Annotated in this window: 77 protein-coding genes and 1 pseudogene (1 of these 78 only partly in view); 37 read left to right on the forward strand and 41 right to left on the reverse strand. The window is 39.8% G+C overall.

Annotated elements, in window-relative coordinates; all coding sequences use genetic code 11:
• The 8 genes from ppk1 to rpsA form a co-directional block, all read right to left on the reverse strand.
• Window positions 1-1,823, reverse strand: partial view of a polyphosphate kinase 1 gene (gene ppk1 / locus AACM45_RS17915; RefSeq protein WP_339144340.1) — the 5' portion only. It extends 259 nt beyond the left edge of the window; 1,823 of the gene's 2,082 nt are visible here — the first part of the coding sequence; it begins with the start codon at window positions 1,821-1,823; its stop codon lies off the left edge, out of view.
• Window positions 1,824-1,826: 3 nt separating this feature from the next.
• Window positions 1,827-2,312 carry a SixA phosphatase family protein gene (locus tag AACM45_RS17920; RefSeq protein ID WP_339144341.1) on the reverse strand — a complete coding sequence of 162 codons (486 nt, stop codon included), beginning with the start codon at window positions 2,310-2,312 and terminating at the stop codon, window positions 1,827-1,829.
• Window positions 2,313-2,365: 53 nt separating this feature from the next.
• The gene (gene pdxH / locus AACM45_RS17925) at window positions 2,366-3,013 is read right to left on the reverse strand and encodes a pyridoxamine 5'-phosphate oxidase (protein ID WP_339144343.1); all 648 of its coding nucleotides are present in this window, start codon (window positions 3,011-3,013) and stop codon (window positions 2,366-2,368) included.
• 60 nt (window positions 3,014-3,073) lie between these two features.
• The gene (locus AACM45_RS17930) at window positions 3,074-3,979 is read right to left on the reverse strand and encodes a ribonuclease Z (RefSeq protein ID WP_339144344.1); all 906 of its coding nucleotides are present in this window, start codon (window positions 3,977-3,979) and stop codon (window positions 3,074-3,076) included.
• Window positions 3,976-4,308 carry a ribonuclease Z gene (locus AACM45_RS17935; RefSeq protein WP_339144345.1) on the reverse strand — a complete coding sequence of 111 codons (333 nt, stop codon included), beginning with the start codon at window positions 4,306-4,308 and terminating at the stop codon, window positions 3,976-3,978. Before AACM45_RS17935 ends, AACM45_RS17930 begins: the two co-directional genes overlap by 4 nt.
• Window positions 4,309-4,313: 5 nt before the next feature.
• Window positions 4,314-5,240, reverse strand: a complete 927-nt coding sequence (locus tag AACM45_RS17940; protein ID WP_339144346.1) for an aspartate carbamoyltransferase catalytic subunit — start codon at window positions 5,238-5,240, stop codon at window positions 4,314-4,316.
• Window positions 5,241-5,243: 3 nt separating this feature from the next.
• Window positions 5,244-5,783, reverse strand: coding sequence for a bifunctional pyr operon transcriptional regulator/uracil phosphoribosyltransferase PyrR (gene pyrR, locus AACM45_RS17945; RefSeq protein ID WP_339144347.1), 540 nt, complete (start codon window positions 5,781-5,783; stop codon window positions 5,244-5,246).
• 119 nt (window positions 5,784-5,902) lie between these two features.
• Entirely contained in the window at window positions 5,903-7,765 is a 1,863-nt protein-coding gene (gene rpsA / locus AACM45_RS17950; RefSeq protein ID WP_339144349.1) for a 30S ribosomal protein S1, read from the reverse strand.
• A 262-nt stretch (window positions 7,766-8,027) separates the two neighbouring features.
• On the opposite strand from rpsA, the gene AACM45_RS17955 reads away from it, so the two are divergent.
• Window positions 8,028-8,408, forward strand: a complete 381-nt coding sequence (locus AACM45_RS17955; protein WP_339144351.1) for a LysM peptidoglycan-binding domain-containing protein — start codon at window positions 8,028-8,030, stop codon at window positions 8,406-8,408.
• 117 nt (window positions 8,409-8,525) lie between these two features.
• Here the strand turns inward: AACM45_RS17955 and cmk are convergent, their stop codons facing one another.
• Both cmk and lon read right to left on the reverse strand, forming a co-directional pair.
• Window positions 8,526-9,215, reverse strand: a complete 690-nt coding sequence (cmk, locus tag AACM45_RS17960; protein ID WP_339144353.1) for a (d)CMP kinase — start codon at window positions 9,213-9,215, stop codon at window positions 8,526-8,528.
• A 34-nt stretch (window positions 9,216-9,249) separates the two neighbouring features.
• Window positions 9,250-11,700, reverse strand: coding sequence for an endopeptidase La (lon, locus tag AACM45_RS17965; RefSeq protein WP_339144355.1), 2,451 nt, complete (start codon window positions 11,698-11,700; stop codon window positions 9,250-9,252).
• A gap of 220 nt (window positions 11,701-11,920) precedes the next feature.
• Here lon and AACM45_RS17970 point away from each other — a divergent pair, with 220 nt between their 5' ends.
• The 4 genes from AACM45_RS17970 to AACM45_RS17985 are packed head-to-tail and all read left to right on the forward strand — an operon-like array spanning window position 11,921 to window position 14,905.
• A complete protein-coding gene (locus AACM45_RS17970; protein ID WP_339144356.1) occupies window positions 11,921-12,478 on the forward strand; it encodes an RNA polymerase sigma factor in 558 nt (185 codons plus the stop codon).
• A gap of 2 nt (window positions 12,479-12,480) precedes the next feature.
• Window positions 12,481-13,041 (forward strand): hypothetical protein, encoded by a 561-nt coding sequence (locus tag AACM45_RS17975; protein WP_339144357.1) that lies wholly within the window; start codon window positions 12,481-12,483, stop codon window positions 13,039-13,041.
• Window positions 13,022-14,122 carry a hypothetical protein gene (locus AACM45_RS17980; RefSeq protein WP_339144448.1) on the forward strand — a complete coding sequence of 367 codons (1,101 nt, stop codon included), beginning with the start codon at window positions 13,022-13,024 and terminating at the stop codon, window positions 14,120-14,122. The genes AACM45_RS17975 and AACM45_RS17980 overlap by 20 nt, the downstream gene beginning before the upstream one ends.
• Before the next feature lie 60 nt (window positions 14,123-14,182).
• A complete protein-coding gene (locus AACM45_RS17985) occupies window positions 14,183-14,905 on the forward strand; it encodes a head GIN domain-containing protein (protein WP_339144358.1) in 723 nt (240 codons plus the stop codon).
• Window positions 14,906-14,964: 59 nt separating this feature from the next.
• On the opposite strand, the gene AACM45_RS17990 is transcribed toward AACM45_RS17985, so the two are convergent.
• From AACM45_RS17990 to glgB, 4 genes and pseudogenes are all read right to left on the reverse strand, one after another.
• Window positions 14,965-16,293: an MFS transporter gene (locus AACM45_RS17990; protein ID WP_339144359.1), complete on the reverse strand. Its 1,329-nt coding sequence runs from the start codon at window positions 16,291-16,293 to the stop codon at window positions 14,965-14,967.
• A 68-nt stretch (window positions 16,294-16,361) separates the two neighbouring features.
• Window positions 16,362-17,171 (reverse strand): annotated as a pseudogene (locus AACM45_RS17995) (M48 family metallopeptidase).
• A 37-nt stretch (window positions 17,172-17,208) separates the two neighbouring features.
• Window positions 17,209-19,608 carry a glycoside hydrolase family 31 protein gene (locus tag AACM45_RS18000; RefSeq protein ID WP_339144360.1) on the reverse strand — a complete coding sequence of 800 codons (2,400 nt, stop codon included), beginning with the start codon at window positions 19,606-19,608 and terminating at the stop codon, window positions 17,209-17,211.
• A gap of 97 nt (window positions 19,609-19,705) precedes the next feature.
• Window positions 19,706-21,601 (reverse strand): 1,4-alpha-glucan branching protein GlgB, encoded by a 1,896-nt coding sequence (gene glgB / locus AACM45_RS18005; RefSeq protein WP_339144362.1) that lies wholly within the window; start codon window positions 21,599-21,601, stop codon window positions 19,706-19,708.
• 167 nt (window positions 21,602-21,768) lie between these two features.
• Here glgB and AACM45_RS18010 point away from each other — a divergent pair, with 167 nt between their 5' ends.
• From AACM45_RS18010 to AACM45_RS18025, 4 genes are all read left to right on the forward strand, one after another.
• Entirely contained in the window at window positions 21,769-22,338 is a 570-nt protein-coding gene (locus tag AACM45_RS18010) for a collagen-like protein (RefSeq protein ID WP_339144363.1), read from the forward strand.
• A gap of 109 nt (window positions 22,339-22,447) precedes the next feature.
• The gene (gene msrB / locus AACM45_RS18015; protein ID WP_339144450.1) at window positions 22,448-22,948 is read left to right on the forward strand and encodes a peptide-methionine (R)-S-oxide reductase MsrB; all 501 of its coding nucleotides are present in this window, start codon (window positions 22,448-22,450) and stop codon (window positions 22,946-22,948) included.
• 373 nt (window positions 22,949-23,321) lie between these two features.
• On the forward strand, window positions 23,322-24,713 hold the full coding sequence (gene lpdA, locus AACM45_RS18020; protein WP_339144364.1) for a dihydrolipoyl dehydrogenase: 1,392 nt from the start codon (window positions 23,322-23,324) through the stop codon (window positions 24,711-24,713).
• A gap of 11 nt (window positions 24,714-24,724) precedes the next feature.
• Window positions 24,725-25,006, forward strand: coding sequence for a DUF3817 domain-containing protein (locus tag AACM45_RS18025; RefSeq protein ID WP_339144365.1), 282 nt, complete (start codon window positions 24,725-24,727; stop codon window positions 25,004-25,006).
• Window positions 25,007-25,135: 129 nt separating this feature from the next.
• Here the strand turns inward: AACM45_RS18025 and AACM45_RS18030 are convergent, their stop codons facing one another.
• The 4 genes from AACM45_RS18030 to AACM45_RS18045 form a co-directional block, all read right to left on the reverse strand.
• Entirely contained in the window at window positions 25,136-26,311 is a 1,176-nt protein-coding gene (locus AACM45_RS18030; RefSeq protein WP_339144366.1) for a PQQ-dependent sugar dehydrogenase, read from the reverse strand.
• Window positions 26,312-26,387: 76 nt separating this feature from the next.
• Window positions 26,388-26,804: a type II 3-dehydroquinate dehydratase gene (aroQ, locus tag AACM45_RS18035; protein WP_339144368.1), complete on the reverse strand. Its 417-nt coding sequence runs from the start codon at window positions 26,802-26,804 to the stop codon at window positions 26,388-26,390.
• An 80-nt stretch (window positions 26,805-26,884) separates the two neighbouring features.
• Window positions 26,885-27,388: a porin family protein gene (locus tag AACM45_RS18040; protein WP_339144370.1), complete on the reverse strand. Its 504-nt coding sequence runs from the start codon at window positions 27,386-27,388 to the stop codon at window positions 26,885-26,887.
• 64 nt (window positions 27,389-27,452) lie between these two features.
• Window positions 27,453-27,965 (reverse strand): hypothetical protein, encoded by a 513-nt coding sequence (locus AACM45_RS18045; RefSeq protein ID WP_339144371.1) that lies wholly within the window; start codon window positions 27,963-27,965, stop codon window positions 27,453-27,455.
• A gap of 143 nt (window positions 27,966-28,108) precedes the next feature.
• On the opposite strand from AACM45_RS18045, the gene xerD reads away from it, so the two are divergent.
• Together xerD and AACM45_RS18055 are read left to right on the forward strand one after the other, a co-directional pair.
• Window positions 28,109-29,008 (forward strand): site-specific tyrosine recombinase XerD, encoded by a 900-nt coding sequence (gene xerD / locus AACM45_RS18050; RefSeq protein WP_339144451.1) that lies wholly within the window; start codon window positions 28,109-28,111, stop codon window positions 29,006-29,008.
• A gap of 100 nt (window positions 29,009-29,108) precedes the next feature.
• Window positions 29,109-30,800 carry a glycoside hydrolase family 13 protein gene (locus AACM45_RS18055; RefSeq protein ID WP_339144372.1) on the forward strand — a complete coding sequence of 564 codons (1,692 nt, stop codon included), beginning with the start codon at window positions 29,109-29,111 and terminating at the stop codon, window positions 30,798-30,800.
• Between the two features lie 47 nt (window positions 30,801-30,847).
• On the opposite strand, the gene AACM45_RS18060 is transcribed toward AACM45_RS18055, so the two are convergent.
• Window positions 30,848-32,122 carry an NAD(P)/FAD-dependent oxidoreductase gene (locus tag AACM45_RS18060; protein WP_339144373.1) on the reverse strand — a complete coding sequence of 425 codons (1,275 nt, stop codon included), beginning with the start codon at window positions 32,120-32,122 and terminating at the stop codon, window positions 30,848-30,850.
• Window positions 32,123-32,223: 101 nt separating this feature from the next.
• Between AACM45_RS18060 and AACM45_RS18065 the strand changes: the two genes are divergently transcribed.
• From AACM45_RS18065 to AACM45_RS18075, 3 genes are all read left to right on the forward strand, one after another.
• On the forward strand, window positions 32,224-33,651 hold the full coding sequence (locus AACM45_RS18065; protein WP_339144374.1) for an amidohydrolase: 1,428 nt from the start codon (window positions 32,224-32,226) through the stop codon (window positions 33,649-33,651).
• Between the two features lie 85 nt (window positions 33,652-33,736).
• Window positions 33,737-34,231, forward strand: coding sequence for an RNA polymerase sigma factor (locus tag AACM45_RS18070; protein ID WP_339144376.1), 495 nt, complete (start codon window positions 33,737-33,739; stop codon window positions 34,229-34,231).
• Between the two features lie 9 nt (window positions 34,232-34,240).
• Window positions 34,241-34,879 (forward strand): hypothetical protein, encoded by a 639-nt coding sequence (locus tag AACM45_RS18075; RefSeq protein ID WP_445227735.1) that lies wholly within the window; start codon window positions 34,241-34,243, stop codon window positions 34,877-34,879.
• Here AACM45_RS18075 and AACM45_RS18080 read toward each other — a convergent pair.
• Complete coding sequence (locus tag AACM45_RS18080; protein WP_339144379.1) at window positions 34,876-35,691, reverse strand: lysophospholipid acyltransferase family protein; 816 nt, start codon at window positions 35,689-35,691, stop codon at window positions 34,876-34,878. The genes AACM45_RS18075 and AACM45_RS18080 overlap by 4 nt on opposite strands.
• A 35-nt stretch (window positions 35,692-35,726) precedes the next feature.
• Entirely contained in the window at window positions 35,727-36,368 is a 642-nt protein-coding gene (locus AACM45_RS18085; protein ID WP_339144380.1) for an NUDIX hydrolase, read from the reverse strand.
• Here AACM45_RS18085 and AACM45_RS18090 point away from each other — a divergent pair.
• Window positions 36,367-37,098: a peptidylprolyl isomerase gene (locus tag AACM45_RS18090; RefSeq protein ID WP_339144381.1), complete on the forward strand. Its 732-nt coding sequence runs from the start codon at window positions 36,367-36,369 to the stop codon at window positions 37,096-37,098. The two genes, AACM45_RS18085 and AACM45_RS18090, sit on opposite strands and share 2 nt — an antisense overlap.
• Before the next feature lie 222 nt (window positions 37,099-37,320).
• Here AACM45_RS18090 and AACM45_RS18095 read toward each other — a convergent pair whose 3' ends face one another.
• Both AACM45_RS18095 and AACM45_RS18100 read right to left on the reverse strand, forming a co-directional pair.
• Window positions 37,321-37,929, reverse strand: coding sequence for a trimeric intracellular cation channel family protein (locus AACM45_RS18095; protein ID WP_339144382.1), 609 nt, complete (start codon window positions 37,927-37,929; stop codon window positions 37,321-37,323).
• Window positions 37,930-37,938: 9 nt separating this feature from the next.
• Entirely contained in the window at window positions 37,939-38,655 is a 717-nt protein-coding gene (locus AACM45_RS18100; protein ID WP_339144384.1) for an RDD family protein, read from the reverse strand.
• A 35-nt stretch (window positions 38,656-38,690) separates the two neighbouring features.
• On the opposite strand from AACM45_RS18100, the gene AACM45_RS18105 reads away from it, so the two are divergent.
• Genes AACM45_RS18105 through AACM45_RS18130 form a run of 6 tightly spaced genes read left to right on the forward strand, consistent with a single transcriptional unit; the run spans window position 38,691 to window position 44,784 of the window.
• A complete protein-coding gene (locus tag AACM45_RS18105) occupies window positions 38,691-39,668 on the forward strand; it encodes a stage II sporulation protein M (protein ID WP_339144386.1) in 978 nt (325 codons plus the stop codon).
• Window positions 39,646-40,527: a hypothetical protein gene (locus AACM45_RS18110; protein WP_339144388.1), complete on the forward strand. Its 882-nt coding sequence runs from the start codon at window positions 39,646-39,648 to the stop codon at window positions 40,525-40,527. Before AACM45_RS18105 ends, AACM45_RS18110 begins: the two co-directional genes overlap by 23 nt.
• A gap of 7 nt (window positions 40,528-40,534) precedes the next feature.
• A complete protein-coding gene (locus AACM45_RS18115; protein WP_339144389.1) occupies window positions 40,535-41,272 on the forward strand; it encodes a DUF4129 domain-containing protein in 738 nt (245 codons plus the stop codon).
• Window positions 41,265-42,479 (forward strand): DUF4350 domain-containing protein, encoded by a 1,215-nt coding sequence (locus tag AACM45_RS18120; protein WP_339144390.1) that lies wholly within the window; start codon window positions 41,265-41,267, stop codon window positions 42,477-42,479. Before AACM45_RS18115 ends, AACM45_RS18120 begins: the two co-directional genes overlap by 8 nt.
• On the forward strand, window positions 42,469-43,452 hold the full coding sequence (locus tag AACM45_RS18125) for an AAA family ATPase (RefSeq protein ID WP_339144391.1): 984 nt from the start codon (window positions 42,469-42,471) through the stop codon (window positions 43,450-43,452). Before AACM45_RS18120 ends, AACM45_RS18125 begins: the two co-directional genes overlap by 11 nt.
• Window positions 43,453-44,784 carry a DUF58 domain-containing protein gene (locus AACM45_RS18130; protein ID WP_339144393.1) on the forward strand — a complete coding sequence of 444 codons (1,332 nt, stop codon included), beginning with the start codon at window positions 43,453-43,455 and terminating at the stop codon, window positions 44,782-44,784. It begins immediately after the preceding gene.
• On the opposite strand, the gene AACM45_RS18135 is transcribed toward AACM45_RS18130, so the two are convergent.
• Window positions 44,781-45,260 (reverse strand): hypothetical protein, encoded by a 480-nt coding sequence (locus AACM45_RS18135; protein WP_339144394.1) that lies wholly within the window; start codon window positions 45,258-45,260, stop codon window positions 44,781-44,783. The two genes, AACM45_RS18130 and AACM45_RS18135, sit on opposite strands and share 4 nt — an antisense overlap.
• Before the next feature lie 495 nt (window positions 45,261-45,755).
• On the opposite strand from AACM45_RS18135, the gene AACM45_RS18140 reads away from it, so the two are divergent.
• The 5 genes from AACM45_RS18140 to AACM45_RS18160 all read left to right on the forward strand — a co-directional run bounded on the left by AACM45_RS18140 (window position 45,756) and on the right by AACM45_RS18160 (window position 52,751).
• On the forward strand, window positions 45,756-47,051 hold the full coding sequence (locus AACM45_RS18140) for a S41 family peptidase (RefSeq protein WP_339144395.1): 1,296 nt from the start codon (window positions 45,756-45,758) through the stop codon (window positions 47,049-47,051).
• A 728-nt stretch (window positions 47,052-47,779) separates the two neighbouring features.
• Entirely contained in the window at window positions 47,780-49,027 is a 1,248-nt protein-coding gene (locus AACM45_RS18145) for a serine hydrolase domain-containing protein (protein ID WP_339144397.1), read from the forward strand.
• A gap of 14 nt (window positions 49,028-49,041) precedes the next feature.
• Entirely contained in the window at window positions 49,042-49,965 is a 924-nt protein-coding gene (locus AACM45_RS18150) for a helix-turn-helix transcriptional regulator (RefSeq protein WP_339144398.1), read from the forward strand.
• Between the two features lie 81 nt (window positions 49,966-50,046).
• The gene (locus AACM45_RS18155) at window positions 50,047-51,504 is read left to right on the forward strand and encodes a S41 family peptidase (protein ID WP_339144400.1); all 1,458 of its coding nucleotides are present in this window, start codon (window positions 50,047-50,049) and stop codon (window positions 51,502-51,504) included.
• 140 nt (window positions 51,505-51,644) lie between these two features.
• Window positions 51,645-52,751, forward strand: a complete 1,107-nt coding sequence (locus AACM45_RS18160; RefSeq protein ID WP_339144401.1) for a serine hydrolase domain-containing protein — start codon at window positions 51,645-51,647, stop codon at window positions 52,749-52,751.
• Between the two features lie 147 nt (window positions 52,752-52,898).
• Here AACM45_RS18160 and AACM45_RS18165 read toward each other — a convergent pair whose 3' ends face one another.
• Together AACM45_RS18165 and mnmA are read right to left on the reverse strand one after the other, a co-directional pair.
• Entirely contained in the window at window positions 52,899-53,831 is a 933-nt protein-coding gene (locus tag AACM45_RS18165) for an NAD(P)H-dependent flavin oxidoreductase (RefSeq protein ID WP_339144402.1), read from the reverse strand.
• A 4-nt stretch (window positions 53,832-53,835) separates the two neighbouring features.
• A complete protein-coding gene (gene mnmA, locus AACM45_RS18170) occupies window positions 53,836-55,029 on the reverse strand; it encodes a tRNA 2-thiouridine(34) synthase MnmA (protein ID WP_339144403.1) in 1,194 nt (397 codons plus the stop codon).
• A gap of 403 nt (window positions 55,030-55,432) precedes the next feature.
• Here mnmA and AACM45_RS18175 point away from each other — a divergent pair, with 403 nt between their 5' ends.
• Window positions 55,433-56,842 (forward strand): fasciclin domain-containing protein, encoded by a 1,410-nt coding sequence (locus AACM45_RS18175; protein WP_339144404.1) that lies wholly within the window; start codon window positions 55,433-55,435, stop codon window positions 56,840-56,842.
• 293 nt (window positions 56,843-57,135) lie between these two features.
• Here the strand turns inward: AACM45_RS18175 and AACM45_RS18180 are convergent, their stop codons facing one another.
• The 4 genes from AACM45_RS18180 to AACM45_RS18195 all read right to left on the reverse strand — a co-directional run bounded on the left by AACM45_RS18180 (window position 57,136) and on the right by AACM45_RS18195 (window position 61,621).
• Window positions 57,136-57,696 carry a DUF6515 family protein gene (locus tag AACM45_RS18180; protein WP_339144405.1) on the reverse strand — a complete coding sequence of 187 codons (561 nt, stop codon included), beginning with the start codon at window positions 57,694-57,696 and terminating at the stop codon, window positions 57,136-57,138.
• 66 nt (window positions 57,697-57,762) lie between these two features.
• Window positions 57,763-59,628, reverse strand: coding sequence for a membrane protein insertase YidC (yidC, locus tag AACM45_RS18185; RefSeq protein WP_339144406.1), 1,866 nt, complete (start codon window positions 59,626-59,628; stop codon window positions 57,763-57,765).
• Between the two features lie 63 nt (window positions 59,629-59,691).
• Window positions 59,692-61,329 carry a CTP synthase gene (locus AACM45_RS18190; RefSeq protein ID WP_339144407.1) on the reverse strand — a complete coding sequence of 546 codons (1,638 nt, stop codon included), beginning with the start codon at window positions 61,327-61,329 and terminating at the stop codon, window positions 59,692-59,694.
• Window positions 61,330-61,387: 58 nt separating this feature from the next.
• Window positions 61,388-61,621, reverse strand: a complete 234-nt coding sequence (locus AACM45_RS18195; RefSeq protein ID WP_339144408.1) for a DUF3820 family protein — start codon at window positions 61,619-61,621, stop codon at window positions 61,388-61,390.
• 103 nt (window positions 61,622-61,724) lie between these two features.
• Here AACM45_RS18195 and AACM45_RS18200 point away from each other — a divergent pair, with 103 nt between their 5' ends.
• Complete coding sequence (locus AACM45_RS18200) at window positions 61,725-62,588, forward strand: hydroxypyruvate isomerase family protein (RefSeq protein WP_339144409.1); 864 nt, start codon at window positions 61,725-61,727, stop codon at window positions 62,586-62,588.
• A gap of 20 nt (window positions 62,589-62,608) precedes the next feature.
• Here the strand turns inward: AACM45_RS18200 and AACM45_RS18205 are convergent, their stop codons facing one another.
• Genes AACM45_RS18205 through guaA form a run of 4 tightly spaced genes read right to left on the reverse strand, consistent with a single transcriptional unit; the run spans window position 62,609 to window position 67,213 of the window.
• Window positions 62,609-63,097 carry a DUF922 domain-containing protein gene (locus AACM45_RS18205; protein ID WP_339144410.1) on the reverse strand — a complete coding sequence of 163 codons (489 nt, stop codon included), beginning with the start codon at window positions 63,095-63,097 and terminating at the stop codon, window positions 62,609-62,611.
• A gap of 35 nt (window positions 63,098-63,132) precedes the next feature.
• Window positions 63,133-63,540, reverse strand: coding sequence for an OsmC family protein (locus AACM45_RS18210; RefSeq protein WP_339144412.1), 408 nt, complete (start codon window positions 63,538-63,540; stop codon window positions 63,133-63,135).
• Window positions 63,537-65,681, reverse strand: coding sequence for a PBP1 and LysM peptidoglycan-binding domain-containing protein (locus AACM45_RS18215; RefSeq protein ID WP_339144413.1), 2,145 nt, complete (start codon window positions 65,679-65,681; stop codon window positions 63,537-63,539). The genes AACM45_RS18210 and AACM45_RS18215 overlap by 4 nt, the downstream gene beginning before the upstream one ends.
• Window positions 65,681-67,213 carry a glutamine-hydrolyzing GMP synthase gene (gene guaA / locus AACM45_RS18220; RefSeq protein WP_339144414.1) on the reverse strand — a complete coding sequence of 511 codons (1,533 nt, stop codon included), beginning with the start codon at window positions 67,211-67,213 and terminating at the stop codon, window positions 65,681-65,683. Before guaA ends, AACM45_RS18215 begins: the two co-directional genes overlap by 1 nt.
• A 185-nt stretch (window positions 67,214-67,398) precedes the next feature.
• On the opposite strand from guaA, the gene pgmB reads away from it, so the two are divergent.
• Both pgmB and AACM45_RS18230 read left to right on the forward strand, forming a co-directional pair.
• The gene (gene pgmB / locus AACM45_RS18225; RefSeq protein ID WP_339144415.1) at window positions 67,399-68,058 is read left to right on the forward strand and encodes a beta-phosphoglucomutase; all 660 of its coding nucleotides are present in this window, start codon (window positions 67,399-67,401) and stop codon (window positions 68,056-68,058) included.
• Window positions 68,059-68,251: 193 nt separating this feature from the next.
• Window positions 68,252-68,797 (forward strand): pyridoxamine 5'-phosphate oxidase family protein, encoded by a 546-nt coding sequence (locus AACM45_RS18230; protein WP_339144416.1) that lies wholly within the window; start codon window positions 68,252-68,254, stop codon window positions 68,795-68,797.
• Here AACM45_RS18230 and bshC read toward each other — a convergent pair.
• A complete protein-coding gene (bshC, locus tag AACM45_RS18235) occupies window positions 68,786-70,387 on the reverse strand; it encodes a bacillithiol biosynthesis cysteine-adding enzyme BshC (RefSeq protein WP_339144417.1) in 1,602 nt (533 codons plus the stop codon). The genes AACM45_RS18230 and bshC overlap by 12 nt on opposite strands.
• Before the next feature lie 124 nt (window positions 70,388-70,511).
• Here bshC and AACM45_RS18240 point away from each other — a divergent pair, with 124 nt between their 5' ends.
• From AACM45_RS18240 to AACM45_RS18250, 3 genes are all read left to right on the forward strand, one after another.
• Complete coding sequence (locus AACM45_RS18240; protein WP_339144419.1) at window positions 70,512-72,965, forward strand: M14 family zinc carboxypeptidase; 2,454 nt, start codon at window positions 70,512-70,514, stop codon at window positions 72,963-72,965.
• A gap of 16 nt (window positions 72,966-72,981) precedes the next feature.
• Complete coding sequence (gene gloA2 / locus AACM45_RS18245; protein WP_339144420.1) at window positions 72,982-73,365, forward strand: SMU1112c/YaeR family gloxylase I-like metalloprotein; 384 nt, start codon at window positions 72,982-72,984, stop codon at window positions 73,363-73,365.
• 253 nt (window positions 73,366-73,618) lie between these two features.
• On the forward strand, window positions 73,619-74,902 hold the full coding sequence (locus AACM45_RS18250; RefSeq protein ID WP_339144422.1) for a carboxypeptidase-like regulatory domain-containing protein: 1,284 nt from the start codon (window positions 73,619-73,621) through the stop codon (window positions 74,900-74,902).
• A gap of 125 nt (window positions 74,903-75,027) precedes the next feature.
• On the opposite strand, the gene rocD is transcribed toward AACM45_RS18250, so the two are convergent.
• The 3 genes from rocD to AACM45_RS18265 all read right to left on the reverse strand — a co-directional run bounded on the left by rocD (window position 75,028) and on the right by AACM45_RS18265 (window position 77,400).
• Complete coding sequence (gene rocD / locus AACM45_RS18255) at window positions 75,028-76,305, reverse strand: ornithine--oxo-acid transaminase (RefSeq protein ID WP_339144424.1); 1,278 nt, start codon at window positions 76,303-76,305, stop codon at window positions 75,028-75,030.
• Window positions 76,306-76,475: 170 nt separating this feature from the next.
• Complete coding sequence (locus AACM45_RS18260) at window positions 76,476-76,853, reverse strand: DUF6768 family protein (RefSeq protein WP_339144426.1); 378 nt, start codon at window positions 76,851-76,853, stop codon at window positions 76,476-76,478.
• 4 nt (window positions 76,854-76,857) lie between these two features.
• Complete coding sequence (locus AACM45_RS18265) at window positions 76,858-77,400, reverse strand: RNA polymerase sigma factor (protein WP_339144428.1); 543 nt, start codon at window positions 77,398-77,400, stop codon at window positions 76,858-76,860.
• Between the two features lie 104 nt (window positions 77,401-77,504).
• Between AACM45_RS18265 and rlmD the strand changes: the two genes are divergently transcribed.
• The 3 genes from rlmD to AACM45_RS18280 are packed head-to-tail and all read left to right on the forward strand — an operon-like array spanning window position 77,505 to window position 80,182.
• Entirely contained in the window at window positions 77,505-78,923 is a 1,419-nt protein-coding gene (gene rlmD / locus AACM45_RS18270; RefSeq protein WP_339144430.1) for a 23S rRNA (uracil(1939)-C(5))-methyltransferase RlmD, read from the forward strand.
• Window positions 78,924-78,927: 4 nt separating this feature from the next.
• Window positions 78,928-79,434: a DUF6452 family protein gene (locus AACM45_RS18275; protein ID WP_339144432.1), complete on the forward strand. Its 507-nt coding sequence runs from the start codon at window positions 78,928-78,930 to the stop codon at window positions 79,432-79,434.
• Window positions 79,415-80,182 (forward strand): DUF6048 family protein, encoded by a 768-nt coding sequence (locus AACM45_RS18280; protein ID WP_339144433.1) that lies wholly within the window; start codon window positions 79,415-79,417, stop codon window positions 80,180-80,182. The genes AACM45_RS18275 and AACM45_RS18280 overlap by 20 nt, the downstream gene beginning before the upstream one ends.
• Window positions 80,183-80,211: 29 nt before the next feature.
• On the opposite strand, the gene AACM45_RS18285 is transcribed toward AACM45_RS18280, so the two are convergent.
• Window positions 80,212-81,366 carry a THUMP domain-containing class I SAM-dependent RNA methyltransferase gene (locus AACM45_RS18285; protein ID WP_339144435.1) on the reverse strand — a complete coding sequence of 385 codons (1,155 nt, stop codon included), beginning with the start codon at window positions 81,364-81,366 and terminating at the stop codon, window positions 80,212-80,214.
• 74 nt (window positions 81,367-81,440) lie between these two features.
• Between AACM45_RS18285 and AACM45_RS18290 the strand changes: the two genes are divergently transcribed.
• Window positions 81,441-82,112 (forward strand): ZIP family metal transporter, encoded by a 672-nt coding sequence (locus AACM45_RS18290; RefSeq protein ID WP_339144437.1) that lies wholly within the window; start codon window positions 81,441-81,443, stop codon window positions 82,110-82,112.
• Between the two features lie 16 nt (window positions 82,113-82,128).
• Here the strand turns inward: AACM45_RS18290 and trhA are convergent, their stop codons facing one another.
• Both trhA and AACM45_RS18300 read right to left on the reverse strand, forming a co-directional pair.
• A complete protein-coding gene (trhA, locus tag AACM45_RS18295) occupies window positions 82,129-82,758 on the reverse strand; it encodes a PAQR family membrane homeostasis protein TrhA (protein WP_339144439.1) in 630 nt (209 codons plus the stop codon).
• A gap of 6 nt (window positions 82,759-82,764) precedes the next feature.
• Window positions 82,765-84,102, reverse strand: coding sequence for an amidohydrolase family protein (locus AACM45_RS18300; RefSeq protein ID WP_339144441.1), 1,338 nt, complete (start codon window positions 84,100-84,102; stop codon window positions 82,765-82,767).
• Window positions 84,103-84,142 lie beyond the last annotated feature (40 nt).

Below are 84,142 nucleotides of genomic sequence, written 5' to 3' on the forward strand. Positions count from 1 at the left end.
TTATTGCCAAAAATAAACACCCTCGGGTGCTCTAAAAATTTATCCACCACACTGATGGCCTCAATATTCTCACTCATTCCCGCAACACCAGGTATCAAACAATTCACCCCTCGTATGATCAATTGTATCTTCACTCCTGCCCTACTCGCCTCATATAATTTGTCAACCATTTTATAAGAGGTAAAACTGTTCATCTTTATCTTGATGAATGCATCCTTTCCTGCCCGTGCATTTTCGATTTCGCCATCTATCAACCTACTGAAAACACTTTTGGTATAATGTGGGGATACGATCAAGTGTTTGTACTTGTTAATCTTATAGGGCACCTCAAAGAAATCAAAGACCCGATTCACTTCTTTTAAAATCGCATCATGACTTGTAAACAACGTAAAATCAGTATATATCTTCGCAGTAGACTCATTGAAGTTACCCGTACTGATAAAGCCATACCTTTTGATACCGTTCTCTTCTTCACGTTCTACAAAACACACTTTGGTATGTACTTTGAGCCCTGGTATACCAAAAATCAATTTAATACCCTCTTCTTGAAATTGGTTGGCATATTGAATATTTGCCTGCTCGTCAAATCGTGCCTGAAGTTCTATTTGTACGGTGACCTCTTTTCCGTTTTTTGCAGCATTTATAAGGGCTGCAGCCACTTGAGAGTTGTTGGCCAAACGGTAAACCGTCAATTTAATACGACGCACCTGTGGATCCAAGGCGGCCTCTTTTAAAAAATTGATGACATACGAATAATCTTGATAGGGGGTATAGATCATATAATCGCGCAAGGCGATTTGTTCGAGGATACTGCCTTCGAGGTGAAAACCTTTAACCGGCAAGGCGTCAATCTTCTTGTACAGCAAGTCTGTTCTTCCCAAACTTGGAAAACCCATATAGTCACGCCTGTTATGGTATTTACCACCGGGAATAACACTATCGGTTTCCTCGATATTCATTTTTTCCTTAAGAAATCGTAGCGTGTCCATTTTGATTTTCTTGTCATAGACAAAACGGACCGGATCGCTGATCTTTCTGTGCTCGACACTTGAGGATATCTTTTCGATGAAACTCTTACTGAGATCATTATCCATATCAAGTTCGGCATCCCTAGTGATCTTGATCATATGCGCAGCTATCTCTTCGTATTCGAACATGGTGAAAATCTTACCCATGCAAAAGCGGATGACATCATCGACCATCATGATGTAATTTTTGCCATTCTCTTCAGGAAGCACCACGAAACGCTTTAATGTTTTAGGAATCTCGATCAAAGCATATTGAACGCCTGCCCTTATGCTTTCTAACTTTGAATCCCCTTTCAGTACTATCCGCACCGCCAAATAGGCCGCCGTATCCTTTAAATTTGGAAATTCAGCTAGGTTATTCAGAATAATGGTAATCAATTCAGGATTCACCTCCTTCAGGAAGTAATTTCGAATAAACACCGCTTGGGATTCACTGACCTCGGTCTCATCTATCAAAAATATCTGCTCGGTTGCCAGTTCCCGTTCGATTTGCTGTAGAATTTTTCCGCTTTTGGATTGTAACCGGATAACGTTTGTAGTGATTTCCTCCAAAAGGTCCTTGGCCACCTCACCACCTAAAACGCTTTTCCCCGATTTACCGGCTTCAACGATTCGTTTGACCGTGGCGTAGCGCACTTTAAAGAACTCATCTAAATTATTACTGAAAATACCCAAGAAACGAAGGCGTTCAATCAAAGGCACATCTTTATCGGCGCTTTCTTGCAAAACCCTTTCGTTAAAATGCAACCAACTTATTTCTCTGTTTATGTACTCATTTTTAGGTTTAACAGTCATTTGTCATCTTAGGTTTTTGGGAAAAATTGTTTCAATTGTAGTTCCATTTTTCAACTCACTCCACTGATTTACATCAAATTGAATTTCAGTCAACCCTGAGGTAGGCACATTGTCAATATAGGTATCTCCGAGCTCATTTACAAGAGAAGTAAATGCGTAATTGTGCCCAAATACCATTACGCTATCACAAGCTTCGGGCAGCCCCTTTAAAAAATTCAAAACCGACTCACCAGAAAAGTCATAGAGCCTATCTGAAATTGCAAATTTTTTAAAACCGACACTAAGGTTTCTTACAAAAATTACCGCGGTATGAAGGGCCCTTATGGCGTGACTGGAATAAATAAAATCCAATTTCTTATCCCTTTTCTTGAATTCTTGGGCGACCAAATGAGCGTCATTGATACCTCGTTCCTTTAATGGCCTGTCTTTATCATCTGCATTGTACGACCATGATGATTTACCATGCCTAACAAATACTACTGTTTTCATATGGTTCGGTTTTTGGTATTATTATTTGAAATCCCTTTATCATATATTCAAAACTAGGGTTGCAAGCGTTCGATTTTCCAATGGTGATCATCTTGAAGGGTATATCGAATTCTATCATGTAATCGGTTTGGGCGACCTTGCCAAAACTCTATGGAAACTGGCCTTACCAAATACCCTCCCCAGTTCTCAGGTCTTTCCACTTCTTTATTTTCATATTCTTTTTCCAACTTTTGTAACCGCTCTTCCAAAACCTTACGCGATGCAACTACCCTACTTTGTTCAGAGGCAATGGCGCCCAACTGACTACCGACCGGACGGGACTCAAAATAACCATCAGAGAGATTTTCCGCTATTTTCCCTGCATTACCTTTTATGATGACTTGTCTTTCAAGGTTAGGCCAAAAAAAAGATAAACATATCGATGGGTTTTCCGCTATTGCCCTTCCTTTTTCACTATCATAATTGGTGTAAAAAATAAAGCCTTCAAAAGTGTATTTTTTCATAAGTACTACCCTACTCTTCGGAAAGCCATCCAGCCCTATGGTCGAAACGGTCATCGCGTTGGGTTCGTCTACCCCATCCGAGGCCTCAATCTCATCAAACCACCGTTGAAACTGCTCTAGGGGGTTTTCAAGTATGGCATCTTCTATTAAAGCACTCTTTTCGTAAGATTTTCTGTAATTGCTAAGGTCTTTTTGCATAGTTCTTCAAAGTTCTGCAAAAGATGGGAGAAGTTAAAATATCAACAGGTTTTGTTCTAACTAAGCTAAAAATGATTTTCCGTCTTCGGCAAGTTCAACATTTTCAAAAACCGTCTTTGCCTCTTCCCTAAAAAGCTCCAATGATTTATACCTTGTAGAATAATGCCCCAAGATCAGTTTGCCCACATTGGCCTTTTTTGCAATTGTTGCAGCTTCTTTGGCCGTGGCATGTTTTGTTTTTGCGCAAAGATGTTTTTCTGTTTCCAAAAAAGTGGACTCATGGTATAACAAATCCGTTCCAGCTATTATGGAAACAATTTCCTCTTTGTATGCAGTATCACTGCAAAAGGCATAACTTTTTGGTTTTGCTGGGTCAAAGGTTATCTTCTCATTAGGGATGACAGTTCCATTTTCAAGGGTAACGGCTTGGCCTTTCTTGATATTGTTATACTGATTTTTATCGATTTGTAATTTTGAAACAGCCTCAATATTCAAAGTCCGCTCTGATGACTTTTCTTGAAACAAAAAACCGTTTGTATAAACCCTATGATGTAGCGGAATTGTTTTTACCGACACCTTATCGTCCTCAAAAATCGTTTGGCTTGTGGTGCTGGTCAACTCATGAAAAATAAGGGGATAATTTGTCCAAGAATCCCCAAGTTTTAAAAGTAGGGTAATTGCTTCCTTGATTCCTTTTGGCCCGTAAATGTGTAACTCTTGTTCCCTACCCAATAACCTAAAGGTCGAAACCAATCCAGGTAACCCAAAAAAATGATCACCATGCAGATGTGAGATGAAAATATGCTTGATTCTTGAAAACTTGATTTTCATTTTGCGGAGCTGCAACTGCGTACCTTCACCACAATCTATCGAAAACAAGTGGTTTTTTATTTCTAAGACTTGTGCAGTAGGGTTATTTAGGTTTCTCGGAGTGGCTGAATAACACCCTAATATAGTTAACTTCATAAATCAAGGTCGCGTTCTATCTCTTCCATTTCTATAACATCCATAGCTTCTTGAATAGTGGGCACGACACATATTTCTTCAGGAACTTCATCATAGGACACCTTCTCCGTAACCAAAACAAAGGATTTTTTTAAACTGCGATGGGTGTTCGATAGTTCTAAAAATTCGAGGATATCACCAGCACTTAAATGTTCAAAGCTAAATAAGTTGACAATGATATGATCATGTTTAAGATCGTGGTATCCTTTTTTTAAATTTTTCAAAAAAGTTTCTAAAGAGGTGTTTTCTTGAAAAACCGTTGTTGTCGTTCCTTGTTTATCAAAAATCATGGTCGTTATTTAATTTTAGAGGCCAAAAGATAGATTACGGCCATACGGATTGCAACCCCGTTTTCAACTTGGTTTAAAATAACCGATTGATCTGAATCCGCCACATCACTCGTAATTTCCACTCCCCTATTTATTGGTCCGGGATGCATGATGACAATCTTCTTTTCAAGACTGTCCAATAATTTTTTATCCACTCCATATTGTTGGGTATATTCCCTTGTCGTCGGAAAATAGCTAATGTCCATTCGTTCATTTTGAACACGTAACATATTGGCAACATCACACCATTCAAGGGCATCTTTAAGATTCGTTTCCACACCAACACCTAATGATGCTATATGTTTCGGAATCAAGGTCTTTGGTCCGCACACCTTTACATTTGCACCTTGTAACTTCAGGGCAAAAATATTTGACAATGCCACTCTTGAATGTAAAATATCGCCAACGATCACCACATTCTTTCCAGCAACCTCCCCTAATTCCTCTTTAATGGAATACGAGTCTAAAAGTGCTTGGGTCGGGTGTTCATGAGCCCCATCACCTGCATTTACAATAGCAGCGTTGACATGCTTTGAAAGAAATATACCGGCACCAGGATTAGGATGGCGCATCACTACCATATCAACTTTCATGGATAGGATATTGTTGACGGTATCTATTAAAGTCTCCCCTTTTTTGACTGAGGATTGGGCCGCTGAGAAATTTATCACATCAGCCGATAATCTTTTCTCTGCAAGTTCAAAGGAAAGCTTCGTTCTTGTACTGTTTTCAAAAAAAATATTGGCTATGGTGATATCCCTGAGCGTAGGCACTTTTTTAATGGAACGATTAATGACCTCTTTAAAATGATCGGCCGTTTCAAAAATGAGTTGTATATCCTTTTGGTTCAGATACTTTATTCCCAATAAATGGTTAACACTCAATTCACCCATAATCTATCTACTTACTAAATAAACCGCATCTTCCCCGTCATTTTCCTTCCACATTACTTTTACCTTTTCTTCATTGATTGCATCTACTTGGCGCCCCCTATAATTCGGCTGTATGGGCAAATGCCTACTAAACCTTCTATCTATTAAGGTGAGTAGTTCGATTTCTTTCGGCCTGCCAAAAGATTGGACTGCGGTCAGTGCTGCCCGAATACTTCGACCGGTGTATAGCACATCGTCTACGAAAACAACTTTTTTATTTTCCACCAAAAAGTCAATTTTTGTCTGATTTGCGGCAAGAATCTTATCACCACGCCTAAAATCGTCACGATAGAAAGTGATATCAAGGGAACCCAATTTTATGTTATGTACCTTATAATCTTGCTGTAGAAGTTTTGCCAAGCGGTTTGCTAAATAAATGCCCCGAGGTTGAATACCGATTAAAACGGTATTTGAAAAATCAAGATGGTTTTCTAGAAGCTGGCAAGCTAAACGATGAAGAATGATATGAATTTCTGTGTCAGAAAGGAGTCGTTTTTGGCTCATAGGCTATACAACCAATGCATTTGAATTACAAAAGTAAGCAATTCTAAAGGTAAGTCAATATAAAAGAAAAGCCCTTGATGAATATTCATCAAGGGCTTTTCAAGATTGGGGGCCAACGCTTATTTCTTTTTGGCGTCAGCTTCCATTTTCTCTTTCAGCGCCTGTAACTGTGAATTGGCATCACCTAGGGTAGGTGCAGCTTCATCGGCAGCAGCTGCCATTTTCTTTTTGGCCGCTTTTACATTTCGCTCTTCTTGTTCCCTAAACAGGGCAGTATGACTGGCAACCACTCGTTTGAAGTCTTTATTGAACTCGATAATCTTGAATTCAACCTCTTCACCCTTAGTGATTTTTTTACCGTCTTCTTTCTCCATATGTCGAGAAGGGATAAAACCGGTAATATCGTCATTGAAAACAACTGTTGCACCTTTATCAACAATATCACTTACAGCTGCTTTGTGCACAGTTCCTTCGGCGAATTCAGTTTCATACTTGTCCCAAGGATTTTCTGTAGTCTGTTTGTGGCCCAAACTTAGTTTTCTGCCTTCAACATCCAATTCAAGAACCTCAACCTCTAAAGTATCCCCTACGTTTACGAACTCGGAAGGATGCTTGATTTTCTTGGTCCATGACAGATCGGAAATATAGATCAATCCATCGATACCCTCTTCCATTTCAACAAAGACACCGAAATTGGTAAAGTTCCTCACAATACCTTTATGCCTTGAGCCAACGGGGTATTTTGAAGTAATGTCCGTCCATGGATCTGGAGTCAGTTGTTTGATCCCTAAAGACATTTTTCTATCTTCCCTATCAAGGGTAAGTACTACTGCCTCGACCTCATCACCTACTTTTACGAAATCTTGGGCAGATCGTAAGTGCGTAGACCATGACATTTCTGATACGTGAATCAATCCCTCAACACCTTCAGCAACTTCAATAAACGCGCCATAGTCTGCAATAACGACCACTTTACCTTTTACCTTGTCACCTATTTTCATTTCATCACCTAAGGCATCCCATGGATGTTTCTCCAATTGCTTAAGACCTAGTTGTATTCTTGATTTGTTATCATCAAAATCAAGGATTACCACATTTAGTTTTTGATCCAGTTCAACAACCTCGTTTGGATGGTTGATCCTGCTCCAAGAAAGATCCGTGATATGTACAAGTCCGTCGACACCGCCAAGGTCAATAAAGACACCATATGATGTGATGTTTTTGACGACACCTTCCAATACCTGACCTTTTTCAAGCTGACCGATAATCTCTTTTTTCTGCTCTTCAATATCAGCCTCGATAAGTGCTTTATGCGATACTACGACATTTTTGAACTCATGGTTGATTTTCACCACCTTGAATTCCATTGTTTTACCAACGTACTGATCGTAGTCACGAATTGGTTTCACATCAATTTGAGAACCGGGCAAGAATGCTTCGATACCAAAAACATCGACAATCATACCACCTTTGGTTCTACACTTTACAAAACCGGTAACGATCTCTTCTTTATCGTGGGCAGCATTAACGCGATCCCAAGCCATAATAGTTCTGGCCTTTCTATGCGATAAAACCAATTGACCCGTTTTATCTTCCCTGATATCGATAAGTACCTCTACTTTATCCCCAACCTTCAAATCAGGATTGTATCGGAACTCGTTTAATGAGATAACCCCTTCAGATTTTGCATTGATATCAATAATGGCCTCGCGGTCGGTCATGTGCACGACCTTACCCTCAACCACTTCGGCATCTGCGGTATCGACAAAGTTCTCCTCAACTAAAGATTCAAACTCTTTCAACTTTGTATCATCAACACGCTCAATTCCCTCTTCATACTTGTCCCAATCAAAGGTTTCAAGAAATTCTTGTGGGTCTTGCTTTGGTGTTTCCTGTTTTTTTGTCTCTACTACCTCTTGAAGTGTTTCGGTAGCTGCTTGCGAAGCTTCAGTGGCTTCTACTGTTTTTTGCTCTTCAGCCATTTGCTGATTACTATTTGTATTCTACAGATTTACAAGGGTTAAACGATTACTGTAGAAGTCGTTATTCTTTTTTCGATCCCTTTTTTCCCTTGTGTTTCGTTAAAAAGGAGTGCAAAAATACAATTAATTCCCAGTTATACAAAGTACTACCCATATTCATAAAAAAAGCGCCAACAAATAACCCGAATTTCATTAAAAATGTGACTTTTATGGTTATCTTGGTTCTTACAAGTAAGATAAGCATTAAAATAATTAAGACATTATGAGTGTTAAAGCAAAATATCAAGGTGTTCTCGATTTAGGTCAACAACTCGGAATCAAAAATGGGGACGTTTCAGAAGAAGGTGGCGTATTAAAGATAAAAGGTGAGGCAAACACACCTTACGAAAAGGATTTATTGTGGGATAAAATCAAACAATTAGGTGGCGAAAATGCTTCTGATGTAAAAGCGAATATCACGGTTAGTGATGACTCTGTTTATCATAGGCATACGGTTGCCAGCGGAGAATCTTTAAGCAAAATCGCGAAACATTACTATGGCGATGCCATGAAATATAATAAGATTTTTGATGCCAATACCAACATCTTAAAGAATCCTGACGTGATTCACCCCGATCAGGTTTTGGTCATTCCAAACATCTAGGCCTACTACCTAGATTTTAAAGACAAGAAAATCCCGTTGTTATCGCAACGGGATTTTTTTATTTTTCCAATCTTAAGGTTCAAGACCTTTATGGCCTGTCGGATTTGTCTTTGGAATTCATTGATTGATTACCCGTAAGGTGAAGTTGTATATGCGTTCAAACTGCTCTTCAAGGCCCATATCACTATTGTCAAAAACGATGGCATCGTCTGCTTTTCGAAGCGGGGATACCTTTCTATTGGAATCGATGGCATCACGCTCTTCGACATTTTTAAGTACTTCCCCATAGGTTACCTTATCCCCTCTATCCAAGAGCTCTTTATAGCGTCGCTGCGCCCTTGCCGCGGCAGAGGCGGTCATGAATATCTTAAGCTCCGCATCAGGAAAAACAACGGTACCGATATCGCGACCATCCATTACAATACCCTTTTCCTTGCCCATTTGTTGTTGCATAGCAACCAACTTGTCACGTACGGCTTTTATAGTAGCTATTTTGCTTACCTGACGAGAGACTTCCAAGGTCCTGATTTTACGTTCCACATTTTCACCATTCAATGTAATATCCGATTGGCCTGCTTCACCACTCAAAACAAACTTCAATTGAATTTTTGGCAATGACTTTACTACTGCCAATTCATCGAATCGTTCATCTGAAACGAAACCATGGTTCATGGCATAAAAAGTGACCGCTCGATACATGGCGCCCGTGTCTACATAAATGTAGCCCAATGCTTTTGCCAATTGTTTGGCGATAGTGCTTTTTCCGGTTGAGGAAAAACCATCAACTGCAACGGTAATTTTTCGCATGTCTAAAAATACCTAGAAATTATGTTCTTAAATACTATAACTTTTTTGCGTTCTTTACTTTTTGATTCGTCACGGCAATGGCAATGACCTCGCTCATATCAGAGACATAATGAAAGGTCAATCCTTTAAGATAATCCGCTTTTATTTCTTGAATGTCTTTTCGGTTATCTTCACAAAGAATGATTTCTTTGATCCGTGCCCTTTTTGCTGCAAGTATTTTTTCTTTGATACCCCCGACCGGAAGCACTTTACCCCTTAGTGTAATCTCTCCGGTCATTGCAACACTTTTCTTTACTTTACGTTGCGTGAATAAAGAGACTAATGATGTCAACATCGTGATACCCGCACTTGGGCCGTCTTTAGGTGTTGCCCCTTCAGGTACGTGTATATGCACGTTATAATTGCCAAATACTTCGGGGGTTATCCCAAACACTTCAGCATTTGACTTTATATATTCCATGGCAATCGTGGCAGACTCTTTCATTACTTTACCCAAATTACCCGTAATGTTCAAAGTGCCCTTACCTTTTGAGAGTATGGATTCTATAAATAGGATGTCACCACCTACACTTGTCCACGCCAAGCCGGTGACTACCCCGGCGACATCGTTATTCTCATATTTATCACGTTCTAACCGTGCGGGACCAAGAATTTTCTCAATATCTTCATTAGTTACCTTAACATTGTATTCGTCTTCAATAGCAATGTTCTTAGCCGCATAGCGAACCATTTTTGCAATTTGCTTTTCTAAAGATCTTACCCCGGATTCCCTGGTGTATCCCTCAACGATCTTTTCCATTTGGGGTTTCCCGATTTTTAGATCTTTCGCCCCCAGACCATGTTCTTTCAATTGTTTTGGCAGTAGATGCCTTTTGGCAATTTCCACTTTTTCCTCTATCGTATACCCAGTAACGTTTATAATTTCCATACGATCCCGTAAAGCAGGTTGAATGGTACCTAAATTGTTTGCGGTAGCTATGAACATGACCTTTGAGAGGTCGTAGCCCATTTCTAAAAAGTTGTCATAAAACTCCCCGTTTTGTTCTGGATCCAAAACTTCAAGCATTGCTGACGATGGATCGCCTTGATGACTTGAAGAAAGTTTGTCAATCTCATCTAAAATAAAAACAGGATTTGAAGTGCCCGCTTTTTTCACACTTTGAATGATCCTGCCAGGCATGGCACCTATATAGGTCTTTCGATGTCCCCTAATTTCAGCTTCGTCACGTAGACCGCCCAATGACATACGCACGTATTCCCTACCCAATGCCTCGGCAACCGATTTGCCCAACGATGTTTTACCGACACCAGGAGGTCCATACAGGCAAAGAATGGGTGATTTCATGTCATTTCTAAGTTTCAAAACAGCCAGATATTCGATAATCCTTCGCTTTACATCCTCTAGTCCATAGTGGTCCCTATCCAATACTTTCTCCGCTCTTTTTAAATCGAACTTATCCTTTGAAAATTCGTTCCAAGGCAACTCTAAAAACAAATCAAGATAATTTCTTTGAATGGAATACTCTGCCACCTGCGGATTCATACGCCGCATTTTGGCCAATTCCCTCTCAAAATGCGCTGCCACTTTTTTACCCCATTTCTTTTTCTTGGCTTTTTCAGACATTTCATCAACTTCCTCTTCATAAGACAAGCCCCCCAATTCTTCTTGAATGGTCTTCATTTGTTGATGCAAAAAGTATTCCCGTTGTTGCTGGTCCATATCTGAACGGACCTTGGATTGAATGTCTTTTTTCAACTCTAACTTTTGAAGTTCGAGGTTCATATACTTCAATGTCGCCAAAGCACGCTCCTGTAAATCAGAAATCTCGAGCAAATGCTGCTTTTCGACCATACCCAAGTTCAGGTTTGAAGAAACGAAGTTGATCAAAAACGAATTGCTTTGAATATTCTTGATAGCAAAGGTCGCCTCACTAGGAATGTTCGGATTGTCTTTGATAATCTTGTAAGCCAGTTCCTTAATGGAATCGATTATGGCCAAGAATTCTTTATCGTCCTTATCAGGTCTTGTTTCTTGGGCCTCGCCAATAGTCGCGGTCATATAAGGATTTTCAGTAAGCACTTCGGCTATTTCAAACCTTTTCTTACCCTGTATGATTACCGTTGTATTACCATCGGGCATTTGAAGCACCCTGAGAATACGGGCCACGGTACCCAGAGTATTAATATCCTTTACCTCAGGGTTTTCGGTTTCCTCATCTTTTTGTGACACCACCCCTATGGTCTTATTACCCCCGTTGGCATCTTTGATAAGGTTTATGGACTTATCGCGTCCGGCGGTTATCGGAATAACCACTCCGGGGAATAAAACGGTATTTCGAAGGGGCAAAATAGGAAGTGTCTCTGGAAGATGTTCCTTATTCATTTCCTCCTCATCCTCAGGTGTCAATAATGGGATCAATTCTGCTTCCTCATCGATTCCCTGCAAAGACATATTGTCAAAATTTGTGAATTTTACTTCTCCCATAATCTTTATATCGGTCATTCTGTCATCAAAAGACAGTATTCTTGAATTGTTGTTCTATAACTATTTTCTTTAACTCCTTGTTTGTTAGAGCCCTTGAAAAGAAAATTGGCACATTTTCATACAAGCTATGCAATACGCATGCCATGGTTTGACCAAAAAAATATCAAAAACTGTAACAAATTGTAAATTGGTTCATCTATACTACAAATCAATCAACTTTTTGAGCCAACAAATTGAACATATTGATACCTTGATACAGTGGTGTCTTGAAGGAAAGCAAAGCGCACAGTTAGCGATTTACAATAAGTACTATAAGGCAATGTACAACACGGCGCTACGAATTGTAAAACATACTGCCGAAGCCGAGGACATTATGCAAGAATCGTTCTTGAACGCGTTTACGAAACTGCATACTTTCAAAGGCGAGGTAACCTTCGGGGCATGGTTGAAAAGAATTGTAATCAACAACAGTATCTATAACTACAGAAAACAGCAAAAAAGCAGTACTGTGGATTTAGATGAAGTAATGTACAAGGTCGAAGATAATGATGGGGTTGTACCGGACCAAAATGGATGTTTAGAACTGAAGGCTCAAAAAGTGATGGATACCATGAAAAGTTTGAAAGACAATTACAGAGTTTCTTTGACCTTACATTTAATCGAAGGATATGATTATGAGGAAATAAGTGCCATAATGAATATTAGTTATGCCAATTGTAGAACAACGATTTCAAGGGCTAAAGAAAGTTTAAGAAAAAAGTTGACCGTAAATGCTTAATTATGAAAGAGGATGATATAAAACTACTTTTTGAACGCTTACATGATGATTTTGATTGTGAAAATCCGAAAGAGGGGCATCAAGAAAGGTTTTTAGCGAAACTGAACCGATCAAACGGTGTTGTGAGCTTACAAAAAAAGAAACGAAACTGGTGGAAACCCTTGGCGATTGCGGCATCTATAGCTATTGTGTGTGCCTTATCGTTACAAGTGTTCACCAATAAGCAAAGTATTAAAGAACAAGTAGTTGAGATTTCGCCAGAGGTATCACAGACTGAATTCTATTTTGCGGGTCTTATCGAAGAACAAGTACAACAACTTCGTGATGAAAAATCCCCAGAAACCGAACAACTTGTTGATGACACCCTTTTTCAGCTCGAAAGACTGGAAATCGATTACAAGAACCTTGAGCAAGAACTTGTAAATGGCGGTGATAGTAAGCTATTGCTGAATGCAATGATCAATAATTTTCAAACTAGAATTGATTTATTAAAAGAAGTACTGACCACAATTGAATCTATAAAAAACTTAAAATATCAAAATGATGCGAACTTTACTATTTAAATTTATAGGTATAACCCTATTATTCATTTCGTTCGGTGCCACAGCTGCTGTCGAGGGTGGTGGAATGAAGGGTAAGTATACCAAAGAAAAGACCATAAAAAAAGAATTTAATGTGAACGCCGATGCACTGTTAAAAGTCAAAAACAGTTATGGCAACCTAAACATTACCTCATGGAACGAAAACAGGGTCGTTATCGAGGTCACTATCAAAACCAATGGTAATAACGAAGAAAAAGTACAGGACAGGTTGAACGAAATCGATGTTGACTTTGAAAATAGCAACAGCATGGTCGCTGCAATGACCCGATTCGGTGAAAGAAATAGAAATTGGGGTTGGAAATGGGGCAAGCGCAACAATGTCAGTGTCAAAGTGAACTATACCATTAAATTACCGGTAAAGAACAGTGTAAACCTCAGTAATGATTACGGTAATATCTATTTAGACCGGGTAGATGGTCATGCCAAAATAAACTGTGACTATGGAAAAATGGAAATAGGCGAGTTACGCGGTAGAAACAATGACCTGCGATTTGACTATACCTCACGTTCAACGTTTGAATTTATAAACAGTGCGGAGATTACCGCCGACTACTCTGGTTTTACCATTGAAAAAGCCGGGGATCTAAAAATAAATGCCGACTATACCAATGCGGTAATCAAAGAAATGGGTAGCCTTTCCTATACCTCTGATTATGGTTCCATGGAAGTTGGCAGTGTACAGAACATTTCAGGTAATGGAGACTACTTTGGCTTAAAATTAGGAAGGGTATACGGTAATTTAAGCGTAACCGCGGATTATGGTTCAGTTAAAGTCGAGAAGATGACCGCCGAAGCCGGTAATATGGAAATAAAGTCTGATTATACCGGTATCAAAATTGGATATGATCCCGATTACCACTTCAACTTTGAAATTTCAGCGGAATATGCGGGAGTAAGTGGCAAAGGTGATTTTACCATCAATATCAGCAAAGAAAAATCAAGTGACAAGTATTACAAAGGGTATTATGGCAGTGAGAACTCTGAAAATATGGTGAATATTACCAGTGATTATGGCGGAATAACATTTTACAAAAACGAATAATAAGTAGCAATCAAATTAATAATAGGTATCCCGGTCAGGCTGGGTATTAAAAACACGATCATGAAAAAAATAATAACACTGAGTTTAGCCTTTTGCACAGTCATAGCAAGTGCGCAATGGGGAAAGAGAATAAAAGGAAACGGTAAAACGGTAACTATCGAGCGTTCTGTTGGAGACTATGACGCCGTAGCAGTTGCCGGTTGGTTTGACGTTCATCTGGTAGATGGAAATGAAGGTGAACTGACCTTGAAAGGTGAAGAAAACCTTTTGGAATACATCAAGACCGAGGTAAATGATGGTAAATTGGTCATTAAGGTAAAAAAAGGCGTCAACCTTAAACCCTCGAATTGGAATTCGGGAATTTATGTTACCGTACCTGTCGAGACCGTTGATATGGTCTCCCTTTCAGGGTCTGGGGACATTGTAGGCAAGACAACCTTAAAATCAGACCGGTTCAAAACCTCATTATCGGGTTCGGGTGATGTGACCTTAGCTATTGAGGCTGGTACTATAGATGCATCCATGTCTGGATCAGGGGATATCAACTTATCAGGTTCTGCACGTGATTTTGATGTTTCAATTTCTGGTTCTGGTGATATCAAGGCCTATGACCTAAAAGCAGAGAACGTGACAGCCCAAGTCTCTGGTTCTGCCGATATAAAGGTGACCGCGACAGAAATGATAAAAGCAAGGGTGTCGGGTTCAGGTGATATCAGCTACAAGGGAAATCCGAAAAAAATCGATACCAAAACCTCGGGTTCAGGTGATATTACAGGCTACTAAATATTAAAACAACCAATCAAAAACGGCCCATCAATAGATAAACATGAAAAAACCCTGACCTATGGTCGGGGTTTTTTATTCACCCTGGTCAATAGAAATGCACCGACCAAAAAGAAGAGTCCCAAAAAAATCGTGCTATTTCGCATGCTCCCCGTAAGTTGTGCAATGATACCGTACATTAGGGTCCCGATAATAATACCGATTTTTTCAGCGACGTCGTAGAAGCTAAAAAAGGATGTCGTATCCGTAGTGTCAGGAAGAAACTTCGAATAGGTTGAGCGGGATAAGGCCTGAATACCACCCATAACTATTCCAACCAATCCGGCAGCTATATAAAAATCAGTTGGCGTCTGTAAAAAATAGGCATAGACACAAAGCAATATCCAAAACACGTTCACCACGATCAAGGTTTTGATATTACCAAATACCTTAGAGGCGCGTGCCGTGACGGTGGCGCCGAGAATGGCAACGACTTGAATGACCAAAATACTTACGATCAAACCCGTTGTACGTTGATTGTCAGTACCCCAGTTTATTTCTTCCTCACCAAAATAAGTAGCTATCAACATGATGGTCTGTACCGCCATGCTGTATACGAAAAACGCCCCTAAATAGCGTTTTAGCCGTATTTGACCACCAAGTTGTGCCCAAACACTTTTCAATTCTTTAAACCCATTTAAAATGATGTTTTTACGTTCCCCATCGCGCTTATATCCTTTTGGCAAATGGGCAAAGGTGTATTGACTAAAAAGGACCCACCAGATTCCCACGGTCACAAAAGAATACTTCATAGCCTTTATTTCAGCGACCTCTCCTCCTTCATTGGTAATACCAAAAACATCTGGTTTCATGACCATGGCAAGATTAAAAAGCAGTAAGATCACGCTGCCGATATATCCAAGGGAAAAGCCTTTGGCACTAACACCGTCTTGTTGTTCAGGATATGCGATATCAGGCAGGTACGAGTTGTTTATGGCGAAGCTTACCCAAAACCCTACCAATCCGAAGAAATAGCAAATGAGGCCAAAATAAATATGCTCCAATGAGAACCAATATAGCCCGATACAGGACGCCGCCCCCAAATAGCAGAAAAATTTTAAAAATATCTTTTTATTCCCTAAATAGTCGGCAATACCGGATACTAAAGGGGTAACGATAGCGATAAATACGAAAGCTGCCGAGGTCACATAGCTTATCAAGGGCGCCCGTGCTATTTCCCCACCAAAAACGGTGACTTTTTCTATTTCTGCAACACGGAACAAGGCCCCATAGAATATGGGAAACACCGCTGAGGAAATCACTAGGCTATACACCGAATTCGCCCAGTCATAAAATGCCCAGGCATTCAGTAATTTCTTCTCCCCCTTAAGGGCCAATATTTTTGTCATGTCTTAAAAATAAAAAAAGCTGCCCATAGGCGGGCAGCTTCATCAAATCTTTTAAAATAACGGTCACACTATTTAAATGACGTTACCCCGAATTTAGCTGCTTCTTGCTTCGCCGCTGGTGCCCAAGCGGTCAAATTGTTGATCCTTGTGTCGTTTGAAGGGTGTGTGCTCAAAAATTCAGGTGGTGCTTGACCGCCGCTATTGGCCTTCATTCTTTGCCAAAGTCGGGCTGCCTCATCTGGGTTGTATCCCGCTATGGCCATTATCTGTATCCCTATTCTATCTGCCTCGGTCTCATGGCTCCTGCTAAAAGGTAACATCACCCCTAAACTTGACCCCACGCCATAAGCTTGATTGAACATGTTTCTGGTACTCTCATCCTTTATGGCGACATTACCTGCCACAGCACCCAACTGTTGCAAGGTACCGGCGCTCATCCGTTGTGCCCCATGATCCGCCAGGGCATGTGCCACCTCGTGGCCCATGACCACGGCAACCCCCGTCTCGTCTTGACAAATTGGTAGAATTCCGGTATAGAAAACAATTTTTCCACCAGGCATACACCATGCATTCACCGTTTTGTCATTGACCAAATTGTACTCCCATTGATAATCCTTAAGGTAGCCTGGATATCCGTTCGCATTCAACCAGGTTTCGGCGGCTTTGGCTATTCTTTGCCCTACTGTAGTAATCATTTGGGCCTCTTTGGTACCCGTCACGACCTTGTTTTCGGTCAAAAATTAATCATATTGCGCAAAGGCCGTAGGAAAGAGCTGCTGATTACCATAAAAATTCAACATTTTCTTACCTGTAAAAGGATTTGTTTTGCAAGCCGTAACCGCTAAAAATACGGTTACTGTCAATAGTATTTTTTTCATTATGTATCGTGTTTATAGATTAAAGTACGAAAAAAAACTACGCTCCAAAAATATGTAGCTCTGTAAAATCCTTACTTACCTCAATACAATTGTTACCATTGAACTTGACGGTTTTCAAATCGACGATCTCGTTATCGACCTCAATGCTCTTTATTTTAAAAGGCAATCCATGAAACTGTAGTTTAAAGGTATTGTATGACGTGATAAAGCTGCCGTCTTTAAATTGTTGCATGATCAATTCGTTCTCTTTACCCCTCAATCTAAATTTTCGAAGGCTATAACGACCTTTTTTATAGTCATACCCCTCTTGTTGGTCTTCGTACACCACTGACGTTTCAACGCCTTTCTTATAATACGCATCTATTTTAAGTTCCGTAATATCTTTTTCACCAACATATTGTTGGATCGGGTATTTGGGAATCATAGCACCCTCTTTAATGAACAAGGGTATTTTATCAATCGCTGCTGAAACCCATTTCTCAACCCCGCCTTCAATAACCTCTTCGGTCCAGTAATTATACCATTTTCCCTTGGGTACGTACATGCGACGCCCTTGTGCATTAGGCTCTTGAACCGGACAAACCAATATTTGCTCGCCAAACAAGAACTCATCCGTCCTAAAATGGGTCTGGGTATCCCCTTGATCGTAATAGACCAATGACTGCAACATTGGTATACCTTCTTTTACATATCTGTAAAACATCGTATATAGATACGGTAACAATTGATAGCGCAATTCGATATACTTTCTGACAATATCAGTTATCTCATCGCCAAATGACCAAGGTTCTTGATCCCCGTGATCTCCGCTGGAATGTACCCTGCAAAAGGGATGGAAAATTCCCATTTGAATCCACCTTGCAAATAATTCCCCATTGGGTTGCTCGGCAAAACCGCCTATATCAGATCCAACGAAGGAGTAACCGCTCATACACATTCTTTGCATTTGCACATTGGCAATCCAAAGATGTTCCCAAGTAGCGACATTATCACCCGTCCAAGTCGAAGCATAGCGCTGTGTGCCTGAGTAGGCCGCCCTGGTCAATACAAATGGACGTTTGGGAAAAGTGTATTTTTTTATTCCATCATAGGTTGCCCTGACCATTTGCATGCCATACACATTATGTGCTTTTCTATGACTACAGGGATGCCCGTCGTAATCATGACGCACATCTAGATTAGCCGTTTTTGTTGGCACTTCCATTACGGCAGGCTCGTTCATATCATTCCAGACGCCATGGACCCCCATTTCGGCTATCATCTCTTTGTAAAGACCTGCCCACCACTCACGGACTTCAGGATTGGTAAAATCAGGGAATTTACATTCTCCGGGCCATACTTTCCCCTTAAAATGTGGTCCATCGGCCCTACGGCAAAAATATCCTTTCTCCATGGCTTCTTGATAGACCCAATAATCACGGTCTATTTTGATACCTGGATCGATCATGGTCACAGTTTTGAAACCGTCTTCATATAAATCATCGACCATTTTTTTAGGGTTGGGAAAACGGCGGTTGTTCCAAGTAAAGCACCTAAAACCCTCCATATAATCAATATCCAGATAAATGGCGTCGCAAGGTATCTTCAATTCCCTAAAAGTTGCCGCAATCTTCTTTACTTTTTTTTCAGGATAATAACTCCATTTCGACTGGTGAAAACCCAGAGCCCATAGCGGTGGTAATTCAGGCACACCGGTCAAATCGGTATACGCTTCAACTACCTGTGATATTTTGGGGCCATAGAAAAAGTAATAATTCATTTCACCCCCATCGGCCCAAAAGCTGGTTACGTTTCTCCGCTCATGAGCAAAATCAAAATAGGTGCTGAATGAATTATCGAAGAAAATACCATAGGCAGCATCGTTATGCAGGCCAACATAGAAAGGAATCGATTTATATAAAGGCTCTTGGTCTTTTCCATAGGCATACGAATCGGTTACCCAGTTGTTTACCCTTTTTCCTTTCAGGTTGGTATGGGATGCTTTATCCCCCATGCCATAATAACTTTCACCCGATTGGGTGACCTTGGTCATTTTTACGATGTTACCGCCATAGTCATAGTTCTCCTCCCAATGAAAGCCGACCTCATCTTCATTGATAACCAAATCGTCTAAATCAACGATTTGGATTTTCATATTGCCCTTGCTGATATAGATTTTGATCTTAGAGGTCTGAATCACATAATCAGACGTTTCCTCGATTACCTCCAACTCATTATAACCTGTGTTGACATCATCACTTATCGCATATGAAAAATCAGGCTCAAAAGAGTGCTCCGTGGCATACCTGAATCGAATGGCGCTATCCCTTAATACGGTAATTTCTAGAATTACACCATTATCCGTGGTAAAATAAAGCTTATCGTTATCTTTTTTATATTCAATAATACGGTTGGGATATAGATTACCCCTCTTCTCAATATCAGTATTCGTAATCATGATAGATGATTTTCAGACCAACAAAAAAAGCACATTAGTCTGAGATTAAAAAAAGTTCTTGAGACTAACTACAAACTATAACGTTGTAGTATCATTCTCATTTATAAATAAGTACACTTAACGGTGGGATTGTGAGTTCAACGGAATGTTCCCTTCCATTCCATGTTTTGTTAGAAGGCTTCACCGTTTTTTTACCAAGGCCACTACCTCCATATTTGCTGTCGTCACTGTTGAACAATAATTTCAATTGCTTGTTTTTCGGTACACCAACCCTATATTTTTCACGAGGTACCGGGGTAAAATTGCCTACAATAATGACATCATCTTTGGTATGGTGCCCTTTTCTGATATAGGAGAGTACCGAATTTTCATGGTCATTGTAATCTATCCACTCAAATCCCTCAGCACTAAACTGTTTTTCATGTAAGGCAAGTTGTTCTTTGTATATCTTGTTTAAATCTTGAATCACCTTTTGTATACCAGAATGAAAATCGTATTCCGTTAAATGCCAATCAAGGCTCTGTTGAAAATTCCACTCCCCTGTTTGGCCGAACTCGCCCCCCATAAAAATTAGATTTGCACCAGGGTGGGTGAACATATAGCCGAAAAGAAGCCTCAAATTTGCGAATCGTTGCCATTCATCACCAGGCATGCGGTAAACCAGCGATTGTTTGCCATAAACCACTTCATCATGTGAAAATGGGAGCATGAAATTTTCAGTAAACGCATAAGTCATACTGAAGGTCAAGTCGTTCTGATGGTGTTTTCTATAGACGGGTTCCTTTTTAAAATATTCTAAAGTATCATGCATCCATCCCATCATCCATTTCATTCCGAAACCTAATCCGCCATAGTGTACAGGTTTGGAAACCCCTGAAAATGCAGTAGATTCCTCAGCTATGGTTTGAACGCCCTTAAAACTGGCATAAACCTCTTGGTTCATTTCACGAATAAAGGACATCGCCTCTAAGTTCTCATTATTGCCATACATATTGGGTTCCCATTCACCATCTTCCCGCGAATAATCCAAATAGAGCATTGAAGCAACGGCGTCTACACGAAGGCCATCAACATGGTACTGGTCTAACCAAAATACCGCATTGCTAATCAAAAAGGCGCGAACTTCATTTCTGCCGTAATTGAATATCAAACTTTTCCAATCAGGATGGTACCCCTTCCTCCTATCAGGGTGTTCGTATAAGTGGGATCCGTCAAAAAAGCCAAGACCATGGGCATCTTCAGGAAAATGGGAAGGAACCCAATCCAATATCACGCCAATACCCGCCTTATGCATTTCATCGACCAACAACTTAAAACCCTCTGGCTCACCGAAACGCGATGTCGGGGCAAAATACCCCGTCAACTGATAGCCCCATGAAGGATCGAATGGATACTCCATAACCGGCATGAACTCTACGTGGGTAAAGCCCATTTCCTTAACATATGCAACCAGCTCTTTAGAAAAATCCTTATAAGACAAAAAATCATTTCCATTTTTCCGTTTCCATGATCCCAAATGTACTTCATAGACCGAATATGGTTTATCAAGTCCGTTGTGGACTTCCCTGGTCTCCATCCAATCTGCATCGTTCCAACGATATGCTGAATCCCATACGATTGAAGCCGTTTTTGGGGGATGTTCACAATAGCGCGCAAAGGGATCTACCTTTTCGGTCACCATACCGTTATTATGTGATTCGATACTGTATTTGTATACCTCGCCTTTTCCTACCCCAGCAATGAAACCCTCCCAAATTCCACTTGAGTCCCATCGCACATTGAGCTGATGGTCACCCTTTCTCCATCCATTGAAATTACCGATGACCGAAACCGATTTGGCCGATGGTGCCCAAACTGCAAAATACGTTCCTTTAGTATCGGAAACCTCGGTGAGGTGCGAACCTAATTTATCATATAATCTAAAGTGCTTGCCAGATTTAAAAAGGTTGATATCAAATTCGGTAAACAAACTATGCGGAATTACTGGAGACATACGTATTATTTGATAAGTGTTGCAATATTAATCATCTTTCCCCAAGATACTAAAAATGTTTCCGTCTCTTTTGAATAAATTTGATGAAATCAAAAATGGAACGCTTTTTGATTTTAACAACATGAAACGAAAAAAAAGATCATCAACTGAAATTAAAATCTAGAATTATGAATAAGGTTAAGTTATTGTTTGGAATACTTTTTATTGCATTCGCAGTGTCTTGCGAAGGACCTGAAGGACCTCCGGGCCCCCCAGGATTTGATGGTTTGGATGGACTTGACGGACTCGATGGGGTAAATATCTTGGGTAACGTAGTAGAAATCGAAGGTACCTTCAATGCCGCCAACGATTTTTCGATTTTCTTTGAATTTCCACAAGACATCGAAGTTTTTGAATCAGACCTTGTTCTGGTGTATTTGCTGTTTGAACAACTTGATGACCCTGATGGTGGTGACCCAATTGATGTATGGCGCCTATTACCACAGACAAGAATACTGGATCAAGGACTCTTACAGTATAATTATGACCATACCTTTTTTGATGTGAACATCTTTTTAGAGTCTGATTTTGACCTTAGTAGCTTACCCCCAGGTGACACTGACAATCAAGTCTTTAGAATTGCCGTGGTGCCCGCCGAATTCGGGTTGGACAATAGCATTGACACGTCAGATTTCAATGCGGTTATTGATGCCCTGAAATTTGACCCTAGCGGGATTGAAAAAATCAATTTGGACTAAGTTCATTTATAAACTTCAAAACCCCATTTTTTGAAATGGGGTTTTGCTTCTAAATACCACCATGAAAGTTTTATGGATTTTAATCGTCTTATTTAAAAAAAAGAAAATGATGGGAAAGAAAATTGCACTGATCGCCGTATTATTCGCTTCATGCATTGGTACGTCACAAACGGAAAAGGAAGAACTTGCGGAAAACAAAAAAGCGGAAACAACATATCCTGTTGAAAAAACGGATGCGGAATGGAGAGCTGAGTTAACGGATATGGAATATTACGTTTTACGTAAGGCCGCAACCGAAAATTCATTTAGCAGTGACCTTTTGAACAACAAAGAAAAGGGTACATATACCTGCGCGGGCTGTGGTGCGGCATTATTTAGAAGCGAACATAAGTTCAAAAGCGGCACGGGATGGCCTTCGTTTGACCGGGAAATCGAAGGTATGGTTGCCTATGATGTCGATTACAAGATAGGCTATGCAAGAACAGAGGAGCATTGTGCCTCATGTGGCGGACATTTAGGCCACGTTTTTAATGACGGCCCTAGCGATACTACCGGAAAAAGGCATTGTATCAACGGAATCGCCTTGGATTTTGTTCCTGATGAAAAATAGTGGGTATTAAGTAAATCGCAACACTACTTGGTTAACGGTCATTACCCAAGTAATTTTTAAATGGGTGCCATTGCTTTGATGTAATGGTGCCCGTTTTTTTAATTATGGCTTTTTATAAAGACCTTTATGGTTCTTTAAACACTGTTGAAGGTTTAGTAACGTGCTAAGGTCAAATCGCTTTTTAAGTTAGGCGATACCAACTACCTCAGGTCAAGTCTGCGAACCCTAAAAAGGGAAAATCAAATTCAATTTCAACATGGGTATCGAGGCTTATAAATTTCCATTATCGCGTTAATCTTAAGACCAAGCATTGAAAACTTGGCCTTGTTCACTATCTTTGCACCTCCATTTTAACAACTAAAATAGTAAGTGAATGAGCAATTTTGATGTAATCGTTTTAGGAAGCGGACCAGGTGGATATGTTACGGCCATTAGGGCCTCTCAACTAGGTATGAAAACGGCAATCGTTGAAAAGGAAAACCTTGGTGGCGTTTGTTTGAATTGGGGCTGCATACCTACAAAGGCATTATTAAAATCCGCTCAGGTATTCGAATACTTAAAACATGCAGAAGACTATGGTCTAAGTGCCAAAAAAGTGGAACATGACTTCGATGCCGTTGTTAAAAGAAGTAGGGGTGTCGCCGATGGCATGAGCAAAGGAGTCCAATTTTTGATGAAAAAAAATAAAATTGAGGTTTTGAACGGTTTTGGCAGACTGATGCCCGGTAAGAAAGTAATCGTTAAGGGGGAACATGGAGAACCGGCCGAATATACCGCCAATCATATCATTATCGCCACTGGGGCACGCAGTCGTGAATTGCCTAGCCTACCCCAAGATGGTAAAAAGGTAATCGGTTACCGTGAGGCCATGACCCTTGAAAAACAGCCTAAAAAAATGATTGTGGTCGGTAGTGGCGCCATCGGTATCGAATTCGCTTACTTCTATAACAGCATGGGAACCGAAGTTACCGTTGTCGAGTATTTACCGAATATCGTACCTGTTGAAGATGAAGATATCTCAAAACAACTGGAACGCTCCTTTAAAAAGTCTGGTGTCAAAATAAAGACCTCTGCTGAGGTTATCAAAGTGGATACCTCAGGTGATGGCGTTAAAGCAACCGTGAAAACCGCAAAAGGTGAGGAAGTTTTGGAAGCGGATATCGTACTTTCCGCAGTCGGCATCAAAACCAATATAGAAAATATAGGTCTAGAAGAAGTTGGTATCGCTACCGATCGTGATAAAATCTTGGTCAACGATTACTACCAAACCAACATTCCCGGTTATTATGCCATTGGTGATATAACCCCTGGTCAGGCCCTGGCCCATGTAGCTTCGGCAGAGGGTATTCTCTGTGTGGAAAAAATTGCCGGAATGCATGTAGAACCTTTGGATTATGGAAACATTCCCGGTTGTACCTATTGCACTCCTGAAGTTGCCTCTGTCGGCCTCACCGAAAAACAGGCCAAAGAAAAAGGGTATGATATCAAAGTGGGCAAATTTCCCTTTTCTGCAAGTGGAAAGGCAAAAGCCTCTGGAGCTTCCGATGGTTTCGTAAAGGTCATCTTTGATGCCAAGTACGGCGAATGGTTGGGTTGCCATATGATAGGTGCCGGTGTCACCGATATGATCGCGGAAGCGGTCGTGGCCAGAAAATTGGAAACCACAGGCCATGAAGTCTTAAAAGCGGTTCATCCACATCCCACAATGAGTGAGGCCGTTATGGAAGCCGTGGCCGCGGCCTATGACGAGGTCATCCACTTATAAAAAAAGACATTTTGTTAAAACTCTTCAGAACAACGGCAATCTTAGAGGGCATTTCCTATTTGTTGTTATTTGGCCTTACCATGCCCTTAAAATATTGGGGCGAAATATTGGAACCCAATAAAATCGTAGGGTATGCCCATGGCGTGCTTTTTATTGCCTATGTGGTGTTGGCCTTACTTTTTTGGTGGCAAAAAAAGTGGGGCATTAAAAGGCTTTTTATTTTAATGATTGCATCCTTATTGCCCTTCGCCACATTTTATGTCGATAAAAAATACCTGCAAAATGTTAATTGACTTGAGTGCGACATAAGAAACCCGTCATTTCATTTATTCGGTTTCCCACAATCTACGTACTTATATCAGGTAAAGTCTGTCTTTTTTACATTTGTTCCCTTTTGAATCGACGGTTACATCGTACTCGCATCAATTCGTGGTTTCAACGAACTTGTAAATAACGCCATCAAAAGCACAAACATAGAGTTCATTACTAGCATCGACCCCAAAAGAGGCGATACTTAACCTAGATTCCAAAATCAATTCGTTGGTGCTTCCATCTGGCGCTAAGGCCCATATTCTTCCACTTACGAAATCACCATAAATATAGCGGCCGGTTATGAGGCTCAATGCATCACCGCGATACACAAAACCGCCTGTTATAGATCGATCTCCATTGCTATGTCCATATTCGTAGATTGGGCCCATCAATCCTTTGCGATCACACTCCCCTGAGAAACAAGAAGTACCCTCGAATAGCTTCCAGCCGTAATTGCCCCCAGATTCAACAATATCAATTTCTTCCAAAGTACCCTGACCAACATCGCCGGTCCATAAAGCTCCGGTCTGAGAGTCAAAGCTCATGCGCCAAGGATTTCGAAAGCCATAGGCATAGATCTCATCAAGTACCGTACTTTCACTTAAAAAAGGATTACTTGAAGGAATCGCGTAATTTAATCCATTACTAGTGTTGTCAACATCAATTCGAAGTATATTCCCTAGCAGGTTGGTCGTATTTTGAGCGTTGTTTTGTGGGTCTCCCGCCCCGCCCCCATCACCTACGGCAATGTAGAGGTAACCATCGGGGCCAAATGCGATCTGCCCACCATTATGGTTGGTCTGCGGCTGCGGAATTTCCAATAAGACTACTTCACTGGTTGAATCAGCACTATTTGTATCAGCTAAAGTCGAAAATCTTGAGATGACCGCAAGTTCTTCCGAAGGTGTATAAAACACATAAAAGTAGCCGTTGTTTTCGTAATTGGGATGAAATGCCAGACCCAACAACCCCTGTTCACTTACAGTGGATATCGTGGAAAGATTCAAAAACTCATTGGACGTGGATGTCTCTTCATTATTTTCAAAAACGATTATACGCCCCCTTTTTTCCACCACAAACAAACGATTGGTTCCATCTTTGGGGGATTGTAAATCTAAGGGTTGGCTAAAAGAAAGGTTTGGAAAGGCGTTCACCAATGAAATCGAAACGGCGGTTTCATCCATTTCTTCCCCATTTTCATCTTGAGGATCAAATTCGTTGTCCTCTTCATTACACGATAAAACACATAACAATAGAAATACTGAAACCAGTTTGACGATTTTCATAGTAGCGGGGGTTTCTTTTAAGTACGCAAAAATTACACCAAATGGATTTTTGAAGTACATGTTCTGGACAAAGAAATCAAGCAATCAAACTTTGAATGGCAAGGTCGTAACTCTGTAAGCCGAAACCAACAATAACCCCTTTAGCGCCGGCAGAAATATACGAATGATGCCGATAATCCTCCCTTTTAAAGGTATTCGAAATATGCACCTCAACTACCGGGGCCTCAATAGCCTTGACTGCATCACCTATGCCGACCGAAGTATGCGTATAAGCCGCTGCGTTTAAGATAATGCCATCGTAAGAGAAACCGACTTCATGAAGTTTATCAATGATACCACCTTCTATATTCGATTGAAAATATTCGAGTTGGGTGGTTTTGAACTTGAATTGTAACGTAGCGAAATAGTCTTCAAAGCTTTGGTTACCATAGACTTCTGGTTCGCGTCTTCCTAAAAGATTCAGGTTGGGACCGTTAATAATAATCAACTTCATAAAGTAAATGTAAGCAAAATTTAAAGTCATAAAAAAAGCGGAAACCGTGGTTTCCGCTTTTTATTGAGTCGTATTACCCACTAGTTGAAACGGTAGCCTGCTCCTATAGTCAAGGTATTAAAGCTAACAGCATCCCCAAAATCACCTCCACGACTAACTTCAAAACCGTATCTGCCTTCGACAAACCAGTTGGCATCAATTTGATAACCGGCACCAAATGCCAAATCAAGACCGAAGGCACCATCATCAGTATCTTCCAAAAGGTAATTGACTTGTGGTCCAGCTTGAACATTAAAATTAGTGGCCACTTCATATTTCACCATTACTGGAATGTACAATGAGTTTAAATCATCTACAAAGCTTAATAAAAGTGACGGTTCAATATCCCACTGGTCATCAATTTCAAAATTGTAGCCCCCACCAATGTAAAAACCAAGCTCACTGTCAGAATCACTGCCAAATTCGCCGAGATCGAGATCAACCGAAACGTTGTTCAAACCAGCTTTAATCGCGAAGCCCTCTTGTGCATAAGTAGAAATAGTCACGCACAGTACAAATGCAAATACAATACTAATTTTTTTCATATTCTTGTTTTTAGTTGTGTTACAAATATACAAAGGAGGCTATTCATTACCTTAAAAAAATGGTTTAGAATAAAAATAATAATCCGAATAATAGTGACGAATAATTGATATCGTCTGATACGTTAAAATAGGAAATATTCAATTCGGTGACCCCATTCACATCGACACCAAGAACCGGTCTGTAATACAATCCTCCCCCATTTCCACTATTGATACCAATGGCATAGCCTACATCGCCGCCAAGCTTAAATCCCTTACTCGGATATATGCGAATCGATCCGGCCATTGGCACGAATTGGATGTCGTCAACCTCAACATTCAATGTGATATCAGGTACGGTAACGGTTTGATCTTCACCAAAAGCATTTGAAAAACCTGTCGCAAAGCCTAAATCAATTTCTCTTGAAATGCCCCAGTGGTGCACTATATCAACACCAATGGAAAAACTGGAAAAATCTGCAAAATCACCGACAACGATACCTGCATTAAGACCTGCTCGAAAATTACTTCTATCCACTTGACCGTATGTTGAAATTGATATGAACAATACTAAAATCGCAGTCAAAACTGTTTTCATGTCAAAAATTGTTTGGTTGTTAGGGATATGAAATTACCATATGCACAATGCTTCCCTAATTAAAAGTTGTGATTTCAATCAATTATGTTGCCAACAAGGTTTAAAGCACTTTAAATCGCCTCGGCTTGACTTATATTTACAGTATGGAATGGAGCCTGGCCTTAAGGGATTATGAGCATTACTTAAAAATTGAACGTGGCTTGTCTGAGAATTCCATCAAAAGTTATGCACTTGATCTTAAAAAGTTACAAGAATTCGTAGAAACGTTGCAAACCATAGAAAAACCCGAGACTATTTCGAAAGAGGTATTACAGCAGTTTGTCTATGAGCTTCCAAAGACGGTAAACGCAAAATCCCAGGCTAGAATACTTTCAGGCCTTAAGGGCTTTTTCAATTATTTGGTTTTTGAAGATTATAGAACCGATAATCCTATGGACTTAATTGAATCACCGAAAATTGGCCGTAAGCTACCCGATACACTTTCAACTGCTGAAATCGATAAACTCATCGCTGCCATCGATCTTTCAAAACCGGAAGGAGAACGCAATAGGGCTATTTTAGAAATCCTTTACGGCTGTGGCCTGCGTGTATCTGAACTTATCAATCTGAAGCTATCGGACCTTTATTTTGATGAAGACTTTATCAAAGTAACCGGTAAGGGCAGTAAACAACGGTTTGTGCCTATCAGCCCTATCACTAAAAAATACATCGATCTTTATCGAAATGAAGTTAGAATCCATTTAGACATAAAAGAGGGGCATGAAGATTTCGTATTCTTGAACAGAAGGGGAAAGCAGTTGACCAGGGCGATGATTTTCACCATTATCAAAAGGTTATGTGTAATTACGGGGTTACGGAAAAACATAAGCCCGCATACCTTTCGTCATTCTTTTGCCACCCATCTGCTTGAAAATGGTGCTGATTTAAGGGCCATTCAACAGATGTTAGGTCATGAAAGTATCACAACCACCGAAGTTTATGTACATGTGAACAGAACACATTTAGCACAGGTGTTAACTAAGTTCCATCCTAGAAACCCATAATCGAATTCCTTTTATAATCATTTTTTAAACGAAGACTTTCTTTTTTATGCTGAACCGAAAAAACCAAAAAAAGATATCTTTAGCACTTCAATTTTAAAGCATGGCGCAACTTAAAAGACGGTGGTGGAAAGAAGGTGTGGTCTATCAAATATATCCGCGTAGTTTTCAAGATACCAGTGGTAATGGAATTGGCGATCTAAAGGGCATTACAAAACGGTTGGACTACATCAAAAGTCTTGGTGTGAACATTATTTGGCTATGCCCCGTTTATGAATCACCGAATGACGATAATGGCTATGATATCGCTGATTACCGCAAGATCATGGCTGAATTTGGCACCATGCAAGATTTTGATGACCTATTGGCTGAAATGAAGTTGAGGGGTCTAAAACTGGTCATGGATCTGGTTGCCAACCATACCAGTGATGAACATTTTTGGTTTCAAGAATCACGAAAATCACGAGACAACGAATACCGTGATTATTACCATTGGTGGCCAGCAGAAAAAGGGACCCCTCCAAAACGATGGAGTTATTTCGATATTGACGCAAACGCTTGGAAATATGATGAAAAAACCGATTCTCATTACCTACATTACTTTTCTGTAAAACAACCCGATTTGAAATGGGAAAATCCGGCTGTTAGAAAAGAGGTTTATGATATGCTAAGATTCTGGTTTGACAAGGGTGTGGACGGGTTTCGAATGGATGTAATACCTTTTATCTCAAAAGATACCACCTATCCGGAATTACCTAAGGAATTTGGAGGTGATTTTATACCTTTTTATTCCAACGGGCCAAGATTACATGAGTTTTTGAACGAAATGAACAACGAAGTGCTATCAAAATATGATATCATGACCGTTGGTGAAGCACTTGGTGTTACGATTGACCAAGCCTTGAATTTTGTGGATGAAGATCGTAAAGAGCTGAACATGTTCTTTCATTTTGACCTGATGTCTTTAGACAGGGATGGTAATGAAGCTTTTTGGATGCAAAGTGACCAGTGGAAATTGACGGAGTTTAAAGAAATACACTCTAAATGGGACGCTGTTTTTTCTGAAAAAGGATGGGGAACAATGTACTTAAATAACCATGATTTTCCACGTGCGGTCAGTCGTTGGGGCAATGACTCAAAAGAACATTGGCGAAATTCAGCGACCATGCTGCAGACTTTTCTGTTGACCATGCGTGGTACCCCATTCTTTTATTTTGGGGAGGAAATCGGAATGACCAACGCAAATTTTGAGCGTTTGGATGATTATAAGGATATCAATACTTTAAACCGATACAAACTGCTACAGCAGCAAAATATCGATTTAGAGGATTTTATTGAGAACGAAAAGAAGGCCTCAAGGGACAACGCCAGAACCCCAATGCAATGGAGTTTGGATACCCACGCGGGTTTTACAAACAACACTCCGTGGATTAAGGTAAATCCAAATTACAAAACAGGAATCAACGTTGAAGAACAAGAAAAGCAATCAGATTCCGTGCTGAATTATTTTAGGAAAATGGTAAAGATCAGAAAATCACATCTTGGGTTGATTTATGGTGGCTATCAATTGGTCTTGCCTGAAAATGAACAGGTATATGCCTACACCCGCAGCCTTGACACAGAACGATACCTTATATTGCTCAGCTTTTCTGAAGAAAGCACGCAAGTAGCGATAGATGATATCGAATTTTCAAAGGCGGACTTGTTAATCTCTAATGACGAGTGCCAAACGGAAAAAACAAATCACCAATTTACCCTCAAGCCCTACCAAGCTGTGGTCTACCAATTGCATTAATGCCCCGCCATTTGAAGTCACCGAAAATAGCTTGACCTGAATGGGGCCTATTGCTTTTTATAAGGCCTGATGATCAAACGTGCCTCACGATCGAATCTGATGTAATTATACACCCAGTTGATAAAAACCACGACACGATTTCGAAAGCCTATCAAAAAATACAGGTGTACGAACATCCAAACGAACCATGCGAAAACGCCCTGAAACTTAAATTTCGGTAAGTCGGCAACGGCTTTATTCCTTCCTATGGTTGCCATACTACCTTTATCAAAATAACGGAATGGGCGAAAAGACTTACCTTCAGATAGACGTATCAAGTTCTTACCTAAATTTTCCCCTTGTTGCATGGCCGGTTGGGCCATCATAGGATGCCCATTTGGGTAGTCCTCAGACTCCATTTGGGCAACATCACCCAAGGCAAAAATATGTTCAAAACCGGCAACCTGATGATATTCGTTGACCTTTAATCGATTGCCCCTACTCAATAATTCTTTGGCATCCAATCCTTTGATACTCACTGCCTGTACCCCTGCGGCCCAAATCAGCGTTTCGGTCTCAAATTTAGTATCGGTATTGGTGGTAGCGAGCTTACCGTCATACTCATTAACCCTAATATTCTTCCAAACATTTACGCCAAGACTTTCAAGAAACTGCTCTGCCTTTTTAGAGGCGATCTCACTCATCGCAGGCAGTATTCTGTCACTACCCTGAACAAGGTTGATCTGAACCCTGCGTGTATCCAAATCAGGGTAATCCTTTGGTAAGATTCCCTTCTTGATTTCAGCTAGCGCACCAGCCAACTCTACCCCGGTCGGCCCTCCCCCGACAATGACGAAATTCATTAGGGCTTCCCGTTCGTGAAGGTCATCGGTCAATAAGGCTTGTTCAAAATTTTCTAAGATCAAGCTTCTTAAATTCAATGACTGCGGAATCGACTTCATTGCCATACTGTTGGCCATAAGGGATTCATTTCCGAAAAAATTGGTCTTTGAACCAGTGGCAACCACCAGATAGTCGAACTTCAGAATACCGATATCGGTTTTGATACAGCTGTTTTCCGTATCGATCTGCAATACCTCAGCAAGCCTAAAATAGGTATTTGGGTAGTTATGGATAACCTTTCGAATGGGATAGGCAATGGAGTCAGGTTCCAACCCACCGGTAGAGACCTGGTAAAGCAAGGGTTGAAAAGTATGGTAATTGTGTTTATCCAACAAAACTACTTGAAACTCTTTCTTTCGTAATTTTCTGGCTAAAGAAATTCCCCCGAAACCACCACCGATGATAATAATTCTAGGGAAACTTGACTGTGGAATATTCATACTTCGGTATTAATTACAAAGTTAACAATAGCATTTTTACCAAGTGAAGTTCTCGATAGGCTTTTTAGTATATTTATGTCGTTCAATAACAATGAAACATAATGAAAAAAAGACTCTTTTTTTTAACGGTCACTATTTTTGGCCCCATTTTACTTACTGCCCAAGTAAGTAAAGAAACCATTTTGCGGAAATTGGATGGTACAAGCGAAAAATATGGTGAAATCGCCATGGAAATTTGGAACCTGGCAGAAATGGGCTACCAAGAAGAAAAGAGTTCCGCACTTTTGCAAAAAACATTAGCCGATGAAGGTTTTACCGTCAAAAGCGGGGTTGCGGGCATTCCAACCGCATTTGTGGCAGAGTATGGTTCAGGGCTCCCTATAATTGCCGTTTTAGGCGAGTTTGATGCCTTACCGGGATTGTCGCAACAAGCGACCCCTGAGAAAAAATCTGCTGGTGGGGTCGCTGGTCATGCCTGTGGCCATCATTTGTTCGGTACGGCCTCATCAGCGGCCGCAATAGCGGTAAAAGACTGGATGAAAGCCAATAAAAGAACAGGCACTATCCGATTCTACGGATGTCCGGCCGAAGAAGGTGGTGGGGCGAAGGTTTTTATGGCTCGGGAAGGCCTCTTTAAAGATGTTGATGTTGCCCTGCATTGGCATCCAAGCTCACAAAATGCGGCTAGCGCAGCGGCAGCCTTGGCCAACATTTCCGCTAAATTTCGATTTTATGGGGTTTCGGCCCATGCCGCCGGTGCCCCCCACATGGGAAGATCCTCTTTAGACGGTGTCGAAGCCATGAATATGATGGTCAATATGATGCGCGAGCATATACCGCAAGAAGCTAGAATCCATTACGTCATCACTGACGGTGGCAAGGCCCCAAATGTAGTTCCTGACTATGCCGAAGTCTACTACTATGCCCGACATAACCGTAGGGATGTGTTAAGGGGTATTTTTGACAGGATCGTAAAGGCGGGTGAAGGTGCGGCTTTAGGTACCGGCACCAAAATGGAATATGAACTGGTGAATGGTGTTCACGAATTATTACCAAACCTGACACTGCAAAAACTAGTGCACAAAAACCTCTCGGCAATTGGGGGAATCCAATACACGGAAGAGGAAAAAACCTTTGGGACCAAAATTGCCCAGAGCTTGGGCCAAGAGCAATTGAACGAAAAAGTGGCCATGGAGGTTCAACCTTATCGCGAAACTGCTAGGGCCTACGGTTCTACCGATGTTGGTGATGTCAGTTTCGTAGTTCCAACCGTGGGTTTCGGTACGGCAACTTGGGTACCAGGCACCCCAGCACACAGCTGGCAAGCAGTAGCAGCCGGTGGTACTACCATTGGCAAAAAGGGTATGATGGTGGCCGCCAAAACGCTAACGGCTACCGCTATTGATCTGTTCAATGATCAATCCCTCATTAAAGAGGCCAAGGTCGAATTCACGGAAAGAAGGGGTACGGACTTTGTTTATGAACCTTTGATTGGCGACAGACCGCCTGCTTTGGACTATCGCAAGTAATACAACTTAAATTGGGATATTTACCCAATATTGTAACAAAGAACACGAATCTGCTACCAATAGTAAATCACTCTCCAACCAATTAGTGAACAAAGAACTTGAACATAAGTTTGTTACCGAACTTGAGAACAACCAAAATATTGTTCACAAGGTCTGTAGCCTGTACACCAATGATAGGGACTCGCATAATGACCTCTTTCAAGAAATTACCATTCAACTATGGAAGGCATACCCGAAATTTAGGGGCGATGCCAAGTTCAGCACATGGATGTACAGGGTTGCCCTAAATACGGCCATCACCCTTTATCGAAAATCAAAAAAGAGGGTAAAGACCCAAGATTACGAATCCGTAATTTTTAAGATAAAGGCCGACGAATATGATGACACCCAAGAACGACAACTGAAGTTGATGTACAATGCGGTAAAACAGCTGGGCGATATTGACAAGGCATTGGTGTTCTTGTACCTTGAAGATAAAGACTATAGTGAAATTGCCGAAACTTTGGGTATTTCAGAAGTAAATGCCAGGGTTAAAATGAACAGGATAAAAAACAAACTAAGAACCATCTTAAATCCGTAAAAAGTTATGATGGATGAATTAGAATTATTGAAAAAAGACTGGCAAAAGCAGGAACAGCAGCTTCCGAAGCTTTCATATGACCAGATATACAAAATGATATGGAAAAAATCATCTTCCATTGTAAAATGGATTTTTTATATCAGCATCATGGAATTCGCCTTTTGGATCGTACTCGCTTTTCTACCTATTAAAAGTGAGGTAAGAAATGGGGATGGCGCTAAGCTTATACTTTTTACCGAATGGGCCATACAAATCATATCATTGCTGGTTATCCTCTTCTTTATTTACAAGTTTTATCAGAATTATAAAAAAATCTCGGTAACGGATTCATCACGTGATTTGATGAAAAAAATCATAAAGACCAGAAAGACCGTGATGCAATACGTATGGTTCAATGTAGGATTGTTCGCCACATCCATAATCGTACTTCTTGTTGAAATACTCATATATGATCCGCCCGTCGAGCTTACTGAAAAGGTTTCTTCAGCAAGTTCGGGAATTCTCGCATGGTTACTCATCGGCGTGTTTTTTGCGGTAGCAATTGCCTTTTTTGGGGTATTGTTCTGGCTATTCTATAGGGTATTGTATGGCATTCTACTTAAAAGATTGAACCAAAATTATCGCGAACTGAAAAAGTTGGAGGTCTAACTTTTTTCCTTATGGCTATACCTTCTTTTCTGATGGTCAGCTTCATATGCTGCCAGTTCAGATTCAGGAATGACATGTAGAAAAGAAGGATGTTGCTCAATGGCATACTCCAATTTTTCGATGACCTGTTCAATGGATTCATTGTCATAATCAATTTGCAAAGGCTCCTTGATTTGCATTGATTGTAGAATTCCCTTCTTTTTGATGTACAGTCCCTTCTTATCAAAAGATCTTCTAAAACCATCGATAACCACAGGAACCACGATGGGTTTGTAACGTTTGATAATATGTGCGGTTCCCTTACGGATTGGTTTCCAAGGCTTCGTAGTCCCTTGGGGGAACGTGATGACCCATCCATCATCTAAAGCTATACCTATATTCGAGATATCACTGAATTTCACTTGCCTGTTCACATCTTGGCCATCGGCACGCCATGTACGTTCTATGCTTATGGAACCCGCATAGGCCAAGACTTTTGTCAATAAGCTTTTGCCCATGGTTTCTTTGGCGGCCACATAGTAGAAATTCAATTTAGGATTCCACAGATAACCGATATTCTTGATATTGTCGTCACGCCCTTTTAAACTCGCATTGAAAACATGGAACATCGCTACAACATCGGCAAAATAGGTTTGGTGGTTGCTTACGAACAAAACGTTCCGATCTGGTAGATTCCTGATAATTTCAGAACCCTCTATCTGTAGTTTGTTGAATTGTTTATAGCGCTGGTGCGTAATAAGACCCAAAATACGGATAAGCCACTTTTTTAAGAACAAAATGTGTCCGAAAGGATTCTCTTTAAAAATACCCATATTCAACTATTGCTTGGCTAATTTACGAAATAGCACTAAAGCACTCTACGCAAAAGCATTTTGATTTCGTTTAACATCATGGCAGTAGCCCCCCAAACCGTATAACCATTTAATTTAAAGGCTGGTACAAGAATATCGGTGGCGTAAGAAGTAGTCATTCGTTGTTCGATTTCATTCGTTTTATCTAGAAAATCGACCAACGGCACCTCAACCAATGCTTCCACTTCTTCTTCTTGGATCTTAAAAGGTTTCGGTTTTTTATATAGACCCACGAAAGGTTTTACCAAAAAATTACTCGGTGGAATATACACCTCCGTCAATTCTTTAATGACCTCTACTTCTTCTTGGGATACGCCTACCTCTTCATAAGTCTCACGTTTGGCGGTAAACAATAGATCGCTATCCGATTCCTCAACCTTACCCCCCGGAAAACCAATTTGATTCGAATGTACCCCCTGATAGGTTTTTCTGAGAATTAATAAAAGCTTGGTCAGCTGATTTGCATCTGGGTAGAATAATGCCATCACAGCAGCCTTTTTAGGATTTTGACCTAATGTATTCTTAGACTCACGCCACTTTTTTCGAACAGCGGGTTCCATTTTATAGTGCGATTCGTTACCGGGCAAGGGCAGATTTTTTATTTTTATGACCTGTTCGCAAAAATCTTCAAAATTCATGCTTAGAGCTACGATTTCATTAATGACAAGTATAACACTATTTTTTTTGATCTCATGTGGGGATAAGGCGGATAAGGCGAACAAAGACGTTAATTCAACCAAAGGCGCGCCCCCATCGACCGAACAAGGGGTTCAAGTAAAAGAAATTGATTCTTTGCCCGTAACTAAAGAAGAGGAAGAATTTGTCCTGACCGAAGAAAACGCTATTGATTTTTTCTTTGAATATGCGAAAACCCTGAAAGAGGATAAAGTAAAATTGACCACAACCATGGGAAGCTTTACCATACAGCTCTATGATAACGTACCATATCACAAGGCGAACTTTATTTATTTGGCAAAAAAAGGCTACTTCGAAAATACCATGTTCCATCGTGTGGTCAAAGATTTTATCATTCAAGGCGGCAATTCAGACAACAGGGAAACCGGCAAAAAGAGAGGCCAAATAGGAAGGTATCTGTTACCGCCCGACACCCGAAAAGGACATAAACACCATAGGGGAACCATTTCAATGCCCAGTAGTGAAAGGGACAATCCACATAAATTGGCTTCCCCGTACGAATTCTTTATAGTGGTCACCAAACCCGGATCATATCATTTAGATGGCAACTATACCCCTTTTGGTCGTGTAATAGAAGGTATGGATATTGTTGATAAAATCAATCAGGTTGAAGTGGATGAAGGGGATTGGCCTATGCAAAATGTATATGTCTTAAAGGCGGAAGTATTGTAGTTAGTGGTTAGTGGTTAGTGGTTAGTGGTTAGTGGTTAGTGGTTAGTGGTTAGTGGTTAGTGGTTAGTGGTTAGTGGTTAGTGGTTAGTGGTTAGTGAAAGAACTTCTTTTAACCCTAAAACCCAATTATCTAGGCGTATTCTTATTGGTTTCCTTCTTTATCGCAGTAACAATTTACGGCAATCCTATGGAAGACTGGATATTGAAAATACCGACCACCGGTTACTGGCTGCCGTAAATATTGGGCAACCGAATTTTGAATTTGACCGCAAGCAATCGTAAACCGATGACCACTAAAATAGCGCCCGAATACGCGTAACTTTCGGCTATGGGGAGCCTTGTCAGCAAAAAATAGCTTACACCGCCTAGAATACAGGCCGTTGCATAAATTTCTTTTCTGAATATTACAGGTATCTCATTACAGAGTATATCACGTATTACACCCCCGAAACTCGCGGTAATCGTTCCTAAGGCGATACACATTATGGGTAATAGGCCAGCTTCAACTCCTTTTTCAACACCAATAAGGGTGTACAGACCGATACCAATGGTATCGAATAGAAATAATGATTTTCGCAAGTACTTTAGCTGATTGACGAACACGATGGCCACGACAACGGTAATAACAATGGTAATGACATAAGTGGCATCACGCATCCAGACCACAGGGGTATTTCCTATGAGCAAATCACGTAAGGTACCGCCACCAATTGCGGTTACGAAAGCAATAATCAGCACACCGAAAAGGTCGAGTTTCTTTTCCATGGCGACCAATACCCCCGAAATGGCAAAGGCTATCGTTCCTAAAATATCAATGGTCAGGTAGAACATGAGATCGGTCTAAAGTCGTTGGGTATAGTAGTTATAATCCTTAATAACGAGGTCAACAAACTCTATCGGGCTTAAATGCGTTGTGATATCAGTGACTTCCTTAATTTTTTTGTCGAGGGAAAGAATAACGTTATGATGCCCATTACGCCTAGCGGAATCATATAATTCTTTAATAGTCTGTATCTCCCTATCATCAAATACCGTAACCTGTGAAAATGTCGGTTTATAATCCTCAGGTATATCACGCAATAAAGTATCACGGATCGAAATTCGCTGTTTCTCACTTATTACCGTGGTCCCTGCCGCGATATCGCCGATGCGCTGCCCATTGCCCCGAATCAATATCGTCAATACTGCGGCACCGCCTGATGTAAGTGTCACATCAATGATACGTAGCATCCAACGAACGAAATAGTTGCCAAAATTTGGTTTTGAACCGTCCAATTTCACCACTCGTAATTTCATCAGACCTTTGCCAATCGTTTTTCCATCGGTAAACGTCTCAAATAATAAGTAGTATAAAAAAGCGGGCAATGTAGCCACAAGATAAAGTGCCCACATATCGCCAAACTCAATGTCAAGGGATATCAAAAGCAATACTACCAAAATAGTATAGGCTATAATCACGAAGCCGTCAATAAGATAGGCCAGCATGCGCTCGCCAAGGTTGGCGGTATTCTGCGTAATACTTATATTTTGGGCCGTTTCTATTTGAAATTGATTCATATTTTAGTTTCTTTACAAGTAAACCCGCAAATTTAATGCGAGAGGCTGCTTTTGTAAAACAAAATAAGGACAAATGGGTTACTTTCGAAAACGCCCTTAAGGGAAAAGGATTATCAGACCCCGATGCACTCTCAGACCTTTACATCGAAATCACAGATCACCTCAGCTACGCCAAGACCTTCTATCGAGGGAGCAACACCGAATTTTATCTAAACGCCTTAGCATCTCAAGCACATCAAAAAATCTATAAAACAAAACGGGAATCCAAGAACCGTATTGTGACTTTTTGGAAAACGGAATTTCCTACGATGTTCTATCAACATCGGCGAGAACTGCTCATAGCATTTTTGGCCTTTGTCTTCTTCTCGGTGGTCGGCGCTTTTTCAGCTGCGAATGAAGGGGATTTTGTGCGATCCATTTTAGGGGATGCCTATGTTAACATGACCTTGGAAAATATCAAAAACAATGACCCCATGGCCGTTTACAAACAACAAGGGAAATTCAATATGTTCTTGGGCATTACGATAAATAATATCAAAGTAGCGGTATTTGCTTTTGCTTTTGGCGTATTCTTAGGCATTGGCACGCTATACATCATGTTACGTAACGGGATCATGCTTGGAAGTTTTCAATACTTTTTTTACGATAAGGGCTTGCTATGGGAATCGGTTCGAACGATTTGGATACATGGTACCATTGAAATAGCGGTAATCATCATAGCCGGTTGTGCCGGACTCGTCTTGGCCAATGGAATTCTCTTTCCAGGAACGTATACCCGATTGGAATCGTTTAAAAGAGGGGTCAAAAATGGGCTCAAAATTATGGTGAGTACGGTACCTTTTTTCATTGTAGCCGGTTTTCTAGAAGGTTTTGTGACCAGACATACCGAAATGCCCGACTGGCTTGCTATTTTAATTATCCTCGGCTCACTCAGCTTGATTATTTACTACTACATAATTTATCCATACCAACTACATAAAAGACTTAAGAATGGGAGCGTCACAATACATTGAATTCAAAAAACAGCGCGAACTTGGTGATATTCTTACGGATACCTTTGGTTTCATACGAAACGAGTTCAAGCCTTTTTTTAGCGCGCTCTTAAAAATCGTCGGTCCCTACTTACTGGTGATGCTGGTTTCGCTGGGCTTTTATTTTTATGCTTTTGGTGACATTTTGAATTTTGCCACAATAACCGCCGAAAGCCAAGTTTTCTCACCCCTTATAATGATTTTTGCGCTATTCTCCTTTGTGATAAGTTCTGTTTTGGTCTATGCCGTTTCTTACGGTAGTGTATTGAGTTACATTCAGTCGTACGTCGAAAATAAAGGTGAAACCGACTTTAATGCCATTAAAAAACAGGTTTACGCTAAATTTTGGCCAATCGTTGGTTTAGGGTTTCTTGTATTTTTGTCGGTATTTGTCGGTCTACTCTTTTGTTTTATACCTGGCATTTACCTTGCGGTACCCTTGTCCATTTCATTTTCCATGTTGATTTTTCAAAATAAAAATGCTTCCGATGCCTATTCAGAGAGTTTCAGCTTAGTAAAAGACAACTGGTGGATTACCTTTGCGACCTTATTCGTAGTTTATATTATAATCTATGTGGCCTCATTGGCATTCAGTCTGCCCGCGGTGATTTATACTTGGGCAAAAATGGGCATATTCTCTGGCGAAATGGATGCCACGAGCATGAATGCCTTCGCCGACCCCATCTATTTGGCATTGAATATACTCAGTCAAATGATTCAATTTTTAATGAATATCATTTTGCTTGTTGCAACGGCATTGATTTATTTTAATTTGAACGAAAAGAAAAATTTCACCGGTACTTACGAACGTATCGGAAACATAGGTAAATCTTCAGACTAGTCGGTTCATGTTGAAAAACAGCCTCGTTTTATGCTTTCTTCTGTTTTGTAGTACGATCGTGGCGCAAAAGGACTCCATTGGTATCAACTATGATGATTCTGAATTACGACCAATAACCATTTCTGAAGCGGATTTAAAAGAGTATGCCGATAACGAAAAATTCAATTATGAAATCAAAGAGAAGGAGCATACTTGGTGGGACGCCTTGAAAAACTGGTTTTACAATGTATTCCGGCGTTTTTTTGAGTGGTTGTTCGGGGTAGGAAATGCACCGGCCTATCTTGCCGTTTTCTTACGCATGATACCATACTTACTTTTGGCATTGTTATTATACTTGATCATTCGATTCTTTATCAATGCCAATACAAGGGCCTTGATCCAAGCCAATAAGAACAACAACTTGGTGCGCTTATCTGAAGATGAACGTATTATCCAATCAGAGGATATTGAACAATTAATAAAAGATGCCGTAGCTACGAAAAACTTTCGTTTGGCCATTCGCTATTATTATCTTTTTATTTTAAAACTGATGAGCGACAAGCAATTGATAAATTGGCAATTGCAAAAAACAAACGATGATTACCTTGGCGAACTTAAAAGTACTGCCCTCAAAGCTTCATTTGCAAAAGCCACCTTGCTCTATGATTATATTTGGTATGGCGGGTTTGAAATTAAAGAAGATGATTACGGAAAAGCCTCGAAGCTGTTTTTAAACCTTCAAAAAAATGTGATTGACAATGGTTAAAAAGGGTAGCGTCTATATCGTTATTGCCATATTGACCGTTGGCCTTATTTTGGTGTTGCAATACAACAAACCAAAAAAGGTAAATTGGTTCCCTTCTTATGTGGCGCAACATAAAATTCCCAACGGTACCTTCGTTGTAAATGAGCTAGTGCAAAAAACTTTTGAAGACCGTTTACAACAGGTATATAAACCTCCTTTCGAATTTCTGCAACAAAATGAAAGTGCCTCAGGAACGTATTTGATTGTAAATGATAGGGTAGACTTTGGGGAAACCGAATTGGAAGTACTGCTGGATTGGACTTCAAAGGGAAATACACTATTCGTGGCTTCAAGTGGATTTGAAACTAAATTATTGGACACCTTGAACTTAAATCAAACCAGTTTGTACTCTAGTGCGGAAGTGACCCCTACGTTTTACCATCAATTGGTAAATACTCAAATCAAAAGGCCGCCAACACCTTTTACAAAAGAATACTACAGTCTCATTTTTAGCACAATTGACACCTTGAATACCGTTGTTCTAGGCGAAGTCCATACGACTGCCGATAATCCCGATGAAATTGAAAGAAAAGTAAATGTAATCAAACATCCTTTTGGTAAGGGCTCCATTATCCTCTCTACATTTCCGCAGGCTTTTACCAATTATTTCATCCTGAAGGATGAAAATCGGGAATACACCGCTGGACTTCTCTCATACTTGAATGCCGAAGGCGCATTATATATGGACAACCACCATAAATCAGGAAAGTCTTTTTATACCTCGCCCATGTATATTTTTCTAAACACCAAAGAGTTCAAATGGGCATACTATATGGTTCTTATCGGTAGTTTGATCTATGTCATTTTTGAGGGAAAAAGGAAACAACGCCCAATAGCGGTAATCAAACCCTTAAAGAACCAGACTTTGGCATTTACAAAGACGATTGCCGATATGTATTATGAAACTGGACAACGGGAAGAAATTGCAAAACACCAAATTGCCAATTTTCTAGATTACATTAGAAACAGGTTTTATCTCAATACAGAATCTTTGGATGACCAATTCCACAAAAATCTAGCGGCCAGAAGCAATCATACTATTGACGATATCAGGGCTTTGTTTCAATTGATCACCCAAGTTCAAAATCAGTCAAAACTGTCAGATGACCAATTAGGGTCGCTAAACAAAAAAATAGAAAACTTTAAAATAAAAGTAAATGGAAAATAACGATTTAAACTTTGACAATAGAATTCCCCTTGAAGAGTTAAAGACAGCTGTTATCGCGATTCGAGAAGAATTGTCAAAGGTTATCGTAGGGCAACAAAACTTCATTGAGTTACTGATCGTCGCCCTATTTGTTGATGGGCATGTACTAATTGAAGGTGTACCTGGTATTGCCAAGACCATAACTGCCAAGCTTTTCTCAAAAACCTTGAAAACCGGTTTCAGCCGTATTCAGTTTACACCCGATCTTATGCCAAGTGATATTTTGGGCACTTCCATTTTCAACGTAAAAGAGTCGGAATTCGAGTTTAAGAAAGGGCCTATCTTTTCAAATGTCATTTTGATTGACGAGATCAATCGCGCACCCGCAAAAACCCAAGCGGCATTATTTGAGACTATGGAAGAGCGTCAAGCCACGGTTGATGGAAAAACCTATAAGATGACTGCCCCTTTCATGGTATTGGCAACCCAGAACCCAATTGAGCAAGAAGGCACCTATGCTTTGCCCGAGGCGCAATTAGACCGATTTTTATTTAAGGTCAAAGTAGATTACCCTTCGGTAGATGAAGAAGTGAAGATCATTCAAACCCATCATGACAGAAAATCAAGAAATCCCGAAGACAGTATTCAACCTGTATTACTTCCAAAAAAATTGGTAGAGTACAAGAATATCATCCATGAGGTAGTCATAGAAGAAAAAATCTTTAAATACATTGCTGAAATTATCGCAAAAACAAGAAACCACCCCCATCTTTATCTGGGTGCCTCACCAAGGGCGTCAATTGCAACAATGCAGTGTTCAAAGGCTTTTGCTGCTATGAAGGGGCGTGATTTTGTAACCCCAGAAGACGTAAAAAAGGCCTTGGTACCTATCTTAAACCACAGGGTCATTCTAACCCCAGAACGTGAAATGGAAGGAATAACAACAGAAAGTGTCATCCAGATGATTACTGAATCAGTGGAAATTCCGAGGTAAATGCTACGGTTCTTCAAATCATTCTATATACATCAGACTTTTTTTTGGTACATCGCCATACTCGTCGCGAGTTTTATACTATCGTATTGGGTAACATGGTTATACCCCATTTCATGGCTGTTGTTTTATGTTTTGATAACACTCTTTTTACTTGATTCTTATCTATTGTATGTAACCTATGCTATCAAAGCCGAACGCGAATTACCCCAAAAACTCTCTAACGGTGATTACAATGATCTACAAGTAAAGATTACGTCAACGTATGGTTTCAATACAGGGATTACCGTAATTGATGAGCTTCCCCAACAATTTCAGAAACGTGATTTTTCATTAACCTCAAAACTCTCAAAAAATGAAACATGGCGGCATAGTTATACACTTAGGCCTACCGATCGTGGTGAATATGTTTTTGGTAACTTGAACGTATATGCCGCTACCCCGTTGCAATTGGTAAAACGACGTTATACTTTTCAAAAAGATCAAATGGTACCGGTATATCCGTCGATTATTCAAATGCAGCAATATGATTTTTTGGCCATTAGCAATAAATTGACCCAAATCGGTTTAAAAAAGATACGACGAATAGGCCATACCCAAGAGTTCGAACAAATCAAGGAATATATAGAGGGAGATGACATCAGGACCCTAAATTGGAAAGCCACCGCCAAAAAAAATCAGTTGATGGTCAACCAATATCAAGATGAAAAATCACAACCAATTTATTCCATTATCGACACGGGGCGGGTTATGAAAATGCCTTTTAACGGGCTCAAACTTCTTGATTATGCGATAAATTCCACCTTAGCCTTTTCCAATGTTGCCTTAAAACGAAATGATAAGACAGGGTTGGTGTCATTCTCAAAAAAAATAGGGACCTTTTTACCAGCGGCACAAAAAATAACGCATCTGAATGGCATTCTTGAAAGTTTGTATAATATCGATACTGCTTTCACGGATTCTGATTTTGGACTACTCTATGCCCATCTCAAACGAAAAGTAAACCAGCGAAGTCTGCTGTTGCTATATACCAATTTTGAACATATGTCGGCACTGAAACGTCAATTGCCCTACTTAACGGCCATGGCGAAAAAGCACGTTTTAGTAGTCATCTTCTTTGAGAACACCGAATTGGAAAAATTGATTCATACCAATGCAGAAGATTTAAAGGCCATTTACCACAAAACCATCGCCGAGAAGTTTTCGATGGAAAAAAGGTTAATGCAAAAAGCCTTAAGGCAGTACGGTATTCAAACAATTTTGACCAAACCCGAGGCCCTGACCATAAATACCATCAATAAGTACTTGGAAATAAAAGCTCGAGGACTCCTTTAATCAGCTTGAATTTCAAAAAAACCTTCAGGAAGCCCAAGTATCTTTAAAGTAGGTATTTGGCCTGACTTTTTGAAATGGTCTTCATCCAAAACCGACCATGAAGTCGTTTCCTTTTTAAAAGTCGTACCACGTGCTAAATTGCGAGGGCCCTTCTTTTTATGATCGGTAAAAATATCGATGGTGAAGCCAACGGTGGCACCCCCTAAGATAGTTGCTAGCAGGTCGGCATTATCCCAACCATTTTCACGTTGACTGGCATCAACAGCTTCTTTTCCAAGTCCGATCAGCGTACTTCCGCCAATGGCCCCGGCAAAGGTCCACCAACGATTCCCATTTGATATTTGTTTTGCAATTCCGGCACCGGCTAACCCATAAAGGTTTCCACCAACATAATGCAGTACTTTATCATTCTCTATTTGTCCTTGAATAGTATGCACTAAAAACAGAAATAAAAAAACAAGAATCGTATTCTTCATGATGGCCGTAAAGGTAAAAAAAGCAGTAGAAGTCAAAAGCATTCAAGCCAAAAAAGATAATTGTCATATAATACGGACTTTGGCAAAGAAAAACCATAGCTTATCTTATTTAGGTCCATATGTTCCAGTATTCGATATACGAATAATAGTGCATAGCCATCGCCGTAAAGGGGCCTGGCCTATGATAGTGTACTTTTTGTAGCGTTGTTACCCATATCGATGCTGTATTAAGAAATGGAAATGTTCTTTGTCCGGTATCCTCAAAAAGCCGTGTTGTATTAGCTCCATTAGTTGACTGCCCATAGTCCGACTATTTTGTTATATTTCAAGAAGATTAGGAATTTAACGACCTAAATCGAAAAAGATAGCCTTGGCATAAAGCCTAATGTTCCAATCAATCGAAAAAGAAAATTGAAGTTAATTGCGACAATCCTATTCCTACTAATTTTATTCTTCCATGGCTACGCACAGGAAAGCCATATCCCAAAAATTGGGATGGAGCAGGATATTGACGATGTAATTCGGATTATTGAGGATATACATCCATACCCCTATCGGTTTAAAAGTAAAGACGAGATTCGCTCTTATTCAAATCGTCTCAAAGAAAATTTAAAAGATAGTTTATCAATCAGTGGGTTTTGGAGGATTATAGATGAATTGGTGGTATGCTATAATGATGCCCACACGAGTACTTTCCCCTACCCCCTATTCCATAAATTCCATAGAAATGGAGGCTTATTCTTCCCTTTTCATGTAGCAATCAAGAATAACGAATTGTTTATAACCAAGACCCTTGAGGGCCAAAGTGAACTTGTGGGGAAAAAGATAATGGGCATCAACGGCATAAAGGATTCCACTTTGATCCAAGACATGCTTAAGCATTCAAAAAAAGAACTTCCAAATCTGAAAAAACATGATATTTCCAGCAATTTTCCATTTTATCTATGGAAAACCTTCGGTTGGAAAGGTCCTTTTAATGTGGAATTAAAGGACACTATCTTGCAAAATGACGGTGCAAACTACGAAGTGGTATTTAAAGATTGGTTATCAGAAGATGAAGATTGGTTTCAATATGACCAATTGCATAGTGATATCGCCTACATCAAAATAAGCAATTTCAATGCGAACAGAAAAAATGCGAAAAGACGTTATAAGGAAACCTTCAAGGCCATTAACGAAAAGCATACGGACCATCTAATCCTTGACTTTCGAAATCACGATGGCGGACAAGATCTATTAGGGGAGGATTTGGCAAGATATCTTTATAACAAACCTTTCAAAAGATTAAAAAAAACACTTTGGAAAGTAACCCCAGAGTATCAAAAAGCGTTCGAGAAAAAATATATTCCGAAAGCTCTACGTTGGATAAAACCCTTGTATCTATTGAATCCGTATTCAAAAGTATTACTTAAAAAGAAGAAAAATAAAGGCCTTTATGAGCTCGATTATAAGACTACCAAACCCCATCGCAAGGCAAAACGCTTTAAGGGCAATGTATACCTATTGATAAATAATAACACTTTTTCTGCAGGCTCCGTTTTTGCGGGCATGTTTCAAGATTATGGTATGGGTGAGGTCATCGGGCAAGAAACAGGCAATTTATCTTCCTTTTCTGCCTATGCCTTGGTTACTCATCAATTGCCCAATTCAAAAATCAAATTTCGAATTTCTTCGGCATATAGTGTTAGAACCAATGGGGACGAATCTAAAACCCCGGTAGAACCTGATATTAGGATAGCCACTGAATTGGATGGGCTTGACTACTTGCTGAAGAAGATTCGGGAAAACTGATTTTAGAAATTTACAATGTATCCATTCAAAATAGCATGTTGTATTGATTTTCCGTAAACTGTGCGCCCATATATTTGTTGGCACTTGCACAACCCAGGACTTTTCTAGCAGTTATGTTGAGGCACCTTTTGCATAGACTTTCTGTATATCACGACAAACTTGTTCTTAACCAATCGAACCGGAACTAGTTCTTTTAAGTTTAATTGGATATCCCCTTCTTTGGCCTTGACCATTTCATCTTTCAACAAAGGTCTTGAGAAGAAGCACAAAAATAGATTGGCATTATTGCGAGTACAATGTTAAAATTTTGGGCTATACCATAAATAAGACAGTAGCTCTTGGCAAACCCCTCATTTAAGGAACCCCGCCCAATATAAATTGATTTGTTCTGCTCGCACATATCATGTTCTAATAAAAGGATTTATTTTTTAAACGAGACAACAGTTTCAATATCAGACATAAAACAAAAAATATCTTTACACATTTTGCTTCTGTTTATCAAAATACCAAGACAAGTTTCAAAGACTACCGTATTGTTTATTCACTATGCAACAAATACTTCAACCATGCAAAGGATAGTCATTGTTCAAATTCTTGTTTCAGCATTTTTTATCATAATGGGTAAAGTTGAATTCCTAACCATTCCTGAAGGGAATTTTACTATATTTCCAAAAACACTGTTTGAACGTTTTCAAATTACTTAACCAATTTTAGCCCTTGGCCCTTCCATGAAAAATCTTTTACTAGTTCTTTTGTTCTCTACGATACTACTGGGTTGCAATCAAAAAAAAGAAACGATAAAAAATCTAGAAAAAGATCCTGTCATGCTAAAAGACACTTTGACCCAAAAATTACAATCTGCTTTTGATAAAGGCGCCATTGTAGGGTTCAGTGTAGCCGTGGTCGATGATTCAGAATTAATTTACAATAGGGGTTTTGGATATATCGATATTGAACAAAAAAAGCGATATACCCCAAATACTACCCAAAATATTGCTTCCATTTCAAAAACCTTAATTGGTATCGCTTTAATGAAAGCCCAAGAATTGGGAAAGCTCACTATTGATGACCCCATTAACGATTACCTACCTTTTGAAATTCATAATCCCAATCATCCCAAAAAACCAATACTGATAAAGCATCTCGCTTATCACACCTCATCAATTCGTGATCTAGATGAGATTTATTCAAAATCTTATGTTTTGGAAAAATCAGAACATGATGATAACGAGGGGGTATATGATTGGTTCAGCAAACCAGAGGCCAAAATTTCATTAATCGATTTTATAAAAAATAGCTTGACCGAAAGTGGGAAATGGTACAAAAAAGAAATTTTCTCAACGGCAGAACCAGGTAAAGCACGAGAATATTCCAATATCGCCTCTGCCCTTTGTGCACTGGTCATCGAGTTTGCCACGGAGCAAAGCTACCAATCCTTTACTAAAGAATATATCTTGAACCCCCTGAAGATGACTTCTTCGGGCTGGTCTTCAGAAGATATTGATTCTACAAACCGTTCTAGATTATTTGCCCATAAAGAATTGATGATCGCCAAGTACGATTTGATAACCTATGCAGACGGCGGATTTATTACGTCATGTAATGATCTAAGCCTGTTTTTGAGCGAATTGATAAAAGGTTACAAGGGGACCGATACGCTTTTAAATCAAGATGGGTATAAAAAATTATTTGAAAAACATAAATTTTCAAATATCGAAACTGAAGAAGGGTTCGGAATTTTTATGGAATACACAAATGAATTCATTAAAATCAAAGATGAGGTCATTGGACATAATGGTTCAGATCCCGGAGTAGTAACCGCTATGTACTTCAATCCCAAAACTGAAACCGGTAAAATTGTATTGGTCAATACCGATTCAGATTTTGATGATAACTTTTGGCCAGAGGTCCAATCAATTTGGAATTCGTTAATTGCCTTTGAAACGGAGTTGAACAGCTATAAAGCTAATCAGTAACTTTACATTTAAAAATGATTGATTCATTGTTTCAAAAAAATGTCAAGCGCTTCGATAAAAAGGTCAAGAGGTCATTTTTTCCTGAAAGCTTCTTAAACGAAATCTATTATTCCACGGTAGCCTATGAATCAAATGAATACATTTCATACACCTCTAATTTTTCAATCAAATATGTTCTTGATGGAAAGGAACTCTATTTTCTGGATGGGAAAAGATATGCGCCCAGGGCCGGACAATATTTAATCATCAACGATGGACGGGAGATAGAAACAAAACCCATAAAGGGATCAGAGGGCATTTCCATTTTTTTGGAGAAAAAATTGATTACCGAGGTCTATCAAACACTTAACTCGGGAGCCGAAGAATTGTTAGATAAAGGCTTGGTCGTGAATTCAATGGCTTGCCCTGAATTTTTTGAAAATAATTTTTATCATCGTGATACTTTGGGCCTATTACTTCAAAAGTTGTCAGGCACGATCAAAACGAGTGTTCAAGAAGCACAACCCCTGCGGAAGGAAGTCTATTACCTGATTGCTGAAAAATTAATCCAATCGCAGAAAAATATTGACACCGATATCAATCAAATCATGCGTGTTAAAAGAAGTACGCGAGAAGAATTATATAAAAAAGTACTATTGGCAAAAGAATACATTCACAGTAACCTACGCTCTGATTTCAACCTAGACCTGCTTTCAGACAATGTTGGACTTTCAAAGTATCATCTTATTCGCATTTTTAAGTCCACTTTTTTTCAATCTCCTTACCAATACTATCTTATTTGTAAAGTAAACTTGGTAAAACACTACATTGAAAAAGGACAACACTCTTTAGTGGAAATTGCCGATTTATGTGGTTTCAACGATGTTTTTGTACTCAGCAAAACGTTTAAAAAAATAGAGGGAATCACACCGTCGACATTTAGACATCATACCAAATAGGCAATTATTGACAAAATAAAGCAGGATGGAAGTAATTTCTTTGTCACGAGAAGTGCTAAAGAATTTATGACATCACCTGACATGAAAAAAATAATACTGATTTTTGGCTATTTTGCCCTCACAACGCCTTTATACACTGTTGCGCAAGACGCAAAAGTAGATGTATTCCAAAAAAAATACGCCCCAGATAGTCTAAACATACAGGTAAAAGAACTTATGGAAGGGATAGGTTCGGGGCACCCGGGTATGTATCGCTATACGGATAAACGAGAATTTGATTTTTTGATTGATTCAACATTTACAACGGTTACAGACTCCATTAGCCCCTTAACATATTACCGGTTATTAAAGCCCCTATTCGCTAAAATTGGCTGCTTACATACATCCATCGAGTTATCTGAAGCGAATCAGAACACCCTAAATGATTCTTTGAAACTAATTCCTATTGAAGTCTTTATAGATGATGAAAAACGGGCTTTTGTAACAAAGAATTACGCCAAAAATGAAACAATTCCGTTAAAGAGTGAAATTCTTGCCATTAATGGCCAATCCATCGCTGCGATTCTTGAAACGCTTTACAATGCCATACCCTCTGATGGATACAATCAAACCTTAAAGACCTTATTGCTGAATTATCGATTTGCACTTTGGTATCGAAGTATGATAAGCACTACAAACCGGTTTGAAATAGAAGCCCGCACTAAAGGATTAAGAAAGGTATATAATTTAACGGGCGTGTCGAACGATGTATTTCCTACGTTCGAAACACTCGAGAGGGAAAACGAAAATCAACTTAACCTAAAGATTACTAATGATATAGGATTGCTCACAGTACGCTCTTTTGCAAAATCGACCATAAAGAAGAACGATCAAAATTTTGACAAGTTTATTAAAAACACCTTTAAACAACTCAATCAGAAACAAATAGAACATGTGATCATCGACTTAAGAAACAACACCGGTGGAACAGATGGGAATGCAGTAAAACTTGCTTCCTATTTTTTTGAACAGCCCTTTCGGTATTGGGCAAAAATTGAGACAACTGAAGACATCGCAGCGCAAGTCAAAGGTTTTTCACGTTTATTCTATAAAAAGCCCGTCTTAAAAGATTCTTCGTATCATTGGAGGGGAAGTCGTTGGTGGCTTACAAAAGAATTTAACTATTATAGAATTCAAAAACCTGCCAAGCACAATTACAAAGGGAATGTTTATCTGATTACCAATGGGTTTTGTATGTCTTCATGTGCCGACGTTGTGGCAATATTGTCTTATAACAAAAAAGCTGAAGTAATCGGTACGGAAACAGGAGGCGGTTATCAAGGCAATACGAGTGGCCTAATGCCAACATCAACCATAAACGACGATATGCAAATTACCATACCCCTAAACAAGTACACCAATGCCGTGGATCCAAACACCAATTTTGGCAGGGGTACCATACCAGATGTTCGTATTAGGCCAACATTGGACGATTGGATGAACAAAAAGGATGTTGAGCTAGAATATATCATGAAGCTGATTAAAGACGCGAAAAGGTAAAAAAGAAAGGTGCAGCATGTATCCCCTATAAAAATCAATACATTGGAGAAAATCAAATAATTGTTACAACCTTATTAAAAGTAAGTAACATTTATGGGGCTTAATCGTCTACAATTAAACCCACCTTAAAAAGAATATGAATGAACTTAAAGGTATGCCTAGTCTTTGCACTTATTCTATTTTCTTCGTGTCAACAGGATAAAGAAACGATCAGAACGATTAAAAACACAGTATTAAACGCTGATCAAATTGACGGATTCATTCGCTCAGCGCTAGATTCTTCCAATATCATAGGTGTTTCTATATCAATTATAAATGATCACAGTATTGTCTACAGCGGGCATTTCGGAAAGAAAAATGCAAACGATACCCAAAAAGTTGACAATGAAACGGTTTATGAGGTAGCGTCATTATCAAAGCCCGTTTTTTCATTTTTTGTGCTTCATCAGGTACAAAAAGGTATTTTAGATTTAGATCGCCCCCTCTACACCTATCTACCAAACCCCGATATAAGTTACGACGATAGATACAAAAAAATCACCGCTAGGATGGTGCTTTGCCATTCAACAGGATTTCCGAATTGGCGCCCTAAGGCAAATGATAGTCTCCAATTAAAATTCGAACCAGGAAGTGAATATGGATATTCGGGCGAAGGCTATGAGTATCTAAAGAATGTACTTTTGCACCTACTTGAAACTGATGATAAAGGATTGGACCGTATTTTTCAAAAAGAAGTAGCTGAACCATTAGGACTAACCAATTTCAGCTTTACATGGTCAAAAAGATATGAACATAAAAAGGCTTATGGACATATAGATGGTAAACCGACCAATAATACATATCAAAACGCATTTCCCTTTTTCGTTGAACAAGGTCCGAACCTTTTTGCCTCTTCCTACTCTTTGTATTCAACCTCTGATGCCTATGCACGTTTCTTAATAGCATTAAATCAAAGGGAGATTTTAGATGGAAAGACTTTTGACGAATTGTTAAGACCACAAATTGAAATGCCGCTATTTCCTGATACCAATACGCACAGAAGTTTACTTTCTTTTACAAAGCAAACACCGGACGGGTTGAGGTTTTTCCATACTGGGGACAATAGTGATTTTCAGGCTTGGACACACTTTTACCCAGAAAAAGGATTTGGAATGGTGATTTTGACAAATGGGGATACGTTGTTTTCTTCTGGTTTTGCTGAAAACCTGCTTATCTTCCTTCAAGAATCGGTAGGAAAAAAGAAATAGTCATTTTCAATGAACTATAAAAATCGTTTTATTTGGTAGTGCCCCAAAAACATTTTAGACATAAAGTTTAGATTTTTTGATGATGTTAAAATCAGCGTAGATTGTGACTAAAAACATAAGGGTTGAGCCATATATCTAAAAAGGCACTTAAACTGTTTCCTTCGCTTTTTCAAAATCAGCGATAAGTTCCTTTACAATGGTTCCTGCCGGTTTAATCTTATGGATTAATGCGGAAACCTGGCCAATTTCAAGTTCACCCTCATCAAGATCACCTTCGAACATTCCTTTTTTGGCCCTTGCGCGGCCCAAGACTTCTTTTAACTGTGCTACAGAGGCACCTTCGGCATAGGCTTGTTGTACCTCATGGTAAAACTTGTTCTTAAGCAATCGTACCGGCGCCAATTCCTTTAAAGTGAGCTGGGTATCACCTTCTTTGGCATTGACGACCTCATTTTTGAACGCAGGGTGTGATGAGGCTTCTTCACTCGCCACAAACCTACTACCAATCTGAACACCATCTGCCCCTAACACCATCGCGGCCAACATTTGGTGCCCAGTGGCAATGCCACCAGCAGCGATTAAAGGAATGCTCACTTTTTCTTTTACTGCCGGAATCAAAACCAAAGTGGTGGTCTCGTCACGGCCATTATGGCCACCAGCTTCAAAACCTTCGGCAACAATGGCATCGACACCGGCCTCTTGTGCTTTCAACGCGAACTTCACACTACTGACCACATGAACCACTATAATTCCTTTTTCTTTTAAATGGGAAGTCCAGGTTTTTGGGTTACCAGCGGAGGTAAAAACGATTTTAACCCCCTCATCTATGATAATCCCCATTAATTTTTCAATATCAGGATAGAGCATCGGAACATTGACTCCAAAGGGTTTGTCAGTAGCTTGTTTACATTTTTGAATATGTTCGCGTAAGACCTTGGGGTACATACTTCCAGCCCCAAGTAACCCTAAACCCCCGGCATTTGAAACGGCAGACGCCAATCGCCAGCCACTTGCCCATATCATTCCTGCTTGGACAATGGGATAGCGTATTCCGAAAAGGGTGGTGATTCTATTTTGCATTTCGCTAAGATATGACTCCCGAACCAATCAATTCCTCACCAATATACCATGCAGCAAACTGACCTTCCGTGATTGCGGATTGTTTTTCTGCAAAATCAACATACAGTCCACCTTCTATTCTATACAAGACGGCTTTTTGCAAGGGTTGTCGATATCGTATCCTTGCTTGCACTTCCATAGTGCCGTCCACCTCCAATTCCAAATCCCTTCGTACCCAATGTAAGTCATTATCCGCTATGAACAAGGTACGTCGTAACAGACCTGGATGTGATTTGCCCTGACCCGTGTAAATAATATTTTCATCGACATCGGTACTTATCACAAACAAAGGTTCTGGGGTTCCCCCAACGTCCAAACCCTTTCGCTGACCCGTTGTAAAGTAGTGGGCACCCTGATGTTTACCTACGACCCTTCCATCTGAAAGCGCATAGGAGTATTTGGTAGCATGATGTTCAAGCTCATGTAATTTGTCGTTAAATAGGGGCACGCCAGTATCATATTGGGGTGCATCAGCCGGAATTTCAACTATTGCACCTAATCTAGGTTTCAACTTTTGCTGTAAAAAATCGGGTAATCGAACCTTGCCTATAAAACATAGCCCTTGGGAGTCTTTTTTATCGGCAGTGACCAAATCGTTCTCGGCGGCTATTTTTCGAACTTCAGATTTTAGCAATCCGCCAATAGGAAAAAGAGTCTTCCCCAATTGTTCTTGTGACAATTGGCACAAAAAATAAGACTGGTCTTTGGTACCATCCACCCCGGCCAATAACTGGTACGTTTCAGTACCATCATCGTTTTTCAATACCCCTTTTCTACAATAATGGCCCGTAGCAACATAATCGGCACCCAAATCCAATGCTATTTTTAAAAAAACATCAAACTTGATTTCCCGATTACAGAGCACATCAGGATTTGGCGTACGCCCACGCTCGTATTCGTTGAACATATAATCAACGATTCGTTCCTTGTATTCCGTACTTAAATCCACCGTTTGAAAGGGAATACCCAATTTCTCGGCCACTATTAGCGCGTCATTACTATCTTCCAACCAAGGGCACTCGTCAGAAATGGTTACAGAGTCATCATGCCAATTTTTCATAAAAAGGCCTATCACGTCATATCCCTGCTCTTTCAGCAAATATGCGGTAACACTGGAGTCTACTCCCCCAGAAAGCCCAACTACTACTTTCTTTCCCATGATTCTATAAAATATACCGCAAAAATACAAAAAGCGTTGTGTAGCATACATCGAAGATTACTTAACAAAATACTAATTAAGACACTTTATCAAAATGTTTACCGACCATGGTGGAATAAACCCAACAGCGGGTATTTGCACTGAAAACCAATATCATATGGCCGTTTGTTCATACTAAAAGTGGTTGCTATTTTGTTTTTCTTTTGACATGAAATGTTAAACATTTATTAAATAGTGTTTAACAAAAGCAACCTATTATTAAACAAGATATCTTTCTATTGTATTTTTTATAAAACTGTATATCAATCATTTACATTGAAACTTAAGTTAAGTAATTGAATACCAGTATTTAAAAAGTTCAAACAATTCAACTTTTTGTTAAACAATTAATTAAATCATTATTATGAAAATCGTATCGAATTTTTTAAAATTTAGTACCCTATTTGCCGTGTTCTTGTTCATCTCATGTTCTGATGACGATGACAATGGCCCAACGAATCCCCCTGAAGAGGAGACTACCACCATTATTGACTTGGCTGCCAGTGCCAATTTGAACGTTTTGGCACAGGCCTTGACAGCAGCAAACCTAGTGGAAACCCTAGAGGGCGATGGACCTTTTACCGTGTTTGCCCCGACCGACGAGGCCTTTGCCGCTTTTTTAGCAGCAAATAACTTCAGTTCTTTAGATGATATTCCCAACGATGTACTAACCCAGGTATTATTGAACCATGTCGTAAGTGGTACAAATTTATCCACTAACTTGACTACGGGCTATATCTCAAGCCTATCCACTGCCGGTGCAGATGGCAGAAACCTAAGTTTGTATGTCGATACTGCCTCTGGCGTTGAAATCAATGGTGTTGCCACGGTTACCAGTGCCGATAATGAAGCCGACAATGGTGTCGTACATATCGTAGATGGCGTTATTGGCCTACCTACCATCGTAGACCATGCTGTGGCCAATGGCGCGTTGTCAAGCCTGGTGGGTGCATTGACTGCAGACGGTAATACCACGTTTACAACCCTACTATCGGATACCACTACGGATTTCACCGTATTTGCACCTATAAATGACGCGTTTGCAGCCTTTACAAACCCGAATGGTAGCGATATCAATTCCGTATTGGCCTATCACGTAATTCCTGGTACCGCAGCGTTCTCAGATGAATTAATGAACATGTACGTTTCAACAGCGGCAACGAATGCCGACGGAGATAGTCTAAGTCAATATATCAGCGTCGATAGTGGTGTTAGCATCAATGCAAGTAGTAATGTGGCCGTAGCAGACGTAGTTGCGGTAAATGGTGTGGTCCATGCTGTGGATGCTGTAATTGATTTACCAACTGTGGTCACTTTTGCTGTTGCAGACCCCACATTTGCCCCATTGGTGACCGCCTTGACGGATGGTACGCCTGATACTGATTTTGTATCAATATTAAGTGGTGAAGGGCCATTCACGGTTTTTGCCCCTACTGCTGATGCCTTTCAAGCCTTATTGGATACGAATATGGAATGGAATGAGGTAACCGACATTGATGCCGGATTATTGACCAGTGTGCTTCAGCATCATGTTCTTGGAGGCGCCAATGCCAATCAGAACATACGTTCTACTGATTTAACCGATGGTATCATGCCTGAAACTTTAGAAGGTGATACTATTACCATCAACTTACCGGGTACAGGTGACAATATTGCCGATGTCACCGATGGTGCAGGTAATACGGGTATCGGAATCATTGTTGTCGATGTGCAAGCCGACAATGGCGTCATTCACGTATTGAACCAAGTCATGCTTCCAGATACGATGAACTAGGTTTTAACAACCCCGGTTGACATGAAAAAGTGCCGTTGGTCGATCCTTCGGCACTTTATTTTTATAGCGCCAAATGTAGTTCATCGATGACACATCAAAAGACGTTCTATTTCCATACAAAAAAGGGTACTTGACAACTATTAATTTTTTTGGAGGGAAATAGGTCGCATCTTTGGAGTCCCGAATCTTTCCAAACTATACCTATAATGGTTGAAGCTTCCCCCGCAAGGGGGAAGTTTTATTTTAAGGGTCATCGAAAAGGAATCCTTGAAGAAACGAAACAGAAAAAGGGTTCAGTCTTCTACTTCTAAGACATCGATAATCTCATATCCATCTTCCACAACCTTATAAACCGCTTTGTTCAGTTCGTAAGCCGTTAAGCCGTCAAAATCAAGTTCAGTGGCATCTTCGGGCAGTTCTTCAACAATAGCACCAATAGGGGGTTCGATGATTTCATAATCCTCTTCATTCGATTTCTGGTAGAAGATTCCATCCGCATAATTATAGCGATTGCCATTTACGGTCAGGGCTATTGCTGTGGCAGGTAGTGCCCGCAGGCGAAAACCCCTTGGCGGAAATGTACGGACATAAACCCCTTGCCTTCTTATAAAGTACATTCCACGTACTGGGTAGTACGATACATTCCTAAAAACCAACGGTCTTGTATTCGCCGGTAAACGACGTAGAGTTCGGCGAAAGACCCTTCGGTTCTGTCTGCGTACTTTTCTTTTTATTTTTCTTTTTTGACGAATAGTATTCGTGACAGGGCGCCGCACCACTTGGGCTTCTATGTATTCAGCAGACAATAAAAATGAAAATGAGAACAATGCTACTAACAACCTAAAGCTTTTCATACGTATCGTATTTATATGATTACAGTGGTAAGACGTTTTTAGATCAAAAAGGTTTAATATAGTTTTCTAACGTCTTCCGGCCTTTTTCTGTTCCTCAGCCTGTTCCATCATCTCACGCATCTTTTTTTGGAACTTATTTTCTTTTTTGGGCTTCTTCTTGTTTTCTTGAATCTGGGCATGGATCTTATCCTCATCCAAAATATAATTCTTAATGGCCAACATAATAAAGATGGTAATCAAGTTCGATACAAAATAATAGAGACTCAAACCACTGGCGTAATTATTAAAGAACACCAACATGAATATTGGGGATAGGTACATGATGAATTTCATATTGGGCATGCCCGGTTGTTGTTGCATTTGCATGCTCTGGCCCGTAGTCATCATCATATAAAAGAAGATGGCTATGGATGCCAATATCGGAAACAAACTCACGTGGTCACCATAAAATGGAATATTGAAAGGAAGGTTGAAAATGGTATCATATGAACTCAGATCTTCAGCCCATAAAAACGGTTTTTGCCTTAAAGCGAATGATGTTGGAAAAAACATGAACAATGAGTAAAAAATAGGAAGCTGTAATAGGGCGGGAATACAACCACTCATAGGGCTCACCCCTGCCTTATTGTACAATTTCATTGTTTCTTGTTGCTTTTTCATCGCATTGTCCTTGTACTTTTCGTTCAGCTCTGTAAGCTCTGGCTTTAAGACCTTCATCTTCGCCTGGGATAAATATGACTTATAAGTAACTGGCGATAAGGCCAAACGCACAATGATGGTCATGATAATAATGGCAATTCCATAGGGTAGAAAAGAACTTAAAAAGGTATAGAATGGTGTAAATACAAATCTATTGATCCAACCGAAAATTCCCCATCCAAAAGGAATGGATTCAACCAGGCCCAATTCTTTATAATTATCCAAAACCGCCACATCGGTCGGGCCGTAATACCAGTGCATATTCTGTGATAGTTCACCGCCTTGCAATTCCAGTTTCGTCTGGGTGGTATAGGCCTTCGTAAACTTTTGTTGTTTATCTTCTTCTTCCACTAAGTTTTCAGAAGAGATATCCACGCTTTTAAAATGCTCTTTGGTTGCCAATATAGAACTGAAAAAATGTTGCCGGTATGATAACCATTTTACGTCAACCTCCGTCTCTTCGTCTAAATCGCTACTTTCAGAAAGCTTGCTTATCTTATCGCCATCATGATTATAGGTCAGTCTGGTATACCTGTTCTCGTACTGAACACTTTTGTTGTGTCGAATACCCTTTAAGTCCCATTCTAGGGTTACGGGTTTTGATGAATTAAAGACTCCATTCAATCCCTGCGAACGAATAGTGAAGTCCACCAGGTAATCATTGGGTTTCATTTCATAGCGATACTCTAAAAATTGGTTCGCAGAAATCTTGGCTTTCATCGACAAAACCTGATTGTCACCACTTTTGGTGAGCGAAGGCTCAAAATAGAGGTCTTTGGTACTTAGAACCCTATTGTCATTGGTTGTAAACGACAACTCAAAATTGGCATTACCATCTTTCACCAAATAGACCGGAATGGAATCGTAGGTGACGAAATCCTTCATTTTCGCAGTTAAAATCTGAGCTCCCTTATTGGCCACTTCTAGATAGAGTAGTTCGTTCTCTAAAATCGATGTGCCATCTTGTGTTCTTGTGAACCCAAATGCACCGATACTGCTTTTATATTTGGCTAGGGTGGTTGAATCTTGAAGGTCTAATTTTGGTGCTTCTGTAACTTCGTTTTCAATTGGTTGTTCAGCTGCCTGCACCTCAGCTTCGAGCTGTTCTTGTTGTGCCTTCTGGGCCTCAAGCTCTTCTGGCGACGGTTGTCTGAGGTACATCCAACCTAATAAAATACCAAAAATCAATACAAAGCCTATGATGGAGTTAATATCCAGTTTCTTTTCTTCCATGAAAGTTATTTAGCGTTCACTATCCGCGTAACCAGCTCGCAAATATATATCCAATTGTGCGGTTTATGCCAAACTGGCATTAGTTTGTTCTTGTTTTTGTCGTACGGCGGCCTTAATAAAACCCACAAATAAAGGATGCGGATTGGCAACGGTACTTTTGTATTCTGGATGATACTGTACGCCAATAAACCAAGGGTGGGTCGGTAATTCCACAATCTCTACCAAACTGGTCTCGCTATTCAAACCCGTGGCAACAAGACCAGCGGCTTCCAAATCTTCTTTGTAATCATTATTGAATTCAAAGCGGTGACGGTGACGTTCTGATATATGTGAACTTTCATTATACACCTTCCGTGCCAAGCTATCGGTCACCAAATCACAATCCCAAGCCCCTAGGCGCATCGTTCCACCCTTATTGGTGATCGACTTTTGTGCTTCCATAAGACTTATGACGGGTTCTGGTGTTTGTTCGTCCATCTCAGTCGAATTGGCATCGGCAAGCCCCAGAACATTTCGGGCATATTCAATTACGGCCATTTGCATGCCCAAACAAATACCCAAAAACGGGATGTCGCTCTCACGTGCGAATTTAACCGCTAAAATTTTACCTTCTATGCCGCGTTCCCCAAACCCAGGTGCGACCAAAACACCGTTCAGCCCTGACATTTTATCACTAATGTTTTTGTCGGAAAGATGCTCAGAATGTATGGAACGTACATTCACGCGAACTTCATTAGCCGCACCTGCATGTATGAACGATTCTAAAATCGATTTATAAGAATCCTGTAATTCCACATACTTACCTACCAGACCGATGGTAACTTCGTTTTTTGGGTTCTTATGTTTTTTTAAGAACTGTTTCCAATTCCCCAAATCGGGTTCCATCGTATCGGGTAACTCCAATTTTTCTAAAGCCACCCTATCCAAACCTTCTTCTTGCATCAACATCGGCACGTCATAAATGGTGGAGGCATCAATAGACTGAATTACCGCTTCTTGCCTTACATTACAGAATAAAGCCAATTTTCGTTTGATATCATCAGAAATCTGGTGTTCGGTACGACATACCAAAATATCGGCCTTGATACCGCTTTCCATCAAGGTCTTGACGGAATGCTGGGTAGGTTTGGTCTTGAGTTCCCCAGCAGCAGCCAAAAATGGCACCAAAGTGAGGTGGATAACGATTCCGTTACCTTCACCAAGTTCCCAAAGTAATTGGCGAACGGCCTCTATATAAGGTAAAGATTCGATATCACCTACCGTACCGCCAATCTCGGTAATAACGATATCATATTCACCGCTATTACCCAACAATTGGATGCGTTCTTTTATTTCATTGGTAATATGGGGTACCACTTGAACCGTCTTACCCAAAAATTCACCCCTGCGTTCTTTTTCAATTACACTCTGGTATATCCTTCCCGTAGTGACATTATTCGCTTGTGAGGTATTTGCATTTAGAAAACGTTCGTAATGGCCAAGATCCAGATCGGTCTCGGCACCATCATCGGTAACGTAACACTCCCCGTGTTCATACGGATTTAAAGTACCTGGGTCAACGTTAATATAAGGGTCTAATTTCTGTATGGTGGTCTTATAACCCCTAGCCTGTAATAACTTGGCCAAAGAAGCGGCAATGATACCCTTGCCCAATGAAGATGTTACGCCCCCCGTAACGAAAATGTACTTGGTTTTCGACATGATTGAATCTGATGTTACGGGGCGTAAAGTTACAAATTATCGTCAGAAATCAGGATGGTTATTTAGGAAATTGTTGCCTTAATCGGCGCATCATAGGCTCTAATCCATTTGATTTTATATCTAAGGTGGTTTCTAAATACTCCCCTAGCTTTCCCTTCGGAAAACCTTTTTGCCTGAACCATACCAAATACGCGATGGGCAGATCAATCAAATGACGGTCTTTGTATTTTCCGAAAGGCATTTTATAATGAACTAATTCAAGAAGTTTTTGTTTGTCAGGACCAATTTCCATTAGATACGATAGAATCCGTTTGGGTTAATGAAGAAAGTGTCATATTACCCATCATGGCAATACTCATTCTAAAGTACTATCTTTCTATGGAAAATATCCCGATATGAAAAGAAGAAATTTCATGGCTTCCTCTACAGCTGCCGTTGCCGGCATGGCTATAAGCAGCCTAAACGGACAATCCGTTCCAAAAAACCAAGACTTCAAACTAAAACACAATATCAACCACAGTGTTTGTAGATGGTGTTTTCAAGACTATGAGCTTGAAGACTTTTTAAAAATCTTGGTAGATCTTAACGTTAAGGCCATTGATCTGACCGGACCTGAAGAATGGCCCTTGCTTAAAAAATACAATATCGAATGTTCGATGTGCTGGGGAGCTGAAATAAGCCTAATGGAGGGTTGGAACAATCCGAAACATCACGAGCAATTGATTAAGAATTATACGGAAATGATTCCCAAAGTAGCAGATGCCGGATATCGCAATTTGATTTGTTTTAGCGGAAACCGGAATGGGATGAACGATTATGTAGGACTGCAAAATTGTGTGGAAGGTTTGTCAAAAATAATGCCTATGGCCGAAAAACTAGGCGTTACCCTACAAATGGAACTTTTCAACCAAGTAAACCATCCTGACTATATGTGTGACAATACCCTTTGGGGGGTAGAGCTTTGCAGACGAATAGGCAGTGACAACTTTAAACTGTTGTTCGACATTTATCATATGCAGATCCAAGAGGGGGACATCATAAGAAGCATTCAAAATTACCATCCGTATTTTGGCCATTATCATACGGCCGGGGTGCCAGGTCGCCATGAAATCGATGAAACCCAAGAAATGTATTATCCAGCGGTTATGAACGCCATTTTGAAAACAGGATATACCGGTTACGTTGCCCAAGAATTCATTCCAACTTGGGATGATAAGATCGCAGCGTTAAAAGACGGTTTGGTGCGGTGTGATGTTTAAGGTTATGAACTGATCCAAAACTAATCCTCCAAACGGGATAGTGCTTCCGCAATTCTGGAATTCCATTCCAGCTGGGCCTTGGTATTTCTAGAAAAATTGGTTTCCCAATCGTACTGATCTTGAAAATCGGAAAGTTCTTTCAAGGTTTCTTTATAGATTTTTCGAATCTCACTTTTCACGTTTTCCGTAAAAGCGGTACGTTCCAATTTTAAACGCATTTTACGGGCAAAAAGCTCTGAAATATCAAAGTGTAATTGTTCGTGACTTAATATCAAATCATCACAGACTTCTGGTTTGTACCATGATTCATCAGGATAGAAAAAAGCATCTACGGTAAAATCAAGATCAACTTCATGATGCAAAAGATTGGCGGAATATTTGTAACTGATCCCACTTGCCGTAGTTGCGGCAGGCACAGCATCGGGAGGTACCCGACCCTTAAAATCATTCCAGGTCAACCTTCGCTCCCAGCTCCATGCCAACGTTTCTTCAAGTTTTTGTGAAACCATGGAAAACCCCGTTAGCAGCAGGCAAATAGTAAGACTTACTTTACGGACCAATTGAAGGTAATTACTTTTTCGATATCTGGGTGTAAACTGTAATGCACGGGGCATGTATTCGCAGTGCGTTCTAAAATCGTTCTGTGTTTTTGCGAAACAACCGCGGGTAATTCTAGATGTACTTCTATTTTAGAAATCCTGCGAGGGTCTGATGCCATATGTTTGGTGACCTCAGCGATAGCACCTACAAGATCGATATCAAGGTCGGCAGCTTTTATACCCATCACGGTCATCATGCAACTAGCCAAACCCGTGGCAACGGTATCTGTTGGTGAGAAGGCTTGCCCTAATCCGTGATTATCGGTAGGTGCATCGGTAATCATTTCGTTACCTGAACGTATATGGGTGCACGTGGTTCTTAATTCGCCGTTATAGGTGACTCTTGATGTCATTTACTATCAATTTGTTTTATTCGTAATTCATCGTATTGCATCAAGTAAGATGCTTGGTTAAAAAAACCAGAGGTCCAATCATTGAGATAGTTAAACCGATTGCCATTATATTCTGTACTTCCTATGATTTTAGAAGTTTCATACAAGTTTTTCTTATGGGCAAGTTTAAGAAGCAAGTCAAATGTGATATCGAACCCACGCACGGCAAAGCGATCAGGGGCATGCCCAAACTTTTTTCGATAGGCCTTCGTAAATGAATTTGCACCTACTTCTTTATAGGATGACGGAAACATAAACTTCAAATTCGATAAATGGGGTCTTGAAACCGCATCAGCTTCAAAGGCATTGTTATAATTCGTCGTGAACATTTTGACCTTTACATCGTCACCCCCTTCAGCTGAACCCATAGAGGCATTTAGTATTGAACTGATACTCGCGACCAAATTAGGTTTGTCGGTCTCTACAAATACCCAATTCTCTTGACGCTCAGAGAGCATGGCTTGAAAATCTACCAAATGCAAAGATCCATCTTCGCTCATTTTTGCCACACGTGCCATTGGAAAAGCACGTAGTATGGAATCTTTCGCAGCCTGGTGGGCATCATCTGCAATGATGATCAAATTCTCATTAACCCTGATTTTTTCAATATGGGATAAGATTTTATTTCGCAATAGGGCATCATTGGGTATGGAGAAAAACACATTGTTCAAACTCAACTCGCTTTGGGCGGCGTAGGGGGCTATAACGGGTACATCGAAATTAGCAGCTTGAACGGCAACTTCCCCCAATAAATTAGGATTTACCGGCCCAACTATGGCATCTATACCCATCAAGGGATTTTGGGCCAACACCGTTTTCAAAGCCTCTAAATTCAATTGGGTATCGAAGACTTTAACATCGACCGAGACCCCAAGTTTTTTAATAGAATCAAAGGCTACCAATGCGCCAGTATACAATCCCATGGCGTATTTGATATCATTGCGCGTACTTACTTGTCCCTCGGTTTTTTCTTTATCCCTAAAGTTGATGCGATCTAATCTAAAAGGCAACAAGAACATCACACTTGGCCTGTTTTCAATATTGATACTATCAATCAAGTTGATTTTATCTAGCACCAAGGCATTTTTGACATCAAGCTGTGACTCTTTCTGTTTCGGTAGTTTCAAGACCATGCCCGCTTTCAAACCATTTTCAAGCTCAGGATTCAAAGCAAATAAAGAATCCCTAGAAATCTTTAAATTCTGGGTCAATCTAAATATGTTCTGTTTGGGCCTTACCTGATAAAAAATATAATTCTCGGTATTGACCAACTCACTTTTTGGTTTTTGTTTTGGCAAGCGAAGTACCATTCCTTCTTTTAGGCCACCTGTTTCATTGATCTCAGGATTTAACTTGATAATGGAGTCAACGGCTATACCATAGTTTTGGCTTATTCGAAAAAGACCTATTGCCTTTGGTACCGTATACGATTCAAACAAGACCACTTCCTGTTTTTCAAGGCTATCCCCTTTCGGTCGCGGCAGCCTCAATTCTTGACCAATAGCGAGGTAATTCGTGCTTTTTGGCAATTCAGGGTTCAAAAGCAAAAGACTATCAATAGTAATACCATATTTATTGGCAATGCTCCATCGTGTCTCTTTTGGTAATACGGTATACGTTTCGTATTCAATATCTTTTTCGTCTTCTTCTGTGATTTCGGGGTATTTGGGAATTTGTAATACCATTCCCTTTTTCAGGGGTTCGGCGTACAATTCTTTGTTATAGCGTTTTAGCTGTTCTTCGGTAATCGCATACTTCTGGGTTAGACTGAATAGGGTTTCACGCTTTTTTACCCGATGTCTTTTAAAACCCGTTGGTTCTATTTGTGTTTCTTGAATTTCCGGTTCAATAGCCTTTTTGTCAACAACGACACCGGCCAACGGAATCACCAAAATGGTATTCGGCCTTATCTCCTCAGAGTTCTTTATCTCGGTGTTTTGTTGAAGTATCGCATAGGGGGTGACCCGATATTGCTTGGCAATACTGTAAATGGTCTCCCCTTCTTTAACTTGGTGCGTTGTGAATTTTTGTTGCCCAAAAGCCAAGGTCGAGGCCAATAGCATCGCAACAAAACAAATACCTTTTAAAAATTGACGTTTCATTATTCCCATTCTATAGTGGCCGGTGGTTTTGAGCTAATATCATAAACTACCCTATTGACACCTTTTACTTTATTGATAATATCGTTAGACACCTTTTGCAAAAACCCGTAAGGCAAATTCACCCAATCGGCGGTCATACCATCGGTACTTTCAACGGCTCTCAATGCCACGCATTTTTCGTAAGTTCTTTCATCACCCATTACCCCTACACTATTTACGGGTAAAAGCATGGCCCCAGCCTGCCAAACAGAGTCGTAAAGTCCATTTTTTTTCAATCCATCGATAAAAATAGCATCTACCTCTTGTAATATAGACACCTTTTCTGGTGTAATGTCACCTAAAATACGGATTCCCAATCCAGGACCAGGAAAAGGGTGCCGACCTAGAATGGAAGCATCCATACCCATATTGTTGCCCACACGTCGAACCTCGTCTTTAAATAACAGATGAAGTGGTTCCACAATTTTCAACTTCATATAATCGGGCAACCCACCGACATTATGATGGCTTTTTATCACGGCAGAGGGTCCACCACTTGCAGAGACGGACTCAATCCGATCGGGGTAAATCGTTCCTTGGGCCAACCAAGTCGCATTTTCAACTTGTTGTGATTCATCATCAAAAACCTCTATAAAGACCCTTCCGATTATTTTTCTTTTGGTTTCAGGGTCTGATTCCCCCTTGAGTGCTTTCAAGAAACGTGCCGAAGCATCAACCCCCTTGACGTTCAAGCCCATGCCCTTATACTGTTCTAGAACATCATGAAATTCATTCTTGCGCAATAGTCCATTATTAACGAAAATACAATGTAATTGTTTTCCAACTGCTTTATGAAGTAACATCGCGGCAACGCTCGAATCAACCCCGCCCGAAAGACCAAGAATGACCTTTTCACTACCGATCGTTTCCTTTAGTTCGGCAACGGTTGTTTCAACAAATGCATCTGGGGTCCAATCTTGTTTCAGGCCCGCTATGTCGACCAGAAAGTTCTCCAAAAGCTGTTTGCCATCTTTTGAATGGTATACTTCTGGGTGAAATTGAATTCCGTAGGTCTCTTCCCCTTCGATTCTAAAAGCAGCATTTTCAACATCATGCGTACTGGCAAGTAAAACCCCATTTTCAGGCAATTGCTTTATGGTGTCACTATGGCTCATCCATACTTGACTGCCCAAATGGACATTCTTTAAAAATGCCTCTCCATCTTTAACCTCGGAAAGATTGGCCCGACCATATTCACGGGTTGCCGAGGGCGCTACGTTTCCACCATTGAAATGCGCCAAATACTGCGCACCATAGCAGATGGCAAGCAATGGTTTTTTCCCTTTTATATCCTTTAGATCAGGGTGTGGGGCATCGCCTGCCCGCACCGAGAAAGGCGAACCTGAAAGTATGACCGCCTGAAACGGTGAAAGGTCTTCAGGCAGCTTGTTGTATGGTTTGATTTCAGAATAGATATTCAGTTCCCGAACGCGTCGCGCTATCAATTGGGTATATTGGGAACCAAAATCAAGAATGAGAACTTGGTTTTGCATGGGCAAAAATAGCAATTTGAACGAGTTGAAAAAGGATGTTTTTCGTTTAAATTTATGCCAAACATCGAAAAGTTTTGACTTTTAGGTTTTTAGCGGGCAATTAAAATCACAAACTGAATGTGGGATAAATTGCACAAAAAACAACCGAAATCATACCTTTGTGCAAAAACCGCTAAACTTTAACCATGATTAAAGGATTTATTTTCGATTTGGACGGTGTCATCACCGATACTGCTGAACTTCATTATTTAGCTTGGAAAAAACTGGCAGAAGAAATGAACTGGCAGTTTGACAGGGCCGTTAACGAACGACTGCGTGGAGTTTCTCGAATGGACTCCCTCAATATCATTAAAGACCATAATAATGCAACAGTGGCGGAAGACCGATTATTGGAGCTGGCCACTATGAAAAATGATATTTATGTTGCAAGTCTCGATACCTTGACACCCGATGATTATTTACCTGGGGCAAAAGAGTTACTGACCCACCTAAGGCAAGAAGGCTTTAGGGTAGCCTTGGGCAGCGCAAGTAAGAATGCCGCAAAGGTTTTAGAACAGCTTGAGGCCATTGGTTATTTTGATATTATCGGTGACGGCAATAGTGTTTCGAAAAGTAAACCCGAACCGGATATCTTTTTGTACGGTGCGGAAAAATTAGAACTCAAGGCAGAGGAATGTATCGTTTATGAAGATGCGGAAGCGGGCATTGATGCCGCAAAGGCCGGAGGATTTTATGCAGTAGGTATTGGCCCTGATGATAGGGTCGGCCATGCAGATGTTCGCTTTGATTCAATGGCAGAGGCCACGCTGTTTGCGGTTAAATCGCATTTTAAAGAGTTGTTTTAAACATACCTTAAATACAAAAGCCCCGGGAACCACTCCGGGGCTTTTAAAATAAAATCAAAACCAACCTAAACACATGAATTTATCAATTCATAGTTAAAAGGTAAAATACCTTTTCATAACAATTTGTATAGTTAACAACCATCTTTTAAAAAACCCTACCTTTTTTTTCAATTATTTTTGAAAAAAATGACAAATGGAGAAATTGATATTTGAACAGCTTAAAAATGAGTTGGTCAATGGGGCCGTTAAAAAAGGGCATCCATTCCGATATTTTTCTTTGGCAACCGTTTCCCCAAATAACGAACCACGATTGCGTACGGTCGTTTTGCGGAAAGTAACAACAGACCTAGAACTGTTTTTTTATACGGATCGGCGTTCAAACAAAGTTGACCAATTGGCTACCAATACTAATATTGCCGCACTTTTTTACCATCCAAAAAAACTATTGCAATTACAGATTACCGGAAAAACGACATTCATCAATGATGGACAGACCTTAAAATCCATTTGGAACGGCATCCCTTTAAATTCAAGAAAAGACTATACTACAGCCGACGCCCCTGGCAGTCTACTGAACAATCCAGACCAGGTCGATTACCTGACGGATGGGAATCACTTTTGTGTCGTAAAGATAATTCCGAGTTCGATTGAATATCTTAGATTGAAAAGACCACATCATATCCGTATGGATTTCACTAGGAAAAATCAAGAATGGTCGGGGCAATTTCTAGTGCCTTAAAATCAAAAAACCATTTGCCAAAGGGTCTAGGATTTCCATTAGTTGTGGAATCAGATCTTTTCCATATTGCAGATATAACTCTGAAAAATTGAGTTGCCGCTCTTGTAAGGATTGGTTCGGAAAAAGTACATTTTGAAGTTCGGTCAACCTGATCACATGGTCTTTGAGTTTTCTTTTTTGGGCCTTTAGAAGTCGCTTTTCCAGCTTGTCCAATCCTTTTTTCTGTTTGACCTCTTGTGCTTTTACAGCCCCTAAAAAGGACTTATCGGTCTCTTCCGCAATTTGGTAAAGCTCTTGAAACTGCTTCTCTAAGTGCCTTTTTTGGGAAGAAAAGTCGATTTCTATATTAGAGATTTTTCGAATCTTTTTATTGACCAGACTTGTTTGGGTCAGAAACAAGTCAGAACTATCCAAATCTAAGCGTTCCATCTTTTCGTATTGTTTCTCTCTAATAACCAAGGCCGAGTTACGCAACAAGAGCATAGGGAAAGTAACGCCTAAGTTATCGAAATAAGCCTTTAACTCTAACCAATAAGCCAATTCGCCACCCCCGCCAATATAGCATAAGTTGGGTAAAATCACTTCTTGATACAAGGGTCTAGCTATGACGTTAGGGGAAAATCGTTCGGGAAAAGTTTCCAATTCATTCTCAAGCCCGCTTTTTGAAAATTTCAAATCGGTAGTATTGATGTAATAACTGCCCGATTTTTCAATGATACGCTCACGCAGATCATCCTTTAGATAGAAATAATTGATTTCACGGGGATTTACCTGAATCTTGTAGGTTTGTGATACAGAAGAGAGTGCCGAGATGGATTTCGTAACTTGTTCATGGGGTATATTGTCAAAAATATCCTTTTTGGCAAAGGGAACCAGTAATCGTTTTAATTGGGAATCATCGCCATCTACGATGACCAGACCGAAATCGCCGAATAATTCGTTCGCGAGATATCGGGTGGCATCAGTAAGGTTGGTATGTTCTAGATACGATTTTTCAAAGAGGCTTTTGAGTTCACTGGCATTGGTTGTTACCCCAAATTGTTGTGAGATAACCTCAAAGACTTTGTCAAGCCCATCCGTACGCAATCTCCCAACGGCACCATTGGCATTTATATTCCACTTGATTTTCTTTCCACGATAGTTGAAATAGTTGATTTCATCAAAGTCATGATCTTCAGTAGCCATCCAATAAACGGGAACAAAATTGTAATTGGGGTGTTCTTGTCTTAACTTTTTGGTAAGGTTGATCGTAGAGATGATCTTATACAAAAAGTAAAGTGGTCCCGTGAACAAATTCAACTGATGCCCGGTAGTAATCGTAAATGTCGTATTCGAACTTAAGCTTTCGATATTTTTTCGGGTTGGCTCGCTGCAATTAAAACCGACATATTGCCTTTCGATAGCGCTGGTCAGGACATTTCTATGGGCGGAATCATAATTTGCCTGTTTTTCAGCTATTTGGGCATCAAAATTTTGAAGAATTGGTAAACGATTGAAAAATGGTTCTAGATGCTGATCTTCATTCAGATAATCACAAATTAATTTGGAGAAGTATCCGGTTTCTTGAAATGGTATACAGTTTACTTTCATTAACACTAAAATATGGCTTTAAAGATAAGCTACTTCAAAATTTCAATCCCTAAAAATTCGTTAATTACCTAAACACAAATTTTATCGTTAGCTTTGAAATCAAGCTTAAACCAAACTTTTCAAAATGCGATTCATTCTTTTTATCTGCCTTTCAGTAGGCTTTTTTGCCACTGCCCAAAACTTAAAATCACCTTCTGATTTTCATGGTTATGAGTTAGGCACCCAATTCACAAGACACCATGAGGTCGTGGACTATTATGAATATTTGGCTGATACGGATGCCGCAAGGGTAAAATTGATCGAGTATGGCCAAACCAATGAAAGAAGGCCCTTGATATTGGCATTCATATCAACCGCAGAAAATTTACAAAACCTAGAGGCCATACGCGAAGCACATTTGAAGGCGACCACCGGAGGCAACAAAGCGGAGAAAGCCATTGTTTGGATGAGCTATAACGTGCACGGTAATGAAAGTGTCAGCACCGAGGCCTCTATGCAAACCATTTATGAACTGCTTACGTCAAAGAGTTCTTATTTAGAAAACACTATAGTGATTATAGACCCCTGCATCAATCCGGATGGCCGTGATCGTTATAGCAATTGGTACAACCAATATAAAAACACCCCTTATCAAGTAGATCCCAATAGCAAAGAACACCACGAAGGTTGGTGGACCGGCAGAAGTAATCACTATATGTTCGATTTGAATCGCGATTGGGCATGGCTCACCCAGGTAGAGAGCCAACAACGGCTAAAAGTGTACAATAAATGGCTGCCGCATGTACATGTTGATTTTCATGAGCAGGGTGTGAACAGTCCCTATTTTTTCGCACCTGCCGCAGAACCCTATCACGAAGTCATAACCAAGTTTCAACGTGATTTTCAAGAAACCATAGGTAAAAACCACGCTAAATATTTTGACGCCAACGGATGGTTTTATTTTACCAAAGAAGTGTTTGATTTGTTTTACCCAAGTTACGGTGATACCTACCCTACCTATAACGGAGCAATCGGTATGACTTACGAACAAGGTGGTAGTGGAAGGGCCGGACTTGGAATACTTACCAGAAATGGAGACACTTTAACGTTAAAGGATAGAATCGCACATCATCTTACTACAGGGCTTTCGACAGTTGAGGTAGCCGCTAAAAATGTAGAAAAAATCAATGCCGAATTTCAAAAATTTTATCAAAACAGGAGCTTTAAATATAAAAGTTATGTGCTAAAAGGTAAAAAAGATAACCTCAAAGCCTTAAGCACCCTTTTGGATGCCCATAACATCGAATATGGCCATGCCCCATTGACCACTTTAAAAGGGTTTAACTATAGCACAGGTACGACTGGAAGCCTTAAGACGGATGAACACACTTTGGTCGTTTCAACAAACCAACCTAAGGGAACCATGGTAAAGGTATTATTCGAACCCAACGCCAAACTAAGTGACTCATTGACCTACGACATTACTGCATGGTCGTTACCATACGCCTATGGCCTAAATACATTGGCATCAACAAGTTTGGTAAATCAAATTGACCCAAACCCAAAATCGGCAACTACCAAAACTGAAATAGCAAAATCAACCTATGCCTATATCACTGATTGGGACAGCATGGAAGATGCCCGTTTTTTGGCTGAATTGCTACAATCAAAAATTAAGGTAAGGACCGCCTATGCCCCATTCTCCGTTGATGGAACGTCTTTTAAAAGAGGTAGCCTTATCATTACGGCCGCCGATAACGATAACCATACCGATTTTACGCAAACCTTAAAAAGGATCGTATCAAAACATACCGCAATTAACTTACATGCAACCAGTTCAGGATTTGTTGATACCGGTAAAGATTTCGGGTCTGGATATGTACAACAAATTCAGAATCCGAAGGTAGCGGTTCTCTCAGGCAGCCCCACATCGACATTACGATTTGGCGAAATCTGGCATTTCTTTGAAAAACAGTTAAATTATCCAATAACGGTTCTTGACACCGAGTATGTGGATAGGGTAGACATGGACGCCTACGATGTACTTATACTACCAGGTGGTTATTACAACCAATACTATAATGAAGATAAACTAAAGGCATTGAAAGAATGGGTTCGAAATGGCGGTAAACTCATTGCTATGGGCAGGGCCATCGATGGTATCGACGGTGAGCATGGTTTTTCAATCAAGAAGAAAAAAACTGAAAAAGATACCGCTAGCGTTAAACCCATGGCCCATGAAGAACAAGAGCGTGAGCAGATGAAAAACGCAATTACGGGGGCTATTTTCAAAACCAAGATTGACAATACACACCCATTGGCCTATGGGTATGGTACGGAGTATTTTACCTTGAAACTTGGTAGCTCTGCCTATGATTATTTAAAAAATGGTACCGTAGCGTACCTTGAAAAAAACACCGACCCCGTATCTGGTTTTGCCGGTAGTGATGCTCAGAAGAGAATCACGAATAGCTTGGTGTTCGGGGTGGAGGATTATGGTCGTGGAAATGTGATATATATGGTTGACAACCCATTGTTCAGAGGGTTTTGGGAAAATGGGAAGTTATTCTTTGCCAACGCACTCTTTATGGTGAATTAACCTTTTATTCATTCAAATGCTCAAGAGCATACATCATATCGCTGTAATCTGTTCGAATTATCAAAAGTCAAAGCAGTTTTATACCGAGGTCTTAGGTTTGGATATTATCAGGGAAGTTTATCGAGAACATAGGAATTCTTATAAACTGGACCTAGCGTTAAATGGACACTACCTTTTAGAACTTTTCTCTTTCCCAAATCCGCCAAAAAGAACCTCTAGACCTGAAAGTTGTGGGTTGCGACATCTCGCTTTTGAAGTCACCAACATTGAACAAGAAGTGTCTCACTTAAAAAAGCAAGGAGTCAAAACAGAACCCATTAGAGTAGACGAGCATACCGGTAAAAAATTCACTTTTTTCGCAGACCCCGATGATTTACCAATAGAACTTTATGAAGGTTGATTCCTTTTTTTTAAAGAACGACGTTATTTGAATACCACACGCATCAAAATACCAATGTCATCGCATATTATGAATGAAGTAGATACTAAAACCAAGATTTCATTTTACATATTCTCCTAAAAATTCATAAAGCCCGATTTTATGTAGCTTTAAATATCAAGTATTTGAAAACCAAAATATTAAAACATTAACAATGGTCAACTTGAAAAATGACTAACTTAGTTTAACCCAGTTTTTTAAAAAAACCACTGCCATGAAAACATTACAATTTTTAATAGCAACCTGTGCCGCAATTCTGATAAGCGGCAATACCTATGGTTTTCAACAATTGGAAAACAACTTCAAATCTTACAAAGGCAAGGTTCTTGAAGAGGGCACGAACAAAAAACTTGTTTTTGCTACCATAGCCCTTGAAGGCACCAACATTTCAACCATTTCGAATACCGAAGGTGAATTTTTATTAAAAGTACCTACAACTATTGATGAAGGGGCAGTTATATTTTCTTTTTTAGGACACGCTACCAGAAAAATCCCATTGCAAGAACTCAAAAAAGGGAACAACAAAATCGCACTTGAAGTTTTAATATCCGAGTTAGAGGAAGTAAATATTGAAGTACCCAAAGACGTAAAAGCCTTAATCGTCGAAGTATTGCGCAAAAAGGGAGACCATTATTTCGATAAACCGACTTTGATGACCGCATTCTACAGGGAAACCATCAAGAAAAGGAGACGTAACGTATCGTTATCTGAAGCTGTGGTCAATATTTACAAAGCTCCTTACGCCTCGAATAAAAAAGATGCAGTGCAATTGTACAAGGCCCGAAAAAGTACTGATTACAGCAAACTTGACACTGTGGCGTTAAAGCTACAGGGAGGACCCTTCAATACCCTTTATGTAGATATCATGAAGTATCCTGAGTATATCTTTGCCGAAGAACAGGTAGACGAATATAAATTCAGTTTTGACCGTTCAACGGTAATCAACGATCGTCTTATATATATTATTGACTTCGAACAACATGAAAACATACCTAACCCCCTGTATGCAGGAAAACTCTATGTCGATGTAGAAAACAAAACACTCTCAAGCGCAGTTTACAAACTTAATATCACGAATAGGGCCTTAGCTTCAAGGTTGTTTGTTCGTAAAAAACCTGCCAATGTGGATGTTTGGCCCACAGAGGTCGCCTATCGGGTAGATTATAGAAGTAAAAATGGAAAATGGTATTATGGGTACAGCAACGTGCTCTTGGAGTTCAAAGTGGATTGGGATGATAAATTGTTCAATTCCGTTTATAGCATGACCGCTGAAATGGCGGTGACCGATTGGAAACTAAATACAGACGGAGCTACCCCAAAATCAAAAGAGCGTATCAAAAAATCAATTATTCTCAACGATGAGGCCATCGGATTTTCAGACGCTGATTTTTGGGGTGAATACAATATCATTGAACCCGAAAAGTCTATAGAGTCCGCAATTAGAAAGATCCAAAGGCAATTAAAACGTGCTAAACCAGAACGAGGTAGTTCTAAATAAGTGGGTTTTAATCATTTTTCAAAAACATATCCTAACGAAAACGAGCGTATTAGAAAAGCATGGCCATTACTTTTTATTTCAATGACACGACTCATGAAACTAAAAATCCCCTTTCGGGGATTTTTTTACACTTCGTAAGCGATAATTGTATTTCTAATGATTTGCACACACTCGAGCAATTGTTCTTTGGTCATTACCAAAGGTGGCGCAAAACGAATGATATTACCATGGGTGGGCTTGGCCAACAGACCATTTTCTTTAAGTGCCATACAAATATTCCAAGCCGTAGAACTGTCTTCGGTATCGTTGATAACAATCGCATTCAAAAGTCCCCTTCCACGCACTAGACGTACCAATGGTGTCTCTTGAATCAACTTTTCCATTTCACTACGGAACAATCTGCCTAGTTCATAAGCATTTTCAGCGAGTCGCTCTTCTTTTACGACTTCAAGGGCCGCCATAGCAACCGAACAAGCCAAAGGGTTTCCGCCAAAAGTAGAACCATGGTTGCCTGGTCGAATCACTTCCATAACATCATCATTTGCCAATACCGCTGATACGGGAAAAACTCCCCCAGAAATAGCTTTACCCAAAATCAATACATCTGGTTTGACATCTGGTGTACCTGAACAATTCTTATCGGTACAAGAACAGTTACCGCAAGTTGCCAACAAACGACCGGTTCTTGCAATACCAGTTTGCACTTCATCGGCTATAAAAAGTACATTTCTTGATTTACACAATTCGAATGCTTCTTTGATATAGTTCCCATCTGGCACATAAACACCTGCTTCACCTTGAATGGGCTCTACCAAGAATGCAGCTACATTTTCATCTTTTAGAACTTCTGAGAGCGCATTGATATCATTATACTGTATCGATACGATACCTGGGGTAAAGGGCCCAAAATTTTCTGTGGCAACCGGATCATTTGAAGCGGAGATTATGGATATGGTACGGCCATGGAAATTGTTCTGGCAAACCACAATACTTGCTTTATTAGCAGGTATTCCCTTTTTCTCATATCCCCATTTTCTTGCCAATTTCAAGGCAGTTTCAACAGCCTCAGCACCCGTGTTCATGGGTAACAGTTTGTCGTAACCAAAGAATTCGGTCGCATACTTTTCAAACTTACCAAGCATGTCGTTGTAAAATGCCCTAGAGGTAAGCGTCAATTTTTCGGCTTGATCCTTTAGCGCGGCAATGATTTTCGGATGACAATGTCCTTGATTGACCGCTGAATAAGCGGACAAAAAATCATAGTATTTTTTTCCTTCCACATCCCAAACATACACGCCCTCTCCCCTACTTAATACCACTGGTAGTGGATGGTAATTGTGTGCTCCGTACTTGTTTTCTAAATCCATCGCCTGTTGCGATGTAAGTTGTTCTAAAACAGCCATTTTAAATAGTGTTTAAAATTTATAAAATAACCATTCCTGCGATACCTTTATCCTTTCGGATCCCGAAAGTGTCGGGGCGAAAATTCAGCGTGGGAGAGAAATCATCCCTAGTAGAATCGCTAAAATAATCAATATTTTCAAATACCTAATCGTCATTTTCGAGTTGCATTTTATTTTTTACTTAAAATAGAAACCTGTAATTCTAGACGTTTTAGTTCCCTTAAAATATCATTTTTATTCATTTGCATCCAAACATAAAGTTTGATAAAAGCCATAAATGACCAGCATAAAAACCCAGCTGCCGTCCATTTAATAAGCGCGTTGGTTTCATCGGTCTTAAAAAATTGGATACAACAATACACAAATAGTACAAAAAAGATCAAGTTCATGAGGTTCATAAAGATAACCAACCACCCTGTTTTACCTTTAAACGTCTCACCGATCTTTTGAAAAAGGTTTTGCTCTTCAAGTGCATCATAAAACTCCGCTTCTTCTTTAGAAAGCGCCTCTTTTATCAAATCATCTATTTTCTCTGATTTTTTATTCATAATCCTATTTTTTTAGTAATAATTTCATTTTTTCCCTTGCCCTGAAAAGACGTGTCTTAACAGTGCTTACACTTACTTTTGTAATCGCGCTTATTTCTTTTAGACTATATTCTTCCAAATAAAACAGCTTAAGCACTATTCGTTGGTCAGCGGGCAATACGGTTAGGGCATTCAGAACGATTTGAATTTGTTCTTCTCGGGTAGCTGCTTCATTTAAATCAACTACGTTATTTACCCAATGGTTTTCATCTAGACCTTTTGTAAACTTCTTTCTTCTTTTAATACTATCTAGGGCCTTTCGGCTAATAATGGTCAAAACCCAACTGCCAAAACTGTCGGCATCCCTTAATAGATGGATTTTAGCCATTACGGTGCGCCAGGTATCTTGGGTGATATCCTCTGCCAATCCCCAATCATGGGTGTAGCGATAGGCTTGAACACATAATTTTTTGTTCCACCTTTCAAACAAAAGGGCTAAAGCTTTCTTATCCCCTGATTGATACGAAATCACCAATAATGAATCCAATATTTTAGCGGGATTTCCCATAGTCCATATAATATAGACCATCTAAACCCAAAAAGGTTCCCCTATTTTGAAAATCCTATTTTGATTGGAATGGAAACAGCTCAAAAACTGCTTATTTTTGCGGAATGCGAAAAAAGAACAAAAGGCAAGTATTTGAAAAAATAGAGGTCGTTGATGCCGGCGCGAAGGGAAAAACCGTTGCAAAAGCACCAGATGGAAGGGTGATATTTTTGTCAAATACGGTGCCAGGCGATGTGGTCGATGTTCAAACCACTAAAAAGCGTAAGGCATTTTTCGAAGGGGTTGCTATTCATTTTCATGAATACTCCGACAAAAGAACGGAATCGGTTTGCGAGCACTTTGGGGTCTGTGGAGGTTGTAAGTGGCAGCATATGGGTTATCAACACCAATTATTCTACAAACAAAAGGAAGTTGAGAATAATCTGCTTCGTATCGGTCATATCGAATTACCCAAACCGGCACCTATATTGGGTTCTGAAAAACAGTACTTCTATCGCAACAAAATGGAGTTCTCTTTTTCAGATAGCCGATGGTTGACCTTAGAGGAAATAAATTCGAATGTTGATATAAAAGACAAAAACGCCCTTGGTTTTCATATTCCCGGTATGTGGGATAAAATCTTGGATATCAAGAAGTGTCACCTACAGCAAGACCCATCGAATGCGATAAGGCTGACAACCAAATTATTTGCAGAACAAAATGACATGCAATTCTTCAACCCAAGAAAACAAGAGGGACTTCTGCGCACCATGATTATTAGAACCTCTTCAATCGGTGAGCTAATGGTCATAATTCAGTTTTATGATGATATTGAGGAAAAAAGGGAATTATTGTTAAACCATTTACAAAACACTTTTCCTGAAATTACATCGTTGCAATACCTTATCAATAGAAAACCAAACGACACCATTTATGACCAAGATATTATCTGCTACTCCGGCAGGGACCATATTTTTGAGGAAATGGAAGGGCTTCGGTTCAAGATTAATGCAAAATCATTCTATCAAACCAATTCTGAACAGGCCTACGAGCTTTACAAAATCACTAGGGATTTTGCAGGGTTAACCGGTAATGAATTGGTATATGACCTTTACACAGGCACGGGTACGATAGCACAATTCATCTCAAAAAAAGCTAAAACAGTGATTGGTATTGAGTCAGTGCCTGAGGCAATTGCAGATGCCAACTCAAATGCCACGCTTAATGGTATTACCAATACCACCTTCATTGTCGGTGATATGAAAAACGTTTTTACTGATGATTTTATAGCCCTACACGGGGTTCCAGATGTAATCATAACCGACCCCCCTAGAGATGGTATGCATAAATTAGTTGTTGAACAATTGTTAAAAGTGATGCCAGAAAAAATAGTTTATGTAAGTTGCAATAGCGCAACACAAGCAAGGGACCTGGCTTTGATGAAAGCATATTATAAAGTGGAAAAAATGCAAACAGTAGATATGTTTCCCCAAACACATCACGTCGAAAACGTGGTGCTTTTACGCAAAAGAACTTCTTTATAAAATTATGAAGAGAATTCTTGCCATCGCAATATTAACCTTAATGGTCTTCCATTTTTCATCTTGTGAAAAAGATGATATTTGTGTTGAGGGGGATACCCCGCTTTTGGTTCTTGGTTTCTTTGACCAAGAGGATCCCGAAAATGAAAAAAACGTTCCTTCCTTAAGGATTCTGGCATTTGAACCCATTACTACCATTTCTTCATTCAATGACAGAACCAACGTAGATTCGATTGGGGTACCTTTAAGGATTGATACCAACGCTACCAGCTTTCTGCTCATTACGAACTCGGCTGATGACGAAGATGGCATGGAAACCGGAAATATAGATACCCTGACATTCAATTATGAGGTAAATGAAGAATTTATATCAAGGGCATGCGGATTTATTGCCAATTACAATGCAATCGATACGATAAGACAGGTGTCTTCAGAAAATTGGATTCAAAAAATTGAGATTATTCAACCAGATGTAACAAGATCAAATGCCATACATGTCAAGATATTTCATTAGTCTTTTTTTTGGTATGCTTTTTACCTTGGGCATTTCGCAAGAAAGTAAACCTATTGATCTACAATCAAAAGATACCATTCAGCGAACAGAAAGATATGGTCTACGTGTTGGTATTGACTTAAGCAGACCTATACTGTCTTTTATAGATAATAATTACACCGGTTTAGAATTTGTGGGCGACTATAGGTTGAAGGACAAACTGTATATCGCCGCAGAAATCGGAAACGAAGAAAGAACACAGACCGAAGACTTAGATGGAATCGATTTATATAATTATACCACCAATGGAAGTTATATAAAACTAGGTGTTGATCATAACACCTATAAAAACTGGTTTGGTGAGCAAAACTTGGTTACTATTGGGGGACGCCTTGCATTTAGTAGTTTTAGTCAGACCTTGAACAACTTCCGTATTTATGAGACAAATCGCGATTTCAATGAAGAGACGTTTTTTCAATTGGGTACCGAACCTCAAGAGTTTAGTGGTCGAACGGCGGCATGGCTTGAATTCGTTTTGGGCTACAAGGCAAGATTATTCGGTAATCTTTATGGTGGTGTTAGTATTCGGTTAGCATATCTCGTCAGTAATAGTGATGAAGAAGGCTTTCCAAACCTTTGGATACCCGGTTTCAATAAAGTAACGGATGGAAGTAATTTTGGTGTCGGTTATAACTATACGATATCTTATTTTTTACCCCTTTATAAAAAAGCCAAAAAAAAGAAAAAAGAAATGCCTAATAGCAACTAATACGTTGTCCCTTCTTCTTTTTTAGCTGACTAATTAAACTTGGCCTTTTTACTACCGGAATACATTTCATATCGCACCAAACGGGATTCCAATTTACCATTAAATGTCTTTATTTTTCGACTGGGTCGCAGACCAACATATTTAAGTGCCAGTAAGTTAGACGTAATCATCCACGCATCAGTTGCAGGATACCCCTTTTTCAAGGTATCGCCTATTTTTCCATAAAAGGTCTCTTCATCAATATTCAACCGCTCGCCATAAGGTGGATTAAAAACGAGATGAAGTTTTGCTTCAGATTCTTTTTCAGTTCTAAAGAAGTCCTTTCGCTCCACCTTTATATATTCAGAAAGGTTGGCATTCTCAACATTTTCCTCTGCTTTGCGAGTTGCTGAGGGGGCTTTGTCATAGCCCACGATTTGGTGTTCAAACTCGCGGGTTTGATTTAATCTAGATGTTATTATTTTCTGATAAAGTATATCGTCAAAATCATGCCAATTTTGAAATGCAAAAGTGGCCCTATTAATATTTGCCGGTATATTACATGCGATCATTGCCGCCTCAATCAAAAAAGTACCACTACCGCACATAGGGTCTAAAAAATCGGTTCTTCCATCCCAACCACTATGAAGCAATAAACCAGCGGCCAAGACTTCATTTATTGGTGCAATATTCGTTGCAATACGATATCCACGTTGATGTAATGAAGCACCTGAACTATCCAATGATACCGTACAATCATTATTGTAAATATGGATGTTAATACGAACATCTGGCTTACCAGTGTTCACAGAGGGTCTTTGGCGCTCCGTGTCCCGAAATTTATCCACCAAAGCGTCTTTCGAGCGTTGCGAGACAAAAAGTGAATTATTAAATACATCAGAATGCATGGTAGTGTCAAAAGCAAAGGTTTGACTACTACTAAAGCATGATGCCCAATCTATATTATACAGCTCACGATAAAGCTGTTTTTCATTGAACACCTTAAAGGTTTTAATCGGCTTTAATATCTTCAAAGCTGTTCGTAATGAAAGATTTGCTTTATACATAAAACCTGTATCCCCTTCAAAAGATACATTTCTCACCCCTTCTTTTACATGACTTGCCCCCAAATTTCGCAATTCCTTTGCAAGAATCGATTCAAAACCGTAGAGTGTTTTGGCCAGCATTTTAAAATTTGACTCCATAACAAGTAAAACAGTTCGTCAAAAATAGGCTAATTTAGCAGCTTATACCCTTGAACCAATAAATATCAAACCAGATGGTGTATCTACTGCCAATTTTAGCAGTAATATTAAGTTTCATATTTGTATATTTTACAAAACCAAAAAGTGAGAAAAGTATAAAACTACTATTGGCTTTTAGTGGCGCTTTTCTTTTGGCACTTACTTTCTTTGAACTATTGCCTGATGTGTATGAGGATTTGAGTCCTAAATCAGCTGCGATTTTTATCTTGGCCGGAATTCTTCTACAAATCTTTTTAGAATTTTTTTCAAAAGGGGCTGAACACGGGCATGTTCATATGGCCACTAAGAAAAATCGTTTTCCTGTCGTATTATTTCTGAGCCTTTCGCTACATGCTTTGGTTGAAGGGGTTCCCGTGACAAACGGTGATACGATTATCTATGGTATCTTGGTACATAAAATACCCGTGGCGATAATTTTGTCAATTTTTTTATTGAATTCAAATCTTAAACTTGCTCTTTCCGTATTATTCATAGGATTGTTTGCCTTAATGACACCATTAGGCAGTCTCTTGACACAAGAGTCATTTGTTGTATCAACATACAGTGCACAATTAACCGCATTGGCTATAGGAGTTTTTCTTCATATTTCAACCGTAGTGTTATTTGAAAGTGCTCAAGGACATGCCTTTAACCTAAGGAAACTGGTAGTGATCGTTTTAGGTATCGTAATTGCCTATTTTCTTTAACTTTTTTGAAGAATGGTCATGAAATGACTTCCTTGATCATTAACCAATGGGCCAAAGCACCCGCTAATACAAAAAGATGCCAAATAAAATGATTAAAAGGGATTTTTTTAGTGGCATAAAAAAAAATTCCGATAGTATAAAAAGCCCCTCCAATCCCTAAATAAAAAAGTAGGGTACTAGATACATTTTCGATTAAAAATGGGAGGTCAATTACGATTAACCAACCCATAACCCCATATAAGACCAAAGAGAAAACCTCAAATTTTCCGGTAAAAAAAAGTTTTAACGCCGTTCCAAAAATTGCGATTCCCCAAACCAGCCAAAGCAATAATATGCCCTTAGAATCGGCCAAAATTGCATAACAAACTGGAGTATAAGTTGCCGCAATCAAGTAATAGATACTGATGTGATCTAAAACCCTAAGCTTACGTTTCATTTGAGGGTTGGAAACCCCATGATATACGGTCGATGCCGTAAAAAGGAAAATCAATGCGAAGCTATAAATAAAAACAGGCGCTTTTAACGGATTTTCATCAGTCAATTCCAAAAAAAATAAAAGACCAATGATTGAGCAGACAACACCTATTCCATGCGAATAGGTATTAAGTTTTTCTTCTACTAAAGCCTCGGGTTTATCAAGAAACAAGATCGATTATTTATAGCGATTGCCATGTTTGATAACCATATCCACATCTTGAAGCAAACTGATATAGCGTTGCACATCTCCTTTAACCGCAATGATGTCTGCATATTTACCTGGTGTTACCGTTCCGACGTCATCTGCAACCCCTGTCCAAAGTGCTGGCCAGTAGGTAGCCGCCCTAATAGCATACATAGGATCAATGCCAAACTCGTTGACCCAAACATCTAATTCGTTCCATGTCGATTGACTGTGAAACTTCATTGGAATGCCACTATCCGTTCCCACCAATAAAACAACCCCAGCATCCAAAAGTTGCTGAATTTTAGTTTTTAGGGTTGGTCTTCGTGAAGGGGTCAATTGAAAATAAGGCAGTCTATCAGGATGTTTAATACTATTCTTAATATCTGCGATTATACTATCTGGTAGCCCCAAGTGCCAAGAGGTATTGTCCAATTTTTCGCTATTGTCGCGCACATATTCATAGTTATATAAACCCTCAACTGTTGGACACCAAAATAGCGGTCCTGAACTCATATCGGCAGTACGCTCTTTAATCATCTCCATAATATCATCAGGATACTTTGGTGCTGATGATAGGCCCGTATGTTCAAAACAATCTACCCCAACTTTTAGTCCAAGTCGTATTTCTTCAGGTCGATGCCCATGGGCAACTACCTTTAATCCATTTTGATGTGCTTCATCAACAACTGCCTTTAATTCTTCTATCGTCATTTTATCTTGATCGACCAATTTTATAAAGTTGACCCCGGCTTTTGCTAGTTTTCTTATTTTCTTACGTCCGTCCTCAGCTCCATTTACCCCCCATCGAAATGCTTCAGTACCAGGATAGGGCTTATGCTGTATAAAAGGGCCGGACACGTATAAAGTTGCACCAGGCATTTCATTATTATTGATAGCATCCCTCACGGCTATACTTTCTTTCAACGGACCCCCTAAATCCCGTGCACTTGTTACTCCTGCCATTAACAATTGGCGGGCTGATGCAGGCATAATAACATCTTCAAATAATGGTGGATATGTTTTATCCCAATATGTATAGTCAGCATGGCCATTGATCATGGTATGTACATGCATATCCCAAAGACCAGGTAAAACCGTCATTCCCTCCGTAGATATTATGCTGGCATTGGCTGGAATCTTAAGTGTTTCAATAGTGCCTACTTGCTTTATTCGTTCTCCCTCAATTATAACAACACTGTTCTTAATAGGTTCAGATCCGAAACCGTCAATCAAGGTACCCCCAACCAGTGCTTTTATATTCTCATCTTGCGAAAACAAAAAAGATGTTAGGGTCAACGTAACTAAAGTGAAAAGATATTTTTTCATCTACTTTCAAAGTTTCCTTAAAAATAGTTAAATGTACGAG

Source organism: Croceitalea sp. MTPC5, from assembly GCF_036985505.1.
Classification (GTDB): Bacteria; Bacteroidota; Bacteroidia; order Flavobacteriales; family Flavobacteriaceae; genus Croceitalea.

Coding starts and splice junctions, on each gene's coding strand:
- lpdA (WP_339144364.1), top strand. CDS start 23,322: ATGAGCAATTTTGATGTAATCGTTTTAGGAAGCGGACCAGGTGGATAT.
- AACM45_RS18155 (WP_339144400.1), top strand. CDS start 50,047: ATGAAAAAAATAATACTGATTTTTGGCTATTTTGCCCTCACAACGCCT.
- AACM45_RS18150 (WP_339144398.1), top strand. CDS start 49,042: ATGATTGATTCATTGTTTCAAAAAAATGTCAAGCGCTTCGATAAAAAG.
- pyrR (WP_339144347.1), bottom strand. CDS start 5,783: ATGAGCCAAAAACGACTCCTTTCTGACACAGAAATTCATATCATTCTT.
- AACM45_RS18280 (WP_339144433.1), top strand. CDS start 79,415: ATGTCAAGATATTTCATTAGTCTTTTTTTTGGTATGCTTTTTACCTTG.
- gloA2 (WP_339144420.1), top strand. CDS start 72,982: ATGCTCAAGAGCATACATCATATCGCTGTAATCTGTTCGAATTATCAA.
- AACM45_RS18300 (WP_339144441.1), bottom strand. CDS start 84,102: ATGAAAAAATATCTTTTCACTTTAGTTACGTTGACCCTAACATCTTTT.
- AACM45_RS18145 (WP_339144397.1), top strand. CDS start 47,780: ATGAAAAATCTTTTACTAGTTCTTTTGTTCTCTACGATACTACTGGGT.
- pgmB (WP_339144415.1), top strand. CDS start 67,399: ATGATTAAAGGATTTATTTTCGATTTGGACGGTGTCATCACCGATACT.
- AACM45_RS18275 (WP_339144432.1), top strand. CDS start 78,928: ATGAAGAGAATTCTTGCCATCGCAATATTAACCTTAATGGTCTTCCAT.
- AACM45_RS18195 (WP_339144408.1), bottom strand. CDS start 61,621: ATGGAAATTGGTCCTGACAAACAAAAACTTCTTGAATTAGTTCATTAT.
- guaA (WP_339144414.1), bottom strand. CDS start 67,213: ATGCAAAACCAAGTTCTCATTCTTGATTTTGGTTCCCAATATACCCAA.
- AACM45_RS18080 (WP_339144379.1), bottom strand. CDS start 35,691: ATGGGTATTTTTAAAGAGAATCCTTTCGGACACATTTTGTTCTTAAAA.
- AACM45_RS17935 (WP_339144345.1), bottom strand. CDS start 4,308: ATGATTTTTGATAAACAAGGAACGACAACAACGGTTTTTCAAGAAAAC.
- AACM45_RS18210 (WP_339144412.1), bottom strand. CDS start 63,540: ATGACATCAAGAGTCACCTATAACGGCGAATTAAGAACCACGTGCACC.
- AACM45_RS18265 (WP_339144428.1), bottom strand. CDS start 77,400: ATGGGAAATCCCGCTAAAATATTGGATTCATTATTGGTGATTTCGTAT.
- rpsA (WP_339144349.1), bottom strand. CDS start 7,765: ATGGCTGAAGAGCAAAAAACAGTAGAAGCCACTGAAGCTTCGCAAGCA.
- AACM45_RS18285 (WP_339144435.1), bottom strand. CDS start 81,366: ATGGAGTCAAATTTTAAAATGCTGGCCAAAACACTCTACGGTTTTGAA.
- AACM45_RS18045 (WP_339144371.1), bottom strand. CDS start 27,965: ATGAAAACAGTTTTGACTGCGATTTTAGTATTGTTCATATCAATTTCA.
- AACM45_RS18250 (WP_339144422.1), top strand. CDS start 73,619: ATGAAAACATTACAATTTTTAATAGCAACCTGTGCCGCAATTCTGATA.
- rlmD (WP_339144430.1), top strand. CDS start 77,505: ATGCGAAAAAAGAACAAAAGGCAAGTATTTGAAAAAATAGAGGTCGTT.
- rocD (WP_339144424.1), bottom strand. CDS start 76,305: ATGGCTGTTTTAGAACAACTTACATCGCAACAGGCGATGGATTTAGAA.
- AACM45_RS17990 (WP_339144359.1), bottom strand. CDS start 16,293: ATGACAAAAATATTGGCCCTTAAGGGGGAGAAGAAATTACTGAATGCC.
- AACM45_RS17930 (WP_339144344.1), bottom strand. CDS start 3,979: ATGAAGTTAACTATATTAGGGTGTTATTCAGCCACTCCGAGAAACCTA.
- AACM45_RS18160 (WP_339144401.1), top strand. CDS start 51,645: ATGAACTTAAAGGTATGCCTAGTCTTTGCACTTATTCTATTTTCTTCG.
- AACM45_RS18075 (WP_445227735.1), top strand. CDS start 34,241: ATGGATGAATTAGAATTATTGAAAAAAGACTGGCAAAAGCAGGAACAG.
- xerD (WP_339144451.1), top strand. CDS start 28,109: ATGGAATGGAGCCTGGCCTTAAGGGATTATGAGCATTACTTAAAAATT.
- AACM45_RS18190 (WP_339144407.1), bottom strand. CDS start 61,329: ATGTCGAAAACCAAGTACATTTTCGTTACGGGGGGCGTAACATCTTCA.
- AACM45_RS18200 (WP_339144409.1), top strand. CDS start 61,725: ATGAAAAGAAGAAATTTCATGGCTTCCTCTACAGCTGCCGTTGCCGGC.
- glgB (WP_339144362.1), bottom strand. CDS start 21,601: ATGTCTCCAGTAATTCCGCATAGTTTGTTTACCGAATTTGATATCAAC.
- AACM45_RS17920 (WP_339144341.1), bottom strand. CDS start 2,312: ATGAAAACAGTAGTATTTGTTAGGCATGGTAAATCATCATGGTCGTAC.
- AACM45_RS18105 (WP_339144386.1), top strand. CDS start 38,691: ATGCGAGAGGCTGCTTTTGTAAAACAAAATAAGGACAAATGGGTTACT.
- AACM45_RS18215 (WP_339144413.1), bottom strand. CDS start 65,681: ATGAAACGTCAATTTTTAAAAGGTATTTGTTTTGTTGCGATGCTATTG.
- AACM45_RS18010 (WP_339144363.1), top strand. CDS start 21,769: ATGAATAAGGTTAAGTTATTGTTTGGAATACTTTTTATTGCATTCGCA.
- lon (WP_339144355.1), bottom strand. CDS start 11,700: ATGGGAGAAGTAAAATTCACAAATTTTGACAATATGTCTTTGCAGGGA.
- AACM45_RS18000 (WP_339144360.1), bottom strand. CDS start 19,608: ATGATTACGAATACTGATATTGAGAAGAGGGGTAATCTATATCCCAAC.
- AACM45_RS18120 (WP_339144390.1), top strand. CDS start 41,265: ATGGTTAAAAAGGGTAGCGTCTATATCGTTATTGCCATATTGACCGTT.
- AACM45_RS18085 (WP_339144380.1), bottom strand. CDS start 36,368: ATGAATTTTGAAGATTTTTGCGAACAGGTCATAAAAATAAAAAATCTG.
- AACM45_RS18040 (WP_339144370.1), bottom strand. CDS start 27,388: ATGAAAAAAATTAGTATTGTATTTGCATTTGTACTGTGCGTGACTATT.
- AACM45_RS18125 (WP_339144391.1), top strand. CDS start 42,469: ATGGAAAATAACGATTTAAACTTTGACAATAGAATTCCCCTTGAAGAG.
- AACM45_RS18100 (WP_339144384.1), bottom strand. CDS start 38,655: ATGAATCAATTTCAAATAGAAACGGCCCAAAATATAAGTATTACGCAG.
- AACM45_RS18175 (WP_339144404.1), top strand. CDS start 55,433: ATGAAAATCGTATCGAATTTTTTAAAATTTAGTACCCTATTTGCCGTG.
- AACM45_RS18230 (WP_339144416.1), top strand. CDS start 68,252: ATGGAGAAATTGATATTTGAACAGCTTAAAAATGAGTTGGTCAATGGG.
- AACM45_RS17980 (WP_339144448.1), top strand. CDS start 13,022: ATGCGAACTTTACTATTTAAATTTATAGGTATAACCCTATTATTCATT.
- AACM45_RS17955 (WP_339144351.1), top strand. CDS start 8,028: ATGAGTGTTAAAGCAAAATATCAAGGTGTTCTCGATTTAGGTCAACAA.
- AACM45_RS18055 (WP_339144372.1), top strand. CDS start 29,109: ATGGCGCAACTTAAAAGACGGTGGTGGAAAGAAGGTGTGGTCTATCAA.
- cmk (WP_339144353.1), bottom strand. CDS start 9,215: ATGCGAAAAATTACCGTTGCAGTTGATGGTTTTTCCTCAACCGGAAAA.
- AACM45_RS18090 (WP_339144381.1), top strand. CDS start 36,367: ATGCTTAGAGCTACGATTTCATTAATGACAAGTATAACACTATTTTTT.
- AACM45_RS18140 (WP_339144395.1), top strand. CDS start 45,756: ATGGAGCAGGATATTGACGATGTAATTCGGATTATTGAGGATATACAT.
- AACM45_RS18130 (WP_339144393.1), top strand. CDS start 43,453: ATGCTACGGTTCTTCAAATCATTCTATATACATCAGACTTTTTTTTGG.
- AACM45_RS18180 (WP_339144405.1), bottom strand. CDS start 57,696: ATGAAAAGCTTTAGGTTGTTAGTAGCATTGTTCTCATTTTCATTTTTA.
- aroQ (WP_339144368.1), bottom strand. CDS start 26,804: ATGAAGTTGATTATTATTAACGGTCCCAACCTGAATCTTTTAGGAAGA.
- AACM45_RS18030 (WP_339144366.1), bottom strand. CDS start 26,311: ATGAAAATCGTCAAACTGGTTTCAGTATTTCTATTGTTATGTGTTTTA.
- AACM45_RS18110 (WP_339144388.1), top strand. CDS start 39,646: ATGGGAGCGTCACAATACATTGAATTCAAAAAACAGCGCGAACTTGGT.
- AACM45_RS18065 (WP_339144374.1), top strand. CDS start 32,224: ATGAAAAAAAGACTCTTTTTTTTAACGGTCACTATTTTTGGCCCCATT.
- AACM45_RS18205 (WP_339144410.1), bottom strand. CDS start 63,097: ATGGTTTCACAAAAACTTGAAGAAACGTTGGCATGGAGCTGGGAGCGA.
- AACM45_RS18240 (WP_339144419.1), top strand. CDS start 70,512: ATGCGATTCATTCTTTTTATCTGCCTTTCAGTAGGCTTTTTTGCCACT.
- bshC (WP_339144417.1), bottom strand. CDS start 70,387: ATGAAAGTAAACTGTATACCATTTCAAGAAACCGGATACTTCTCCAAA.
- AACM45_RS18260 (WP_339144426.1), bottom strand. CDS start 76,853: ATGAATAAAAAATCAGAGAAAATAGATGATTTGATAAAAGAGGCGCTT.
- msrB (WP_339144450.1), top strand. CDS start 22,448: ATGGGAAAGAAAATTGCACTGATCGCCGTATTATTCGCTTCATGCATT.
- AACM45_RS18135 (WP_339144394.1), bottom strand. CDS start 45,260: ATGAAGAATACGATTCTTGTTTTTTTATTTCTGTTTTTAGTGCATACT.
- AACM45_RS17940 (WP_339144346.1), bottom strand. CDS start 5,240: ATGGGTGAATTGAGTGTTAACCATTTATTGGGAATAAAGTATCTGAAC.
- AACM45_RS18095 (WP_339144382.1), bottom strand. CDS start 37,929: ATGTTCTACCTGACCATTGATATTTTAGGAACGATAGCCTTTGCCATT.
- AACM45_RS17985 (WP_339144358.1), top strand. CDS start 14,183: ATGAAAAAAATAATAACACTGAGTTTAGCCTTTTGCACAGTCATAGCA.
- AACM45_RS18165 (WP_339144402.1), bottom strand. CDS start 53,831: ATGCAAAATAGAATCACCACCCTTTTCGGAATACGCTATCCCATTGTC.
- AACM45_RS18060 (WP_339144373.1), bottom strand. CDS start 32,122: ATGAATATTCCACAGTCAAGTTTCCCTAGAATTATTATCATCGGTGGT.
- pdxH (WP_339144343.1), bottom strand. CDS start 3,013: ATGCAAAAAGACCTTAGCAATTACAGAAAATCTTACGAAAAGAGTGCT.
- AACM45_RS18115 (WP_339144389.1), top strand. CDS start 40,535: ATGTTGAAAAACAGCCTCGTTTTATGCTTTCTTCTGTTTTGTAGTACG.
- yidC (WP_339144406.1), bottom strand. CDS start 59,628: ATGGAAGAAAAGAAACTGGATATTAACTCCATCATAGGCTTTGTATTG.
- AACM45_RS17975 (WP_339144357.1), top strand. CDS start 12,481: ATGAAAGAGGATGATATAAAACTACTTTTTGAACGCTTACATGATGAT.
- mnmA (WP_339144403.1), bottom strand. CDS start 55,029: ATGGGAAAGAAAGTAGTAGTTGGGCTTTCTGGGGGAGTAGACTCCAGT.
- AACM45_RS18290 (WP_339144437.1), top strand. CDS start 81,441: ATGGTGTATCTACTGCCAATTTTAGCAGTAATATTAAGTTTCATATTT.